Here is a 115,343-nt window from a genome sequence, read left to right on the forward strand (position 1 = left end):
TGTTGGGCATTTTGTCTCCGAAACAGGCGTTATATATAACTAACAGAATCAATAATTATCTCATAACACTCGCCCTTATCTTTTTAAAATAGCGTTTTTTTATTCCGTTTTTTCATTGAGACGCGAGTAGTTATATTTAGTCCAATAAATATTAAAAAAATATTTATTATCGAAAATAGTATTCTACAGTACATTTGCGTTATAACTTACTCAAAACACATCAGGGTGCTTTCTGATCTGTTTGCTATTTGAAAGTCGCAAGCATTTGTAAAAGGCTGCTAATTATATATGATTGTAGAAAATAAAGATGATAACACTTCAACTAAATACGATGGTATTTACAAGGAAGACATATCGTCTTTTGAGCATTTCTATAAAGTGAATTATAAAAAATTGCATTTGGTATCCTTCAGGTACACTAATGACCATGAACAGTCTGAAGAAATTGTTCACGATATTTTTCTTAAAATCTGGGACAATTTGGAATTACTATCTTCTATAAAAAATATTGAAGCGTACCTGTTTCGTTCGGTAGTCAATGCATCGCTTGATTTTATCAAAAAGTCGAAGAGAACAGTTTCATTACAGAAAACATTTCTCGAAAATTCCGAAACGATAGAATGGGAAGAGAATAATTTTGATGAGCTGGAAAATCGTTTAAAACTAGTAGAAAAAGCAGTAGAACAATTACCGCCAATTTGTAAGAAAGTATTGCTGATGAGTAAATATGACAAACTTAAACAGCAAGAGATAGCAGATACCTTAAATATTTCTATAAAAACCGTCAAAAACCATTTGACCTATGGATATAAAAAAATCAAGGAATTTATAAATTCAAGTAAAACCTGGATTTTGATTTTTATTATAGTACTTTTTGGATGATTTACAGTCATGTATGCAGATGATGGAAAATAATTTCGATAACGCCCCATATGAACTGATTGTAAACAGTTTTAGCAATTCACTTTCGCCCGGCGAGATGGAGGAATTGGAGGCTTGGTTAGCATTGTCGGCCGAAAATGTAAAGCTTTATAATGAAATTGTTGCCATCAATCATGATCTGGATTCATTGGCTCATCAGAATCTTTTAAATACTGATGAATCATGGGTGAGATTTAAAAAGTTATCGGAGGATAGGAAAGTAGTAACCTTAACTAAGCACAATAACAGAAGTCGTATATTTTGGATTTCCTCTATCGCAGCAACATTAGTGGTAGCTCTAAGTATTGTCCTGGTAATGTGGCGCTCCCGAAATAATGATATTACTATTCTTCAAACAAAAGCAAACCAACATCTGAAAATAATTTTACCTGATGGGAGCAAGGTTCAGCTAAACAGCAACTCAGAAGTTTGCTACTCCAGAAAAGCTTTCTCTTTGTCCAGAGAATTAAAGCTTGTTAAGGGTGAGGCTTTGTTTGAGGTAATTCATAACGAAAAATATCCGTTTGTGGTTTACTCGGGTGTTTTGAAAATTAAGGATATTGGTACTATATTTAATATCAGAAATGGGAAATCGGCTACCATTGTTTCCGTTATTTCAGGAGTGGTAGCCCTCTCAGAAAAGACTGATAAAGATTCAATTAAACTAATGGCAAATCAGGAAGCGATCTATAATGTCTTTTCAAAAAACATACAGGTGGTTCCTCAGAAGGACCTAAATACTACCTCCTGGCTTGATAAAAAGTTTAGATTTATAAAATGCCCCTTAAAAAAAGTTGTTGAGCAGTTGCAAAACGCCTATGAGGTCCGTATTGATTTATCAGACAAGGATTTGGAAAACAAGGAGCTGACTGCTTCATTTAACAATGAGTCAATGGAGGATGCTCTTAAAGTAATTAGTGGCTCCTTGAATATAGATTTTGGAAATAAAAACGGAATTTATTATTTGAAGAGCAAAAAAATCTGATGTATTAATTAAAGTGCAGCCCCATCTTTATTGCTATTTTAAAAAACAACTATGGTTCAGATTTATTCTGATCTTTAGTCTTTTATTTAAATTGCCTCTATACGGGCAAACGAATAATTTAAATATAGCTTTTGAGAAAAGTTCTATAAGTGATGCGCTTACCAGGTTAATAGTTGAAAAAAAAATCAACCTTTCTTTTGATCCTGCGATAATACCGCGAAACATAAAAATAACCCGTAGATTTAAAGAGGTTCCAGTTTATGAAATTTTAAATTTCATATTCAAAGATACGCCTCTAGAATATCACCTTACCTCAAATGTTATTGTTATTACAGCAAAAAAAAAGCCCTTTTTTGTAATAGGAGGTTTTATTAAAGATGCAGAAACAGGTGAATATATTATCGGCGGCTCTATCTTTAACTCCTCCCAACATCTTACTTCCTCAAATAATTACGGCTATTTTGCTTTAGAGCTACCCGGAGGAAATGATACATTACATATTTCTCATTTAGGATATAAAAAGAAGGAAATTGTTTTCAATGTCAGTCAGCCGATGGCCGTTAATATCTTATTGGAGAAACAAACAGATACTTTAAAAGAAGTAAGGGTAGCAGCGAAAAATAATGATCTGTTCGTGAATCCCGTTGCCGGTAGCTCGTTAAACCAGGATATTATTTGGAGCCATTTATCAGAAGGGGGCGAACCCGATTTAATCAAATCTGTCCAATTATTGAATGGTATTCAAACCATAACTGAAGGCAGCAGCAGTTTATTTGTTAGAGGGGGCGATAAAGATCAAAATTTGATTCTTTTGGATGAAGCGCCTGTTTATAACCCTGCGCATTTATTTGGCTTGGTTTCTGTATTTAATCCGGATGCAATTAACCAGGTACAAATTTATCAAAATGAAATTCCAGCAAATTTCGGGGGCCGCTTATCATCCGTTATTGATAACGTAATGCAAAATGGAGATAACAAAACTTTCCATGTTAAAGGAGGCTTAAGTATGTTGTCTGCAAGATTGGCCGTAGAAGGACCGCTTGTATCCGATAAAGGTTCGTATCTTTTTACTTTTAGAAAAGGCTTTACCAATTTATTAAAAGCGTTTGATCCATTTCCTTATAATGCAAATTATTCTGATTTCAACCTTAAACTAAATTATCAACTTAATACCAATAATAAAATATATATATCTGGATATTATGGGTTTGATAAACTTCGGGCTTTTGATAATTATGATAATTCCTGGGGAAATAAAATTGCCACATTTAGATGGAACCACTTATTTAATAGTCGCTTATTTTTAAATCTATCCGTTTTATATAGTAATTACTCTAATCATCTTAACATCGATGCGGATCAGTCAGATGCAAAATCTCAGTGGATCACTGGGATTATTGACAGAAGTATAAAAGCAGATTTTACATATTATGTGCATAACAGTGAACAGATTAAGTTCGGTATTAACTTAATTAATCACAAGTTTATACCCGGAGAATCCCCGTCAAGGTTTAATGATACCATACCGGTAAATATACCAAGGCATAAAGCAATAGAAATGGCCGCCTATTTTAATCATCGTTTCAATATATTATCTGATTTGCAGTTAACTTATGGATTGCGAATGAGCTATTTTTACAATAAAACACTATTACCAAATGGACCCGATATTGTCGATTTTTATATGAACTCGGGATATTCAGATTTATTGACAGAACCAATTAAAAACTTTTTAAAATTTGAACCACGATTGTGTTTGCAATACAATTTCAATAAAAATAGTGCCATGAAAATGGTATATAATCGTAATTACCAGTATTTACAACTGGTACAGGGCGAAGAATTAGCTTTTTCTTCATTAGAGTCATGGATACCGGCAAGTTCTACAATAGCGCCTCAAATGGCAGATTTTTATTCCATCGGTTACTCCCTGAATAGTAAAGAAATCATTTTTACTACAACCGCCTATCTAAAGAAGCTATATAATCAGGTGGAACTGAATGATCATGCTCAGATTATTTTAAATCCTTTTATTGAAAGTCAGCTGCAATTTGGCAAATCTACTGCCAGTGGAATAGAATTTAGTTTAACAAAATCATGGAAGAACATAACCGGGAACCTCGGCTATACCTATTCTATGGTTAATAAGCAGATACCAGGCATTAATGACAATAATACATTTAAAGCAAATTATAACATACCCCATAATTTAAGATTTTCGGTAGATTATCAACCAGTTCCCAGAATATCCATAAATGCTTTTTTTACTTATAAATCAGGGCGCCCAGTTACGCTTCCGGTTGGTTACTACATTGAGAATGGGCAAAGGATCCCTATTTTTGAAGATCGAAATACATCTCACCTTCCTGATGAAAAAAGACTTGATTTAACGATAGAACTGAAGCCCCGAACAAGGACAGATCATAAAAAAAGATGGAAAAGTACCTGGCTTTTTTCTGTTTACAATGTGTTAAATCAAAGAAATATAATTTTTTATGCTATCGATCATCCAACAACCGTCAATAATCTAAGCTCAGGTATTGTGCCAAGTGTTACCTATAACTTTAAATTTTGATAAAATGAAAAAGATTAGTGCCTTGTTGATTTCATGTATTTTGATCACCGCTTGTAAAAATAGTTATGTATCACCAATAAAATTCAATAATCACGGCAGTACTTATGATCTGGCTGTAGAAGGCGGAATAACCACATTTCAAACAAGTCAGCAAATTAGATTATCGAAACCGGGGTTATTACCCGATGGAAAAACATCGCCGGTAAGCAATGCATTAGTAAGCGTAAATGATGGAACAGATGAAATCTCGTTTAAAGAGACTCAAACTCCAGGATTATATGCAGGTACTATAACTAACAATACCAATTATGACGGAGTTTATACATTACACATCACCTATAATAAAGTGGAGTATACAGCGGCTGATGTTTTAAGTATGGTAACTCCTTCTATCCAATTAAATAACCTGCCTTTTTCGGCCCGGGCTATTTCTGCAGATCAGGTTCAGCTGAAAATACCTAAACATTTATTTGGCGCTCCAACGGCCGCAAGGTGGATAGTTATATATGATAAGAGCTCTATAACCAACTTGCTTAACAGTTTCGTCGTACCTTATATTTATACTCATCAGCTTGGAGCGCCTAATTCTTTATATTCATCAACACAGGAGTTTAGAGAACCGGTTTTAAGTCTTCGCGACTCCATCACAGTTTATAAGTTTTCCTTGTCTGAGAGTTATAGTCAATACCTTTATACATTATTCCAGGAAACGGATTGGAAAAATATATTTTCAACTAATCCGAGTGGCATTTACGGTAATATCAGTGGTACAGGTCAGGGGTATTTTTATTGCACAGATTATGAGATGAAAAAGATTGCTGTTAAAGATTTAATTAAGTAATTCTATAAAAAGTGATATCAAAACCTTCTGCAAACTAATCACTAACGATTTTATGATATTTTAATTAATCTGTTTGGAAGAGATGGAGAAATATAGCCTGCACATTTTATTACTCAGTGGAAAAGTTGAAAAAATGGGGCCTCGTTAATCAATTAACTTGGCCCCGGTATATAGGGGTATTAATTAGGGGAGCAGTATTTTGTCGATCACATGCACTATTCCATTTTTAGCTATATTATCTGTTTTACTCAATAATATATAGTCGGTGTTAGATTTACCTTTTATTTTTAATCCACCCGTTGCGTTAAGTGTTATAGTCCCAGAAGCTAACGTTTGTACTTCAGCTTTATCCTTGAAATCGGATGAAAAAAGTCTCCGATTGATCAAATGGTATTTTAACAGGTTTGACAGTTTTGCAGGATCAGCAGCTTTTATAGCATTGATGGTTGGATACCCTGCATCAATGAATGCCTGATTGGAAGGTGCAAAAATTGTATACGGCCCTTTTTCAGACAGTATGGTAGATAAGTTTGCTCTTTTAATAGCTTCATCTAAATAGGTCAAATTGGGTGTGTTCTTAATTATTGCCATTACATCAATAACAGGAACGGTTAATATTGTATTAATAACTTGAATTGTTCCGTTTGTTGCCTTCTTACTAAGTTTTACTGTTGGTATCCCGTTAACAGAGATCTTATCATCATCTGTTCTTGTTACATATAGCTTTTCGCTGCTTTGTGTCGCGAATTCAGTATTCGCAGCAATAGGAATCGAATTCACCGGAAGAATATGGTACTGCAGAATGGAAGATAAAATACGTTTGTCGGCAGCATTTACTGCAGATTCATCTTTATAACCTGCAGCTTTGAAAGCCGTATTTGTGGGTGCGAATACAGTGAATGTTCCTTTGCCTTTTAAAGTCGTGGCTAAATCAGTCTTGATTAATGCAGCTCCAAGCAAACTAAAATTAGGATCGGCTGAAATTGTTTCAGAAATAGAAAAGGTTTTGGCTGGCGGGGGTACAGGTGCTGGATTGCTCTTTTTGTTTGTGCTACATGCCGTAACAATAAAACAAATGGAGCCAATTAGCCCTAAAGTACATCTGTTTAAATTTTTTACTGAATAGTTTTTTCTTATTTTCATTTTAATTGCTTTTTTAGGGGAGACGGATCTAGACTTAATAAGTCCTAAAAGAATTTGAAAATATTTTTAAATTATATTTATCAAGGCTGCCCATTATATACTAGGTTACTATGATTAGCATGAATGAATTAAAATAAACATGAGCAATTCAAACGAAGCGGACATGAGTAGTAACAGATAGAAAGAGATTAGCATAAATCCAGCGACATACAGGATTGTTTCATTAATTTGTTTTATCATTTTATAAATTCATCAATTGTTGAGATTAATTAGAGTGATTTTATGAAGGGTAAGCCTTCGGAATTTTTAATTCAATTTTTGAAGTTCAATCCGACATGATCACATTCTTTTTGGTCATCTTTCTTTTTAAATAATGTTGTAGCAGGTAAAGACATATTAAAATCATACTTCATTTTATTGTATGACGCTCTAATATTTAAAAGTCCTATAGAAAGGGGTGGAATATTTTGAATTAATTAAAAGCCCCTTTTTAGATGGAGATTTTATGCAATACTTCGTCGGATTCAAGGGAGCGTAAGGTCATAAAATCCGAATATTTTCTTGGGAGATTTGAGTAGAATAGCGTTTTGAGAAACAGTTCGAGAATGACACGATGCATTTCTCGACTGTTTTTAAACATACTACATACTTAATTTAATTAAATATAGTCTTTCTTCAAATAAGTCTTTCCAAATCACTAACTCTTTTTGACCCACAGTGTAACCTGTCTATTTCAAAGTCAACTTCTTTACCCTATAAGATCGGCAATGGCATGTATCTTGGATAAGTTTATTCTTCAAAAGCGCAGCAAAATTAAATTATATGTTGGTGTTGTTTAATACTGGTTGCGACTGTGTTCTATAGTATAATTGCTTGTTTTAATTTGATAACTCGCATAGCCAAAATCACTGTTTACATAAAACTGTTCCCGTTCGCATAGTTAACTTTTTGCCTACTATTTAAACACATAATATTGTATAAGAGCTTATTGTAGAAAATAGAATTGGAGTCAATTCTTGTGGGGTATTTACCCTTTTTAATAAGGATATACAGCATTAATGAGTGTATTAGATGAAAGAAAAACTGAAAAGCAACTCGAGCGCAAGCGCCAGACCTTATAAAGATGAAATTGCTATAATTGGTATGTCATGCAGATTTCCGGGAGCGGAGAATTATCATGACTTCTGGAATAATTTGGTAAACGAAAACTTCAGTGTTACAGAAATTCCCGAAAGTCGCTGGAATTGGAGAGATTACTACGGTGATCCTAATCAGGAAAATAACAAAACCAACAGCAAATGGGGGGGATTTATAAATGATATAGACAAGTTTGATCCGCTGTTTTTTAACATCTCGCCTAAAGAAGCAAAATATATTGACCCTCAGCACCGGATATTTTTAGAAGCAGCTTGGCATGCAGTTGAAGATGCGGGATATAGTATCGGAAGTTTGTCTGGTAAGAAAATTGGTGTTTATGTTGGGGTTTCTAAAAATGACTACGCAGAAATGTTACAGTCAACTCACCAGGAAATAAGCTCTTTCGTTTCTACAGGTACGGTGCATTCTATTTTAGCTAACCGGGTATCCTATCTGTTGGATATTTGTGGTAAAAGCGAAGTAGTTGATACCGCTTGTTCCAGTTCGCTGGTGGCATTGCACAATGCAATTCGTGATATACGTTTAGGCGGATGTGAAGGGGCTCTGGTGGGTGGAGTGAATGCGCTAATAACACCTACGATGTATCTTTCGCACGGTAAATCGGGCATGTTATCGTCAGAGGGAAAATGTAAAACATTTGATGAACGTTCCGATGGATATGTGCGTGCTGAAGGTGTAGGATGTGTTTTTATTAAACCATTAAGTAAGGCATTAGCCGATAATGACACCATTCTGGGTATTATTAAAGGAACGGCCGTAAATCATAATGGTCGTTCAAATTCTCTTACATCGCCAAGCGCACGTTCGCAATCAGAAGTTATAGATGCTGCGCTTGAGGATGCCGGATTAGAAGCCGGGCATGTAAGTTATATTGAAGCGCATGGCACCGCTACTCCTTTAGGTGATCCTATTGAAGTAAGTGCCCTGAAAAAGGTTTTCAGTGGCTATTCAAAAGATGACGACATTCATTGCGGATTAGGCGCTGTAAAAACAAATATTGGTCATTTGGAAAGTGCTGCAGGAATGGCTGGTCTTTTCAAGGTGTTGCTTTGTATGCGCCACAAAAAATTACCAGCCCTGTTACATTATCAAAAGCTCAATCCATATATTGATTTAGCAGGTAGTCCACTCTATGTTAATAATCATTTAACAGATTGGAAGAAATCTGCCAAAGGATTGCAAAATGGACCGCTTACAGCTGGTATTAGTTCTTTTGGAATGGGTGGCGTAAATGCGCATGTGATATTACAGGCATTTGAAGATAGTCGCCCCCAGCCTTTAATTTCATCTCAATCATATTTTCTAATACCACTATCTGCTAAAACGCTAAAACAGTTAAAAGTATATGCTAATAATATCGCAGTCTTTTTAAAAGGGCCAGGCCAAACACTGCCATTACAGGATATTGCCTTTACGATGCAAACCGGCAGAGATGCCATGAATTGCAGAGTTGCATTTAAAGTGTCAACCGTAACTGAATTGATAGATCAACTACAGGAATATGTGACCAATGATAAACATATTATTACCGAAGACAGGCAAATAGAGCAATGGTTAACAGGCGCTGACATAGATTGGAACGATCCTTCGGTTGGTTTAACCAGTAAGCGGATAGCCTTACCTGGTTATCCGTTTGAGCGGCGCACATGTTGGATGGATGCACCCGCCGATCAGAAAAATACAGTTGAAACTCCTTTGCTTGAGTTCAAAAATAACGACCAAAAACGTCAATGGCAATATCAAAGCTTATTACGTAAAACAGATTATTTTGTAAGGGATCATGTAGTACAAGGCGAGTGCATGTTGCCCGGTGTTGCATATCTGGAAATAGCACGTGCCGTTGCAGAACAAGCTTGCGGCCGCAGTGTAAATGAATTAAATGATATTTGCTGGATCCATGCGGTATTGGTAAAGGAAATGAATATGCCTTTACATGTAAACCTGCAACCAGTTGATAAAGGTTTTTCATTTGAAATAACCACTACTGATGGGGTACATGCCAATGGAAATATCCAGCTGGAAACTAATAATACTATACCTGCATCTATTGATCTTCGAAAGATCAAAGAACGGTGTAAAGTTCACAAAACCCCGGGTGAAATATATGCTGCGCTAAGCAAAGAAGGTTTAGGCTATCTGGAAACCTTTAAAACAATAAAAGAAGGTTTTTTTGCAGAAGCAGAGGCATTGTGCTATCTGGAGCCCACAATAAGGGAGCACAAATTATCTGAAAAAGTATGGGATCCATCCCTGTTGGATGGTGTTTTTCAAGCAGTTGTAGGCTTATGTATATGGGGAGGTGTGGAGCACAGTCATCAGTTGTTGCCATTTTATTTAAAATCTATCCGTTGTTACGGAAGTCCGGCTATTGCACGTTATGCTTATGTACGGAAATCAAGCACTTATGCAGATGGCAATCATTATTCATTTGATATGTTTTTATGCGATGAGAATGGCAACGTTATTATTGCATTTGATGAATTTATAAAACGCGCCTATAAAACAGCAACTACCAGTATAATAACTGAAACAACGATAACACCGGCCGTTGTTGAAAGTCTGCATTATACCACTGCCTGGTTAGAGCGTCCATTGGGCATTCTGAATGAACGTCCAAAATCCCTCATTCTATTTGATATAGATGAGCATTTATATGAGGAAGTAAAAAAACAGTATCCTCATACCGTTCCTGTGTTATTATTGCCAGGCGATACTTACCAGAAGAAAGATAAAAACACATACTACATTAATCCCGCCGATGCAGCATCTTTCAAGCTCTTGGTCAACGATCTGATAGAAGATAATATCCAGATTGACAATTGGGTATATAGATGGAGTATGGAGAAGAGCGAAGAAATTACAGAAAATATTCAGGATGTATATGTCTTATTATACCTGTCTCAAGCCCTTATCAGTTGCTTTTACAATGGCCGGGTGAGGCTATTGCATTTATATAATTATAAGGATACCTATTCGACTGCGGTACAACAAATGGTAGGTGGTTTTTCCAGGACTTTGGCTTATGAAAATCCATTGATTTCTATTCAAACGGTTGGAATAACCGAGGATGTTAAATCCAGTTACCAAGAAATCATTCTCCAGGAAATATCCAGATACTTTATGGCCCCTTTGCGTGAGGTAATTTATCGCCAGGGACGCAGAGAAGAAAGAGTGGTAGTAACCGCTAATGTGCCACCCGCTTTAACTCAGAATATACTCAAAGAGAATGGCTGCTATCTTATTACAGGGGGTGCCGGTGGATTAGGTATGGTGTTCGCGGCTTACCTGGCAATGGAATATAAAGCCAATATTGTGCTAGTAGGGCGAAGTTTAAAAAATACCGCAATTGAGGAGAAACTACAGGATCTGCGTCAGCTTGGAGGAAATGCCGTTTATTATTCGGCAGATGTTTCAGATAAGAAAGCTATTATCAAGGTAATAGATAAGGTAAGGAAACAGCATAAAACAATCAATGGTATCATTCATGCCGCTGGGTTAATTGAAGATGCTTTTATCCTTAATAAACTACCAAGTTCTTTTGAAAGGGTTATCACCCCAAAAGTGTATGGTGCTATTCATTTGGACGAATGCACAAAAGATGATTCATTGGATTTCTTTATAGTGTTTTCATCCATTGCTTCTTTAATGCCAAACCAGGGCCAGTGTGATTATGCAGCAGCCAATAATTTTCTGGATCATTTAATGCAAATCCGCAGAAATAGACAATTAGAAAAAGGTATTCATGATATCAGTCTGGCTATTAACTGGCCGCTTTGGGAAAATGGTGGGATAGATGTAACTGATGCGGAACGTGAGCACTTATGGGAAGTGTTTGGAATGAAACCTATGAGCCATCAACGGGCATTGGATGGCTTTGTCCAACTGTTAAACGTTTCTGCTAAAAGTACACCATGCCAGGCCATATTAATCGAAGGTGTTGCACATAAAATAACAGCACACCTTAACGCGGAGCAAATGCCTGTAGTTACTGTGTCGCATGAAAAAGCGTCAGCAGGTGGTCTCTTAACCATATTACAGCATGTGGTACGGATCGTTTTACCGGTTTTAACTACCATCAAAAATACCGACAGTTTTAATACGCTAGGCTTTGATTCAGTGAGCTTGGTGAAATTGGCTGGTAAAATACAGGAACAACTAGGGATTGCCATTAATCCTATTACGTTAATTGAGCATAATACTATTGCAAGGTTATCAGCTTATCTGGAAAATGAAGTTAGCAGTCCCGCCGCTATTTTGCCAGGACAAATCAGTTGTTTACCTAAAACCTCATTGGTAGATGCAGAACGTTCTGATAAGGCACAATTACTGTTCAAAAAACGCTTTAGCAATGAGGAGTTTTTTATGCAGGATCATGTGGTAGAGGGTAAATATAATGTTCCGGGTGCTTGTTATATTGAAATGGGCAGGCAGTCTGTGACTTTATTAGACAAGAAGGTTTACAGTATGTCTAATAATTATTGGCCCGAGGTTTTGTCTTCGGCGGGAGCTCCTATTGATGCCCGTATCCAGTTAATAAATAAAGAGAACGGATATGATTACGAGGTTTACAGTTACGATGCCAGTGGAAACAAAACAGTACATGCATTAGGCGAAGTAAATACTACTACTATACTTAAATCCGGAGACCTAGGTGTATTGGATTTGGAGGCTCTTAAGCAAAAACTAAATACACCCGTATCAAGAGAAAATGTTTATGCACAGATCATTGCGGAGGGATTACATGTAGGTCCATCCTTTATGCCGATGGAGGAATTGTGGGTAAGTAAACAGGAGGCATTAGGCCACCTAATGTTGCCCACCCACGTAGCAGACACGTTATCTGATTACATACTGCATCCCAGCATGCTGACCGGTGTTTTTCAAACAGCCTTAATTAATAATAAACCAAACGGAATAACTACCTCTAAGTACATACCTGTAGCTATTGAAGAAATAGTATTTACAGAACAAATTCCTGCCGAATGTTATGTACATACTACGGCGCATGAAGACAATGAACGGATGAGCGGTATTAAAAAATTTGACGCATTGATGGCCGATAAAAACGGATTGGTTGTAGCCCGGTTAAAAGGATTTGCCATTAAAGAAATAACTAACACTAAAGAGGCAGCAAGTGAAGGATCACCAGCAATAAAGCCTGTTATTACTATCGTTGGCGCAACGGGGCCTTCCATTGAAAATGTAGAACATTTACTAAAAACGCTATTGCACGAGGGCATAGGTTTAGAGATTAGTGAACTGGATGCCGATTCGTCATTTGATGCCCTGGGGATCAACTCCCGAATGATCATTGATCTGAATCGTCTTTTGGCAAAAACATTCGGTAATTTATCCAAAACACTTTTCTTTGAATACCGGAATATTAATGAATTAGCCGGATATTTCCAGAAAAAACATTCGGCTGTATTACAGGAACTCATAACAGAGGAACAACCTGAAGTATCGATAAAAGAACCAGAACAAGAGCTAATTACCGTTGCTAACGCAATAGCGGAAACAAAAAAGGAAGCATACACTAAAGACATAGCTATTGTAGGCATAGGGGGCAAATATCCGCAGGCCGATAACCTGTCTGAGTTTTGGGATGTATTGAAGAATGGAAAGGATTGCATTGTTGAAATTCCTGGAAACAGGTTTGATTACTCCGGTCATTTTGATGAAAATAAAGAAAAAGGCTTACTTTATTCGCGATGGGGTGGTTTTATTAATAACGTTGATCAATTTGATCCTTTGTTCTTTAATATTTCGCCCAAAGAAGCAGAGGAAATAGATCCACAGGAAAGGTTGTTCCTTGAAGTGGTGTGGAATACCCTGGAAGATGCCGGTATTACCCGTGAAAAATTAACCTTACAGTCAAAAAAGGTAGGCGTGTTTGTAGGAGCCTTATGGCAGCCTTATGTTAATCTCGGGGTAGAGGAGACAATTAAAGGAAATCCTATTGCTCCAAGTGGATTGTTATATAATATCCCTAACCGGGTTTCCTATTTCTTTAATTGGACAGGTCCAAGCATAGCTATTGATACCGCTTGTTCGGCTTCGCTAACAGCTTTACATTATGCATGCGAGAGTATCAGGAGCGGAGAATCAGATAGTTGTATTGCCGGTGGCGTTAATCTTTCATTGTCCCTGAGCAAATATTTATTTTTAAGTCAGCATAATTTTCTTTCAACAGATGGACGTTGCCGGAGCTTTGGAATTGGTGACGGTTATGTACCTGGGGAGGGTATAGGCGCGGTATTGCTTAAACCACTGGAACATGCTATCGCTAATGGCGACCAGATATATGGTATTATTAAAGGCACAGCTGTTAATCATGGAGGGCGCACAAATGGTTATACCGTACCGAATCCTAATTTACAAGGAGAGCTGATACAATCTGCATTAAAAAAAGCACAGATCGATGCGCGTACTATCTCCTATGTGGAAGCGCACGGAACCGGGACATCTTTAGGCGATCCGATAGAAATTACTGGTCTTTGCAAAGCTTTTGAAGATTATACCGATGATAAACAGTTTTGCGCCATTGGCTCTGTAAAATCAAACATTGGCCATCTGGAGGCTTCTGCGGGTATTGCAGGATTAACCAAAATATTACTACAATTTAAACACGCTTCCCTTGTTCCGTCAATCCATTCAACAACTATTAATCCCAATATTAGCTTTGAAGAAACTCCTTTTCATGTTCAGCAAAATCTTGCCGAATGGAAACGGCCTTTGCTCAATATAAACGGACTACAAACGGAAATTCCTTTAAGGGCTATGTTAAGCTCTTTTGGGGCCGGCGGCAGCAACGCCCATGTCATTGTTGAAGAATTCAGACAGCCGGTAATAAACAAATCGATAAATAGCAGACCCGCCATCATTGTATTATCAGCTATTGACCCGGAGCGGCTATATGAACAAGTCCTGAATTTACATGATTTTCTACAAAAGAATACCGGTTTGGCATTACATGATATTGCTTATACCCTGCAAATTGGCAGGGAGGCAATGGAAGAACGTTTTGCCGTTGTTGCTAATGATGTTCCATCTTTAATTGATCAGTTAAAACATTATCTAAACGGAACGTCATCTATGGCAATTACCAATAATATCAAGCTTAATACGAGGGAGCAACTGTTATTTAATAAAGGGGCTGTCGGGCAAAGGCAAATGCAACAAGCCATACAGGCCGGTGATTGGGGAACGGCGGCACGCTTATGGGTAAATGCTTTTTCTATTGATTGGGAACTTATATACCCGGGCAATAAACCCAGCAAAATAAGCATGCCTACATACCCCTTTGCAAAAGAGCGGTACTGGCTACCGATGGTTGAGGTAAATACGTCGGCAGGCACCAATGTCTATTTACACCCTCTGCTACATACCAATACTTCAGATCTGGACGAACAGCAATATACCAGCATCTTTACCGGCCAGGAAATATTCCTAACAGATCATCAGGTTCAAAACAAGAAGATTTTACCGGGAGTTGCTTACCTGGAATTGGCCAGGATAGCCGGCAAGTTAAGTACGCATCAAAAAGTTACACAACTAAAACAGGTAAGCTGGATAAATCCGATATGGGTAAATGGTGGTACCAAAACTATTTATACCCACTTATACCGTAAAGGAACACATATAGGTTATGAGATCAATAGTCTGCAACAGGAAGAAGAAATTGTACACAACAGCGGAACCATTGTTTTAATGGCAATTGAGCCACCTCAGGTTATCAATATTCCTCAGTTAAAAGCTGCGGCTAAGCGCGAATTATCTGGCAAGCAAATATATAAGGCATTTGATATTGCTGGCTTAAATCTTGGAGATACTTTTCAAGGTGTCGAAAAACTATATCTCGGGGAATTGTATGCGTTGTCAAGAATAAGCCTTTTAAATACAGAAGGGTTTGTTTATCCTCCTAATATCCTGGATAGTTTGTTACATGCTGTTTACGGGATAATGGAATCTAACGAGCAGTCATACTCCCTGGTATTACCTTATTATGCTGGTGAAATAAATTTCTATAAAGAAATAGAGGGCGCAAAAGAACTATGGGGTTATGCCACACAGAAAGCAAATGGCCATGATCATACTAATGTTACAGCCGATTTTTATTTGTTGAATGAAAATGGTGATGTTTTAGTGTATTTCAAAGACTTTATTTTCCTTCCGCTAGATGGTGTTTCAAGAAACAAAACTCAAAAAGAAATAACTGATGCAACCACCCATTTTTTCCGTGAGCAATGGGAGGAAGCAGTACTTTCTCCTGCGGATCAACTAGAGTTAACCCACCAACTGATCCTGTTAGCCGGTGGTTCTGTAGGATTATGTGATAAATTACAGGAACAATTAGGGTTGGAAGTATTGCCCATAATGCAGCAACAGCCCGAAGCTTATTTCAACAGTATATTAAAAGTAATAAAAGAAAAAATAGCGCAAAAGTCATCTGCGCATATTACTGTTGTTTGTCAGCATGCTGATTATCTGGATTACAGTTTTATATCCGGACTGTTAAAAACCGCGCATTTAGAACACCCGGAAATAACCGGAGGTGTGTTATTAGTTGATAGTTTATCCGTCAAGGATCTGGATGAACTTACATCGTTGATTGAGGCTGAACAAAACACCACAGATGCAGAAGTGCGATTTTATAATGGCAGGCGCGAAGTAAAAACATTAATGCCTTTCGTACCAGAGTTTGATCCCGCTCAAAACATAACTATCCAAGAAGGTGGGGTGTATTTACTAACCGGAGGAGCCGGAGCATTAGGGCGAATGATAGCCTCACATATCTGCAGAAAAAAGAATATCAAAGTTATTTTAATTGGCAGAAATCCGTTAACTGAAGATATCTCTGCGGCACTTCGTCAAATACAAGGTGTTGTTTATTACCCATGTAATGTAAGTAACAAAGAAGAAGTACAGGCTTTGATTAAAATGATTAAAGCGAACTACGGTCAATTAAATGGTGTGATACATGCTGCTGGTGTTATCAGGGATAGTTTTATTGTTAACAAAACACCGGCACAAATAAGTGATGTATTCTCTGCCAAAATATTAGGCACGCAGATTTTGGATGAGGTAACAAAAGATGAACCTCTGGATTTCATGGTATATTTCTCTTCTGTATCAGGAATTAAAGGAAACATAGGACAAGCTGATTATGCTGCTGCAAATGCTTATTTAAATAACTACGCCGAGTTCCGGAATACGCAAAGATCAAATAAAAAACGACATGGTAAAACGCTAAGCATCAGTTGGCCCCTATGGAAAGATGGTGGAATGCAGGTAAGTGAAGAAGACGCCAAATACCTGGAAAAACAGTGGGATATGTTATTACTTCCCTCAGCTGCCGGAATAACGGCCTTTGATATGCTGCTGAATAATGCCGAAGGACAAGTAATGGTTGCTTATAAACAGGTGCCTGTTTCTGAAGAAGTAAAAGATGCGACAACTGTTGTATCAATTGAAGTTCCAGTAGGCAATATTAACCGTTTGCAAGAGCAAGCAGAACGTACAATAACAGAAATAATAGCCAAGTTATTGAAGATCAATATTACAGCTATAAAAAAGACCAAAGAATTTGGTGATTATGGTTTTGAATCTATTTCATTAACCAAATTTGCACATACGCTGAATGAATATTATGAACTTGACTTGTTGCCTACTGTATTTTATGGTTATGCTACTGTTGAGAACCTAGCGGGCTTTTTAATAAAAGAACATGCAGCGCAGCTGTCCATCAAACACAGTAATTATACTTCTTTTGCTGTTAAACAAACCATAAGTCAGGAAGCTCCTGTAATGGCGCATGATCGGCCATCATTAACCAGATTAGGTCGGCCAGTGACTCATCAGGTTGTAAATACACAACTAGGTCAAATGCCGATAGCTATTATAGGGATGAGCGGACGTTTTCCAGGTTCGCCAGATGTACATACTTTTTGGGATAATCTGCGTCAAAACAAAGATCTGATCACCGAAATTCAACCCGACCGCTGGGATTGGAAAGCTTATTATGGCGATTCGCAAAAAGAGAAAAACAAGACCAAAGCCAAATGGGGAGGTTTCATTAGCGACATCGATAAATTTGATCCGCAATTCTTTGGCATTTCGCCCAGGGAGGCAGAACTGATGGATCCCCAACAAAGAATTACGTTGGAGGCGGTTTATCAGGCTTTGGAAGATGCGGCAATAGCACCTAATAAAATAAAAGGCAGCAACACAGGTGTTTTTATCGGCGTATCAACTTCTGATTATTCCTTATTGCTCAATAAACAAGCAGACTTTACCAGTCAGGGTCATTATGCCACTGGATCTGTTCATTCTGTTTTGGTAAATCGTATATCCTATTTGCTTGATATTTATGGACCGAGCGAACCGGTAGATACCGCATGTTCAAGCTCCCTGATTGCTATTCATCGGGCAGTTGAGCATATCCGTAACGGCCACTGTAATATGGCTATTGCTGGTGGTGTAAACGCGTTGTTATCACCAGAATTGACATTATCGTTTAGTGAGGCAGGTATGTTAAGTGAGGATGGTCGCTGTAAAACATTTGATCAAAATGCTAACGGATATGTTCGCGGTGAAGGCGTCGGAATAATTATTTTGAAATCACTGCAGCAAGCCGAGGCCGATGGCGATCCTATTTATGGCATAATACGCGGTACTGCGGAAAATCACGGCGGAAAAGCTAATACCCTTACCTCTCCGAATCCAAAGGCTCAGCGCGATTTATTATTAAAAGCGTATCGCTCAGCGGATATTGATCCCCGTGATGTAACCTATATAGAAGCTCATGGAACAGGTACTCCGCTCGGCGACCCAATTGAAATAGAAGGTTTAAAACTAGCCTTTGACGAATTATATAAAGAAAAAAATATTCAGCGGCCAAAAGCAGCTCATTGTAATATAGGCAGTGTGAAAACAAATATCGGACATCTGGAGGCGGCTGCCGGTATTGCAGGTGTTATGAAAGTGTTGTTATCAATAAGGCATCAAATATTGCCGGGTAATCCTCATTTGAATACGCCTAATGAATATTTAAAGCTGGAAGGAAGCCCATTCCGCTTGCAACAAAATACGGCCGGATGGACAGTTTCTGGAGCAAAATCAAGGATAGCAGGTATCAGTAGTTTTGGATTTGGTGGCGCCAATGCACACATTATTATTGAAGAGTATATCCCAGCAATCAAAAATCAATATCATAGTCAACAACCGGCCATTGTCATTTTATCGGCAAAAAATGAAGATCGGTTAAAAGTGCGGGTGCAACAATTGTTAGATTATTTAAAGACCAATCCGGGTATAGATGTACACAATATTGCCTATACTCTGCAAGTAGGTAGGGAGGCCATGGAAGAGCGGCTGGCATTAGTGGTAACTGACGAGGCCGAGTTGCTGATACAACTGGATGATTATCTGGCGGGAAATAACGGACATTTATTGCGTGGCAATGATCAAGCCAATGCGGATTTTTTACTTGAAGGGGAGGCTGGAAAAGCCTACATTGAAACAGCGGTTAAAAATAAAGAAGTGCGGGCGTTGGCACAACTGTGGATAAAGGGTGTCCAATTTGACTGGACATTACTCTATGCTGATAATAAACCGGTGAAGATAAGTTTACCTGCTTATCCTTTTGCCAGGAACCGGTACTGGCTCCCTGCCGAAACTAAAACAGTGGTGTCATATAGTAATAATAGCAGGTTACATCCTTTAGTTCATACTAATGAATCTGATCTGTATAAGCAACAATATGCCGCCAAATACACAGGTAATGAAAGTTTTCTGGCTGACCACATTGTTAGAGGAGAAAAAGTATTGCCAGGGGTTGCATACCTTGAATTGGCCAGGGCAGCTGGTGAGTTTAGCAGCCGTCAAGTTGTAACAAAACTTAAAAACGTTAGCTGGATAGCACCGGTGAAAATTGTTGGTGAAACAGCTGGCGTAAACATTGTTTTAAAACCCGGCCAAACCGGTATTAAATTTGAAATTAATAATCAGCTAAATGAATCTGTTACTCATGGTAGCGGGCACATCATTACCAGTGAACCTTCTTTAGGAGGATTCATGGATTTGCAGGTATTGAAAGCAGCCTATACAAATGAAGTGCACGGAAGTGAAATCTATCAGCTGTTTAATCAGGAGGGATTAAATCTTGGTAGCAGTTTTCGAGGTGTGGAGCGGTTATATAGGGATGAAAATAGTGCACTGGCTTACATTAATCTGTCAGGTATTGACGGATGTGTATATTCTCCAGGAATTTTAGATAGCCTGCTGCATACCATTTGTGGTCTGGAAACTTTAAATGGTCAATCCTACTCGCTGGCGCTGCCATATTTTGTTAAAGAAGTAAACTTCCATAAAGCATTGGGAGATACCTCAATATTTTGGGGATATGCCAGAAAAAGTGCAGGCAATAGGGTAAATGACCGGGTAGTAAGCTATGACCTTGATCTGCTGAGCGAAGGTGGAGAAATATTAGTAAGTTTTAAAGACTTTGTTGCCTTGCCTCCGGATGGCTTCACCGGGATTCAAGAGGTGGAAAATGAATCTCTGTATTTATCGGATCTGAATAATGAACTGGCTGAGTTAGATAACGATGTGTTATCAGAAAAAGTAACTGATAAGATTAAAGAATTTGTTGCAGATCTGCTCAAACTGGAAGTTGCAGATGTGCGGAAAGATAGGAAATTTGGTGATTTTGGCTTCGATTCAATTTTATTAACCAGATTTACTGCTTTACTTAATGAGCATTACGGTCTTGATTTGATGCCTACCGTGTTTTATAATTATGCAACGGTTAATAAGTTATCTTCATTTTTAATTGCGGATCATTATGATCAGCTGGCAATTCAACACAAACAAATCCCAGCTGGAGACATTCAATCAAAAACCGCTGCCAAGACCGCATTTGTTTCAACTGATAAATCAAAATTCCTGACCGAACGGCTAAGTAGATTTACTGCTGAACCTATGAGCGATCATTCAACAGAGCCTGTAGCTATTATTGGCATGAGTGGCCGGTTTCCAGGTTCACCTGATTTAGAAATTTTTTGGGAAAATCTTTATGCTAATAAAGATTTGATTACTGAAATCCCTGCTGATAGGTGGAATTGGAAACAGTATTACGGAGATCCGCAAACAGATAAAAATAAAACAAAGGCAAAATGGGGTGGCTTTATAAGAGATATTGACAAGTTTGATCCCTTGTTCTTTAACATCTCGCCACTTGAGGCAGAACTGATGGATCCTCAGCAACGCATTTTGCTGGAGGCTGTATATCTGGCGCTGGAAGATGCGAATATAGCTGCCGACAAAATTAGTGGTAGCAATACAGGGGTATTTATTGGTGTATCAGGTTCTGATTATGCTACTCTGTTGAGTAATCAAACAGATCTGTCGGGCCATATGCATTATACTACAGGGTCGGTGCATTCCATCCTGGTTAACCGTATATCTTATTTATTGGATATTAATGGCCCGAGTGAACCTGTAGATACTGCTTGTTCAAGTTCATTAATTGCTATTCATCGTGCCGTTGAACATATTCGTAATGGTACCTGTAACATGGCTATTGCCGGTGGTGTAAACGCGTTGATATCTCCCGAGTTAACCCTGGCCTTTAGTCAATCGGGTATGTTGAGCGAGGATGGACGTTGTAAAACTTTTGACGAGCGTGCTAACGGATATGTCAGGGGTGAGGGTGTTGGTATCATTGTTCTTAAATCGCTGCGCCAGGCTCAAGCAGATGGGGACTCCATTTTAGCTGTAATTCGCGGTACGGCTGAAAACCATGGTGGAAGAGCCAACACCCTAACCTCACCTAACCCTGTTGCACAAAAAGATCTGTTACTGCGTGCATACCGTTCAGGAGGTATTGATCCTCGCCGGGTAAGTTATATAGAAGCACATGGCACTGGTACACCACTTGGTGACCCGATAGAAATAGAAGGCTTAAAATTAGCCTTTACCGAGTTGTATCATGAAAATAACCTACAACAAGCGCAACACCCACATTGCAGTATTGGGAGTGTTAAAGCAAATATTGGTCACCTGGAATCAGCGGCAGGCATTGCCAGCGTAATAAAGGTATTGTTATGTCTTCGTCATCGCACGTTGACTGGTAACCCTCATCTGCTAACACCAAATCAGTATTTAAAACTGAATGGCACACCATTCTGCCTACAAAAAGATACGACAGCATGGACTACCGAAGAAAATCAACTCAGGGTTGCAGGAATCAGCAGTTTTGGATTTGGTGGCGCTAATGCACATATCATTATAGAAGAATATATACCACAGCCTGTCAATTTTTATAAAAATGATGACCCTGCCCTTATACTTTTATCAGCCAAGAATAAAGAGCAGTTAAAAAAGCAAGCTATTAATCTTCAGAAATATCTGCAGGGAAATAGCACTGCAGATCTGAATAATATCGCTTATACCTTGCAAACAGGCAGAGCCGGAATGGAAGAGCGGCTGGCGTTTTTAGCCGATGATAGAGAACAGTTGATGCTTAGACTTTTGGCTTATCTGGCAGGCAAGGAAGAAAACTTATATACAGGTAATATCAAACAAAATAAAAGCGAATCGTTATTAGAAGGAAATGCTTTAGAAATTTATATCCAGCAGCTAATAGCCCAAAAAGAAACATCATCCTTGATCCGTTTATGGTTGGAAGGGGTAAGTATTGATTGGAACTTGTTATATGAGGGGGCAAGACCAGCTAAAATTAATTTACCGACTTATCCTTTTATAAAGGATCGTTATTGGGTACCTGCCGATGCTATAAAAACAATCACAACAGGTGCTTCCCAGCTACACCCATTACTTCATCGTAATGAATCTGATCTGAATGAACAGAAATATAGCAGTGTTTATACCGGATACGAGATCTTTCTGCAAGATCACCAGGTGAAAGGAAAAAAAATATTGCCAGGTGTGGCTTATTTGGAGCTCGCCAGAATTTCAGGTTCACTGAGCACTGGTAGGCCAATAACACAGATCAGAAACATAAGCTGGTTAAACCCTATAACAATAAACAATCAGTCTGAAGAAATAAAGGTGAATGTTTATACAGAAGGGGATCATTTAAACTATGAAGTATATGGTGTGGTAAAAAACGAACCTGTTGTACATGGAAGTGGCAGCATGTCTGCTATTGTACTTCCAGAACCTGGCAAGATAGCTATTGAACAGTTGAAATCAACGGCGGTTCAGGAGTTGAATGGAAATGAAATGTACGAACAATTTCGGCTTTCAGGATTAGAATTGGGAACCTCTTACCAGGGAGTTCAAATTATGTACGCGGCCGCAGATGGTTGCTTATCTAAAATTAAGCTGGAAAGCCTGAAAGGATTTATGTATTCACCTGGGATATTGGATAGTATGCTGCATACTATTTATGGTTTACAGTTTGTAAATAACGAACCATATACACTGGCGCTACCTTATTTTATGGGAGAGGTAAATTGTTATAAAAACATAGCAGATTCATCATCGGTGTGGGCATACGCACGCAGAAGCAAGGCATATAAGACTGCCGATAAAGTGTTGGGCTATGATATTGATTTGTTGAATGATCATGGTGAGGTATTGATCAGCTTTAGAAACTTTGTAGCCCTGCCATTAACAAAGGAGCCTCAGGAAACTGATAATATTGATTTTATATATCAGCCTGTCTGGGAACCAATAATTATTGATGATAACAACAAGCACTCTGAAAAAACGCAACAACAGGTAATATTTTTAGCCGATGGTTCAGATATACTTGCCCGTGAATTACGGGAACGTGTAGGCATAGAAATAAAAACCATATCAATTACTGATCCAATCAATTATTTTGAAACGGTATGCATTAAAATAAAGGAGCTTCAGGAACAAAAAAATCCATTCAGGATAACGGTTATTTATGAAAATAAAAATCATGTAAAGGCAGGCTTTATAAATGGTTTATTAAAAACAGCCGCGCAGGAAAATAACCATATAAGCGGAAAAACGGTAGGCATTGAAAGTTTCGGGATTCAATATCTGGATGACTTATCAGCCATCATAAAAGCAGAGCAACATAATGCAGATACCGACATCCAGTATCATGGAGGTATCCGAGAAACGAGGCAGCTCAAACCTATAGACATTACTGATGACATATCTTCTGATATGGAGATTCGCGAAGATGGTGTTTACCTGGTAACCGGTGGTGCGGGAGGCCTTGGGCGCATTTTTGCAGAGTATATCAGTAAAACTAAAAATGTAAAGATCATATTAACCGGCCGGTCTCTACCGGGTGAAGAAATAAACAGGTTACTGGCGGTTATACCGGGAACGGTTTATTATCAATGTGATATCAGTAATGAGCAAGAAGTGGCAGCATTGTTCAAAACAATCAAACAAACTTATCTTCAATTAAATGGCATCATACACAGTGCGGGAACTTTACGTGATAGTTTTATCATTAATAAGACATCCGATCAGATCACTCAAGTTCTTACCCCCAAAATACTAGGCGCACAGTATCTGGATGAGAGCACAAAAGACGAGCCGCTCGATTTCATGGTATTCTTTTCATCTATCGCGGGCATCAGTGGTAATATTGGGCAGGCAGATTACGCCTCAGCTAATGTTTATCTGGATCATTTTGCGCAATACCGGAATGAGGCAGTAGTAAAAGGACAAAGGCAAGGGAAAACCTTTAGTATCAACTGGCCATTATGGAAAGAAGGCGGTATGCAGGTAGATGTTGCCATTGAACAATACCTTGAAAAAAAATGGGGCATATTACCGATGCCTACTGCTACAGGAATAAATATTTTTAATAAAATTTTAAAAAATAAACCAGGCCAATACGCCTGTTATTATGGAAAAAAAGCAGTCATAACGGAAAAAGCCGAGAGAAATGTAGCTACAAACAGGTCTCAATCCATTACAAATACAGCTGTAAATGATTTACAGGAAAAAGTATCAGCAAGCGTTATTGACACCATAGCAAAGATTTTAAAGCTGGATGATCATCTTATAAGTTCGCAACAGGAATTTGGTGATTATGGTTTTGATTCGCTTTTACTAACGCGTTTTGCAAAGACATTGAACAATCTTTATGGGTTGGATTTAACGCCAACCATATTCTATAATTATCCAACGGTAGAAAGCTTAACCTCATTCTTGCTGGATGAATATCAGGATCGCTTTATTACTGAAGATGATCATCCTCAACAGTCAACAGTAACTGCACCTGATGACCACCTGGTAAATAATTACAAATTCAGCAAGCCTAAGGTTTCTGGTAATGTGATTGTGAGTCGGCCGGAGAAAGAAACCATAGCCATTATAGGTATTAGCGGTCGCTTTCCGGGATCTCCTGATTTAGCTACTTTTTGGCACAACCTTAAAAACAATAAAGACCTGATTACCGAGGTGCCGGCTGATAGATGGGACTGGCGGAAGTATTTCGGGGATCCCAATAAGGATAAGCGAAAAACACGGGCAAAATGGGGGGGATTCATTACTGATATAGATAAGTTTGATCCATCATTTTTTAATATTTCACCCCGCGAGGCAGAGTTGATGGATCCCCAGCAACGCATAGCACTTGAATCGGTGTATGAGGCGCTTGATGATGCCGGCATTACCATTGGTAAAGTTAAAGGCAGTAATACAGCCATATTTATAGGTGTGTCGGGTTCAGATTATACCACTTTACTTAATAAACATCCCGATTTGATTAATGATGCCCAATTTCCTACTGGTACGGCACATTCGGTATTGGTGAACAGAATTTCTCATCTGTTGGATATTCATGGGCCAAGCGAACCTGTAGATACTGCTTGCTCCAGCTCTTTAATTGCTATACATAGGGCAGTAGAGTATATCATGAATGGGCATGGAGACTTGGCTATTGCCGGAGGTGTTAATGCGATGTTATCGCCTGCACTGACGCTTTCGTTCTCACAGGCTGGCATGTTGGGAGCTGATGGCAGGTGCATGGCCTTTGATCAACGCGCCAACGGCTATGTACGAGGAGAAGGCGTAGGCATGGTGATACTTAAATCATTGCGGAAGGCAGAGGAAGATGGTGATCATATTTACGGCATAATAAGGGGAACCGCTGAAAATCATGGTGGAAAAGCTAACACATTAACATCCCCTAATCCTAATGCACAAAAGGAATTATTGACAAAAGCCTATCGATTGGCTGGGATAGATCCCCGTGATGTAAGTTACCTGGAGGCGCATGGCACAGGAACTCCTTTAGGTGACCCAATTGAAATAGACGGATTAAAACGTGCATTTAAGGAGTTGCATAAAGATTATATGCTACCTGATGCAACGATGCCTTATTGTGGTATCGGTAGCGTAAAAGCTAATATCGGGCATTTGGAATCAGCAGCAGGAATCAGCGCTTTTATCAAAGTTATACTGGCAATGAAAAATAAAACCTTGCCAGGTAATCCACATTTACAAGTACCTAATGAATATCTTCATTTAACGAATAGTCCGTTCTATTTAGTTAAAGAAAGTACTCCATGGCTTACTACGAATGGAAAACCAAGATTAGCGGGTATAAGCAGTTTTGGCTTTGGAGGAGCTAACGCGCATGTTATCGTTGAAGAATACGTACCTGTACAGCAACAATTGTATAGAGGAACTGAACCTGTAATTATTTTACTATCTGCTAAGAATGCTGATCGTTTAAAGGCACAGGTTTTAAATTTAAAAACCTTTCTTGACCATCATCCCGATACTTCTATTCATGATATAAGCTTCACCCTGCAAATACACAAGGATGCAATGGACGAACGCATAGCAATTGTAGTGCAAACCGTACAGGAATTAGGAATACAATTAAATAACTACCTGAATGGAAATATAGGTGATTGGTTTGTTGGCAATGTTAAGGCAAATAAGAAAGAGCTATTGCTGGAGGGGGAAGTTGAAAAAGAAGATGTCAATACTGCTTTAAAGGAACGTGACAGCCACTCGCTTGCTCAGTTATGGATTAGAGGCGTAGGAATGGATTGGGTTTTATTATACCCTTTAAATAAGCCCCGCCGGGTAAATTTACCGTCTTATTCTTTCGCACGGGAAAGCTATTGGATACCAAATGCTGCTGATATTATTAGCGATGCACGTAGCAAGATTCATCCATTACTGCATGTTAACAATGCCAACTTAAATGAACAATGTTATAGCAGTTTCTATTCCGGTCATGAAATTTTCCTGGCGCAGCATCAGGTACGGGAGACAAAAGTGTTACCGGGTGTTGCCTACCTGGAACTGGCCAGAATAGCGGGTACACTTGGTGCACAACAAAAGGTTACGGGCTTGAAAAATATTAGCTGGTTACACCCGCTGAGTGTAAGCGGAGAGGGCCAAGCCGTAAAAACCAGACTCCTTTCAAAAGATAAGGGTATCGTTTATGAAGTGTCTAGCCAAAATAATGATGGCGACATTCTCCATTGTAGCGGAGATATTTTGTTGCACGAAATGAAAGCTCCTGAGGCCATAGATATTCAAAATTTGATTCAGAGTGCCCAACGGCAGATAAAAGGAAGTCAGGTGTATGAACTATTCAAGAAAGAAGGCCTTGATTTAGGCGATACATTCCGCGGCGTAGAAACGATTTATGTGGGAGAGCATAGTGCTTTGGCAAGAATAAAGCTTCTTCATTTAGATGGTTTTATGTATAGCCCTGGTATTTTAGATAGTTTGCTGCATACTACCTACGGGCTTGTAGCCGAACTAAATGAAGGTTACGAGCTTGCATTACCTTATTTTCTGGGAGAGGTGAAATTTTATCAGGATATCCAAACCTCATCGGCTCTTTGGGGCCTCGCAAGGAAAAGTAAAAAGAACAGCACTGGAGATAAAATAACTGCCTACGATATAGATCTGTTAAATGAGCAAGGTGAAGTAATGGTAAGTTTATGTGATTTTGTTGCATTGCCTATTGATAATTTTCTTAAACAGGATTTGATTAATGAAGGTCAACTACAGCTTGATGTTCTAAAACCAGTATGGAAGGAGAGGTCTTTAATACCAACCCCGACGAAAGGTGAGTTGATATCACAGCTGATAGTATTGGCGGGTGGTACGGCAGATCTTGCCGATAAGCTTCAGGATAATTTAGGTATTGAAGTGATTGCTTTACACCAGGAAGATACCATTACTTATTTCTATGAAATGTTGGAAATAGTAAAACAGCAGATCGAAAAAAAGGGAATGGTACAGGTAACGGTAATTTGCCAATTTGCAGACTATCTGGATAAAGGTTTAGTAACCGGGCTGCTAAAAACGGCTACTCATGAGAATCATCAATTTATAGGTAAGCTAATCTTGATGGATAATTTATCTATAACTCATTTGAATGAACTGGTCGGGATTTTAGAGGAAGAACATGGCAATAATGACGCCGAGGTAAGTTACAGAAACGGTAAGCGGTCAGTAAAAACACTGCAAACGGTATCATTAACTGATAGTATAAGCCAATCGGCGATTAAAGAAGGTGGGGTTTATCTCATTACGGGGGGAGGGGGAGGCCTTGGAAAATTGTTCGCGAGTTATATCTGTAACGTTAAAGACACAAAAATTATTCTGACAGGCAGAAGCCAGCTGCCAATTAAACAAAAAGAGATGTTACGGCAAATACCAGGTGCCGTTTATTACCCATGTGACGTATGCGATTCAGAATCTTTAAATGATTTATTAAATATTATAAAAAGGGAATACCGTCAGTTAAATGGCATATTTCATAGCGCAGGTGTAATCAATGATAGTTTTATTGTGAATAAAACACCTGGTATAATGAACCCTGTAATGTTTCCAAAAATTAAGGGAATGTTGAACCTGGATGAAGCGACAAAAGGTGAACCGCTTGATTTTATAGTACTCTTTTCCTCTGTTTCCGCAGTATTTGGCAATGCTGGTCAGGCTGACTATGCTGCGGCCAACAGTTATCTTGATCATTATACAGCTTATCGCAATGAGTTAGTGGCAAAAGGGAAAAGAAGTGGAAAAACTGTATCCATTAACTGGCCTTTATGGAAAGATGGGGGCATGCAGCTAACTGTTGAAAACGAAAATTTCCTGAAACAACAGTGGGGGTTGCATATTTTACCAACATCTGAGGGGCTTAGGGTTTTTGAACAATTGTTACAAAGTGCTCCCGGCCAGTATGTGGTATTGTATGGGAACAGAAACAAAATAAATAAAAAACTATTAAGCGTCCCCATCCAATCAAATGGAGAAAAGAAAAATACCGTGGCAAGCCCAGAATTATTAGAGGCGGTAAAACTTCAAATAGTTACAGGTATTGCCAAACTATTAAAGTTGGATGTTTCACTGATAAAGGGTAATGAACCATTCGGTGAATATGGTTTGGAGTCTGTTTTGTTAACTCGTTTTGCCAACAACCTTAATAACTACTACGATCTGGACTTGATGCCAACTGTTTTCTTTAATCATGCAACTATTGATGAATTGTCGTCTTGGCTCATAACCACTCATTTATCAGCTATGATAAATAAACATGGTAAAGAGGGAGGGCAAATACAGGTAGAGAATAAGGATGATAAGATTCAGCCGATCGTAGAGCTCAATAAAAAGAACAGGTTCATACAAACAGCCGCCGCCACAAATAAATATCCAGACCCTGTAGCCATCGTCGGTATTAGTGGGCGCTTTCCCGGGTCGCCAGATATAAATGCTTTTTGGAAGCAGATTGCAGAGAATAATGACTTGATAACGGAAATACCCCCTGACCGGTGGAATTGGAGACAGTACTATGGGGACCCTCAAAACGGGGCGCTCAAAACCAAGGCTAAATGGGGAGGGTTCATCACTGATATTGATAAATTTGACCCGCTATTTTTTAATATTTCTCCTAAAGAGGCGGCATTGATGGATCCGCAGCAGAGAATCGCCCTGGAAGCTGTAATTCACGCCCTGGAAGATGCCGGCACAGCACCATCCGGGCTGAAAGGTTCCAATACAGGTGTTTTTATAGGTGTTTCAGGAGCTGATTATGCCGCATTACTCAATAATGGTACTGATTCCATCAATCAGGGGCAGTATTCAACAGGTATAGCCCACTCTATGCTGGTAAACAGGATTTCCTACTTGCTGGATATACATGGCCCCAGCGAACCAGTAGATACCGCTTGCTCCAGTTCATTGATCGCTATTCACAGAGCAGTAGAGCATATCCGAAATGGGCATTGCGATATGGCTATTGCAGGGGGGGTAAACGCGATACTGTCACCAGAGTTAACGCTATCATTTAGCAGGGCAGGAATGTTAAGTGACGATGGACGTTGTAAAACATTTGATCAAAGTGCCAACGGCTACGTGCGTGGTGAGGGAGTAGGTATTATTATACTGAAATCTTTAGCTATGGCTGAGGCGGATGGTGATCACATTTATGGTGTTATACGAGGTACCGCGGAAAACCACGGAGGTAGGGCTAACACATTGACATCGCCCAATCCTAAAGCGCAAAAAGACCTGCTGTTAAAAGTCTATCGTACATCAAATACGGATCCGCGCGATGTAAGTTATATAGAAGCTCATGGAACGGGTACAGCTTTGGGCGATCCTATAGAAGTGGAAGCTTTAAAGATGGCTTTCGACGAACTGTACAATGATAGAGAATTGTTGCCATCAGAAAATCCTTATTGCAGTATAGGTAGTGTGAAAGCTAATATAGGACATCTGGAATCTGCGGCAGGAATGGCTGGTGTGATCAAAGTATTGATGGCCATTAAACATAAAACTTTGCCCGGAAATCCACATTTACAAACGCCCAATGCATTTCTAAAATTAGAAAACAGTCCTTTTTCATTACAAAAGGAAACAACAGCCTGGGAAACAGAAAATAACAAGCCCAGGATAGCCGGTATTAGCAGTTTTGGGTTTGGTGGCGCAAACGCGCACATTATTATTGAAGAATATCGCGAGCCAGCACAATCGGAACCTAATAATAATTATCCGGCTGTTATTCCTTTATCGGCTAAAAATAATCAACAGCTACAGTTGCAGGTAAATAATCTGAAGCACTATCTGGATGTAAATCATCAAATCAGTATACATGCCATGGCCCGCACTTTACAGGAAGGTAGGGATGCTATGAAAGAAAGGATTGTTTTTATGGCGATTGATATAACAGGATTAATAAAACTTTTATCAGGTTATAGCATCGGGCAAGTGGGCAAATTGTTGGCAGATGATAGCATATCTTTTGATAATAAACAACCATTAGAGGTCATTTCAAATGCCTGGCTAAATGAAGGACAGGCTGACTGGTCTGTGCTATATGCAGGTAGGAAGCCAGGTAAAATTAGCTTGCCGGTATATCCATTTATCCGTAATCGTTACTGGGTACCCGAAAATGCCCAAAAAATAGAAAAAGTAGCAGCTCGGGAAATAAACTTAGTTGATGCGCCCGAAGTTATGGAAGCTAAAACTGGATACACTTATACGCCAATCTGGAACCGGATTAAGATAGAGCCATCAGCCATTTCCAATGATTCGGGTAAACATCTGATCATATCTGGCCAGGGAGTTCCGAAACAAGCAGCTCAAGTGTTGGAGTTTCTTTCTGGGAAGGGTATACCTATAACCACTGTAGAAACCCTTATTGACATACCTCCCGGTGTTACTGACATCTATTTATTACAGGGGCTCCTCAACGCTGTAAATGATCAGGGATTAAACAGCAGATATGATCAAAGAGAGCTACCAGTATTCCGTGTCATAAAAAAGATCTTAGCTACAGCTTATGCTGAAACAAAGCTGAATGTGACAGTTTTAACCGCCAATACCCAACAGGTTTTTTCGGCTGATAAAGTGCAGGAGGCTGGCAGTGGAATATCCGGACTTATCGGCTCGTTGGCAAAAGAACAGCCACAATGGCAATTCCGGGTAATAGATGTGGAATTAGATACCGATGGGCGGATAAAAACAGATATACAAAAAATGCTGCTTACTCCATTTAATAATATGGATGTGATGGTAAGTTATCGCAACGGATACGCTTACAAGCGGGAGCTTTTTCAGATAGAACTACCTACTGATAAAAAAAGTAAGCTGAAACAAAATGGAACCTACGTAATACTTGGAGGTGCAGGTGGTATTGGTAAAGCTACTACGGCATATCTGGTAAACAATTATCAGGCACAGGTAATATGGTTGGGCAGACGTAGCCCGGATGCTGCTATTTATCAGGCGCAGGATGAAATGGCTCAATTAGGTGTTCGCCCATTGTATATACAGTGTGATGCAAATAATAAAGCTGATTTAATCAAGGCTTACCGGGAAATCAAGAACGCTAATATGGCGGTGAATGGTTTATTCCACTCGGCTATTGTATTAAATGATAAGTCGTTGAGGAACATGAGCGAAGAGGATTTTGTAAGATCATTTGAAATCAAATCAACAGCGAGTCATCACCTTATCGAAACATTTAAAGGAGAGCCACTTGACTTTATTTGTTTTTACTCATCAGTACAAGCGCAATGGAGCGCACCTGGGCAGGCCAATTACGCAGCCGGTTGCACCTACAAAGATAGCTATGCACATAGTGTAAGACATAAATATAATATCCCGGTCAATATCATTAATTGGGGGTATTGGGGAGATGTTGGAATTGTTACTTCTGCTGATTATAGAAAACGAATGAAACGATTAGGGATCGAAAGCATATCCTCAGAAAAGGGAATGTCCATTTTGGAACAGGTACTATCTAATAATGAATCACAGGTGTTTGCCGTAAAACTTACATAGTATGCAGTACATTAACAAGAACAAAAAATTCGTAAAAGCAAGTGCCATATCTATGCTGAAGCTGGAGGCTCTTGCAAGTACAAATGCTTTACCTCGTCATTCTGGTTTACTGTTTGAATTGATACAAGAGGGGTTAACTGAAAGTATTCCGCACCTTCAACCCGGAGAGAAGTTCCATATTATGGGAATAAATGCTGGTAATGAAGAACTATACCAGGAATTCGCAATTTTCGAAGACCAATTAACACTCATTTTAGATGCGAAACTGATAGTACCAACAGGTAGTTGTGACATGGTTATTAGTGTTGATGTATTAAGTCAACCTCATCAGCTCTCTCATCTTAAAACATACTTGAAGCAAGATGGGATACTCGTACTACAAGAATCTGCAATAAATGAAGATACCATTTACTTGCTGGGCGAGGACGGATACGAGCAAATGGCCGTTTATTTATTAGAAAACGGTACTTGGATTATACTGGCAAAAAGCAATGGAATTATACAAATACAGGAAATAGAATCTATTCCGGCCTCTCAATTCGGAAATACTTCTGATGCTGAGTGTTTAACGTCACGACTGATAAACATTGCTGCTGCTATTATTGAATTGCCGGAAGATGAATTTGATACTTCAATGCAGTTCAAAGATTTTGGATTTGACTCCATCCTGGGGGTAGAACTAATTAATAATATTAACGAAGCGTTAAGTATTACATTAAAAGCAACCGATCTCTATAACTACCCAAATCTTACTCAATTAGCAAACTATATACACGATCAATATCAGGGTGTATTAGTAAAACCTGTCGTACCAATTGGAGTTGGTGTAAATAACAATACTGAAAAAGTGGCGCCCACTTTTTCAAATCCAGCTTTAAATAGCATAGCTATTATAGGTATCAGTGGGCAATTTGGTTCAGCTAATGATTTAGCCGCTTATTGGGATGCGCTAAAAGAAGGAAGAAACCTGGTTGAGATTATACCTTCTAATAAATGGAACAACGATTCACAACATAATTTACCGGAAGTAAAATGGGCGAGTTGTTTAAAAGATGTTGATTGTTTTGATCCGTTATTTTTTAAACTTTCTGGAACAGAAGCTGAAATGATGGATCCTAAACAGCGGTTGTTTCTTGAACATTGCTGGAAAGCGTTTGAAGATGCAGCTGTTAATCCGGATACCTTATCATCAACAAAGTGTGGGGTATATGTAGGTGTTGGCCAAAGTGATTACGCGGCCAGAACAGAAGGTACTTTACCATCAGCACTTTGGGGTAATTCCAGCGCCATACTGGCATCGCGGATATCTTATTTTCTTAATCTCAAGGGGCCGGCGATAGCCGTCGATACGGCTTGTTCCAGTTCTCTGGTAGCTATGGATATGGCTTTCACCAGCTTACAAAGAGGAGATACCGATCTGGCAATTGCAGGTGGCGTTAATATTATTAACACAGCTAATGCTTATACCATGGCTAACAGAGCCGGTATGCTATCTGCTGATGGGCGTTGTTACACTTTTGACGACCGGGCCAACGGTTTTGTAATGGGTGAAGGTGTGGGCGTAATCGTGATGAAAAGACTGGCAGATGCAGAACGGGATAATGATCGTATTTATGGCGTGATTAGAGGCTGTTTAACTAACCAGGATGGAGCTACCAATGGCATAACAGCTCCAAGTGTAATATCCCAACAAGAGTTGGAAAAAGAAGTATACGAACGATTTAATATAAATCCTGAAACTATTACTTATGTGGAAGCACATGGCACTGGTACCAGTTTAGGAGATCCGATTGAGTTTGAAGCATTAACCACTTCTTTTCGAGCTTTTACAACTAAGCAACAGTTTTGCAGTCTTGGAAGTGTAAAAACCAATATTGGTCATACCCTGGAAGCGGCAGGAGTTGCGGGTTTGTTGAAAGTTTTGCTGGCCATGCAACATCAGCAATTGCCTCCAACTATCAATTACAAACAGCATAACCCACTTATTAAATTAGAGGGTAGTCCCTTTAAGATACAAACTAAATTAGCTGACTGGGTAACTCCAGAAAACTCCCCCCGACGCGCTGCACTTAGCAGTTTTGGGTTTAGTGGCACTAATGCACATATGGTAATAGAAGAATACATTCCGACTAAAACTCCTTTATATCAAAGCTTTGGATCTGTAATCTTTTTGTTATCTGCTAAAAACAGAGATCAATTACAGACACAAGCCAGACAATTTTGTCAATACCTGCAAACAAAAGCTATATCTAATATTCATGATATAGCCTACACCTTGCAAATCGGGAGAGTGGCAATGGAAGAACGTTTAGCCATAGTTGCAGATTCTGTTAGTGAGCTACTTCAGCGTTTGACAGCCTTTTCAGAAAACCGGACAGATAAAGTTTTTACAGGGAATATCAGAAAAAAACAAGGACTGTTAAAAGGTGAGGCTGATCAGACATTTATTCAACAGGCTATAGCAGATAAGGCGCTGGATACTTTAGCACAGCTTTGGGTAAACGGCAAAAATATCGACTGGAAAATGCTTTATTCGGAGCAGTTACCTAATAAGATCAGTTTACCTACTTATCCATTTGCTAGAGAGCGTTATTGGATAACCTCTGATAATAATAATCATACAACGACTGTTAATAACTTTATATACCCTTTATTACATTGTAATTGCTCAACCCTGAGCGAGCAAAAATTCAGCAGTATTTATACTGGGGGCGAGTTTTTTTTACGAGATCATCAAGTATTAGGGGATCAGGTATTACCAGGAGTAACGTATCTGGAAATGGCACGTGCTGCGGGAGAGTATGCAGGGGGGGGCAGGATCACGCAATTAAGAGATATCAACTGGCTGCAACCGATTAAGGTAAATGAATCAGCAGTAGAAGTGCATATCAGTCTTTTTGCAACAGATGAGGCAATAGGGTATGAGATCTATACAGAGGCAGGCGATCGGCAATTGCACGGACAGGGGATCCTTTTAAGCGGAGCTCAGCCAGAACCTGCGCGTCATGATATCGGGGCGTTAAGATCCAGCCTGTCTCATACAGAACAAGGAGATAGTTATTACGAAAAATTCCGCTCTGTTGGTTTGCATTACGGGGAGAGCTTCCAGGGCATCCGGGAGATCAGTTATAGCGAAGAGTCTGCCTTATCACGGATTGCACTACCACATCAGGCAGGTTTCGTATTGTCACCAGGACTGCTGGATAGTGCGCTTCAAACCTGCATGGGGATAAGCTTGGCCTCAGGCGAGCAGCAGCTGATGCTGCCTTTTAGTGTTCGTGAGGTTACTATTTATCAGGAGTTACCGGAAGAAGTATGGTGTTATGCGCGCCAGGACCGGAGCGGTAAACACTCGGGTAGTTATGATCTGGAGCTGCTTAATGCTTCAGGCGAAGTATTGGTTCAGTTTACCGAGCTGGTATTATTATCGCTGGAAAACAATACGGAGAAGACATCACCGGAAACAACCAGCATCGGTATGCAGCTGTATACTTCAGGCTGGCAAATGGCAAAATCAGAGACAACAAACCAGACCGAATCTTTACCCACATTGGTATTATTGGCCGGTGGCCCGGCATTGTTAGCAGATAAACTGCAGGAAGCCCTGGCATGCGAAGTAAAAACAATCACTGCATCACAGCCGGAGACTTTCTTTATAGCGATACAGGAAGAGTTGCAAAAGAGCTGGCAGCAAAAGCCGGGTATGGAGGTACAGGTGGTTTGTACCCATGCCGATTACCTGGATTATGGGTTTATCTCGGGGCTATTGCAAACAGCAAGTCAGGAAAACCCCAAAATACGGGGAAAGGTTGTAGTAGTAGACAGCCTGAGGATGAATGATGTAGAAGCATTAACGCTTATCCTATCCTCAGAGCAAAATAGTAAAGATCAGGAAGTTCGGTACCTGTCAGGCGTTCGTGAGGTAAAAGGGATAGCACCATTAAATCCCATAGAAAAGCCAAATGGTCTCAGTATTAAAGCCGATGGTGTTTACCTGATCACAGGAGGCAATGGCGGTTTAGGTGAGCACTTTGCTCAGCACATCAGCAAAGTATCCGGGGCGCGGGTAGTGCTCGCGGGAAGAAGTGAATTGAATCAAAGCAAACAGGCATTAATAAATAGTCAAAAAAACACCGCCTATTGCCGCTGCGATGTAAGCAAAGCCGAAGAAGTGACCACCCTGATCAGTACGATCATGGAAACGTATGGCCGGCTGGATGGTATTATTCATAGCGCAGGTGTTATCCGGGATAGTTATATCCTGAATAAAACAGCAAAAGAGATACAGGAAGTATTTGGTGCCAAGGTAAAGGGAGCGAGAAACCTGGACAATGCCACATCGTCAATAGCACTTGACTTTATGGTTTACTGTTCGTCGTTGGCGGGTGTATTTGGGAATGCGGCGCAGGCGGACTATGCCTCGGCAAATGCCTGGCTGGATAACTATGCACATTACCGGGAAACGGAGCGGAAGGCAGGCAAACGGCATGGGCAAACGCTGAGTATCAACTGGCCATTATGGGCATCGGGTGGTATGCAGATCGGGGCAGAGAACGAGCGTTATATGGCCTATCATTATGGTCTGTTACCCATGCCGACATCGGAGGGGTTAGATGCGTTTGAAAAGTTATTAAACAATGCAACGGTACAGGGTATCGTATTATATGGGTATCATGATCAACTATCGGCCTTAACTGGTCAACCCACTCAAGCAACAAGATCCAACATAACTGCGCCGGTTGCTGATGAGGCACTGTATATAGCTACTTTAAAATATTTAGGAGACTTGTTGGCGAGTGCGCTAAAGATACCGGTAGCCAAGATGCAGCCCGATGTTTCTTTTGAGCAATTTGGTATTGACTCTACCATGATCGTTGGATTAACCAATCGTTTAGAAGAAGTATTTGGTAAGGTTTCCAGGACACTTTTTTTTGAATGCCAGACACTCGATGAACTATCCGTTTATTTTTTAACTACGCAAAGCAACAGGCTACTGGAATTAACAAGTATTAGTCCCGTATCAATAACTACAATAAATATCCATACAGATAAAATTAAGGAAGTCAAAAAGTCACGGTTTTTACATAGCCGGTCATCGTTAGAAACGCATCATTACGCTGTAAATAAATCATCTGAAGTAATAAAAGATATTGCCATTATCGGGATCAGCGGCCGTTATCCAGGCGCAAAGAATCTGACGGAGTTCTGGGAAAATCTGAAAGCGGGTAAGGACAGTATTACAGAAATTCCCTCAACCAGGTGGGAAATGACAGGTTTCTACGATGAAGAAAAAGGTAAACCTGGGAAAAGCTACAGCAAATGGGGAGGGTTTATGGACGATATTGACAAATTTGACCCTCTATTTTTTAATATATCTCCACGTGAAGCTGCGTTGATGGATCCGCAAGAACGCTTGTTCCTGCAAACAGCCTGGGAAACCATGGAAGACGGTGGCTATACCCGAACCAGGCTGCAGGAAATGGATCATGATGAAAATGGACTGGCGGCTCAGGTAGGTGTTTATGTGGGAGTAATGTACGAAGAGTATCAATTATTTGGCCCAGAAGAAACAGTCAAAGGGAATCTCGTTTCATTATTGGGCAATCCTAGCGGAATAGCTAACCGGGTGTCATACTTTCTGAATCTTCATGGCCCAAGCACCGCTGTTGATACGATGTGTTCTTCGTCTTTAACAGCAATACACCTGGCTTGTAAAGATCTCCAGTCGGGCGAAATACAAATGGCTATTGCAGGCGGTGTAAATGCAAGTATCCATCCTAATAAGTATCTTATACTCAGTCAAGGCGGTTTTGCCTCAAGTACAGGTCGTTGTGAAAGTTTTGGTGAAGGAGGAGATGGTTATGTACCCGGTGAGGGCGTGGGCGCGGTATTATTAAAACCACTTCAACAGGCCATAGCCGATGGCGACCGGATATACGGCGTTATCAAAGGAACCGCAGTTAACCATGGTGGTAAAACCAATGGTTATACGGTACCTAATCCAAAAGCACAAACAGCGGTGATCAAAGCTGCCATGAAAAAGGCAGGTGTTCAGGCCGAAGATATCAGTTATATAGAAGCCCATGGCACCGGTACGAGTTTGGGAGACCCGATAGAAGTAGCCGGATTAAGCAAAGCTTTTGGAACCACGAGCAAACAGTTCTGTAGTCTGGGATCAGTGAAATCGAATATTGGTCATTGTGAATCGGCAGCAGGTATATCCGGGCTAACGAAGGTATTGTTACAACTGCAACACCGTCAACTGGTGCCATCGCTGCATTCGGCTGTTTTAAACCCAAATATCGATTTTGAAAATAGTCCCTTCAAAGTACAGCAGGAGCTAGCAGCCTGGAAATCACCGACAGGTAAAGCTCGCATAGCCGGTATCAGCGGTTTTGGAGCTGGCGGCAGCAATGCACATATCATTATTGAGGAATACACTGGTAAATCAGCAACGGTCTATCAAAATACAGATCCGGTAATCATTGTATTATCAGCACGTGATAGCACGCGTTTGCAGGAGCATGTATTCAATCTGAAAAAACATATAGAGACTTATCCTGAGATCAATATTCATGAGGTAGCTTACACGTTACAAACCGGTCGTGAGGCGATGGAAGAGCGACTGGCATTTATTGCAGCTGATAAGGAAGAGTTGTTGCAGCATTTGAGTAATTACCTGGAAAACAAAATACAGGAGCTGTTGACCGGTAATATCCGAAAAGATGCCCCTTGCTTTTTATTGGAAGGCAAAGCAGGTAAAGCATACCTGGAAAGTGCAATTGGTGAAAAGGAAGGTCGTTCATTGGCACAATTATGGACTAACGGTATTCACATTGACTGGAATCTGTTGTATACCGATGAACGTCCATCGCTGGTCAGCTTACCAACTTACCCTTTTGCTAAAGACTATTGCTGGTTCGAGAAATCCACGGCCGTATCTCCGGTAACAGCATCCAGACTACATCCTTTATTACACAGTAACACTTCTAACCTTAAAGAGCAACCACTACATCCACTTTTACATACCTATAATTCAGAAAAACAACTTAATTAAGTTATTATGAGCGAGCAAAGATTTAGCAGTATTTATACGGGGGCAGAGTTTTTTTTACAAGATCATCAAGTATTAGGAGATCAGATATTACCAGGAGTAACGTATCTGGAAATGGCACGTGCGGCAGGAGAGTATGCAGGTGGAGCCAGGGTCACGCAAATAAGGGATATCAACTGGCTGCAACCGATTAAGGTAAATGAATCAGCAGTGGAAGTGCATATCAGTCTTTTTGGAACAGATGAGGCAATAGGGTATGAGATCTATACAGAGGCAGGCGATCGGCAATTGCACGGACAGGGGATCCTTTTAAGCGGAGCTCAGCCAGAACCTGCGCGTCATGATATCGGGGCGTTAAGATCCAGCCTGTCTCATACAGAACAAGGAGATAGTTATTACGAAAAATTCCGCTCTGTTGGTTTGCATTACGGGGAGAGCTTCCAGGGCATCCGGGAGATCAGTTATAGCGAAGAGTCTGCCTTATCACGGATTGCACTACCACATCAGGCAGGTTTCGTATTGTCACCAGGACTGCTGGATAGTGCGCTTCAAACCTGCATGGGGATAAGCTTGGCCTCAGGCGAGCAGCAGCTGATGCTGCCTTTTAGTGTTCGTGAGGTTACTATTTACCAGGAGCTGCCGGAAGAAGTATGGTGTTATGCGCGCCAGGACCGGAGCGGTAAACACTCAGGTAGTTATGATCTGGAGCTGCTTAATGCTTCAGGCGAAGTATTGGTTCAGTTTACCGAGCTGGTATTATTATCGCTGGAAAACAATACGGAGAAGACATCACCGGAAACAACCAGCATCGGTATGCAGCTGTATACTTCAGGCTGGCAAATGGCAAAATCAGAGACAACAAACCAGACCGAATCTTTACCCACATTGGTATTATTGGCCGGTGGCCCGGCATTGTTAGCAGATAAACTGCAGGAAGCCCTGGCATGCGAAGTAAAAACGATCACTGCATCACAGCCGGAGACTTTCTTTATAGCGATACAGGAAGAGTTGCAAAAGAGCTGGCAGCAAAAGCCGGGTATGGAGGTACAGGTGGTTTGTACCCATGCCGATTACCTGGATTATGGGTTTATCTCGGGGCTATTGCAAACAGCAAGTCAGGAAAATCCCAAAATACGGGGAAAGGTTGTAGTAGTAGACAGCCTGAGGATGAATGATGTAGAAGCATTAACGCTTATCCTATCCTCAGAACAAAATAGTAAAGATCAGGAAGTTCGGTACCTGTCAGGCGTTCGTGAGGTAAAAGGGATAGCACCATTAAATCCCATAGAAAAGCCAAATGGTCTCAGTATCAAAGCCGATGGTGTTTACCTGATCACAGGAGGCAATGGCGGTTTAGGTGAGCACTTTGCTCAGCACATCAGCAAAGTATCCGGAGCGCGGGTAGTACTCGCAGGAAGAAGTGAGTTAGACCAAAGCAAACAAGCATTAATAAATAGTCAAAAAAACACCGCCTATTGCCGCTGCGATGTAAGCAAAGCAGAAGAAGTAACATCACTGATCAGTACGATCATGGAAAGGTACGGACGGCTGGATGGTATTATTCATAGCGCAGGTGTTATCCGGGATAGTTATATCCTGAATAAAACAGCAAAAGAGATACAGGAAGTATTTGCGGCTAAAGTAGGGGGGGCGAAAAACCTGGACAATGCCACATCGTCAATAGCACTTGACTTTATGGTTTACTGTTCGTCGTTGGCGGGAGTATTTGGTAATGCAGCACAGGCGGACTATGCCTCGGCAAATGCCTGGCTGGATAACTATGCGCATTACCGGGAAACGGAGCGCAAGGCAGGCAAACGGCATGGGCAAACGCTGAGTATCAACTGGCCATTATGGGCATCGGGTGGTATGCAGATCGGGGCAGAGAACGAGCGTTATATGGCCTATCATTATGGTCTGTTACCCATGCCGACATCGGAGGGGTTAGATGCGTTTGAAAAGTTATTAAACAATGCAACGGTACAGGGTATCGTATTATATGGGTATCATGATCAACTATCAGCTTTAACTGGACAGGCATCACCGGTAACCAAACTTGCCACAGCTGCACCGGTTGCTGTAGCTGATGAGGTGTTATATGCCGCTGCTGTAAAATACCTTCGTGGTTTATTAGCCGCAGTGTTGGGAATGGCGGAGGAGAAGCTGAAAGCGAAAGTTCATTTTGAAAACTACGGTATCGATTCCATCCAGATTACCCGGTTAACCAATCGTCTGGAAGAAGTATTTGGCCGTTTGCCACGTACCTTATTTTTTGAATACCGGAACCTGGAAGAGCTTTGCCATTATTTTATACAAGATCATCAAGCAAGCCTGTTAATCCTTACTGGTTTAAATACAAGCAAGCCCGTTAAAACCAATGCGCTAAGAATCGCACAGGAAAATAAACTTAGTGAGTTGGCAAATAAAAAGGCTGTTCAGACAAAGTCCGAAACACTAAGCAAAGCCATACCGAACAAAGATATTGCCATTATCGGGATCAGCGGCCGTTATCCGGAGGCAAAGAATTTGAAGGAGTTCTGGGAGAACCTGAAAGCAGGTAAAGACAGTATCACAGAAATTCCCTCAACGAGGTGGGAAATGACAGGTTTCTACGATGAAGAAAAAGGCAAGCCAGGTAAGAGCTATAGCAAATGGGGTGGCTTTATGGATGATATTGACAAATTTGACCCTCTATTTTTTAATATATCTCCACGTGAAGCTGCGTTGATGGATCCGCAAGAACGCTTGTTCCTGCAAACCGCATGGGAAACCATAGAGGACGGTGGCTATACCCGAACCAGGCTGCAAGAAATCGACCATGATGAAAATGGATTGGATTCGCAGGTTGGTGTTTATGTAGGAGTGATGTATGAAGAGTATCCATTATTTGGCTTGGAGGAGAGATTAAAAGGAAACTTTATTAACCCGGGGGGCAGTCCGAGTGGTATAGCTAACCGGGTGTCATACTTTCTGAATCTTCATGGCCCAAGCACCGCTGTTGATACGATGTGTTCTTCGTCTTTAACAGCAATACACCTGGCTTGTGAAAGTATTCAAAACGGTAGCTGTAAATTGGCTATTGCAGGTGGAGTAAATTTAAGTGTACATCCCAATAAATACCAGATGCTGAGTCAGGGCGGTTTTGCCTCAAGTACTGGTCGTTGTGAAAGTTTTGGTGAAGGAGGAGATGGTTATGTACCCGGTGAGGGCGTGGGCGCGGTATTATTAAAACCACTTCAACAGGCCATAGCCGATGGCGACCGGATATACGGCGTTATCAAAGGAACCGCAGTTAACCATGGTGGTAAAACCAATGGTTATACGGTACCTAATCCAAAAGCACAAACAGCGGTGATCAAAGCCGCCATGAAAAAGGCAGGTGTTCAGGCCGAAGATATCAGTTATATAGAAGCCCATGGCACCGGTACAAGTTTGGGCGACCCGATAGAAGTAGCCGGATTAAGCAAAGCTTTTGGAACCACGAGCAAACAGTTCTGCAGTTTGGGCTCAGTAAAATCCAATATCGGTCATTGTGAATCGGCAGCAGGTATATCCGGGCTAACGAAGGTATTGTTACAGTTGCAACACCGTCAGCTGGTGCCATCGCTGCATTCGGCAGTTTTAAACCCGAATATAGATTTTGAAAATAGCCCCTTTAAAGTACAGCAGGAACTGGCAGCCTGGGAGTTACCGAATGGTAAAGCCCGCATAGCCGGTATTAGCGGTTTTGGAGCTGGCGGCAGCAATGCACATGTCATTATTGAAGAATACACGGGTAAACCAGCAACTGTTTATCAAAATACAGATCCGGTAATCATTGTATTATCAGCACGTGATAGCACGCGTTTGCAGGAGCATGTATTCAATCTGAAAAAACATATAGAGACTTATCCTGAGATCAATATTCATGAGGTAGCTTACACGTTACAAACCGGTCGTGAGGCGATGGAAGAGCGACTGGCATTTATTGCAGCTGATAAGGAAGAGTTGTTGCAGCATTTGAGTAATTACCTGGAAAATAAAATACAAGATTTGTTAACCGGCAATATCCGGAAAGATGCCCCCGGCTTTTTACTGGAAGGCAAAGCAGGTAAGGCGTATCTGGAAAGCGCAATAAATGAAAAGGAAGGCCGTTCATTAGCACAGTTATGGACTAAAGGTATTCACATTGATTGGAATCTGTTGTATACCGATGAAAGTCCGTCGCTGATCAGCTTGCCAACATATCCTTTTGCCAGGGAACGTTGCTGGTTCCCGCAATCCACGGCTGTATCTCTCGTAACAGCATCCAAACTACATCCTTTATTACACAGTAACACTTCTAACCTTAAAGAACAACAATTTACCAGCACTTATACAGGTAATGAACCATTTCTAACGAATCATCAGATAAAGGGAATAAGAACATTACCAGGTGTGGCTTATCTGGAAATAGCCCGGGCCGCGGCCGAAATAGCTGTTCAAGAAAAAATAACGCAATTAAAAGATATAGTCTGGTATAGTGCTATACAAGTCAAAGATATCCCTCAAACAGTTTATACCAGCTTGTATACAGTAAGTGATAATGTTGAATATGAAATATATACTAACAACGGAACGGAACAGTTGCACTGTAGTGGGACATTGGTTACAAAAACGCAGGCTATTCCTGAAAAACATGATCTGGCCGCTATAAAGACAGGGTTAGTACATGAAAAAGAAGGGAGTGCCTGTTATGATTTGTTTAAAGCAGCAGGCTTGGAATATGGTAACAGCTTTCGAGGTATACAAACGTTGTATTATAACGAAGATGTGGCATTATCCAAAATTCATTTACCTATAGAAAAAGAATACGTATTTACTCCGGGTATATTGGATAGTGCTTTACAAACCTGTATTGGTATTCAGTTGGCTGAAGAAAAACAGGAAATACTATTGCCTTTTAGTGTAAGTGAAATCACGAATTACCTGCCATTGTCTGAAGAAATATGGTGTTATGTACGAAAAAACCGGACGAGTAAACAGATAAGCAGTTATGATATTGATCTGTTAAATACAGCAGGAGAAGTATTAATCCGCTTTACGGAACTAGTGCTGGTATCACCAGACGGATTTTCGACTGGCAAAAATGATTCTGAAAAAACAACTGCTGAAATGCATTTGTATACCACCGAATGGCAGGCAAAATCGATCCAAACAACCGATTTGGCGTTAAATGGGTTAAGTCCGTTAATTATATTAGCCGGAGGTGATGCTGCTTTGGCTGGCAGGCTTCAGGAAAACTTGGCATCGGTAGTAAAGGTCAGCAATCATGATGCCGAAGAGAGTTTTTTTAATGATGTTTTATTAACGGTTAAGACAATACTACCACAAAAAAGAGCAGCTCAGGTCATTGTGATTTGTAATAATACTAACTATTATAAATATGGTTGTATAACAGGTCTTTTAAAAACAATAACTCAGGAAAATTCCCAGGTCAGCGGAAAATTGATCCAGGTGGATGACGTCATATTTCAGGATGTAGAAGCATTAACACTTATCCTATCCTCAGAGCAAAATAGTAAAGATCAGGAAGTTCGGTACCTGTCAGGCGTTCGTGAGGTAAAAGGGATAGCACCATTAAATCCCATAGAAAAGCCAAATGGTCTCAGTATTAAAGCAGATGGAGTCTACCTGATCACAGGAGGGATCGGGGGATTGGGTCAGCACTTTGCCAAGCACATCAGTAAAGTATCCGGAGCGCGGGTAGTACTCGCAGGCAGAAGCGAGTTAGACCAAAGCAAACAGGCATGGGTAGCCAGCCAACCCGGCACGACTTATTACCGCTGCGATGTAAGCAAAGCCGAAGAAGTGACAGCGCTGATCAGTACGATCATGGAAAGGTACGGACGGCTGGATGGTATTATTCATAGCGCAGGTGTTATCCGGGATAGTTATATCCTGAATAAAACAGCAAAAGAGATACAGGAAGTATTTGCGGCTAAAGTAGGGGGGGCGAAAAACCTGGACAATGCGACAGTTGGAATAGCGCTTGACTTTATGGTTTACTGTTCGTCGTTGGCGGGAGTATTTGGTAATGCAGCACAGGCGGATTATGCCTCGGCAAATGCCTGGCTGGATAACTATGCGCATTACCGGGAAACGGAGCGGAAGGCAGGCAAACGGCATGGGCAAACGCTGAGTATCAACTGGCCATTATGGGCATCGGGTGGTATGCAGATCGGGGCAGAGAACGAGCGTTATATGGCCCATCATTATGGTCTGTTACCCATGCCGACATCGGAGGGGTTAGATGCGTTTGAAAAGTTATTAAACAATGCAACGGTACAGGGTATCGTATTATATGGGTATCATGATCAACTATCGGCCTTAACAGGTCAACCCACTCAAGCAACAAGATCCAACACAACTACGCCGGTTGCTGATGAGGTGTTATATCCTGCTGCCGTAAAATATCTGCGTGGTTTATTGGCCACAGCATTGGGAATGGTAGAAGAGAAGCTGGAAGCGAAAGTTCATTTTGAAAACTACGGTATCGATTCCATCCAGATTACCCGGTTAACGAACCTTTTAGAAGAAGTATTTGGCCGCTTGCCGCGCACCTTATTTTTTGAATATCGGAACCTGGAAGAGCTTTGCCATTATTTTATACAAGATCATCAAGCAAGCCTGTTAACCCTTACAGGTTTAAATATAATGGCAACGGAACAAAACGCTATTGTCAATACTGTTCAACCACAGATACAGGCAGGCAAGAATCGTCGCCAGCGTTTTGTGGCAATACAGCCAGTGAATGATAATCAGAATAACATTAAAGATATTGCAATTATAGGTATCAGTGGCCGCTATCCGGGAGCAAATAACCTGAATGAATTTTGGGAGAACCTAAAAGCAGGTAAAGATTGCATTACTACAATACCAGGCGAGCGGTGGAATGCAGATGAAATTTATAGCCTGGAAAAAGGACAACCTGGTAAAAGCTATAGCAAATGGGGGGGATTTATGGACGATATTGACAAATTTGATCCCCTGTTTTTTAATATATCTCCACGTGAAGCAGAACTTATGGATCCGCAGGAGCGCTTGTTTTTACAAACTGTTTGGGAAACTATAGAGGATGCTGGCTATACAAAAGATAATCTGAGATCAGCAGGTAGTAAAAACGGTGCAGATGTAAAAATTGGTGTATATGCAGGTGTAATGTACGAGGAATACCAATTGTTTGGTGCCGAAGAAAGATTAAAAGGGAATTTCGTTACCCCGGCGGGTATTGCCAGTAGTATTGCCAATCGGGTATCGTATTTTTTTAATTTTAATGGCCCTAGCATGGCTATAGATACCATGTGTTCATCATCTTTAACAGCCATTCATTTAGCTTGCAGAGATATGCAGGCAGGGGATGCAGATATAGCTATTGCGGGTGGTGTGAATATAAGTGTACATCCCAATAAATACCTGATGTTGAGTCAGGGGCGCTTTGTGTCGGGCGCAGGTCGTTGTGAAAGTTTTGGAGAGGGAGGAGATGGCTATGTACCCGGCGAAGGCGTAGGTGCGGTATTATTAAAACCACTGCAACAGGCCGTAGCTGATGGCGACCGTATATATGGCGTTATCAAAGGAACCGCAGTTAACCATGGTGGTAAAACTAATGGTTATACGGTACCTAATCCAAAAGCACAAACAGCGGTGATCAAAGCTGCCATGAAAAAGGCAGGTGTTCAGGCCGAAGATATCAGTTATATAGAAGCCCATGGCACCGGTACAAGTTTGGGCGACCCAATAGAAGTAGCCGGATTAAGCAAAGCTTTTGAAACCATCAGCAAACAGTTCTGCAGTTTGGGATCAGTAAAATCGAATATTGGTCATTGTGAATCGGCAGCAGGTATATCCGGGCTAACGAAGGTATTGTTACAGCTGCAACACCGTCAGCTGGTGCCATCACTGCATTCGGCTGTTTTAAACCCAAATATCGATTTTGAAAATAGCCCCTTTAAAGTACAGCAGGAGCTGGCAGCCTGGGAGTCACCGAATGGCAAAGCTCGCATAGCCGGTATCAGTGGCTTTGGGGCTGGTGGCAGCAATGCTCATGTCATTATTGAGGAATATCAACCCGCTGTGACTAAACTTGTTGAGTATCCATTACAGGCAATTATTGTTCTTTCTGCCAAACAGCATAACCGGATAAAATTGCAGGTAACCAACCTTGTGCAATTTTTGGAATCGCATCCTGGTTCCAAATTGCATGATGTGGCCTATACGCTCCAAAACGGTCGCGAAGCAATGGATGAACGACTCGCTTTTGTTACAGATAGTATAGATCATCTACTTTCACAATTGAAAGCGTTTTTAGATAACAAGATTACTGAACCCATTATAGGGAATATCCGGAATGTACAATTAAGAGAGTTACCCGCCTATGAATCAAAAGAAGATCTTCAAAGGGCTATACTGAGTAAAAACTATACCGAGCTGGCTAAACTATGGGTACGGGGGGAAACCATAGATTGGACATTGTTATATGCTAATGGTAAGCCAGCCAAAATTAGTTTGCCTGCCTATCCTTTTATCAAAGATCGTTATTGGATACCGGTAACTGAGCAGCATGTTATTCAACAACAATCAGATAAACTGCACCCGTTATTGCATAACAATGAATCGAATCTGCATGAACAGTTATTTACCAGTATTTACAGTGGTAAGGAAGCTTTTCTATCGGCAAGCAAAATACCTAATATAAAAGAACTTTCGGCATCGGCATTGCTTGAACTGGTACGTGAGGCCGGTGAAAGAAGTTTGCGTGCAAAAGTTACACAAATGAGAGAGGTCACCTGGGCGGACCCAATCAGAATAAATGGTACTCCCGCCAAAGTGAATATAAGCGTATTCCCAACAGGTAAGGATATTGCCTATTCAATTTACACGCACAATAAAGATGGCGAAGAGCAAGTAAACGGTCAGGGTATGCTGGTTATACAACAACAACCTGAGCCTGAAAGTTTAAATATAAAAGAGATTCTCTCCCGCCAGCAACGCACTATAGAAAAAGATGCTTTTTACCAACTATTTTCCAAAATGGGAATAATTAATAATAGCTCATTTATGGAAATTGAAGCATTATACTATAGTGAAACAGAGGCACTATCGAAGGTAAGCTTACATGTCGTTGAAAACTTTGTATTATCCCCGGGTATACTGGATAGCGTTGTGAAAATATGTATGGGGTGGCTGTTTGATACAGGTGGTCGGTTTATATATCGACCAGCTGGAGCAGCAGAGGTGACACTTTATAACCCATTGTCCCATGTGGCATGGTGCCACGTTGTTCGTCGTGATCGACAGAAAGCTAATAATAGCACAGTTTGCTATGATGCAGAACTTTTAGATGATCAGGGTAATGTTTTGCTTCGTTTTAAAAACTTAATATTAGAGCCGGAAAATGAACAGATAGAAGCCGCTGAACAGGAAAATGTTCACTTCGATGCTCCTTGTGTTTACAAACCTGTATGGGAACGTGTTCTCATAACGCCATCATTTTCGTTAAGAAAAGGAAAGCATTTAATTGTAGCAGGTAATTCAATGCCATCATTTGCAGGTGAGCTGCAGCAGCTACTTAAGGAAAAGGGGTGTGAAGTTGAAATTGTTAAAAATCTGGAAATTGTTCCATTGTGCATAGTAAGCATATATTTATTGCAGGGCTTATTCAATTTATCAAAAGAAGTTTCGCCTAAGAATGATTATTTGCAGAAAGAACAGGCCGTATTTAACTCTATTCAGACATTATTACGTTCGCCGCTAAAAGAACAGCCGTTGAATTTAATGGTTTTTACATCTAATACGCAGCGAGTATTAACCACAGAAGAAGTAATGGCATCAGGTAGTGGCATTATCGGCTTAACCGGTACGTTACTAAAAGAACAACCCCAATGGACTGTAAGCAGAGTTGATCTGGAAAGTACAGATACCAATAAAATTGATTGGGTGAGCGCTCTGATGGCGGGCAATAACAAGGATAATGATTTAATCTGCTTGCGTAGTGGCCATAGCTATCGTCAGCGCTTGTATCAGGTAAATCTTTCAACGAATAAGCCTTCTCGGTTTAGAAATGGTGGTGTTTATGTTTTATTAGGCGGAGCAGGCGGCATCGGGAAAACTACAACAGCATACTTGGTTAAAAACTATAACGCACAAGTGATTTGGCTGGGCAGACGGCCTCTGGATACAACAATTATTACCTCGCAAGAGGAAATAGGATGTTTAGGAGTGAAACCAGCTTATTTTCAATGTGATGCAACCAGCAAACAGGAGGTAGAGCAAGCCTATGAGGCCATCAAAAAGGTTTATAAGGAAGTACACGGTCTTTTCCATTCAGCTATTGTGCTGAATGATATGTTACTTAAAAACATGACGGAGGATGACTTTAAAACCGTTTTTGAACCTAAATCATTAGCGAGTCATTACCTGGTTGATGCGTTTCAGTCTGAACCGCTTGATTTTATCTGTTTTTATTCATCGGCACAATCATTACTGCAAACACCCGGGCAAGGAAATTATGCGGCAGGATGTTCTTATAAAGACAGTTATGCGTTAAATTTAAAACATAAACTGAAGGCTCCGGCATACATTATTAATTGGGGTTATTGGGGTGAAGTAGGTATTGTTGCGGCGCCGGTTTTCAGGGAAAGAATGGAGCTTGCAGGTGTGGGAAGTATTACTGCTGAAGAAGGAATGCGTTTATTGGAAACCGTATTAAGCGGTGACCAGGAACAAGTTTTGGCTATAAAACTGAATGACACGGTGATAACAGCTATACCGTCTATCATAAACAATGTGATTATCGAGCCTGTGTATACAAATTCCATAGTGAGAATTGAAGTATTAAAAATCGATGCGCTCACAAAATCAGATGACGCTGATAAGGCCTTTTTAGAGCTTTGCAGTAAAGGCATATTACAAGTTCTGTTGAAAATGGGACTTGAAAGTAAGCAACAGGATAATCAAAGTTTACATGAGTTAAGAAAAGCACTTGATATATCAGATACTTATGAGCCCTTGTTTTTTGTGATCATTAAGCTATTAAAAGAAAAGCACTATCTGGAAGAAAAAGGAGGCAGGCTGTTTATTAAGCAAGACATACAAGATTTCTTATTGCAAAATGCTGTAGCCCTTATTACCGCCGAGCATAAAGAATACTTACCTCATGGTACTTTATTAAGTCTTTGTTTAAATGCCTTTCCTGAAATTTTAACAGGTAAACAACAGGCTACGGAGGTTATGTTTCCGGGTGGTAGTTTAGATTATGTAAGTGGAATTTATCAAGGAAATAGACAATCTGACTATTTCAATACATTATTGGCTGATATTATTAAAAACAGCGTAGCCAATGGTATTAAACAATTACAACCAGGCGAAAAGATTAGGATACTGGAGGTAGGGGCAGGAACAGGAGGAACCAGCAATATTGTTTTTAAGGCTCTTGCTCCTTATAAGGATCATCTCGAATATATGTACACTGACCTGTCACGAAGCTTTCTTTTATATGCAGAACAGCACTTTAAAGAAATAGCCCCCTACCTGGAAACCGGCATCCTGAATATTGAACAACCACCAGTTGAACAGCACATGTTAGCGGGCAATTATGATATTGTTATAGGTGCCAATGTGGTACATGCTACTAAAAACATGACCGTAACGCTTAATAATATCAAATATCTATTAAAAAAAGACGGACTGCTGTTATTAAATGAAATAGCGAGAACTGAGTTGTTTACCACCTTAACCTTCGGTTTGCTTGATGGCTGGTGGTTATATGAAGATAGTGACATCAGGCTAAGTGGTAGTCCGGGCTTATCCGCAGTAAATTGGAATACCGTATTATCTGAAACGGGCTATTTGAATACACAAAGTTTACCGGCTATATCAGGGTTATCTCAACAGATCGTATGTGCTAAAAGTGATGGTATGATTCATACCGTGCCGGTTAAATCAAAACAAACCAATATGAAGATAAATATTGATGCTGATAAAAGTATTAGATACACAGAAGCACAGGATAGCAGTTGGTTAACGGATACACTAATTAATATTGCGGCTAACCTAATCAAGTTGCCCCCACAAGATTTTGATGTACATACCCAATTTATGGATTATGGATTTGACTCCATTCTGGGTATGGAGCTGATTAAAAATATCAACGAAAAATTAGAGGTTTCTCTGAAACCTACTGATTTATTTAGTTATTCCAGCATAACGCAAATGACCAGCTATCTGCAACAAACCTATCCAGATAAATGGCGGTTTGAAACAGTAGTAAATACGGTTCGGGTTTTACCCATTACATCGCAGGTTACAACACCAATTATTCCAGCGAAGAAGACCAGATTTACTGCTGAAACAGGTAACACAACTACCTCAATGGTGGTAGAAAACGATATTGCTATCATTGGCTTAAGCGGTCAGTTTGGTACTGCCGGGAATATGGATGCATTTTGGCAAGTTTTAAAAGAGGGTAAAAGCCTTATAGGTGAAATACCCGCGGATAGATGGGACGGTGAGGTTACTAGCAATGCTTCAAAATGGGTAGGAAGCTTTTTGAATGATATCGACAAATTTGATCCGATGTTCTTTAAAATATCAGGCAGTGAAACCGAAATGATGGATCCGCAGCAACGTGTATTCCTGGAACATTGCTGGAGAGCTATTGAAGATGCCGCAATTAATCCCCGGACACTCAAAGGAAGCAAATGCGGCGTTTACGCGGGAGTATCACCCAGCGATTATAACATCCGTGAAAGTGAAGAGGCTTCTGTAATGTGGGGTAACTCCAGTGCTATATTGGCTTCCCGTATATCCTATCTGTTAGATTTGAAGGGACCTGCGATATCTGTGGATACGGCTTGTTCAAGCTCATTGGTAGCTATGGATATGGGGTGCGCAAGTTTGCAAAAAGGAGACACGGATTTGATTATTGCCGGAGGGATTAATATCATGACCACCTCCGGGTTTTATACATTGGCTTCCAGGGCTGGAATGATGTCGGCCAATGGCAAATGTTACACATTTGATAAACGGGCTGACGGTTTTGTTCCGGGTGAGGGCGTAGGCGTGGTTGTTTTAAAACGCTTGTCAGACGCAGAACGCGATGGCGATCATATTTATGGGGTTATTAAAGCCAGCTTAACTAATCAAGACGGGGCCTCCAATGGTATTACAGCACCGAGTGTTTTATCACAGCAGGAACTGGAAAAAGAAGTTTATCAAAAATTCAATATTAACCCCGAGTCTATCAGTTATGTAGAAGCGCATGGTACGGGCACTAGTCTTGGTGATCCTATTGAACTGGAAGCCTTAACCGCGGCTTTCCGAACCTATACACAAAAACAACAGTATTGTGCCATAGGAAGTGCTAAAACTAATATTGGTCACACGCTGGAAGCATCGGGCATGGCTGGTGTATCAAAAATTCTATTATCGTTAAAGCATAAGCAATTACCGCCAAGCCTTAATTATGAGGAGTGCAACCCATTAATAGATATTATTAACAGTCCGTTCAAGGTACAGCGGGATCTGGGCGAATGGAAAACAGAAAACAACCAGCCCAGACGTGCAGCTATCAGCGGCTTTGGCTTTAGTGGCACCAATGTGCATATGGTTATAGAAGAATATATCGCACCGCAAAAAGCAACTCAACATAATTCTGGACCTGCTATCATAGTACTTTCAGCTAAAAATGCCGAGCGGCTAAAAGATCAGGTTAATAATTTATTAAACTTTATTAAATCGCACCCAGACGATCATCTGCAAGATATGGCTTATACCTTACAGGTAGGCAGAGAAGCGATGGAAGAACGGCTGGCAATAATTGCCCGCGATAAAACAGAGTTACAAAAGTTATTATCTGAGTTTCTGGCCGGGAAAAATGATCAGTTAATCGCTGGCAATATCAAGAAGGATAAAGCAGACTATTTATTACAAGGCGGCGCCGCGCAAGCGTATATCAGTTATGCCCTGAAGCATCAGGAATTGAAATCTATTGCTGCTTTATGGGTTAAAGGCGTTGATTTTAACTGGAATTTATTGTACCCTTTTAATAGGCCCCAACGAATCAGCTTGCCAACTTATGCTTTTGCCCGCCAACGGTATTGGGTATCTAAACAAGAAAAGCAGGTAGTGCAGGTGAATAGCGATAGCCTCCATCCTTTACTGCATAGCAATACTTCTAATTTGAAAACGCTGCAATTCACCAGCATTTTCACAGGTAAAGAATCGTTCCTGGAGCATCATAAAATTAGTACCGAAAAAATACTTCCAGGAGTAGCTTACCTGGAAATGGCCCGAATTGCAGGATGTAAATTAACAACACAGCAGGTTACCCGGTTAAAAAATGTTTCCTGGTTAAGCCCAATTCATGTAAACGGTAAGCCGGCGACGGTCAATATCCGTTTGCAGGGTGCAGGCGATGATGTAAAATATGAAATTTATACATCGGCAACTGAAGATCGAATACACAATCAGGGCCGTATCAGCATACAACCAGCGCAAGCTCCACCACGTTTAGATCTGGAAGGGATCAAAAATAGGTTCACACAATCAGTTGATCGTGAAAAATGCTATGATATATTCAGGCAAATTGGATTAAACTACGGCTCCAGTTTCCAGGGGATTGAGAGGTTATATTATAGCGATAATGAGGCGCTTTCAAAGATCAGCTTACCCAAAGAGGGGGCTTTTATGCTTTCGCCAGGATTATTGGACAGTACGCTGCAAACCTGCATGGGGCTGAGTTTTGGAAGAAAGGAAACATCAATGGAGTTACCTTTTAGTGTCAAAGAGGTTACTATTTATCATGAACTGCCGGAAACAGTGTGGAGCTATGTCAGGAAAAGTGATCTGAATAACAGTGATCAGATAACTAATTATGACGTTGATATAGTAGGAGAACAAGGCGATATTTTAGTAACCTTTAAAAATTTTGTTACTCTCCCCGCTCCCGGATCAGTAAAAGCCATCAAATCGGATGATAATGAAGGCGTACTTCTTTTTACCAGTAAGTGGGTGGATCAACCTGCTGTAAACCCGTTGCAACCAGAGTGGGATACCATGCCTATGATTTTGCTTGCCGGTGGTTCTTTTCAGCTTGCTGAAAATTTAAGCGCTACGCTTGAAATAGAAGTGAAAATCATTTCTGGAGAAACCGCTGAAGAAGCATTGTTAAATGTATTAACGATTGTAAAAGAGAAAATGAAGGGCAAGGTTGCTTCACATATTCTGGTATTGTGCAGCAATGAAGATTATGTGGAATACGGCTATATATCCGGATTCCTAAAAACCGCTAAGATCGAAAATGCAGAATTAAGTGGTAAAGTTTTAGGAGTAGATAGTTTGTCAATAAAAAACGTCACTGATTTGACAGAGATTTTACTGGCAGAACAGTTTACTACCGATACAGAGGTACGTTATGAAGCAGGTGTAAGAAAGATAAAACAGATCCAGGAAATAAAAGTAGACGATTGCGATCTGGTTAAAATTAAACCGGGTGGCGTATATCTGATTGTGGGTGGCGCCGGCGGACTTGGAAGCGTTTTTACAGACTATATCAATAAAGTACCGCAAACAAAAGTGATCCTGATTGGCCGTAGCGAATTGAGCGAAGAAAAGCGAGCTGCATTAGCAGCATTATCTTCTGCAGAATATTTTAAATGTGATGTGAGCAACAAAACTGAGGTTGTTAACCTGGTTCGCCTGATCAAAGAAAAGTATCAACGGCTTGATGGTGTTATACATTGTGCAGGTGTTTTGCGCGATGGTTTAATTATCAACAAAACCGCCGATGATGTACGGCAGGTATTGGCATCTAAGGTTACTGGAATAAAAAATATTGACGAGGCTACTAAAGAAGAAGCGATTGACTTCATCGTATTCTTTTCAGGAATAGCAGCCACAATAGGCAATATAGGGCAGGCCGATTATTCGGCTGCCAACGCCTATATGGATAACTATGCACAGTACAGGGAGGCCGAGCGGGTAAGAGGAAAAAGAAAAGGCAAAACATTAAGCATTAACTGGCCCTTCTGGAAAGATGGGGGCATGCAAATTAATACGGATAGCATTACCCATCTTGAAAACAATTGGGGCATGTTGCCTCTGCCTTCTGATGCAGGTACCTGGGCTTTTGAAAAACTACTGGGAAGCATTTATAGCCAGGGAATGGTGGTATATGGGCATGAAAATAAAATACGACAAAAATTATTGTCAGAACCTGTAATAAAGGAAAAAAGAATTATTCGTAAATCATCTGAACAAACAGATATACCTGGCTTGAAAGAGGTAATAGCCGAAAAAATACTGGAAATCACGGCTGCGCTGTTAAGGCTACCTGTAAGTGATATTGAACAGGATGAAAAATTAAGTGATTATGGATTTGACTCTATTTTACTGATCAAATATTCTAATGAAATCAATGATTTTTATGATATTGATTTAACCCCAGCAATATTCTACAATTACCTTACTGTTAATGATCTTACTCAGTTTCTATTAGAGGAATACAGGGAGAAGCTATTAATCAGGCATCCTATAAAATTGGATCAGGAAGAGGTCATAGCTCCCGTAACCAAAACCCAGGATATGCTGCAGGTTATAGACCCAGAGCATTATCCGCTTTCAGAAGGGCAAAAAGGCTTATGGTTTATACAACAATTGGAACCCGCAAATATTAATTACAATGTGCCCGTATCATTTATTATTCCTGGTAATATTAATGAAAGACTCATCAAAGAATCATTTCGGTTACTATTGGAAGAACACCCTTTATTAAGATCTAGCTTTAGGAAAGATACTCTTACCGGAGATGTATATAATCAGATCAATACAGTAGAACAGTCGCTGTTTTTTGATTACGCCGAAATTGATGAGCAGCAAGATATAAAGGAAATGTGTTGGTCGCTGATCCGAAGGCCTTTCAACCTTGAGCATGATAGTCCTGTACGGTTGTTTATCAGGACTAAGAAGAGCACGCAGAAAAACTATATTCTATTTGTATTTCACCATATCATATTTGATGGTATGTCAAGCGCTATATTTTTAGCTTCCTTTTTTGAGAAGTATCAATATCTACTGACTGGTAAAGGGACAATTACAGCTAATGAACCTGATTTTTCATACTTCAGTTTTGCCAAATGGGAACAGGAGTTTATCAATAGTAGCAAGGGCGCAAAATGCTTAACCTACTGGCAGCAAAAGCTGTCGGGGGCTTTACCAGTACTGGCATTGCCTTATGACAAACCTGTAAAGTTAAACGTAAGTACCACGAGCATAGGTAGTGAAAGTATTCAAATTGACCAACAGGAATTTCAACAGCTAAAAACCTTATGCCGTACACTGGATGTGAATATGCCTGTAATGATAGCCGGTATATTTAATATGCTGCTTCATAAGCTCACCGGACAAGAGGATCTTTTAATACTGATGCCTACAGTGGGCAGGCCTCGTAAGGAATATGAAAAAAGCATTGGTTATTATGTAAATATGATGGTTGTCCGTAATCATGTTTCAGCTGAAATGACATTTAATGAGCTATTACGGTCAATTAAAAATGAGTTCATCAATGGTATGTCTAATGCGGCTTATCCGTTGCCAAGGCTATTAGCAGATCTGCATATAGAGCGCTCAGGCGGCCGGGAAACGCCGCTCAAGGTATCCTTCATTTATCAAAGCATCTTTGATGGAATGTCCTCTGAGGGGGGCATACCCGGAATCGAGATCTATGATGAGGTATATCAGGAAACCGCACATATATATTCCCTTGATATACAGGAAATGCATAAAGCATTGATTATCAATTTAAAATATGATGATGATATGTTTTATGCAGCCACAATTCGCCAGCACCTGGGATATTTCAGCCAAATGCTGAAGGAGGTAATGGAAGATGCCTCTAAACCATTGAAGGCATATGAAATACTGTCGACTGAGGAAATTCGTCACCTGTTACTAGAGCGTAATGAATCGGCTGCTGAATACCCAAAGAACAAAACGCTGGCTGATCTTTTTGATGAGCAGGTATTGAAAACGCCTCAGAATTTAGCAGTGGTGCACGATGGTAAACGAGTCACCTATCAGGAACTAAATGATATGGCAAATCGATTAGCAAATTTTCTAAAAAAATCAGGTGTTCCAAAAAATGCTCCTATATCCATTGTTTCTCACAAAAGTTTAGAACAAATATGGGGGGTACTCGGCATTGCTAAGGCAGGATGCTATTATATACCAGTAAAAGGTGGGCTACCGAAAAACAGGATCAATGAATTGATTGTGCAATCAGAATCAAAGGTTGTGCTTGTACAACGTGATTATCTCGACAAGATTGACCATTCAGAAACCGTAAATGTGGTTGTTCTGGAAGAAGCATTATTTAGCGATGAAGCGTCAACCCATGAAACTGTAAAAGTGTCTGATACCGAACTGGCCTATATCATATTTACATCCGGCTCTACAGGTAAGCCAAAAGGGGTAATGATTGACCACAGGGGCGTTGTGAATACGCTATATGATATGAACGCTCGTTTCAAGATCACGCAAAACGATAAGATTTTCGGTATATCTGATTTGAACTTTGATCTGTCGGTTTATGATATCTTCGGCGTACTCGCTTGCGGGGCTGCATTAATATTACCACTTGAAAGTGAAAGACATCATCCCGATATATGGATGAAGTACGTAAAGGATGAAGGCGTAACCGTTTGGAATTCTGTTCCTCAAATTGTTAACCTGCTTATTGACAGGCAAGAAGAAACAGATGATAACCTGCTTACAAGCTTGCGCTTATATTTTATGAGCGGAGATTGGATACCCCTGGAGCTTCCGGATAGAATAAAACGGATCAATGCACATAGTGAGGTATTTAGTCTTGGCGGTGCTACAGAGGGCTCTATCTGGTCTATTTACTTCCCAATCGGAGAAATTGATCCGTTATGGAAAAGTATCCCATATGGCTATCCGCTTGGTAATCAGGAAATGTATGTACTGGATGTTAACTTGGCGCCATGCCCGGTTAATGTTCCCGGCGATATTTATATTGGAGGGATAGGCGTAGCCAAGGGGTACCATAAAGATCCGGAAAAAACAGCCGCCAGTTTTATTGATCACCCTAAATTGAATAAACGTTTGTATCGTACCGGCGATTTAGGTTTTCAACATCCAGGTGGATATATGATGTTTCTGGGCCGGCAGGATGGACAGGTAAAGATCAACGGTTTTAGGGTAGAATTAGGTGAAATTGAAACCATATTGCAACAATCTGAGTTTGTGAAGCAATGCGTTGTGCTTACTACAGATGATGCTCAACGGAATAAGCTCTTAGTAGCATATGTGGTTGTAAATGATGAGCTTAATGTCATAACTCTTCAGCAATATCTACGAATCTATCTGCCTGATTATATGGTGCCATCCATTTTTGTAGAGATTGATAAAATACCCTTGTCTTCAAATGGTAAAGTTGATCGTAATGCCTTACCCTCCGTAGATATGAGTAGTGTAAATACACAACAGTATGAAGCAGCCCGCGATGAGGTAGAACAAGAATTGGTTGCCATTTGGTCGCAGTTATTAAACGGAGTCCAGGTTGGTATTCATGACGATTTCTTTCAGGTGGGTGGTAATTCCTTAACCATGATACAATTAGTACATAAAATAAACACCAGGTTTAATAAAGACTTACAACTGATTGAAATTATGAAAAATCCAACCATTGCTCAAATGAAAACACTCCTTGATGTTGTGACAAAAGATCAGGATTCAAACGCTTCCATTTTAACACTAAGAGAAGGCTCTACGCAAGATGCTTCATTTATTATTCCAGGAGCATTAGGATCAACAGATGGTTATTATCATCTGGCTACTAACTTGCCGGGCCAGGGGGCTGTATATGGTTTGCAGATGAAGGGACTTAATGGCAAAGAAGAGCCAAATAGCTCCATACAGGAAATGGCTGCCCACAACTTGGCATTGATTAAATCAATTAACCCAATAGGTAAGATCTCGCTGCTGGCACATAGCTATGGAGGTATTGTAATATATGAAATGCTGAAGCAGGCCGCGTTAATAGCTATTGAAGTTGATGAAGTCATATTACTCGATTGTTTTGTTGATCCTCTTTTATCGTTCCATGCATTGTCGGAGCTTGATAAGCTGGGTACCTATTTCAGGGCGCTGCTTAAGTTTAGTCAACCTGAGCTTGATGAGGAAGAAGCTGAATTTATAATTACCTGCATGGGGCAATCAGATGCAGATAAACGGATGGAGTTTATTTGTGATATCGTAAATACGTTGCCGGCCAACCTGATAATACAAATGTGGAAAGTATTTTATGCTTCAGTATCTGCCAGTTACAAGATGACTGAAAAGCTTGATTATGCCATCACGTTTGTACAGGCGGATAACTCACAGCTTTCCGGAGAAGATTGGGGAGAAGAAGGTTCTGCAGCCGGATGGGATCAATACTTCAGCATAATAAAGTTAATGAATACAGAGGCTAACCATTTTACAATTGTAAACGAGCCTCATTGTACCGAGTGGTTAACAAAAATCAATAACGAACAAATTTTATCAGCTATATGAAAGTAGTTATGTTTCCCGGACAGGGATCGCAGTATAAAGGGATGGGTAAGGAGTTATTTAACTCTTTCAAACAGGAAACCCTTATGGCATCAGACATATTAGGATATGATCTGGAAGAGTTATGTATAAAAGACCCAAACAAGCAGTTAAACAGAACTGATTTTACGCAACCAGCTCTATACGTAGTTAATGCATTTGCCTATTATGCCAATCAACCACACAGTCGGCCCAGTTATTTAATAGGTCATAGCCTGGGAGAATACAATGCACTGCTTGCCGCAGAAGCTTTTGATTTTAAAACCGGGTTAAAGCTGGTGAAAAGAAGAGGGGAACTGATGGCTGCGGCATCTGGCGGCGGTATGGCGGCAGTATTGGGCCATAAAGCCGAAGTTGTGCAGCAAATGCTTTTAGATGGAGGATATACCGATATTGATATCGCCAATTTTAATACTTCCACACAAATTGTGATTGCAGGGCCCCAGCATACTATTGACCGGGTTGTAGAGGATTTTGAAGCTCAAAGTATTAAAATAATTCCATTAGTTGTTAGTGCTCCGTTTCATTCTCGCTATATGCAGCCTGCAGCAGTAGAGTTTAATAATTTTCTGCAAAACTTTCAGTTTTTGCCCTTGCAAATACCCGTAATATCTAACGTAACGGCAAATCCATACACAAATGAAGAAGTGAGTACTTTGCTGGCCAGGCAGATTGTAAGTTCTGTGCGATGGACCGATACCATACGCACCCTGATGGGCATCGGAATTACCGCTTATGAAGAAATTGGGAGTTCTATTTTAACCAAAATGGTTAACGACATTAAAGAGAACTGTACGCCACTTACAAGAATCGAAGATAGGGCCAAAAGTATTTCTGATGTACCGGCAACTGCTGCGACAAATGAAAAAACATGTTTATCTACGCGTTTAGGCAGTTTGGCATTTCGCGAAAACTACGGTATAAAGTATGCTTATGTTGCAGGCGCTATGTATAGAGGAATAGCATCGCCCCAATTAGTAGTACGTTTAGGGAAGGCAAATATGCTGGGATTTTTAGGTACAGGCGGAATGTCATTGGAACAAATGGAAAAAGGCATTCAGCAAATTCAACAACAGCTTACTAAGAATGAGGCATATGGGGTGAATCTTCTTCACAATCTGAATGATCCGGAGTTTGAAATGAAGGCAGCCGAACTTTTCCTGCGTTATGGAGTTAGCAATATCGAGGCTTCTGCTTATATGCAGATTACTCCGGCCCTTGTATATTATCGTCTAAACGGTTTGTACAAGAATCAGGATGGTCAGCCTGTTTGTAAACATAATATACTTGCAAAAGTGTCAAGACCAGAGGTTGCCGAAATATTTATGAGGCCGGCTCCTGAAAAAATGGTTAGACACCTCCTGGAAGACGGACTAATCACATCTGAACAGGCTGAACTCTCCAGATTAATACCTATGAGTCATGATATATGTGTAGAAGCTGATTCAGGCGGACACACAGACAGGGGAGTAGCCATGGTTTTATTGCCTTCTATTCAACGTTTAAAAAAAGATATAACAGAAGAATACGCCTATGGTAGCCTGATCAGAGTAGGTCTTGCAGGTGGAATAGGCACACCCCAAGCGGCAACCTGTGCTTATATGATGGGAGCAGATTTTATTTTGACCGGATCCATTAACCAATGCACAGTGGAGGCAGGCACAAGTGATGCCGTAAAAGATCTTTTACAAGATATCAATGTACAGGACACTGATTACGCACCAGCTGGTGATATGTTTGAAATTGGGGCTAAAGTGCAGGTATTAAAAAAAGGGGTGTTGTTTGCAGCAAGAGCTAATAAACTTTATGTATTGTATAATCAACACGCAGGACTGGAAGAGATACCAGAAAAAACATTAACGCAATTGGAGAAAACCTATTTCAATAAGCCTATTACAGATATATGGGAAGAAGTGAAGGTTTATTTTAACCGTATAGGGCAACCTGCAGAAATCAGTAGAGCAGAACAGAATCCAAAAAATAAAATGGCACTCATATTTCGCTGGTATTTTGGATATACTAATAACCTGGCATTTGAAGGTAATATAGAAAATAAAGTAAACTTTCAGATACATACAGGGTCTGCGTTGGGGGCCTTTAACCAATGGGTAAAAGGTACTCCATTGGAAAGCTGGAAAAAAAGGCATGTGGATGAAATAGGAGTGAGCATTATGGAAGGCGCAGCAAAAATGTTAGAAGAAGCATCATTAATGATCAATAATTAATAGAAAATTCATGCAAAACACGAAAATCATTGATCGTCATGTCGTGTTGTTATTCTCTGGGCAGGGTAGCCACTACCGGGGAATGGGACAGCAACTATATGAGCAAAACGAGGTATTCAAAAATAGCATCGAAAAGATGGACCTGGTTGTACGGCAACAATTGAGGCGGTCACTGATAGATGAATTATATATTAAGACCGACGAACCTTTTGATGATCTGCTCATAACTCATCCGGCAATAGTTGCAGTTGAAATTGCATTATTTCATGTGATTCAGGAACTGGGAATTAAACCAGCGTATGTGTCTGGTAATAGTTTAGGCGAATTTGCTGCAGGAGTAGCAAAAGGCATATGGAGCGCGGAGACTGCTGTAATAGCAGCAATAGAACAGGCTAAATCAATCCAGCGATGCCATATAGAAGGTGGATTGCTTGCTGTTTTAGCTGAAGAAGAAAAAATGCGCAGCCTTTACAAACAACATCAGCTTTTTTTGGCTGCCGATAACTTTCCGGGACATTTTACATTGGCAGGTAGCCTGTCGCAGCTTGATCAGTTTGAGATGATTCTGACAAAGCAAAATATCACTTTTTTAAGATTACCTGTAGCGAGTCCGTTTCATTCGCCATTAATGAGGGATGCCGAGCGCAGTTTTAGGTATCATACAGGCTGTAGCCCTCAATTGCGTCAGGCAGAACATGGGTTCGTTTCAGGTTTCTCCGGTCAGGAATTGTCTGTATTGCCAGAAAATTACTTTTGGGAAGCTATATTTCAGTATACCAATTTCCCGGCAGTTATAGATTTCTTTATTAAAAAAGGCCCCTGCTTATTTCTTGATATGGGGCCATCAGGTACAATTGCTACGTTTAGTAAATATAATTTACGGCCCTCTGCCAATTCTGTAGTTTTTCACATTATGAATCCCTTTAAAAAAGAAATGGAACAATTAGAAAAATTGAAGGAAATGATAATGGCAGACCAGAAAGCAAAAGTGGAAAAATTCCATGTCTCTGGTTCTGATATCAAAAATCAATGCTATGTATGCCATAAGAACAATACGGGGATTTTGGTAGATCCTGCATGGGATTACGATTTAATCAATGATTATTTGTTGGATAACAGAATCTTATTGAAGGCTATCCTGCTAACTCATGCTCATAAAGATCATACGGACTTGGCTGCTGTTTTTTCAGAGGCCTATGGAGTACCCGTTTATATGTCGGCCCTTGAAATTCATCAATATAGTTTTGAATGTCCCAACCTGCAGCCCGCCATCCATTTAGAGGAAATTATCATTTCAGATTACTCTATCGTTCCAATACATACACCGGGGCATACTATTGGTAGCATGTGTTTTCTGATCGATGGGCATATTTTTACTGGTGATACCGTTTTTATTGAAGGGGTAGGTATCTGTGATAATATCAATGTTAATCTACTGTTTGATTCTATACAGTTTCTGAAACAATATTTACCTGCCAATACTATTTGCTGGCCCGGACATTCATTTGGTGATACGCCGGGTAAAGATTTTGGGTTTTTGCTGAAAAATAACATTTACTTTCAATTTGATGACCGGGCGCAGTTTGTTGAATTTAGAATGCGTAAGAATAGTTTTGACGCCTTTGCTTTTAAATAAATCAGATCGGATAATGCATTTAAATTATAAGTGGCAGATGGATTGGATGCTTAATCCAAATATGATTTTACAGGCAATGAAAGTGAAATTTAAAAATGGCTGAAAGAAAAAAAAATGGTAACCTTCAAATGAAAGAGCTGATCTGCGCTGCTGCGGTACAGGTTTTTTCGAGGAATGGATATAGTAAAACGTCAATTAGAAATATTGCGGATGCTATAAAATACAGTCCAGGGACACTATACCTGCATTATAAAGATAAGGATGAACTGCTTTACGCAGTTCGGCATCACGGATTTATTAAGCTAATGAAGAAAATAAAACTCGGGGCCAAAAGCCTTAACCCGCTTAAAAGATTAAAACAAATTTGTAAACTATATGTGTTATTTGGTCTGGAAAGCCCAGATCTCTATGATTTGATGTTTATCATTCGTGCGCCAATGAATGTAGATAGTAGCCGGCATAAACCTAATGATGAAGGTCTTACTGATTATTTTCGAAAATGCCTGAATGACTGTATTCAGCAGCAGCTTTTATACATTGATAATGTGGATCAAGGCTATCTTCAGATATGGTCTATGGCACATGGAGTGGTTGCACTTAATTTACGTTGTCGTTTAAAGGTCTTTAGTCAGGATGAAATAACTCATCAGATTCTCTTAACTACGATTGATAATTACATTGATACGATAACCAAAATAGATTTGTAACAAACAGAATACTCCTCTTTAAGGAAATATTCTTTAATTTTTTATTTATGCTAACTCATGTTGCTATTGAAAAATTATTGGTGAAAAGAACGGATCGTGAGTTTCTGGCCTATATCACGGCTATAAACCTAACGCTTGATAATTTGATTGTTTTATCAGAGGCATTTTTACATCCGGATGAACTTCGTTACTTTATGTCGTTACGAGTGCCAAGAGCTCAACACAGTTATTTGTTGGGCAGATATGCAGCGAAAATGGCAGTGGGAGCATATATAAACAATCCTGTTTTTACAGATATACGAATATATCCCGGTGTGTTTAATCAGCCTATCTTGCAGTTACAAAATGTTAGGAATGTACAATTGAGCATAGCTCATTCCGGTGAAATGGGAATAGCGATAGTTTTTCCAGAGGATCACCCAATGGGGGTAGATGTGGAGATAATTTCCAGAGAAAAAAGCGAAACTATTAAGCAGATTATCACTGAAAAGGAACTGGGGCGTTTGTTTTTGTTAAATGTTGATACAGATATAGCTCTTACGATATTATGGACTATTAAAGAAGCTCTGTCCAAAATAATGAGAACCGGCCTAATGACCCCTTTCCAATTATATGAAGTTGCAGATGTGGAATATAAAGATGAAGTTGCAATTGGTTATTTTACTAACTTCCCCCAGTATAAATCACTTTCCTGGATTTCTGATCATCATGCATGGTCTATCGTTTTACCTAAAAACAGCCAGGTAGATTTTGCCGCAATTAATCATTTCCGTCAAACATTAAACAGCGTATCATCCGATGCGTTATTATCAAATGCTCAACCAATATTATCTTATTAAAAATAAACTATAAAGATAATTTAATATAGATAAGATTGGTATTCATGTTAAATTAAATCCAATCGATTGGGATCGAATTCAATAATAAAATCAAATTAACTTTAGATTAATTTGTAACGAGAAAACGAAATATTTATTATTAAAAGGTATTTTAATTTATATTTAGTTATTGATTAATATATAATGGATGTGTACTTTAGGCAATAAAACATAAAACTCACCAAGAAAGAGTTTATTATAGAAAGAAAAATTACCTAAATGACTCAACATTTTTCGGAGCCAAATAATTCCTTTGATCATACCTTTATTGAAAGATTTCCAGTTTTTAATTCTCGAAGTTATACACCTGAAAATATTGAAGTTTATTTAGACGATCCCTATTTCGATATGGCGCTGAAGCTGGCCTCACCTATACTTTGGGAGGAAATTTCTAAAAAAAAATCGTTAGGCGCTCATTTGAATTTTAAGCAGGTATTTAGTTTGAAAAAATACATCAACAGAATGCATTTCAGAGCAACACCCTTTGCTTTGTTTTCTGCTGTTGGTGTTTGCAGATGGAAGCCTGGTTTAAAAGATTTGCCGGCGATTAATAATAATAAATACCTAACCGCTTATGTCCACACCGAAAATACCTGTTTCAACTACAATGATGCAGGATCCGAGTTGATCTCTGGTAATGATTCTATTTATTATGTAAACAAGGAATTTAGGTACTTGTACTTTGAGAAAATCACCGGAGGTAAATTAAAATGGAGCTTACACAGCATTGGTTATAATGCTGTAGTGAAAAAAATACTGTTATTTTGTCGTTTCCCTAAAACAAAAGCGGCTTTAATTACTGTAATATCTGAATACTTAAAATCAGATCAACAGTCAGCCACCGAGCTTTTGGAAAAATTGATTGAAAGTCAATTACTATATACTAAGGAGAGTGCAAGTTCTTTAGGAAATGGAAAGGTTCATCAAAAAAAAGATTTTGTTTTACCCGACATAAATCAGATAATGAAACAGGAATCTTTTATGGATTTTCCTGATCAGCAGTCTTTTGTTAACTTATATAATCAACAGGAATATTCTTTGCCTTCTGGATATAAAAATGAACTCAATGAGGCCATTAACTGCCTAAGTGTGCTCACAGATGAAGAAGAAACGCCGTTGATGAAAGCTTTTATACAGAGCTTTCTGGCAAAATATGATCAACAATCTATCCCGCTCTTAAAAGCGTTAGATCCGGAGATAGGTATAGGGTACGCAGAAAATAGATTAGATGATATTCATAATAATGAGGTCATAGCTGATTATCCGGATTTAAAAGAAGATATCCCAGTGCCCTTTTTAAAATGGACCCCTGTTCATACTTTTATTTTAAAAAAAATCCAGGAGGGGACCAGAAGCATTGAAATCCATGCGCAGGATATTAGAATGCTCGAAAGCGAGATACAGGCAAAAAAAACACATACTGCAAGTATGTCTATTATATTCAGGATTGATAATGAGCAGAAAATAGTTATAGAAGGTGCAGGTGGGGCTAGTGCGCTCTGTTTAATAGGACGATTCAGTGCAAACGGATGTATTTTAGACCAGTACAAGCGCATTGCGGAGGTTGAGTGTAAGCTAAATCCAGGTATCTTGTTTGCAGAGATAAACTGTCGTCTGCCTGAAAAACATTATAACTTACATACCAGGGCAAAGGTATACCCTTATGAGATATGCATTGGATTTCCTTGCACGGAACCTGGCCAGATACCATTGAATGATCTTTATTTATTTGTTGAAAACGGAAGCCTGATTTTATATTCTAAACGGTTAAAATCGAGAATAATTCCGCGATTTAGTAGTGCTTATAATAACAATCATAGTGATTTTCCAGCTTTTAAATTTTTGTTTGATCTTCAATTTTACGGGGTAAAACACAATTATACTTTTCAATTACGGAAATTATTTCCAGAGTTGATTTTTTTTCCGAGAGTTACTTATGGTGATTGTATTTTAGAACTAGCTTCCTGGATACTTGACGAAAAAACTGTTGCTAAGTTTAAAAATAAAACAGAAACTGATGCACTGATCTTATTAAATAGTTTGTTGGTTAAGCATGTAATACCCGATCAAATCAAAATCTGCGAAGCAGATACTTATTTGGTTTTTAATCTTTCGGTACCAGCAGAAAAGATTTTTTTCATTGAATGTTTGCAAAATATGGGGAAAGCTATCGTGCTTCAGGAATACCCCTTTTTACAAAGTACATCTGCTCATTCTGCATATCAAAAACAATTTATTGGGGTTAAATATAGTGAAGCAGAAACCTATAAAGGTGCAGGTCCGCTCAAAATACGACCGTCAAATATACCTGATAAAATAGATCCCTTCTCCTGGATGTATCTTAAAATATACTGTCATCCTAATAGAGCAAACAACTTATTGACAGGCGCAATAACGGATCTGGTGAGCGGACTTATGAGTGCGCAGGAAATTACTCAATGGTTTTTTATTAACTATGTTGACCCTGAATTTCATATTCGTTTAAGATTTAAACTGAAGACTCCCTCTTCAATAGTAAAAGCCAGGGAACATATGAAAGCTTTGTATAGCTTACAACATCATGGATTAATACAAATGATTAATCAAGTGCCTTATCAACCAGAATATGAGCGATACGGCGTAAAACAAATAGGAAAAGTTGAAAAAGTTTTTTTTGCAGACAGCGAATATTGTATTAATATTTTGAAACAAGCAGATCAAGATAAACCAGAATATTATTGTTTACTTGTAAATAGTATTCATCATATTTTTGAATATTGCGGCTGGCCCATAGAAAAAAGAACGGATATTTTGTATCGATTGTCAGTTTCAGGATTTCAGGATGCAGATCAATTAAAATATAAATCAGATCAATCTTATCGAACACATTCCCGGCTACTTCAAAGTTATATTGCCAATCAGGTAGAGCCTGTTAAAATCAGAGAATTAAGAGATGTATATCTTCTCAGCTTACTTGATTATATCAATAGCCTTCCTAATGAAAAAAGAGAAACTATTTTAATTGATCTTATTCACATGCAATTGAATAGGTTATTGAGTGTTTTCACTAAATTACAGGAATTGACTATTTATTACTGGCTTTATAAGTATTATTTAAGTTTTAAATATCTTCAAAGTAATAATTATTAATAAATGAGCTATTTTTTACCTATACTAGCTGATTGCCACACCATAGTTGGGACAATAGTGGTTGTTGGAAGGATGGTGGTATCAATACCGCCGGTAGAAATGCCTTTTGCCGCCTTATTAGAAAAGGTAAATAATACGCATGGATTGATTTCAATTTTGGTTTTCATGATAGTTTTTTTTTACAATATTATGCGTTTAAGCAGTAAGCTAAAAGTTAACTATGCGAACAAGTATAGTTTTATGTAAACAGTGATTTTGACTATGCGAACTAGTAAATTAAATCAAACAATAGTACTACGACACGTACTTGCCTGGGTAATATTTATTACCTATGAGGTAAGTATATCGGCAATTTTAGGAGCACGTATGAGTTATTGGAGTTACTGCCCCTTTTACGTTTTACACATCTTATTATTCTATGGCTATGCAAGCTTTTGTCTTTATTTAGTTAAAACTAAAAAACAATGGTGGTTTTATCTTATTCCGATGACCATTGTATTGATATTTCTTCATCAATGTTTGATTTTATTGGTAGAAATAGGTCTGAGCCATTTCCATCTCATAGATACTACCTTTAATTTTACGATAAAGGGTTTAGCTGGTTCTGTTTGGAGATGCATCTACTTTCTATTATTAAGTAGTTCCTATTGTATGATTATTTATATTATTGAAAAGAATAATCGAGTTAACCAACTAGAATTAAAAAGCTTAGAAGCAGAAAAAGACCGATACAAAATAGAAAATGCCTATCTATTGGTACAAATGAATCCTCATTTACTTTTTAATTCATTAAGTTTCATTTATAATTCTGTGCGAAAAGTATCTCCGGAAGCTGCAAAAGGAGTTGTCATCCTTTCTGATATTATGCGACATGTGTTAAGTGGCCCAGATGAAAACGGGCTGATTTTAATAGATAGTGAAATAGATCATATTAACAAACTGATTGAAATTTCAAGGCTTCGCTTTCAGAACGATTTTTATTTAAGTTTTAACGTTAATGGTGTTTGGGACAATGTTAAAATCCCTCCTTTGATTTTAGTTACTTTTGTAGAAAATCTATTGAAACACGGAGATTTGACCGAGTCGCTGTCTCCTGGCGTCATCAATCTAGAAATCAATCCTGAAAATATATTATTTAGTACCCAAAATTTGATAAAGAAAACAGACTTGAGTTATTCAACCCGAATCGGTATTAACAATGCCAAACTGCGACTTGACTCTTATTTTGGTCAGGAAAGATATCAGCTTGATTTTCAGAAAACTATTAATAGTTATAATATAATGCTTAATATAAAATTATGATACGCTCATGCTATATAGTTGATGATGAACAGCATGGAATTGAAATTCTGACTGATTTTGTTAATCAAACACCAGGGCTTAAGCTAGTTGGAGCGGATACAAACCCGTTGGAAGCACTGAACAAAATATCTAACAATGAAATTAAAGCGGATATTACTTTTTTGGATATCGACATGCCGAAAATTTCAGGTCTTAATCTTTCCAAGCTCATAAAAGATAAAACGGAAGTTGTTTTTGTTACTGGTTTCAAAGATTATGCACATCAGGCATTTGATTTTAATGCAATTGATTTTCTTTTAAAACCAGTTACATATGAACGGTTTCTTCAAACATTAGATAAAATTTATGCTAAAACCAATATTTCTTCAATTGTTGAGAATAAGTTCTTATTCATCCAGGTTAATAATAAAAAAAAATACATCAAAATTAACACAGATGAAATCACCTATATTGAAGGTTTGAGCAACTATGTCAGAATTCATTTTGTATCTGGGAAAGTTCATACCATATATACGAGTTTAAAAGTGATCCTTGAAAAGTTACCTCAAAATCTGTTTGTCCGTTCTCATAAGTCTTTTATCATAAATTTGAAGTTTGTAGAGGTAATTGGTGGAGATGAAGTTATTATCCAGGGAAATCATGTTGTCCCTATTGGAGCTTCTTTTAGAAATGATTTAATGCACAATTTATAAAACTAATCTCTTCGAATTATTAAGATGAAATTCTGGAGCTCACATTGCAGACTTGTAATGGCTCCGGAATACTCCAATTATTTTGATATTTATTAACGTAATCATCTAAACCATATTTGCTAAGTCTGCTTAATGAAATTTTTATTCTTTAAAATGAGTTGTTAAATCATTTGATATTACTGCGTGACATGTTTGTTGTGTAGGTTGAATGTAATGGCTCCTTTATTCAGAAAGTTTTAGAAACAATAATTTATTAAGTGAAAAATGGAGTTAAGAGTAATACTATTACCGATGCATTTAGCAAAATGAGTTCATGAAATACCAGTTAATCACTGCGTTTACATCATCAATTTTGAGTTTGACATAAATTATATGACTTTTCACATAATTTACCAATAATCAATATTTATTAACCGGTAAATGTGCTTTAATTTGAAAAAGCTAAAAAACGGGATTATATACTTAGATATCATTGGTTAGAAATTCTGAATTGCTTTATACGAATGGCTTTGTATAATAGGAAATTGAACTCTAAAAAGCGTAATATTTATTTTAGATAAATTCCTTATCATGCTGGCAAAGCTTCACAACATTGTTCTATAGGTAAACTATGGGATTGATTTGATATTTACCAGTTGTAATCAGTTTAAAGTAATAGACCTCTTGGAGTGCCATATGATAGGCTTTTAAATTAATATCATAACAAATAGTTTCAACTAAATCATGAATTATATCTGATGATTTATCTTATTGAACAGTACAAGGGGGAAATTAGCGCGTACAACATTCCAATAGTGATGCGATTAACTGAAGGGGTTAATCTCAGCTCTCTGATTTCAGCTTTGCGTTCGATCCATTCTCGTCACGAAATACTTCGGAGTGTGTTTCTGAGGGACGAATCAGGTAGAGTTTACCAGTCGGCCCTTGATACAGAAAATTATCCATTAGAAATTGAAGAGGAAAGTTATACAAGCAGGGAGTGTTTGGACAATTCGATAGCGTTGGAGATGAATTATGTATTCCGCCTTTCGGAGGTTTATCCAATCAAAGTGAAGCTTCATGAGTTACTTAGAGAAGGAGAAGTGATTACCTATTTGAGTATCGTTATCCATCATATGGTGTTTAACGGCTGGTCTGGCGGTATCTTCGAACAAGAGTTAATGACTTGTTATCATTATTACGAGTCCTTATCTCATGGGATGATTTAGAGTAGTATATGAGTTTATTTTCCGCGAGAGGCTTCACTAAGCTATTCCGTGTGCTGTATAAGCAATGAGGCAAATCACCATTGATAATAAATAAATTAGAATGATCAAGGTGTTACGTATTCAACTGTATTATGGAAAAGCCGAAATTGAGACGAGCCAGGCGTATAGTAGATCGTCCTATAAAAGGGGGCCTGTTTCAGATCAAGAGAAACAGTTTTTAACTATTGCTGCCGAGATAGTAGCACAAATTATATTTTAAGAATTAGAAAGGGAAGAGGAGGAAATCCTTAGAAGTTTAAAATTTCTTGTATAGCTTTTAAGTTTTAAGGAGTCTTGAGCGGATTTTGTTTGGACCGCTTTTCTCGGATATGTAAAAAAATTACAGGTCAAGAACGGCTTGGTGATAGCGAGTGATTATTATTAAGAAAAAAGCTTCTTTCCTGCGTTATTTAAGATGTTTTTGCGCTATATCGCAGTTACCTCAGAAGGCGGCGAGTTCAAAAATATTGAATAGTACTTTTTGGGAGGTGAGAGAGGGAGAGCAAGGTTTGTGAACCTTGGCTCTTGTGTTTTGATAAACAGTAATTTACATTTTCAAAAGGCTTTTACCCTACGAATAACTCAATAGCAAAATGATTCTAATTGGTAATTTAAATATACTGACTTTTTTAGATTTGAAAATCTTTTTTGTTAGAACCTATTGCCTATACTGAGCCCTTATGCCGAGCCAAGTTTTAAGAGATTGGGACTTTGCAACCGCAGTTTGAAATTTTTTATGGAAGATTTGAAAAAAATGGTTTATATATCGCTATAAAAAAGAATAGAAGGGTTGAGATATCTCCTAAACTTCCTTGGCTCAATACCTCCTTTATCTGGACTAAATTGATCATTTAATATTGAGATACTCTCTCAAAATAAGGGACTTTTAGAGATTTTATTTCTATATCGTTCTATGGTTTGTTTTTCTTTAAGTTATTGATTATTAATTAACTAATAATCTGTATTGTTTCTTGTTTGTTTTTGGCTCTTGTTTTGGCTATACGGCATAAATAAGAAATACCCACCATGCAAAAACGAATACACCTCTCCGATAAACAAGCAACTCAAACGCCTGAAGAAAAAGGCAAATACACTTTTAAAGATATTGCCATAATCGTTTTTGCCTGGTTGATGACCCTGTCGCTGGTCTATATCTGCTATCTGAAATTCAAGTTTTTCCTGCACCACTAAACAAATTCTCAAAAAAGAATGATAACTATAATTTATGTACTGCTCGGCCTCGCTTTCTTCTGGCTGTTTTTTAAATCCGTCAACTATTTCGAAAAAATCTAACACTGTATGACCGCATTATTCATCATTGCTATAGCCGTGTTTGTTTACATGGTTTATGTGCTGTTAAAACCCGAAAAATTCTAATTACTAAAAACTATGAACACCGAACTTACAGGAGTAATTTTTACTTACCTGCTTACGCTTGCCATAGCTATCCCGCTTGGAATTTACATAGCCCGGATGTTCCGTGGCGATAAAACCTGGCTGGATTTCATGGCTCCCCTTGAACGTTTTATTTTCCGTTTCAGCGGCATCGATACTAAAAAAGAGATGAACTGGAAGCAACATATGTTTGCTTTATTGACTATCAACAGCGTGTGGTTATTTTATGCTTTTTTCTGCCTTCTGTTCCAGGCACATTTACCTTTGAACCCTGACGGTAACCCTAACCAAACGCCGGATCTTGCTTTTAACACAGCGATCAGCTTTTTAGTAAATTGTAACCTGCAAGATTATTCGGGCGAAAATGGCGCAACTTATTTTACCCAGCATTTTGTGATTATGTTTCTGCAATTCGTTTCGGCTGCTACAGGTATTGCTGCGCTGTTTGTTTTATTCAAGGCATTCAGAGATAAGGTTACCGACAAATTGGGTAATTTCTGGGGCTTCTTTGTTAAATCTATCACCCGCATATTGCTACCACTATCGTTTGTAGTAGCTGTTATCCTGGCTTTTAATGGTACACCAACCAGCTACAAGGGGAAAGATTCCTTTATAACGCTTCAGGGCGATACCGCTCATGTATCCAGAGGCCCTGCGGCGGCCATGATAGCTATTAAGCATATCGGTACCAATGGCGGTGGCTGGTTTGGGGCAAACTCGGCTCATCCGCTCGAAAATCCCAACTATTTAACCAACACAACTGAATTGGTGGCGCAGGTTATTATTCCAATCGCATTGGTATTTGCTTTAGGTTTTTACCTGAACAAGAAGAAATTTGCCTATGTAATGTTTGGGGTGATGACGCTAGGTATGCTCATGCTGCTTATCCCTACGATGAACGCGGAGATTAGCGGCAGCCCCGCCATAGCTAAAATGGGAATAAGCCAGCCGACCGGGGCAATGGAGGGTAAGGAAGTGCGGTTTGGACCTGCTAATACGGCCTACTGGAACATCGTAACCACCATCATATCTACCGGCTCGGTTAACTCTATGCATGACAGTGCCATGCCCGTATCCGGGTTTATGATGATGATGGCTATGATGACCAATTGCTTTTATGGAGGCTGTGGTGTGGGAATTCTTAACTTTTACATCTTTATCATCATCGCGGTATTCATATCCGGGTTGATGGTTGGACGAACGCCTGAATTTTTTGGACGAAAGATAGAAGCTCGCGAAATGAAGATCGCATCCATTATAGCCCTGCTACACCCTTTTATTATCCTGGTTGGTACAGCGGTATCATCCTATGTGCTGGTACATATGCCAAATGCCGACTGGGCGGTTAAACCATCTACCTGGCTAAATAACCCCGGTTATCATGGCTTTTCAGAAATGCTGTATCAATATACTTCCAGTGCGGCCAATAATGGCTCCGGCTTTGAGGGGCTTGGTGATAACAATATTTTCTGGAATGTGAGCGCGGGTTTTGTACTGCTGCTCGGCCGTTTTTTACCCATTATCGGCCCCGTTGCTATCGCGGGTATTCTTGCGAGTAAAAAGTTTATACCAGAATCTGCCGGAACGCTTAAAAGCGATACATCAACCTTTGGTATTATGGTATTTGCGGTGATCCTGATCGTAGCCGCATTATCATTTTTTCCGGCCTTGGCATTAGGCCCTATTGCTGAACATTTTTCTTTAAAATAATCATGAGAACTCAAAATACATTATTTCAGGGCGACCAGATGACGGAGGCTTTAAAGCAGTCATTTATCAAACTTGATCCCCGCCAGTTAATCCGTAACCCGGTTATGTTTACCGTGGAGATTGGCACCTTTGTCATGTTGATCGTCAGCATCTATTCCTTTACTAATAAAGGCCAGGGAAGTTTTGCCTATAACTTTACCGTTTTTATTATCCTGCTGCTCACCGTGCTGTTTGCCAATTTTGCCGAAGCCATTGCCGAAGCACGTGGTAAGGCACAAGCCGAAAGTTTGCGCAAAACCCGTGAGGAAACTCCCGCACGTTTGCTGATTAACGGAAAAGAACAAAAAGTGATGTCATCCCAATTAAAAAAGGGTGATGTGTTTATTTGCCAAGCTGGTGATAACATCCCTACCGATGGTGAGATCATTGAAGGGATCGCTACCATCGATGAATCGGCTATTACAGGCGAATCGGCGCCGGTTATTCGGGAATCTGGTGGTGATAAATCATCCGTTACAGGCGGTACCAAAGTATTATCCGACAGGATCAAAGTCATGGTAACCACCCAGCCAGGTGAAAGCTTTCTGGATAAGATGATAGCTCTAGTGGAAGGTGCATCACGTCAGAAAACACCCAATGAGATAGCCTTAACTATCCTGCTGGCGGGGTTTACGTTAATTTTTGTGATTGTTTGTGTTACCCTGAAACCGTTTGGAGATTATGCAAACACGCCGATCACCATTGCTGCATTTATTTCCTTATTCGTGTGCCTGATCCCGACTACTATCGGCGGCCTGTTATCAGCTATCGGTATCGCAGGGATGGACAGGGCTTTAAGGGCCAACGTGATCACCAAATCGGGTAAGGCTGTTGAAACTGCAGGCGACCTGGATACTTTGTTATTGGATAAAACAGGTACCATTACCATAGGTAACCGTAAAGCAACAAATTTTTATCCTGCTATTGGAGTTACACATGAAAATTTTATCGCTGCCTGTACTTTAAGCTCATTGGCTGATGAAACCCCAGAAGGTAAATCAATTGTAGAGCTCGCCGGAGAGGATAAAAATATGCCTAAAGTGGTTGCTCCGCATGGTGCCACCTTTATCAAATTCACAGCCGAAACCCGTTCAAGCGGCCTAGATACCCCAGATGGCTTGCGCATCCGTAAAGGAGCGTTCGATTCTATTCGCAACATAGCGCTCAAAGCCGGTCATCCATTTCCTGTCGAGGTAGAGGATAACGTTAAAAAGATCTCTTCAAATGGTGGCACACCGCTAGTGGTATCGCAAAATGAAAAGATCATGGGTGTGATCGAGCTGCAGGATATTATTAAACCAGGCATAGCCGAACGTTTTGAACGCTTGCGCAAAATGGGTGTAAAGACCGTAATGGTAACCGGGGATAATCCGCTAACTGCCAAATTTATTGCTGAAAAAGCAGGTGTAGATGATTTTATAGCCGAGGCCAAGCCCGAGGATAAAATGAACTATATCAAGGCCGAGCAGCAAGGTGGTAAACTGGTAGCCATGATGGGCGACGGTACAAATGATGCTCCGGCCCTGGCACAGGCAGATGTGGGTGTTGCGATGAACAGCGGCACCCAGGCCGCCAAAGAAGCGGGTAATATGGTGGATTTGGATAACGACCCAACGAAGCTCATCGAGATCGTGGAAATAGGTAAACAGCTGTTGATGACCCGGGGAACGCTCACGACTTTCTCTATCGCTAATGATGTGGCCAAGTATTTTGCCATTGTGCCAGCTTTATTCATGGTTTCTATACCGGCATTAAAAGCATTAAATATCATGAACCTGCACAGCCCGCAATCGGCCATATTATCGGCAGTGATCTTTAACGCGATCATTATTCCGCTACTAATTCCGCTTGCTTTGCGCGGTGTAGAATATAAGCCAATTGGCGCCAGCGCCTTGTTACGCCGTAATCTGCTGATCTATGGTCTGGGAGGTATCCTGATTCCATTTATAGGTATTAAACTGATTGACCTCGCGGTAGGAATATTCTTGTAGATGTGCGGATATGCAGGTGTGCAAATGACGAATGTTCAAATTCTGTTAATTCTTAAATTCTAAAAATTCTAGTTCAGACAACAGAATTCACTAATTCACTAATTCACTAATTCACTAAATCAATAATTCAATAATTAAAAAGATGAAAACGTATTTATTACCGTCATTAAAGCTGACCATTATCCTTCTGGTTATCCTGGCAGGTATATACCCGCTTGCTATAGCTGGAATTGGAAAACTAACACCAGGGCATGGCGATGGCCAAACTATTCAATATAAAGGTCGCACGGTTGGTTATGCCAACATTGGTCAAAAGTTCACCAAAGACGAATATTTCTGGTCACGCCCTTCGGCCGTCGATTATCATGCAGATGGTTCAGGTGGTTCAAACAAAGGTCCTTCAAACCCCGACTATTTGAAAGATGTAGAAAAACGCATTCAGGATTTTATGAAGCATAATCCTGGTGTAACCCGTGCCGAAATTCCTGCCGAACTGGTTACCGCTTCGGGTAGCGGACTTGACCCCGACTTGTCACCGGCCGGTGCGAAGGTACAAGTTGCGCGTATAGCTCATATACGCGGCATTGCTGCCGAGAAAATCAATAGTGTTATTGATGCTACAACAGAAAGGCCTTTGCTGGGCATGTTTGGCCCGGCCAAAGTAAACGTGCTAAAATTAAATGTGGCATTAGACGAGTTGAAAGCAAAGAACTAAAACAAAAAAGAACGAATGAAAAAACTTATAACAGGAATAATATTACTAATGAGTGCCGCTGCAATGGCACAGGAAACAAAAACTTCTCCTATTACTATAAGCGGTTACGTGGAAACTTATTACAACTATGACTTTAACAGGCCGCTCAATAATACCATGCCGCCATTTCTATACAATTTTACCAGGAACAACGAGGTTAACTTAAACCTGGGGTATATTAAAGCAGCTTACAGTTCGGATAAAGTGCGGGGAAATTTTACATTTGCCACCGGTACCTACATGAATGCCAATTACTCGGCCGAGCCAGGTCTGCTTAAAAATATCTACGAAGTCAATATTGGTGTCAGGCTGTCTTCTAAAAATAATCTCTGGATAGACGCCGGTGTATTGCCCTCACATATTGGATGGGAAAGCGCTCGGGGAATTGATAACCCAACGCTTAGTCGCAGTTTGGCTGCCGAGAATTCACCATATTTTGAAACCGGGGCAAGATTGAGCTATACCTCTAAAAGCGAAAAATGGTATTTAAGCGCTTTAGTACTGAACGGCTGGCAGCGCATACAAAGGGTAGATGGCAATACCACACCAGCTTTTGGCACACAGGTTACTTTTAAACCATCATCAAAAATAACACTTAACAGCAGCACCTTTATTGGGAACGACAAGCCGGATAGTGTGCGGAAGATGCGCTACTTCCATGATTTTTATGGCATTTTTCAGTTAAGTGATAAATGGGCCGCTACGCTTGGCTTTGACATAGGAGCTGAGCAAAAAACCAAGGGATCATCAGATTTTAACACCTGGTATACGTCGGCCTTAATCTTAAAGTATGCGGCTACGTCTAAAATCAGTATAGGGGTAAGGGCTGAATATTATGATGATAAAAATGGTGTTATCATAGCTACAAATACGCCCAATGGTTTTAAAACATGGGGATTCTCGGCTAATGTGGATTATAGCATCCTGAGCAATTTAATGTGGCGGGCGGAGATCAGAAGCCTGAATAGCAAGGATGATATTTTTGTTAATAATGACAACAAAGCATTAGGGCATAACATCGCCTTAACTACTTCGTTGGCATTCAGCTTTTAATTGACCGGTTTAAAATTACCGGATAATAAAAATAATTGTATCCATGAAAAAGCTTCATGGATACAATTTCTTTTTTATAAAAAAATGGAAGAAACCAAAGAACAATCTGTCGAGCATTTCCTGGATCTGATCAAGCGTTCCAGGCGCGGTAAATTTAAGATCTATATCGGCATGAGTGCCGGTGTTGGGAAAACTTTTCGGATGCTGCAGGAGGCCCATGCCTTGCTGCGTAATGGAATCGATGTGAAGATCGGTTATATAGAAACCCATATGCGTAAAGAAACGCAGGATCTGGTGGCAGGGCTCCCGGTTATACCACGCCGTGATTTATTTTACAAAGGAAAGCAATTACAGGAAATGGATGTGCAGGCTATCTTATCTTTGCGGCCAGAGATTGTTATTGTAGATGAGCTGGCGCATACCAATATTGAGGGTAGCAGAAATGAAAAACGCTGGCAGGATGTAGCCGAAATACTGGATGCCGGGATCAATGTGATAAGCGCCATGAACATCCAGCATATGGAGAGTTTGTATGAAGATGTAAAAAGTATTACCGGTGTGGAGGTTAGCGAACGGGTTCCGGATAATGTACTACTACAGGCAGACGAAGTAGTCAACATTGATCTGACAGCAGATGAGTTGGTTACCCGTTTAAAGGAAGGTAAAATTTACACCAGCGACAAAATTGACTTTGCCCTTAAAAATTTCTTTCAGAGCGAAAAGATCCTGCAATTACGGGAGCTGGCATTAAAGGAGGTGGCAACACAGGTAGAAAGAAAGATCCGGACGGAAGTGCCGGGCTCGCTACAGATGAGGCGGGAACGGTTGATGTGCAGTATAAGCACCAACAACAAAACGGCAAAATTCATTATACGGAAAACAGCCCGGTTGGCTACTTATTACAATGCCAAATGGTTTGTGGTTTATATCCAGACACCGAAAGAAAGCGCCGACCGGATTGGTCTGGCTGATCAACGGCATCTCATCAACAATTTCAAACTGGCCACCCAAATGGGGGCCGAAGTAGTGCGTATTAAAAGTAAGGTAGTGGCCAGCGGTATGCTCAAGGCTGTGGCAGATAAAAAGATCACCACCCTTTGTATAGGCAAACCTCACTTATCTTTGCTCAATATTATTTTAAAGACCGCAACATTTAACGAGTTGTTAAAAGCACTCGGCAAATTAGATGTAGATTTAGTGATACTATCATGATGAGAATGAACATTAAAACCAAACTGATGTTTGGTTTGCTTTTCCTGTTTGTGGTTATTATCTGCTTTGGCGTATTGGGCATTTATTATGTGAACCGGCTGAGTAACGATGCCGGCAAGATTTTAAAAGATAACCAGATCAGTGTGGAATATTGCAGTCAGATGCTCAAAGCGCTTGATGAAATACCGGAAGATCCGTCACAGATACCTGTCTTTGAAAAAAATCTGAAGCTGGAAGAAAATAATATTACCGAGCCAGGCGAGTTTCAGGCAACCGCAGAAGTACGTTATTTATTTGAGCAGCTCAAAAAAAATCCTGCCGGGTTCAATAAGATAAGGGAAATGCACAGAGCTATCTTTAAAATTGCTGATGTGAATGAAATCGCCATTATTCATAAAAATGCACGCGCCTCTCATTATGCTGAACAGGCTACACTATGGCTCACCATTATTGTAACGGTTTTAAGTTTAGTGGCTTTTACCTTTGTCATTAACTTTCCCTCGGTAATTGCAAAACCCATCCGGGAGTTGACAGAGGGTATCAAAGAAATAGCTAATAAAAATTATAGCAAGCGCATCCACCTGGATCAAAAAGATGAGTTTGGTACCCTTGCCGATACTTTTAATACGATGGCTGGGAAGCTTGATGAATACGAGCATAGCAACCTGGCCGAGATCAAAGCTGAAAAAGGCAGAATTGAGGCCATTATCAACAAGATGAACGACGGGATCATCGGGCTCAGCGATAAGAATGAGATCCTCTTTCTTAATTCCGCAGCGGAGAGCTTGTTTGGACTAAAAGAAAAGGACATTATAGGTAGTTATGCTGCCGACATTGCGATTCAAAATGATCTGCTCAGAACTGTACTGCAAAATGAAAGCAGTAAGCAACTGAAAATATTTTTAGATAATAAGGAAAGCTTTTTTGTGCAGGAATCTATTCTGATCCAGGCTGATCATGTGGTCGGTGGCCGGGTGATCATCTTACGAAATATCACACCGTTTAAAGAATTGGACGCGGCTAAAACCAATTTTATCGCTACCATATCACACGAATTGAAAATCCCTTTATTTGCGATTAATATGAGTACACAATTGCTCGAAGACAAGCGGATGGGGGAAATGAATAAAGATCAGACAGAAATAGTAGGTACTATTAAAGCCAATGCAGAACGGCTATTGAAAATTACCGGTGAACTCCTGAATATGTCCCAAATAGAAACAGGCAGGATCCAGCTAAAAAAAGAACCGGCAAAGCCTGAGGTGATTGTACTGAGAGCAATGCAGGCAGTTCAGCAACAAGCTACTCAATTTGATATTATATTGAAAGAGAACGTAGAAACCAACTTGCCCCATATTAATATAGATGAGGAAAAGACGGTATGGGTGCTCATCAACTTTTTAAATAACGCGATCAAATATTCTTCAGAGGGCGGAACTGTGGAAATATGTGTAAGGAGGGAAAAAGAAATTGTACAATTTTGGGTAGCCGATTACGGCAAAGGAATTGAAGATCAATATATAGATAGGGTATTTGATAAATACTTCCAGGTTCCAGGTACAACAGAAAGGTCTGGTACAGGATTGGGGTTATCCATCTCTAAAGAGTTTATTGAAGCGCAGGGTGGAAAAATATGGGTGAACAGTAAATATGGAGAGGGTAGCACCTTTGGCTTTAATATTTTAATTAATGCCTGAACATTAAATGATTGATAAGTATGACAATTGCAAATGTATTGCTGGTTGAGGATGAGAACGATGTTCGCCTGCTTTTAAAGCGGGTACTCTCTTTAGAGGGTTTCATTGTTTACGAAGCGGAAAATATCAAAACAGCATCAAAGCTGCTGGAAAATGAAAACATAGACCTGGTATTATGCGATGTTAAATTACCTGATGGCAATGGGGTGGAATTTATCAGTAAGATAAAGAAGGCCCATCCTTATATAGAGATCATTATGCTTACGGCTTATGGAAATATTCCAGACAGCGTACAAGCTATTAAGAATGGAGCCTTTGACTATATTACTAAGGCTAATGACAACCAACGGATCTTACCTCTACTTTATCGTGCGTTAGAAAAAGTTAAGTTAGAAAAAAGAGTTGCCCAACTAGAAAAGCAAGCTGCGGATCGCTATGCCAATTTTGATTCTATTATTGGTAAATCATTAGCTATTACACAGGCCAAAACGCTGGCACAAATGGCGGCGCCCACGGATGCTCCTGTACTGCTTTTGGGCGAAACAGGAGCGGGGAAAGAGGTTTTTGCACAGGCCATCCATTCGGCAAGTAAGAGGAGTGCTAAAACTTTTCTGGGCTTGAACTGCAGTGCCTTTGGCAAGGATATTCTGGAAAGTGAGCTTTTTGGCCATAAGGCAGGAGCCTTTACCGGAGCAAATAAAGATAAGAAAGGGCTTATAGAGGAAGCCAACGAGGGTACTTTATTTTTGGACGAAATTGGCGAGATGCCCCTGGATTTACAGGCGAAGCTGCTGCGGGTACTGGAAACCAGCGAATTTATAAAAGTAGGGGATACCAAACAGGTTAAGGTCAATATCAGGATCATTGCCGCAACTAACCGGGATATTCAACAGGAAATCAGCAGCGGAAAATTCAGAGAAGATTTATATTACCGGCTGAACCTGTTTACTATCAACTTGCCACCATTGAGGGAGCGGCAGGATGATATTCCACTGTTGGCTGAGTACTTTGTAAAGAAGTTGACTCGGGACGCTTATCAGCAAGTGAAAGGCATGACAAATGCCTTTGTAGAGCGGTTGCAGAAAAATGAATGGCGGGGTAATATCAGAGAACTAAGAAATGTGATTGAAAGATCGCTGATCGTTTGCAGGGGAACTGAATTGAGTATAGATAACTTACCTGTTGAATTACAGTATCATACGGCATTGAAAGCAAATACACTTTCGGCCTTTGATCTTTCCAGTGTTGAGCGCTTGCATATTCACCGTGTGCTGCAATATACCAAAGGGAATAAAACGCAGGCGGCTAAATTGCTGAATATTAGTTCGGCTACTTTGTACAGAAAAATTGAGGAATATAAAATTGAGGAATTTTAATCCTGACGGTGTTACTACTTTTTCAGCGTCTAATGGATATAGTTTATTAGAATGATATTTCTAGTCTCTCATTTTGAAATTGGCTTAACTGCTTTTGCAGGAGCCGCTTTCTTTAAAATGTTATTTCTGCAATTTAAATCCAGCTTTTCTGAGCTGTAGGAATGTTTGGCATCGCAATAGCTTATGGCAAATAGCCCGGGAGTATAAAGCCTCCGTATAGCCAGATCAGGCAACCACTTGTTTCAGCTTGTAAAGACTGCGAAACAGTTATTATTCCCGGTGTTTAATAGAATCATTCACCGCTGATATAGATCTGCATACGGGAAAATAGCAGCCTTAATTTTATAACACATGAATATACAATCCACTGTTTTACTTATCGATGATGAAAGAAGGTCGGGTGGCTGGCTAGGACGGATCCTGCGCCTTGCGGGTTATATTTGTTACCGCGTAGAAAGCGGATTGGAAGCCCTTAGTTTACTAGAAAAAGAAGAGATCCACGTTGTGATGAGTGATGTTGATCTTCCGGATATGGATTTTGCTGATTTTGTCAGAACGGTCAAAATAAAAAAAAGCTATGTGGAAGTGATTATGCTAACCACGCATGCCAGCGTTCATGAGGCCGTCAAGGCCATTAAAAGCGGCGCGTTTAACTACCTAGTTAAAGGTTTAGATAATGATGTTCTTTTACCTTTGCTTGCCCAAGCCAAAGAAAATGCCTGTGCGCATTATGAGCTATCTCAACATTTAAAAGCATCATAGTAGCCATTGCTGTTTTTTCTATAAAAAAAGTGTATTCATCAGATTGAGGTGTTTTAATAATACAAGTTTTGGACTCAAAAATTTAAAACACCCCATTTATACTTTAAAAGATTTGTTTGCTTGATAAGAATCAAGGCATATAAGTAACTCAACTACCACGTACCAATCCACTTGTAAAATGATAAAACTATTGATAGCCATGAAAATTTCTGCGACAAATACACATAAAATCAAAAGGGTTTGGTTGGCCACTAAAGCAGATGAAAGCAAGAACGAAAATATGGAATCAAGGATACAAAAACTGGATAGTAAGCTACAACAAATGCTCCTGTGGAGCAATGTTTGTACGCTGCTGGCTTGTGTTCAAACGGTTTTTACTGTTGCCCGCATTTATAGTAACTTCAAAGGGAAATATCCCATATTACTGGTTTTAACATTGGTTATCATTGTGTTGTTATTTGCTGTATTCCTATATTTTAAATGGAAAAATATAGCCTATAAGGATACCGGCTTTACAAAAGCAAGTAAAATCCATCTGAATTACTATATTATCAAACTCAATGGTCAATGTAAGCAGATCTCAGGTTACTTACTGATTTATGCATTAACCCTGATATTATCAGGTTTTTTCTTCTGGCGGGGTATCTACGATGGACTAACGCTGTTATTTAAAGCCACAGCGCTATTAAGCTTCGTTATCTATGGTCTAGGGTTTTACTTCATGATAAATTTCACCAAGCAAAAGAACAAATTGAAATTACTGGAAGCGCAAGTTAATCCGTTGGGGTTTATGGAGAATGTAGTTCAAAATTGAATGGTTTCAATATATCATTATGAGAATTTTTTCCTTTCAATTTGAGATGAAATCTCGACTCTTTGTGATGTTATTTATTTTAATATGCTCATTATTAGTTAATTGTGATAGTTTGCCAAAGTGGGCATCTTTTTAGCTTGAGGTAAAGAAAAAAGAATAAACAAATACTATTATGCTAACACTATCATGAAAGTATATAGGTTACAACAGCAAAGCCACGCTGCTTTCAAGCATCCATCCGGCCTACTTGTGGCTTTGAGGCACGGAAAAATACTGATCAATACTTTGTTGCGTTGGTGCAGCGCCGGTCTGATCGCCTCCTACGTCCTGACTGTCACAGCAGGTATTCACTTTTATAATCGGCTTGCTTTAACATCCGGATGGATATCTAATTTGATCCTTGTTTTATTCATATTACTTTTCTCCTGGTTGCTATATATACAATATAAGTATTCCGAAAAGAGAACAGAATGTCTCCCGGTTGGTGATAATGAAATCAAACTAAATTTCTTTTATATTAGAAACCACTATAAGGCAAATCAAAGGCTAATAGTAATTTACGTGATTGCCACCTTTGTTGCGTGGTTAATAATGACGGGGCTCTCCGTCTCAGATCAATTCTCCACTATAGGCCTTCTCTTGTTATTAGGTTTAGCCCTTTATGGCTTTGGCCTGTTTATGATCAGGAGCTTATTGAAGGAAAAATGCTCTATCAGGCAAATGATCAGCAAGTTCGGGCCAATCCAAAATGAACTTTGATGCAACTATTAAATCAATATGCTTACTGTAGAAAAAATTGGCGGCACTTCCATGAGTGCCCTCAGGGACGTTATAAACAATATTATTTTTTATCAGATCCCCGGAAAAAATATTTATAACCGTGTTTTTGTTGTTTCCGCCTTTGCCGGGGTTACAGACATGTTACTGGAGAATAAAAAAACGGGCAGTCCGGGTGTATATCATCGCCTTGCCAGGTATCAGGACTTCAGCAAGCCGCTCAAATCTGTTATTACAAGGTTGAAGACCATCAACAGAGATTATGCGGAATTAGGTCTTGATCTGGCTGTAGCTGATCGGTTTATTGAGGAACATATCAGAAAAGCGCAGAAACTTCTTTCAAATCTGGCTAACATTCTGGCTTCCGGCTATGTTAGTAAAGAAAGCATTTTACAGGCGGCCCGCGAGATCCTGGCCTCCATCGGCGAAAGTCACTCCGCATTCATTTTAACCAATATATTGCTGAACCGCGGTGTTTGTGCAAGGCTTATCGATTTAAGTGGTTTTGATGATCACCACGCCTTTACCATAGATCAACGCATCCGGCATGCTTTTAAAGGGATCTCCCTGAAAGATAACATCTGCATTGTAACCGGTTATGCTAAAGGCACCGAAGGGATCATGCGCGAATTTGATAGGGGATATTCGGAAGTTACATTCAGCAAAATAGCCACATTGTTAAAACCTCATGAAGCCATCATCCATAAGGAGTATCATCTTTCTACAGCCGATCCTGCTATTGTAGGGATTGAGAATTGTTCGCCGGTGGGCTTCACTAATTATGATATCACCGATCAACTGGCTGATGTGGGTATGGAGGCGATCCATCCCAAGGCCTCAAAGCCACTTGAAATCAACGGAATCAATCTGCGTATAAAAAATACATTCCAACCTTCTCATCCCGGAACATTGATCACCCGGGAGTTTATTTGTGAACACAAGCGTGTTGAGGTTATTACCGGTACCGATAAATTACTGATGATAGATATTTATGATCCCTTAATGGTTGGCGCGGTAGGGAGTGATCTCAAGATCATGCAGATCCTTAGCCAACACCACATAAGTTACACCTTTAAAACAACAAGCGCCAACAGCATTTCTGTAGTGATATGGGAGCGGAGCTTCAGCCGGAAACTGATCAACGACCTGGAAGATGATTTTGAAAAGGTTACTATTGAGCAAGTAGCCTTGGTGTGTTTGCTGGGCACCAATATGTATCAGCCGGGTTTACTGGCCAAAAGTGCACTTGCGCTCACAGATAAGGAGATAAATATCAAAAGTGCTGGTTTTGGGATCAGAAAAGTAAATATTCAGTTTATTGTGGCACGGGAAGATTTTAAAATGGCTATTTTGGCATTGAACAACAGAATGTCGTTAGACTACCACAACAGATGCGCATCAGGTATACGTTAATGATCATGGAGTTTGTTTATCTTCAGATAATGGGTTGATTGATATTTACTGGTATAAAAAAAGGAAACAACCATTATAGGTTGTTTCCTTAAGTACCCAGCGCCGGAGTCGAACCGGCACGGTTTCCCACAGGTGTTTGAGACCAGCGCGTCTACCAATTCCGCCAGCTGGGCATACTCAACTTGTAAATGGTATTTCTTACAAGCGGGCTGCAAATGTATCTAAACTCTCTTTAATTCGCAACAGATATTTTTGTCTAAAATAAATTTCTGCTATTTCATTAAGGCGGCTTTCCTGCGCAACATGATTCAGATCTGTATAATCAGCAGTAAGTGTAGTGAATTTATTGTTTATATCTCCTTCAATAGCAAGTACTTCTGAAGTAACTTCTGCCAGATGTTTCGCATCATTAACTTCCATCAGACGTTCATTAATATCCATCATTTCCATTAAAAAATCTGCCGGAAGTTGTGGTTTTGCCCCTTCAGATACCAGGTTATGCAGCTTTAAAATGTATTCCATACGTTGTGCCTGATCAGAAAGTACCTGGTAAGCCTTATTATTTAGTGTCGATAATTCCAATATTTCCTGTTGTTTGGTTTCATCTTCGCCGGCATAAAAATCTGGATGATATTGCTTGCTTAGCGCATAAAATTTCTTTTTTAACAGAGTAGCATCAATATCAAAAGATTCAGGTATACCGTAAAATTCAAAATAATTCATAGTACGAATTTCATGAATAAAAACTAATTAGCACGAATAGATTTACATTAATTACATCGATATTATGGAACTGTATAGTTAGTACGGATCAGTTCTACTTGGTTTTTATTCGTGAAATTTTTGTCAAACATTTCCTATTCGTTGTAATTGGTGCTTATCATTATCTTTGCCTCTTATACCATAAATACCACATCATGTTGTTTGAACAAATGCGGCAAAAGCCGTTCTTTATATTAGGACCCTGTGTAATGGAAAACCAGGAGCTCTTATATCAGGTAGCTGAAAAAGTAGCCGAGGCGGGTGAGCGTTATCAAGTTCCTGTAATATTTAAATCGTCATTTGATAAAGCCAACCGTACATCTATTCACTCATACCGGGGCCCAGGCATTGAAAAAGGTATGGAAATGCTGCAAAACGTAAAAGACCGTTTCGGTTTGCCGGTAACTACCGATATTCACGAACCAGGCCAGGCCGCTATAGCTGCTCAGGTGGTTGATATATTACAAATTCCGGCTTTTTTATGCCGTCAGACAGATCTGCTGGTTGCAGCCGCCCAAACAGGTAAAATAGTAAATGTAAAAAAAGCCCAGTTTTTGTCGGGTCACGATATGTTTTACCCGGCACAAAAAGTTATAGAAGCCGGAAATAACCAGGTGATATTGACCGAACGAGGTAATATGTACGGATATAATAACCTGGCCGTTGATTTCAGAAACATTTATGATATGAAAGCTTTTGGACACCCCGTTTGTATGGATTGTACTCACTCAGTGCAACGCCCGGGTGGCGCAGGCGGCAAAACAGGGGGCGACCGTACTTTTGTACCTATGATGGCGTTGGCGGCTAAAGCTTTTGGCGCCGATGGCTATTTTATGGAGATACATCCCGATCCGGATAATGCATTAAGTGATGGCCCTAATATGGTTAAGCTTCATGATCTGGACAAGGTATTAGCCCCGTTATTATCTTGATAATGCATCCATTGAACGTTGTTTCACACCAATAAGGGAATGAAAATCAAAATTCACTAATTCACTAATTCACTAATTATCTTCGGATGAAAGATATTGCCAGAAGGGTTTTTGATATTGAGATTGAGTCGTTACAACATGTTGCCGGCTTAATTGATGATGAATTTACCAAAGTAGTAAATGTGATACTAAATACTACAGGTAAACTGGTGGTGATCGGCATAGGTAAATCAGGCCTGATTGGTAAAAAAATTGCTGCTACACTGGCCAGCACAGGTACACCAAGTTTTTTTCTGCACCCGGGCGAAGCTTTTCATGGCGATTTGGGTATGGTAAGTTCTAATGATATTGTGATGCTGATATCATATTCGGGCGAAACAGATGAGGTACTCCGGATCATTCCGTTTTTAACCTGGAACAAGAACCTTGTCATTGGTGTTACCGGTAACCCGAGTTCAACAGTAGCCAGGAATAGCCACCATCATCTGAACATAAAAATTTCAAGAGAGGCCTGTCCGTTTGAGCTGGCACCAACTTCGTCAACCACAGCGGCGTTGGTTATGGGTGATGCCCTGGCTATCGCATTAATGGAGTCGCGCGGTTTTCAGCAGCATGATTTTGCCCGTTTTCATCCCGGCGGAAGCCTGGGGCGTAAGCTATTGGTTAAGGTAAAAGACCTGATGCGTACAGATAAGTTGCCTTTTATAAACGAAGATGCGCCCTTTATGGAGTTACTACTCAATATGTCTGCAGGTCGGTTGGGGATGGTGATGGTAGGCGATGCTACTTATATCAAAGGAATAGTTACCGATGGTGACCTGCGTAGAGCATTATTACACCATCCGGATACTTCTACGTTAACTGTGGCCGAAATCATGACCTCGAACCCTATAATTATTGATGGAGATGAGTTTGTGAGCCGTGCCGAACAATTAATGATCGAAAAAAAGATCACCACTTTGCTGGTTGGGTCTGCGGCAGACAGAACTATTCAGGGTGTTTATCAGATCTATAATCAGTAGAGTGAGTTAAGCATCATAAAAAATAAATCTATATTTACGATCTACAGCTATAAAAAATGATTGATCAATCGTCAAATCAATTCTCCAAAAAATTTGTACCACCAACCAGTACTCAAATCGCCATTATCGGGTTAGGGTATGTTGGTTTGCCCTTAGCCGTAGAATTTGCTAAAAAATATCCTGTAAAAGGATTTGATATTAAGCAAAGTCGAGTTGATGAATTGAATAATGCCTTTGATCGTACCCTCGAGACCGATTCAATTGTATTGTCATCAGTATTAACAATTGATGCAACAGGAACGAAAGGGCTCATATTTACATCTTCTGTTCAGGATATTGCTTCATGCAATATTTATATTATCGCTGTACCTACACCGACGGATCAGTATAATCGTCCGGATCTGAGTTTATTGGTTAAGGCCAGTAAAAGTGTTGGTAGTGTACTTAAAGCGGGTGATGTAGTGATATATGAATCAACCGTATATCCAGGTGCTACGGAAGATGTTTGTGTCCCGGTATTAGAGCAAACATCAGGGTTGAAATTTAACAACGACTTTTTTGCCGGATATTCACCGGAACGTATAAATCCGGGCGACAAAGTACACACGCTTACCAATATTTTAAAAGTAACTGCGGGCTCAACAACAGAAGCAGCCGATTTTATTGATGGGCTTTACCGGTCTATCATAACCGCAGGAACGCACAAAGCACCCAGTATAAAGGTGGCTGAAGCTTGTAAGGTGATCGAAAACTCGCAGCGGGATATTAATATAGCCTTTGTAAATGAACTGGCCAAAATATTTAACATGATGAATATTGATACTCATGCTGTTTTAGAGGCCGCTGGCACCAAGTGGAATTTCCTGAATTTTAAACCCGGACTGGTTGGCGGGCATTGTACAGGTGTTGATCCTTATTATCTGGCACAAAAGGCGCAGGAGGTGGGGTATCACCCTGAAATTATACTGGCTGGTCGTAGACTGAACGACGGCATGGGCTCTTACGTAGCTTTGGAAGTAATAAAACTGATGATAAAAAATGATATATCGGTTAAATATTCCAATATATTAGTATTAGGATTTACTTTTAAAGAAAATTGTCCCGATGTTCGTAATACCCGGGTTATTGATATTGTGAAAGTTTTGAGCAGCTTTGAAGCAAATTGCGAGATATATGATCCCTGGGCCGACCCGACAGAGGTTAAACAGGAATACGGTGTAGACACTATAAAGGATATTCATAAGCTGGGTGGAAATTATGATGCTATTGTTATAGCCGTTGGGCATCGGGAGTTTCTTGAACTAAATTATAGCGAGCTCAAGAAAAACGATTTATCAGTTATATATGATATCAAAGGGATCTTAGAAAAAGATCTTGTAAACGGCCGCTTATAATCATTGTTATAACCAGATAAAAAATCTGTTTATAGCGTTGAAGGGGCCTTTGTTTTTGGTTAATTGTTTTATATTTGATGTATATGGATGTTCTTAATTTATGATTTTGCGGATAGCCTTTTACAGTGTTACAATCCGTTTAACAATCAACCTTCAGGTTGCTATATAAATAAATTATGCTAATTTTAGCGTGTGTTTTCTACAGTAATAAGCTCTAATAAATGATTCACAGATACGCTACTTTTATTAAAGCAGTGAACCTTACCATTGATTATATTATACTTAATATAAGCATGGTGATTTCTTACTTCATCGAAGATAGATCATATATTTTTTGGATAAATAACAGGAGATATTTGCCTATTGTATTAGTGTTTAATTTAATTTGGTTACTCTCTGCTAACATCACCGGTTTATATGAACATGTTTTAAATAAAGACTCCATAAAAACCTACCGTGGTGTAATTAAAACTTATCTTTTATTTGTAAGCTTTATTTGTTTCACCATAATTATACTGATCGGAACGAAGGCCTACTTTATAACCCGCGAATATTTGTTCTATTCACTGGCATTGTTTGGCTTTTTGCTGGGGTTGTGGAAATTGATTTTCCTCACTATCCGTAAGAGTGATCGCGCTTCGCTAATTGATACGCGGGCTGTAATTATTATTGGTGGGGGCCGGATAGGGTCAGATTTGCATAGCTTCTTTAAACAAAACCCGGAACGCGGTTATAGCCTGATTGGTTTTTTTGATGATCGAACCGAGCACACGATGGATAAACGCCTTTACCTGGGCGGAACCGAGGATTGTATCAGTTATGTGCTCAATAATAAAGTTGATGAGATATTTTGTACCCTTCCAAATTCAGAAGCCCAAACTATCGAAAAGCTGATGCTGGACGCGGATAAAAACCTCATCAGATTTAAATTTATACCCGAATATTATGATTATGCCAAAAAGCCAACCTTTATACAAAGTTTTGGGCATATCCCGGTAATATCAGTAAGGCCCGAACCTTTAGAAAACATGCTTAACCGGTCAATTAAACGATTGTTTGACGTAGCGTTTTCTCTATTCATTATTTTATTTGTTTTTAGCTGGTTATTCCCGATACTGGCCATTTTGATTAAATTGGAATCAAGGGGGCCTATATTTTTTGTACAGGAACGTTCTGGGCGTGATAATAAGCCTTTTAAGTGTTACAAATTCCGCAGTATGCGGGTAAATAAAGATTCTGATAAAAAACAGGCTACCCGTGGCGATTCACGTATCACCAAAACCGGGGCGTTTATTCGTAAAACAAGTATTGATGAATTACCACAATTCTTTAATGTGCTTTTGGGTAATATGTCTGTAGTTGGGCCAAGACCACACATGATCAGTCATACCCAGCAATATTCGCAGCTGATAGATACTTTCATGGTAAGGCATTTTCTTAAACCGGGTATTACTGGCTGGGCTCAGATACAGGGCCTTAGGGGTGAAACACAAACAACCCAGGCTATGCTGGAGCGTGTGGAGGCTGATGTTTGGTATTTAGAAAACTGGTCGTTCCTGCTGGACATGAAGATTATTTTCCTAACTGTTTGGAATGTGGTGAAAGGCGAGAAAAACGCGTTTTAACATGGCTGTTTTTCACGATCAGCTCAATCGTGTGGTCAGTTTGCCGGTATCTCCACAAAGGATCATATCTATAGTGCCCTCTCAAACTGAATTGCTATTTCATTTAGGACTCGATACCGAGATTATCGGAATCACCAAATTTTGTATCCATCCGCAGAGTAAATTTAAAGCAGTAGCCAAAGTAGGAGGAACCAAACAATTAAATATCGACCAGATAAAGGCTTTAAAGCCAGATTTAATCATCGCCAATAAAGAAGAGAATGAGCGTAGCCAGGTAGAAGAACTCATGGCCATTTACCCGGTTTGGATTAGCGATATCCATGATCTTAATAGCGCGCTGGAGATGATCAGAATTGTAGGATTGCTTGTAAATCGTGAAACGGAAGCCCGGGCTTTGTATAACGATATTATTAGTCGCTTCACTCATCTGTTATTACCTGCCTTGAATTTAAAAGTAGCTTATTTTATATGGCGCAAACCTTATATGGTTGCCGGTTCTGGTACTTTTATTGATAACATGCTTCAAAGGTGCGGATTGATCAACGCCATAGATAAAAAACGGTACCCAGAGATAAACTCACAGGAAATAACAGATCTTAACCCCGATCTGATCTTTTTATCATCAGAACCATATCCTTTTAGGCAAAAACATATAGACGAATTTAAGCTGATGGTACCCAATGCTAAGGTAATCCTGGTTGATGGCGAAATGTTTTCGTGGTATGGCAGCCGTTTATTGTACGCTCCCGATTACTTTACAACTATCATGCAGGCCTTAACATTAAATTAATAACAAAGAAATGAGGGAGATAGCTAAAAAACGAAAATTTTGTTTTAATATTTACCATTAAACACTATCTTTGCGACCTGTTAAAAATCCTAATGCGGAAGTGGCGTAATTGGTAGCCGCACCAGACTTAGGATCTGGCGCTTCACGGCGTGGGGGTTCGAGTCCCTTCTTCCGCACAAACAGCATTTAAACCCGGTCAATTCGACTGGGTTTTTTTGTTTCAGATGGCTTGGTTTAGATTTTTATATCCTATCGTCATGCACAATTGTTGGTAAGTACCAATCAATACACATTGATTGTATGCAGCGCGTGTATGTAATTTGCAGCAATTTACAGCGCCAGAAAATGGCAGTAATCCCTATTAAAAACACAATTTATAAATGAAGAAAAGTTTACTTAAATCCGCAATAATTTATCTACTAGTAACCGTTGTTTGCGGGAGTACTTCATACGCACAGAAAAGATATAACGGACAAAGGATAATTGTGATTATGATGGACGGTTTTGGCGAAAAGTACTACCGGCAGGCATTAATGCCTTTTCTTAATCAAATGGAAAAGGAGGGTATCTACAAGGTTGTTCCGTCGTTGATGCCTGCTGTTACTAATGTAAACAACATGGCTATTGCCACTGGTACCCCTCCCGAACAAAATGGTATTACAGGCAATGTATTTTATGATGACAAAAAACAGCAAGAGGTTTACATAGAAGATCCGTCAATACTGCTTAGTCCATCTATCTTTCAAAAAGCGCATGCACAAGGTGTTAAATCGGCTCTTCTTTCTGTAAAAAAGAAAACAATAGATGTACTGGGTCAATATGCCGATTATACAATATGCCCAGAATGTCTTACCGCCCAAACCAAATGGAACGGCACCCCGTTACGTTTTTCAGATGTTTATTCCAGGGAAGTTAGTTATCAGTTATTTACCGCTGCTAATACTTTGTTGAAGACTGATAAGAATGTAAAATTGATATATATCCACACTACCGACTATCCCATGCATATGTGGCCGCCCGAAAGCGACAGTGTAAAGGTTTTTCTGACAAATATTGACAATTATATAGCCCAGCTTCATAGCACAGCACCCGATGCTGCCATTTTACTGACAGCTGATCATGACCTGAATCACAAATCTCAGGCCTGGGACCTGGAAAAATACCTGGCAGAACAACAAACCCCAGTTAAAATTGTGATCAGTCCGGAAAAAGACAGATACATTGTACACCACAGAGGGCTTGGTGGGGCAGCTTATGTTTATTTACAAAAAAGCAGTGATGCCGAAAAAGTACGGCAAAATCTGGTCAAGGTACAAGGCGTAGATGCTGTTTTAACCAAAGCTGAAGCTGTAAAAAAGTATCATTTAATGCCCAGTAGGATTGGTGATTTTATGGTATTGGGCGACCGGGAAACTGTTTTTGGACATTTGGAAACCGGATCGTATGAAAAGCTGCCGGATACTTACAGAAGTCATGGTTCGGAATACGAAGCACAGGTTCCGCTGTTTGTATTTAATGCTAAAAAGGCGCCATCGGCAGATTATTTTAACTGGAATTATAAATTAGCGGCCTGGTTGTTTAATAATTAATGGAGTAATTATTATTGGATATGATATATTTTATTGATTATCAATAGAATATATTTATTGTATTCTTAAGAGTCAACGGTATTTAAACCCGGTCACTTTGACTGGGTTTTTGTTTTCTTGCCGCCTAAATTCAATATATTTACTTTCAAAGTTTCGATGTTCGATATGAAAAATATTTACCTATTTATCCTGTTATTTTTTCCAATTACAGGAATCGCTCAAAATGCCGATTCAACCTGGTTTGTAAATAACTATACTAAAAAAGAGGTGACCATACCGATGCGGGATGGGGTTAAGCTTTTTACATCTATTTATATACCCAAAGATCAATCAGAAAAACACCCTATATTGCTTACCCGAACACCTTATTCTGTTGGGCCCTATGGAACAGCTTACAGACCCTATTGGCGTAGTTATATGATGCGCTATTGCCATGAGGGTTATATTATGGTTAACCAGGATATTCGTGGCAAATATATGAGTGAAGGTATATTTGAAGTTGTACGCCCCTTTAACCCCAATAAAAAAACAAATAAAGATATTGATGAGGCAAGCGACAGTTACGACACTATTGACTGGCTTGTAAAAAACATTGATAACAATAATGGCAATGTTGGTGGAATAGGTATATCATTCCCGGGCTTTTATGCCACTATGATAGCGCTAAGCGGTCACCCAGCCTTAAAGGCAGTTAGTCCGCAGGCACCGGTTACTGATCGCTTTTTTGGCGATGACGACCACCACAATGGAGTCATGATGCTGATGGATGCTTTTGATTTCCATGTGGGTTATGGCTTTAGCGCACCGAGCCGTACACCGTCCATAAAAGGTACAAAAGGTGTCAATATAAACTATAATGATAATTACGATTATTATTTAAAGATAGGGGCAATGCCCCATTTTACCAAACTGAGTGGTGATACCATGAAATTTTGGAGCGATATGATGAATCATCCCAATCTGGATGCCTGGTGGAAGGCCCGTGATGCCCGTAGCGGAATAAAAAATGTTAAACCGGCTATGCTCATAACCGGTGGCCTCTTTGACGCCGAAGACGGTTACGGTGCCTGGCATACTTATGAAGCTTTGATTAAGCAAAGCCCGGCAACTAACAGTAAACTGGTCATGGGGCCCTGGTACCACGGGCAATGGGCCAGTAAGGATGGCACCCATTTAGGCAATGTACGGTTTGACAGCAATACCTCACTATATTACCAGGATATGGAAGTCCCATTCTTTAATTATTATCTAAAAGGAAAGGGGACAGACACCTTAAGTAAGGTGAATGTTTTTTTTACAGGTGAAAATAAATGGCACAAATTTTCGCAATGGCCACTGGCCTATATTAAACAAACGCCTGTTTATCTGCAGGCAAATGGTAAACTATCATTTGAAGCTACAAAAAGTGCTAAACCTACGTTTGATAGTTACATAAGTGACCCCGCCAAACCTGTCCCTTACGCCGAAAAAGTGCACGCCAACCGAACCCGGGAGTATATGGATGATGATCAGCGTTTTGCCGCCCGCCGTACAGATGTGCTGGTTTATGATACAGGCGTGTTAACAGACAATATAACACTAGCTGGCCCGCTTGTAGCCGATCTGATGGTAAGTTTATCAAGCACAGATGCAGATTTTGTAGTGAAGTTGATTGATGTGTTTCCAGAAGATACGCCAGCCAACCCGGTTACAAAATACCCGATGGGCGGTTACCAGATGCTGGTGCGTGCCGAAATTATGCGCGGCAAATTCCGTAATAGCTTTGAGAAACCAGAGCCGTTTATACCCGGCAAACCAACACGGGTAAAATACATCCTGCCCGATGTTGCACATACCTTTAAAAAAGGCCATAAAATAATGATCCAGGTGCAAAGCAGCTGGTTTCCGTTAACAGACAGGAATCCGCAGCAGTTTGTTGATATTAACCAGGCAAAGGATGCCGATTTTATAAAAGAAACCATCCACATCTATCATAACAGCTCGAAGATTATATTGCCTGTTATGAAGTAGGGTAAGCTTTTCGACGGAGAAAGGGCTTCTCCTTCGGGACAAGTCCCCTTAATTCTGACGGGGTGAGATTTAATTTTAGGTGATTAACAAAGTTAATCTATCTTTGGGACTTAAATTTTCTAATTATATTTTCATGGCAAAGGCATCCGAAATTAAAGTAGGTAATATACTACGCTTCAACGGCGAACTGGTAACCGTAACAGAAGTACTGCATCGTACACCAGGTAAAGGCGGAGCATTCTATCTGGATAAGTTTCGTAACATAAAAACAGGGAAAATTGTTGAAGCTCGCTTAGCTACCGATGAGCAGGTTGAAATTTGCCGTGTAGAAACAAACGATTTTCAATACCTGTATGAAGATGGAGACGCCATGGTGATCATGGATAACACCACTTTCGAACAGCATAATATCCCGAAAGCGCTTTTTGGGCCCGCGGTGAAATTCCTGAAAGAAGGAATGAGCGTGATTGTTTCGTTTGAAAGCGAAGAACCGATCATGGCAGTAGCACCCAACTTTGTGGATCTGGAGATTACCTACGCCGAACCTGCCGTTAAAGGTGATACCTCATCGGGGGCAATGAAAACAGCAACTACAGAAAACGGAGTAGAAATTAAAGTACCACTCTTTGTTAATCAGGGTGATAAAATAAAAGTTGATACCCGCACCGGCGAATACGTTGAGCGGGCTAAATAGATAAACACCTATCAATTTATTATTAAAACATAAAAAGCTTCTTAAGGAATTAAGGGGCTTTTTATGTTCAGGGAAACTTTTTATTTAGCGCTTTTCGCCTTTCAAATGATCTGATTTTAGGAGAGGAGATACCTGTAATCGTATCAACAATATCTTCTCTTGGTCATTTTACTGCCGGGCAAAAAAATCAGTAACTTTAAAAAAAATCTAGCAGTTTATGAATAAAGTATTTTATCTGTGCGTTGCGTTAGTCGTTTTGAGCGCATGGAATTATCGGGATGGTCACAAAAGGAGTTTTGTTGATGTAGCCGGAATTGACTCCCTGACAAAACCCGGCGACAATTTCTTTCGCTATGTTAACGGGCGCTGGTATGACACCGCAAAAATTGCCAGCGATCAATCGGGCGTAGGTTCATATAGTTTCATGAACATCCCGCAAAAGCAACTGTTGCAAAACATCCTGGACAGTGTTTCGAAAACCAAAAATAATATGGGAAGTGTTGAACAGAAGGTAGGTGATTTTTATGCTTCAGGTATGGATATGGCTACCATTAACCAACGCGGATACCAACCCATTAAGCCAATACTTGCGCGTATTGACGTCATTAACAACATACCATCGCTGATCAAATTCGTAGCAGCGGAATTAAAAAGCGGGAACCGCTCGATCATTAGCTTTAATATTTATCCTGATAACAAAAACAGCAGCATCAACATTGCCCATGTTTCTCAAACTGGTATTGGCTTGCCTGAAAGGGATTATTATTTCAAAACAGATTCATCTACACTCCTCATTCAGCAAGCCTATAAAAAATACATCCGCACCTTATTTCAATTAACCGGTAGTGGTGTTGCCACAGCTACTAAGGATGCAGATGTTACTTACAGTATCGAAAAACAAAACGCGGCATCACATAAAACAAATATTGAACTAAGAGATGTAAACGCAAATTATCATAAAATAGCAGTTGCATCCATCAATAAAACACAAACTAATATAGGATGGGAATCATTGCTTGCCGACTTAGGTGCAACAACCGACTCTATTGATATGACCCAACCTGCTTATTATGATAAGTTAAATGAACAACTGAAATCAATATCTATACATGACTGGAAAATCTATTTAAAAGCAAGTACACTGGAAAACTACGCCGAAACGCTTAGTAAACCATTTGTGGATGCCTCATTTGAATTTAGTAAAGTATTATCGGGGCAAGCCAAACAAAAATCCCGCAGGCAGATCATGACCGAAAACGTTGACGGCTACTTAGGGCAGGCTTTAGGGCAATTGTATGTGAAACGATATTTTAATGAGGGCGCAAAAAAACGTGTACTTGCATTAGTAAACAATTTGCAAAAATCTTTCGAAAACAGGATCAACCATTTGGATTGGATGAGTGATAGCACCAAACAAAAAGCAAAAGAAAAATTATACGCCATTACCAAAAAATTGGGCTACCCTGATAAATGGCGCAATTACGATAAGGTGCAGATTAATAGAACCAAATACTTTGAAAATATCCTTTCGCTTAACCAAAACGATTATAATTTTGAATTGGCAAAATTGAACAAGCCGGTTGATAAAACAGAATGGGGTACAACACCATCTACGGTTACGGCTTACTATAATCCATCTTTTAATGAAGTTGTTTTCCCCGCCGGTATTTTGCAATTCCCTTATTTTGATTTTTCGGCAGATGATGCCATCAATTATGGAGGCATAGGGATGGTGATTGGCCACGAGATGACGCATGCCTTTGATGATCAGGGCGCACAATTTGATAAGGATGGTAACGTAAAAAACTGGTGGACAAAGGAAGATTATCAAAAGTTTAGGGAGAAAACAAAACAGTTAGCTGATTTATACGGCTCATTTACCGTTTTAGATACCGTTCATATAAAGGGAGCCCTGACATTGGGTGAAAACACCGCCGATAATGGGGGCATTGCTATTGCCTATGATGCATTTAAGATGACGGAACAGGGAAAAGGTTCTGTTAAAATTGACGGTTTTACCCCGGACCAGCGCTTCTTCCTTTCTATTGCCAGAATATGGCGGGTGAAAACAAGAGATGCATTTCTTCGCACCTACGTAAACACAAATCCGCACTCGCCGGCTATGTGGCGTGTAAATGGCCCTTTAATGAATTTTGCCCCCTTTTATAAGGCATTTAATGTACAGCCTGGTGATAAGAATTACAAACCAGAAAATCAAAGAGTAAAGATTTGGTAGTAAGCACCCAAGTGATTTTATTTACGATAAGCAACAAAACCTGATAATAGTCGGGTTTTGTTGTTTTATGTGGGGTGGATAGGAACTTATTAGAACACCTGGACGGGACTTTAGATGTTATAAAGGTATTCTCAAAAATTAAGAATAAAATTCCTGTCCAAACTTTGTACAGATTTTTGCAGTAGCTTTGGATAAGCTTTTTGTTTCTTTGCAGTAATGGCTAAAAAGATTGCAGTTTTTTGGATGATAGGGCAATTGCTTCTTGGCAGTATTGTTTTGCCATTAGGTGATTATTCCATGATTAAAGAATTGCCCCGTATATATCAGGCATATGAAAAGGTGGTGTCACCAGATGAAAAAGGTATACTGGACTTCATAGGTGATTATGTATTGAATGGTAAAGACATATTAGGCCATAACCAGCATGATCAGCCGTCTAAACCCGGCGCTTTACAATTTCAGGGTAGCCCATCCTTTGCTGTTACCGTACAACCATCTCTTACTTTGACCCAGCCCTTGCTGTTGGGCTTCGGCACAAAGCCATCCAGACACTATTTTTCTGCTGCGCTAAGCGATTACCATCCTTCATTATTCCGCCCACCTTTGGTATAAGCGTATCACCAATTTTATTATTCTAACTTTTTACGCTAAACGCTAATTTTTCATGCGCAAACTTTTTTTAGGGCTTGTGCTGCTGCTTTCTTTTTCAGCACATGCACAATATAATTTACGCCTGGTCGTGAAAGACGACGGGAGCAAATTGCCGTTGATAGGTGCAACGGCTTATATCACTGATCTAAAGCGAGGAAATGCTTCGGATTCCAGCGGCCATATCACGATCACAGGTATTCCGGCTGGTAAATATGAGGTTAAACTAAGTATGATCGGCTATTTGCCGGGGGATAAAACCCTTATACTACCGTCAAAATATGCTGATCAGCTTATCGAAGTTTACCTCGAACCGATGTCGGGTGAACTGGCCGAAGTAGTGGTGCAAACTAATCGCACCGGACAGAATCGAAGCGATATTCCAACCCGCATCGAAGCGTTGCCGTCGGAAGAACTGGACGAGAAAGGTACGATGCGGCCCGGCGATATCAAAATGTTACTGGGCGAGATCACCGGCGTGCATGTTCAAGCTACTTCCGCCGTTAGCGGGTTGGCCAATTTCCGTATCGAAGGGTTGGACAGCCGCTATACCCAATTGTTACAGGATGGCTTGCCCACTTATGACGGTTTTTCGGGTGGCCTGGGTTTAGTACAGGTATCACCGCTGAATTTGAAGCAGGTGGAAATCATTAAGGGTTCAGCCTCTACTTTATATGGGGGCGGTGCCATTGCAGGTTTGGTGAACCTAATCAGCAAAACGCCCGGTAAACATCCGGAACTAAGTTTTTTGCTCAATCAGAACTCAGCAAATGGTACCGATGCCAGCGGTTTTTATAGCCAGGAATGGAGCAAAATTGGTACAACAATCTTCAGTGCTTATAATTACAACGGTGCTTACGATCCGGGAAATACCGGTTTTTCAGCCATTCCTAAAACCAACCGTTTTTTACTCAACCCGAAGATCTTTTGGAAACCCAGCTGCAAAGATTCTTTATGGCTGGGTGTTAACGTCCTGCACGAAGATCGCCTTGGTGGTGACATGCAGGTAATCAGCGGTAACACCGATAGTCAGCACCAGTATTTCGAACACAACATCAGCGACCGTTTATCCTCGCAAGTTTCCTATACGCACAAGGTCGACAGTGCCAGTCGATTGAACTTTAAAGGTACGATTGGCTATTTCAACCGGAAGATAACTCAACCGCAGTTTGAGTTTAAGGGTGTACAGGTTTCATCTTATGCTGAAGCGAATTATTTGCGCAATAGTAAAACCACTAGTTGGGTGGCTGGCGCCGATATATGGACAGATCGATTGACACCAAAGGGTGGGAGTGCCGACCTGGGTTATAGACGTAATACGTATGGATTATTTATACAAAACACTTTTAAACCGGCTCAGTGGTTTGCAGTAGAAAGCGGACTTCGCTTAGATGGCAATTCGCCTTCACCCGCCTCGCCAGCGAATGGCTGGTTTTTATTACCGCGTATAAATATCTTATTTAAGATGAATGAACATTGGAGCAGCCGTTTAGGCGGTGGGCTGGGTTACAAAATGCCAGACATTTTTAATGATGATGCCGAAGAGCAGGGTTACCGCTACCTGCAACCGTTGAATATCGGCGCGACTAAAGCCGAACGCTCAGCCGGCGCTAATTGGGACTTCACCTATAAAGGTGCTGTGGGTGATGCGTTCTTACAGGTTAATGAATTATTGTTTCTGACCAAAGTAAACGACCCTTTGATCTTACAGAACAATGCGTTTGTCAATGCGCCTGGTTATCTGCTTAGTAAAGGAGCTGAAACGAATGTTAAACTACTGATTGATGAATTGGGTATTTATCTGGGTTATACTTATAATGATGTGCAGCGGAATTTTAATGGGATGAACAGCGCGCAGACATTGACACCGAAACAGCAATTGAATGCCGATCTTACCTATGAAGTCGAGCATCACTTCCGTGCCGGTTTAGAAGGATTTTATACCGGTGAACAATTATTGAGTGGGGGTACCTCCGGGCGTTCCTACTGGACATTTGGCGCATTGGTGCAGAAAATGTGGAAACATATAGATGTATTCATTAACGCCGAAAACCTGACCGATCAGCGCCAAGGTAAATGGGGAGCGTTATACACAGGAACTGTAACCAGCCCTATGTTTAAGGACGTGTATGCGCCATTGGAAGGGGTGGTAATCAATGGCGGTGTCAGGATAAAAATGTTTTGATGCAATTGAGCTTTAAAATGAAAAAGTTGAGTGGTTTGAAATACTACTCAGCTTTTTCTGTGTGCGGAAGAAGGGACTCGAACCCCCACAACTTCCCTAATCTGATAAAACATGCATAGGTGTCAACAAATCCAACAGATCTTGCCGGGATAGGGCTTTGAGAATGTTGGTATCTGTTTTAACCAGATCATGAACCAGGTCTTTTTTGTTTTCCTGTACCTTCATGATCTTTTCTTCTACAGTACCGGGACAGATTAACCTTATGGCTACCACTCTTTTGTTTTGCCCAATGCGATGGGCACGGTCAATAGCCTGGTTTTCGACTGCAGGATTCCACCAGGGATCAATGAGGTAGATATAATCGGCTTCCGTTAAATTAAGTCCAGTACCGCCTGCTTTGAGACTAATGAGAAATACCCGGCAGTTATGATCTTGCTGAAAGGATTGTACTACAGCTTCGCGGTTACGGGTTTTGCCGGTTAACTGCACAAAGGAGATCTTTCGGCTAAGGAGCTCTTTACTTACCAAATCAAGCATGCCTGTAAACTGCGAAAATACCAATATTTTATGTTCAGGCGATTTACTTTCAATCTGTTCAATCAGGGTATCAATCTTGGCCGATTCCTTGCCCGGCAGCCGGTCGCCGCTCAATAAAACAGGCGAATCGCAGATCTGGCGAAGTTTGGTAAGCCCCTTCAATACGTTCATCGGGTTTTTTTTAAGCTCTTCGTTGTTGATAGCTGATATATATTCCCTGAATTCCTTTTCGTAAGCATCGTAAATCCGTTTTTGTTCGGCACCCATTTCACAATGCAGTACCATTTCTGTTTTCTCTGGCAAATCGCCGGCAACCTGCTCCTTGGTTCTTCGCAGAATAAAAGGCTTTATCTTCTTTTGTAATTCTGAAGCACGGATGCTGCTTTTGAACTGATCGATTGGGGTGGGGTAGATATCCTTGAAATATTGTTTACCGCCCAGTAAACCCGGACAGGCAAAAGAAAGCTGACCATAAAGATCAAAGGTATTGTTTTCGATAGGTGTACCGGTTACCACCAGTTTATTGCGCGATTTTAACAGGCGCGCAGCCCTATATCTTTGCGATGATGGGTTTTTGATGTTTTGCGACTCATCGAGAATGACGTAGTTAAAATGATAATCTTTCAGGAAACGAACATCAGAGAGCATATTGCCGTAGCTTGTAAGGATAATTTCAAACCGGTCAAAATCATGTATTTCTTTTACCCTGTCGGCTCCGTAAAGGGTATGTAACCTGATAGAGGGCGCAAATTTTTGTATTTCCTGCTGCCAGTTAAAAATGAGGGAAGTTGGAACAACAATCAGATTGGTATTCTGACTAACTTTTTTACGCTGCGACAGGATAAAGGCAATCACCTGTATCGATTTTCCCAACCCCATGTCGTCGGCCAGGCAACCGCCAAAATTAAACTCATCCAGAAAGTTAAGCCAGTTTAATCCCTGATGCTGATAGGGGCGAAGGGCACCCAGTAGTTCGGCCGGTACATCAACAGGAGCAATCGTTTCAAAATTGGCAAACTTTTCACGATAGCTTCGCAAATCCTGTTTAACTTCTTCGGCTAAAACTTCTGCATCATAAAGCTCTTCGATAGCCGTGAAATTTATTTTAGGTGTATGTAAAGTATCATCGCTAACAACTTCGCCGGCATTAAAATAGCTTTCAAATTTAGCTATCCACTCTGCAGGAAGGATGCCCAGGGTACCATCATCAAGTTGTATAAACTTACTTTTGTTGCGGATGGCCTTATGCAAGGACTTTAAACTCGCCTTTTTCTGCCCGTATTTGGCCTGTATAATGGTATTGAACCAGTTCATACCACTCAATACCTTAATATCGATACTGATTTTATAAGGACTAAGCCGGTTACCTTCTATCTCGTTAAAACCCAGTATAGTAATGCGCTGCTGTTGCCACTGTTCAAAAACATCCAGAAACCAGTCCTCATTCAGGAAATGTTTTTTGTGCAGGTAAAAATAGTACAGGTCATCATCTGCCTGTTCTTCAAAATAAGGATGCTGTGTGATCAGGCTGGCTATAAAGGCCCTTTCTGCGGGTTCATTACGCTGTACCTGGAATTCTTTCCCTTTGGCATCGGTAGCATAGATATTTCTTTTGGTACGAACCTGTATTTCAGCTTCTCCGTACCGCATTACCGGGATGAGCATTACATGGCTCCCAAAGTCCGACAGGTAAATGATCTTTTCGGGATCCTGGTTAAAGCCCAATTGTTCCAACTGTTTTGGTGTTGCCTGTTGGATATGCTGGTACTTTACATCAATGGTATCCTCAAGTTTACCCAGCCATTGACTTTTGATCAAAGGGTATTTGGATTGATGTACGAGCAAATTACCGGGCCTTTGCTTTAAAAAACTCATCACATTTAAGGCCTGCAGGTTATCGGCCAGATATAGGGTATCACCGTTTAGCAGAAAATAGCTAAACATGATGCGTTGATCTTTTAGGGTATGGCGGTTGCCATCTATTTCCAGATCAAGCGTTAGTTCAAAAAAAGGTCCATCGGGTTTTACACGCATCTGCACCCCGGGCGGAAGTTGTGCTACTTTAACGGGTATAAGCGATGAGGCGCTTATCTTTTCGCCCTTTTCTGTATCCTGATAATAAAAAGGATAACCCATTGGGTTTTTGACAATGGCACGCAATGCGGCCAGATCGGTTTCGCTTTTTTTGCCGGTAAGGTTATTTTGAAATTTGCTGATACCGGTATAAAATTTCAGTTCCTCATGATCGGTAGTTTTCCAAACCAGGTCCATAGGTTCCAGGCGGTTCAGCGGGTTTTTTAATTTTCCTTCTTTGGTAAGGGCCGAAGCAAAAAGCTCTACATGCAGGTATTTATAATATTTATGCTCACGGATAACCACAAAAATGCTTTGTTCCTGATCCGCTGGAGATGACGCTGGTGGCTGCTCCGGAGCGGATGATACCATCGCGCGCAGGGTATTCAGGCTTTCTTTAGTTACCGGGAAAAGATCAGGGGAATGAGGGCTGATCACCAGTTTATTAAACAACAGTTCGATGCGGAAAAACTGATCGGGATCGGGCTCGTTTTCCAACCCATAAGGTATGGCCGCGTTTTTTAATTTTTGATGACGCAGCCGGGTATTAAAAAATACGGCAAACTCTTCCTTTTTTAGAATGGTTTGCAGTATTATGGCCTCATGCTCACATAATTTCCCAAGTTCACTGGCACAAGTACAGGTAAGTAATAATTGCTCAGTATCCTGTGAAACGGTAACCGTAGGAAAGGTGTCGTTTTTAGGATGATGGAAGGCCCCTTCGTTAACAGCTAAACTGATGGGTACAAGGTATTGACCGGCCTCTTCATCAGTGTAGAAACCGGCTGGATTATGCCGGGCAATATCCCGGCTGGTCATTGATTCCAGGTTGGCGTCTCTGAAAATAAAATGGTGGTTCCCGTGCTGTGTTTCTATCGTGCTCAATGCTTTGCCCCGGTATAATTATCGTGAGCGAATTTAGGATAAAAATAGATGTGCGAATGTGCAGATATGCAAATAATGCTAAAAAAAGTGGCAAAGCTTATTTGATTACACTAAATACTTGGCCCCGGGTGGGTTTACATGTAAACCCATTAAATGCTAATGTTTTTTATTTAAGTTATTGATTTTTAATTAAATATATAAATGTTGATCCTCGGAAGTATAAACCATGTAAACCCAAAATGTCTGCCTGTTCAAAGGTTATGTCTAATTCCATTTTTCAAGCTGTATTTTTCATTCTTTAAGTACGATGCTGTCCATTGCAGGGCTATTTTGCTTCTTTGGCCGGTTTGGCAAATGAATACCAGTTTTTTGTTGGCTGGTATATCATCGGCAAACTCTTGCAATTCGTACAGTGGGATATTTATGCCACCTATGTTGTATTCATCAAATTCATAGATTTCGCGTACGTCAATGATGCAGATCTCTTCAGGGTTTTGCGCGAGCCAGTTGTTTAAAGTTTCCATGCTGATTTCACGATCCGGAATTGCTGCCTGGTTAACGATCCCTGGGGCCGAAATTGCCTTCCCATGCTTAGTTATTTTATATATGCTGATACTATTATTATCCAGCGCGTTCATGCTGAATAGTTTGCCGGATAGGGTTTCACCTATACCGCAGATGATCTTAATAACTTCGTTAGCCATATAGGTGCCGATAATACCCGGAAGAACGCCGATAACGCCCGCTTCTTCGCAATTGGGTACTTCATTTTCCGGAGGGGGCTCCGGAAACAGATCGCGATAATTTGGGCCGTTCTGATAATTGAACACCGATACCTGTCCTTCAAACTTAAAAATAGAGCCAAATACCAATGGTTTATTTAAGGCCACACAAGTATCATTAACCAGGTAACGTGTGGTAAAGTTATCGGAGCCATCAACAATTATATTGTATCCGCCGATCAGCGTTACTGCATTGTCGGCAGTTAATCTTTCTTTGTAAGCGGTTAATTCAATAAAAGGGTTTAACCATTCCAGCTTTTGCTTAGCTGTTTCGGCTTTGGGTTTTCCAACATCGGCAATGGAGTACAGGATTTGCCGGTGCAGATTACTGATATCTACCACATCATCATCAACAATACCCACATAGCCAACACCGGCGGCTACCAGGTATTGCAAAACTGGACAACCTAAGCCTCCTGCACCAATCATCAGCACCCTGGCAGTTTTTAATTTTTCCTGTCCGGCCAACCCTAATTCGGGCAGTATGATCTGGCGGTTATATAGTTTTAGTTCTTCACGTTCCAACATTTTTTAAATTTTGAACCCTCTCCTTCAGGAGAGGGCAGGGTGAGGCTCTATGTTAAACAATTATCCCAATCCTTCCATACTGGTTCATAGCCCTGTTGTGAGATCACTTTAGCAATATCAGCCGGACTCCGTTCGTCCGAAATTTCAAACTGCTCCAATGATTCCGGTTCAACAGCATATCCACCTGGGTTGGTTTTTGACCCGGCGCTAATAGAGGTGATGCCCAGTTTAATGATGTTATTCCGGAAATGAGGTGATTCGCGGGTAGAGATGGATAGCTCTACTTCCTCGTTAAACAAACGGTAAGCACATATTAGCTGCACCAGCTCACGGTCGTTCATTTCAACCTTAGGTTCCAGACCACCACTGAAGGGACGCAGCCGGGGGAACGACAGGCTATATTTACTTTGCCAATATTTCTTTTCAAGGTAATGGAGGTGCAAGGCAGTAAAAAAGCAGTCTGTCCGCCAGTCCTCTAAACCTATCAATACCCCTAAACCCATTTTATGGATACCCGCCTGGCCAAGCCTGTCGGGGGTTTCGAGGCGATACTTGAAATTGGATTTTTTTCCTTTTGGATGATGTTTCTTGTAATCCTCCCGGTGATAGGTTTCCTGGTAAACCAGTACCGTGTTTAAACCATAGGGCGTCAACTGCGCATAATCTTCCAGATCCATAGGTTGCACCTCCATAGAGATGTGCGCAAAATGCGGACGGATAAGCTCCAGCACTTTTTTAAAATATTCCACATGAACCGTCACGTTGTCTTCACCGGTCACTAAAAGCACGTGTTCATAGCCCATGGCTTTGATTACCGCAACCTCCTGCATAATTTCCATGGGCGACAAGGTTTTGCGCCTCACCTTATTATCATAGCTAAAGCCACAATAGGTACAAATATTACTGCATTCGTTGGATAGGTAAAGCGGTACATACATCTGAATTACCTTACCAAAGCGTTTAAGGGTAAGCTGCTGACTAAGTTGTGCCATTTGCTCCAGATAAGGGGCAGCCGCAGGCGATACCAGCGCTTTAAAGTCTTCCAGGGTACGTTTGGTGGCTGATAACGCTTTTTCTACATCTGCACCGGTTTTGGCGTAGATACTGGCTTTTACCTCATCCCAGTTATAGGTTTCAAAAATATCGTTAAAGCTATGCATCTAAAAACGAGGTTAAGGGGCTGCTGGCAACAGCATGCGAAACAGGGGAGGCTAGTTTAGCTTCAAAAGCTATCCGGCCTGCTTCTACAGCAATTTTAAAGGCAGTGGCCATACGTATCGGATTGCCGGAAACAGCGATAGCGGTGTTTACCAATACAGCATCAGCTCCAATTTCAAGAGCCCGGGCGGCATCAGATGGTGAACCTATCCCTGCATCAATAATAACAGGCACATTGCTTTGTGCTATGATGATCTCTAAAAAATCAATGGTTTTTAATCCTTTGTTGCTGCCGATAGGCGAGCCGAGTGGCATTACTGCTGCTGTACCGGCATCCTCTAACCGCTTACACAAAACCGGGTCGGCATGGATGTAGGGGAGTACCACAAAACCTAGTTTGGCCAGTTCTTCCGTGGCTTTTAGGGTTTCGATAGGGTCGGGCATCAGGTATTTAGGATCGGGGTGGATTTCCAGTTTTATCCAGTTGGTTTCCAGGGCTTCGCGTGCCAGTTGCGCTGCAAAAATAGCTTCTTTAGCATTGCGCACACCTGAGGTGTTAGGCAGCAGGTTGATATGTGGATATTTTAAGCGGATCAGTAAGTCGTCCTGTTCATTGTTTCTCACATCAACGCGTTTCAGGGCTACGGTAACCAATTCTGATCCCGAAGCAACCAATGCCTCTTCCATTAATGCGGATGAACTGAATTTTCCCGTACCTGTAAACAGGCGGGAGCTGAAAGTTTTATCGGCTATTTTTAACATCTCTTTTAAATTTTAAGCTTCTTTCAAAGCATTCGTGTTTAATTGCTGATATATGAATTGAGTTATTTGTGCGGCATCGGTAGCATGAGTAATTGCTCCTGAAATGGCTACACCATATATCCCGGTTTGCATGATAGCCTGGATATCATCTGGTTCGATACCACCTATAGCGATAATGGGGATATTGATACCGGCTGATCTTACTTTCTCTAAAATCGCCTGGTAGCCCTCCAATCCTAAAATCGGACTTAGCTTTTGCTTAGTCCTGGTAAACCGGTAGGGGCCCAGGCCAATGTAATCTGCACCTTCTGTAACGCGTTGTTCAACGTGCTCAAAAGTATTGGCCGTTCCTCCGATGATCATTTGATTGCCCACTATTTGCCTTGCCTGGGCAATGGGCATATCTTGTAAGCCCAGGTGCAGTCCATAAGCACCGGCTTTCAGCGCAATTTCCGGATGGTCGTTCACAATCAGCTTCGCGCCAAATTCCTCGCATAAGGCCCGGGCTTCCAGTGCATATTCCAGGATCAGGTTTTCGGGCGCGTCTTTTACCCGGAGCTGGATCCATTTACATCCGGCGTTAAGTGCCGCCTTTATGGCTGTAAGATGTGTTCCATTTGTTGGTGGCTGCGATATATAATGAAGTTTATGAATCATGCTTGTTTTGTTAAAAGGTATTCCTGTAATTTCCTGAAGTTGGTGACCGCTTGTACGGAATCGTTCCATATCGTGCCCAAAACTGCCGCGCCATCAAATCCCATGAATTTTAATTTGTCCAAATTCGAGGGTTTCACACCGCCTAAAGCAATAATTGGTGTTGCGATGTTTGATGGTAACTGGAAATCATTGGGCAGCTGACTTTGATAACCCGCTTTGGATATACTATTAAATACAGGGCCGAAAAAAGTATAATCAAACAGAGGAGATGAACTGTTTGTAATATCCTGAGTAAGACTTACGAAGTTTTTAAAACTTCGTAAGTCTTTATCCGCATGTGTGGATGTGCTCAATACATAGCCTTCTTCTTTCTGAAGGATCAGTTTTTTCGGTTCTGTTGCCAATCTGTGTTTTTCGGTATAATGCAATCTCTTGGTATTAAAATCTACCGCAATATGATGCTGCTGATGTAAAGCGATATAAGGATAAAAAGTCTGATCAATCTGCCTTAGTAAATTGACCAGCTGCTTCTCATCCCAATCAGGTTTTCGCAAATGAAAACGTGTTAGGCCAGCATCAAACAGTTGGTTGATTATCCGCGCTTCATTTGTTACCGTATCCGGATGTGAAATAACTATCAGTTGCATATACCTTTATTCATTAGTGGTCGGTCAGTCTGAGCTTGTCGAAGACTCGTGTGTAGAGGCCTGCCCACCATGCTTCGATAGGTTCAGCATGACAGCTAGCTTTTACAAGTATATTTCGCTTCCTTTCTCAGCAAACTCCTTTGATTTTTGCTCCATGCCTTTTGCCAACACATCTGCTTCATCTACACCGTTTTCCTTGGCGTATTCCCGTACATCCTGCGTAATTTTCATCGAACAGAAGTTAGGGCCGCACATAGAGCAGAAGTGGGCGATCTTAGCGCCATCGGCAGGCAGGGTTTCATCATGAAACTCCCTGGCCGTATCCGGATCAAGCGATAGGTTAAACTGATCTTCCCATCTAAACTCAAAACGTGCCTTACTCAAAGCATTATCCCGGTATTGTGCACCGGGGTGCCCTTTAGCCAGATCGGCCGCATGGGCCGCTATTTTATAGGTGATCACGCCGTCTTTTACATCTTTTTTATTAGGCAATCCTAAATGCTCTTTTGGCGTAACATAACATAGCATGGCTGTACCAAACCAGCCGATCATGGCGGCGCCAATAGCCGAGGTAATATGATCGTAACCGGGAGCGATATCAGTAGTCAGCGGTCCTAAGGTATAGAATGGTGCCTCCCCGCAATGGGCCAGTTGCTTATCCATGTTTTCCTTGATCATGTGCATAGGGATGTGGCCCGGGCCTTCAATAATGGTTTGCACATCGTGTTTCCAGGCAATTTTGGTCAGTTCGCCCAAAGTTTCCAATTCTCCAAATTGCGCGGCATCATTAGCATCGGCAATACAGCCTGGTCTTAATCCATCGCCTAAGGAGAAAGCCACGTCATAGGCTTTCATGATCTGGCAAATCTCTTCAAAATGGGTATACAGGAAGTTTTCTTTGTGATGGGCCAGGCACCATTTGGCCATGATAGAACCTCCTCTTGATACAATACCGGTGATACGCTTGGCCGTGAGCGGTACATAGCGTAACAGTACACCCGCATGAATAGTGAAATAATCTACGCCTTGTTCTGCCTGCTCAATCAATGTATCCCGGAACAGCTCCCAGGTCAGGTCCTCCGCTTTACCGTTCACTTTTTCCAGGGCCTGGTAAATAGGTACGGTGCCGATAGGTACGGGCGAATTACGGATGATCCATTCGCGGGTTTCATGGATATTTTTCCCGGTTGAAAGATCCATGATGGTATCCGCTCCCCAGCGGCAGGCCCATACTGCTTTTTCAACTTCCTCTTCAATGCTGGAAGTAACAGCCGAGTTGCCGATGTTGGCATTGATCTTCACCAAAAAATTACGACCAATGATCATCGGCTCAATTTCGGGGTGATTGATGTTGGAAGGAATCACGGCACGACCGGCGGCAACTTCCGAACGTACAAACTCGGGAGTGATATATCCTTTTGGGGTATTTGCTCCAAAGCTATGGCCCTGGTGCTGATGGCTCATCACCTCGTATTGTCCGTTTAATTGCTCCTTTAACAAGTCGATACGTTGATTTTCACGAATAGCGATATACTCCATTTCGGGTGTAATAATGCCTTTTCTGGCATAATGCATCTGCGATACGTTCATACCTTCCTTTGCCCGCAAAGGTTTGCTTACATGAGCAAAGCGCAATTCGTCCAGGCTGCTATCGTTTAAACGCTGTTGCCCGTATTGGGAGGATATGCCTTCCAGTTGTTCCACATCTGCCCGGTTCAAGATCCACTGCTCACGTAAACGGGGTAGCCCTTTTTTAACATCAATAGTAGCGTTAGTATCAGTATACGGGCCGCTGGTATCATAAACAGTAACGGGCGCGTTGGGTTCTGTTTCGCCAAAGCGGCCGTGCAGTTTAGTATCGTTTAAACTGATCTCGCGCATGGCTACCTGGATGTCATGCAGCTCGCCTTTTACAAAAACTTTTCTGGAGGCCGGGAACGGATCGGTAGTTAATACCTTGCCGGTTGGAATTTTTTCTTGCTTCATCCTTATACAATTATTGAATTATTGATTTAGTGAATTAGTGATTGGAGCTAATTATTGAATTATCGATTTTTGAAGGGGAATCTATTTGCACTTAATAATTATTGATTTAGTGAATTAATGAATTAGTGACTTTTGTGAAGGGGCGATTTATCTGCACATCTTCATATTTGCATATCCGCACATCTAACATCATCCTCCTTGTGTTGCTTTGATGATGACGATTTGATCGTTGGGGCTGAGTATCTGATTATCCCAATTGGCTCTTGGAATAATGGCCTGGTTGATGGCTACGGCAATGCCTTTTGGCTGGGCATCGAATACAATAGCGAGCATTTGCTGCACATTGCATACATCGGTAACCTCGTAAGTTTGTTGATTGACGGTAATTTCCATTCTGTTTCTAAAATCTCGACTTTAGGAATGGCCCCGTTACATGGAGGAAAGAAAAAATAACCACATAGGGTTATCGTCACTTTTCCCTTCGGCAGTACTAACTGCATCAGGTTCAAAGGGTATTATCTCAGTCCATTAAAGGACACCCCTAAAGTTGCGGTAAACTTATAAAAAAATAGATAATTCAAAGAGATATTTATTTTTTTAATTTCTTTCATGGCTACTGACATAAGGCTGTCACTGGCCTGCAGTTACTTTGTTTTATAATCAAAACAAAAGAAACCATGGAAACAAATTCAATCCAACAACAAGTAGACAATTCAGCCGCTCAACTTATTTCGCCAGAAGCTTTATTAAACCACTGGCAAGGTCACCGCAAATTAACTCGGAAAGTTATTGAGGCTTTTCCGGAAGATAAATTATTCAATTATTCTGTAGGAGGGATGCGTTCATTTGGCGTAATGGCTATTGAAATTATGGATATAACTCATCACGGTATTGATGGTATCATCACCGGCAAGTGGAATACCCTGCTTGATCATTCTTCGGGAAAAATACAGGCACAACCTAAAGCCGAAATTTTAAAGCAATGGGATCAGATCACTGCGCAATTGAATGAGTACTGGCCACAAATTTCCATAGAGCGTTTTTTAGAAGTTGAACTGGCTTTTGGAGCTTATGAAAATAAAAATATTGGCACTATACTTTATGCTATTGATAACGAGATCCATCATCGTGCACAAGCTTATGTTTACCTGCGTACATTAGGTATTGAACCACCTGCGTTTTGGGACAGGTTTTAAGCCGAATTCTGTAAATCAAAAAGCAGCCTCTCAATCAGGCTGCTTTTTGATTGTTTTTTTGATAAACCCTATTTTGTATGCACAGGTGAATTTTCATTGTAAGCATGAACAATCAATTCGATATTATTAAAATTATAATCTTTATTCTTATCCAGTTGTGCCACTATCTCGGGCTTATCCTTTAAGTAAGCCTCCATTTGGTTTTTGAATTTACCTTTGTGATGGTCGACCAGTGTGTATTTATTTTCACTATCTCTTTTTACATAATAATAGATACGTTTTTTGGTGAAATAACCAGACATGTCACTTCCCTTGGTATTATCGGCTACTTCTGTAGCCACCGCAGCAACGTGGTGTACTTTGTCCATCCTTGATAGTGCTAACCCAATCATATAGAGTTTTACATTACCCGATTCCAGGAGCTCGGCGTAGGCTTTATCAATGTGCCTTTTTCGGAAGATAACAACATAATCTACCTGACTAATAGCTACGTATTCATGGCCACCCACCTCAAATTGCGGACATTTGGCCACATTTATTTTGAGCGTTTTATCGCCAAGCTGTTTTTTGAATAGAAAATTTTCGCAATCAGAACCGTCAAAAGAAATGAGGCCCTCAACCTTATGTTGAGTAGAGTCGATATAATAACCGGCAGTATATTTATCGGCCGCATAGGTGTTATCAAATGAAAAAATAATAAGCAACAAAACGAGGTAAATGGAGGTTTTCATAGATTTAGTATATTTAGTAAGACTATATTTATAGGTAATTGTGACAAGGTTACCATATGATTTTGTCTTTTTATTTTAATTGTAATAAATACCATAACGATAATTATTATAGTTTCATTACAATAGATATCGTAAAAAAATATAATCCAAAATTACTCATTCAAATACCGTTGCCGATATTTTCTATAATTTTGCAGGCTCAGTAAAATTATCAACAACACATTGTATTCAAAAGACGAGGCATCACAGATCAGACAAGCTTTTTGGACCGCATTTGGGCAGTATATAGCACCACAGCTATCGGCCGATGGCTTAAGAATTAATTGGATCAATTATAAAACCGGCATCAAGCACCTCAACTTTAAAATGCAGGCCGGTAATCGCCAGGCCTACATTGCTATCGAAATTTCACACCCCGACGCCGGCATGCAAGAACTAATGTTTGAGCAGTTCAAAGAGCTGAAAGCTGTACTTAACACGAATTTTAATGAAGAGTGGGATTGGGAACTGCATACCCGCGACGAAAATAATAAACTGGTAAGTCGTATTATCAAAACGTTGCCATCTGCAAGCATCTTTAATCGTAACGACTGGCCTGCACTTATTTCATTTTTTAA

General features: G+C 40.2%; 54 protein-coding genes, 2 tRNA genes and 1 riboswitch (1 of these 57 cut by a window edge). Of the genes, 43 read left to right on the top strand and 13 right to left on the bottom strand.

The annotated features are described in order from the left end of the window. Positions 1-288 precede the first annotated feature (288 nt). The 4 genes from G7092_RS03290 (at position 289) to G7092_RS03305 (ending at position 5,322) form a co-directional block, all read left to right on the top strand. Positions 289-882, top strand: a complete 594-nt coding sequence (locus G7092_RS03290; RefSeq protein ID WP_166086150.1) for an RNA polymerase sigma-70 factor — start codon at positions 289-291, stop codon at positions 880-882. A 97-nt stretch (positions 883-979) separates the two neighbouring features. Continuing rightward, complete coding sequence (locus G7092_RS03295) at positions 980-1,906, top strand: FecR family protein (protein ID WP_166086152.1); 927 nt, start codon at positions 980-982, stop codon at positions 1,904-1,906. A 91-nt stretch (positions 1,907-1,997) separates the two neighbouring features. Further along, complete coding sequence (locus G7092_RS03300; protein WP_166086154.1) at positions 1,998-4,481, top strand: TonB-dependent receptor; 2,484 nt, start codon at positions 1,998-2,000, stop codon at positions 4,479-4,481. 4 nt (positions 4,482-4,485) lie between these two features. After that, entirely contained in the window at positions 4,486-5,322 is an 837-nt protein-coding gene (locus tag G7092_RS03305) for a DUF4249 family protein (protein ID WP_166086157.1), read from the top strand. A gap of 183 nt (positions 5,323-5,505) precedes the next feature. On the opposite strand, the gene G7092_RS03310 is transcribed toward G7092_RS03305, so the two are convergent. Then, on the bottom strand, positions 5,506-6,465 hold the full coding sequence (locus G7092_RS03310) for a fasciclin domain-containing protein (protein ID WP_166086159.1): 960 nt from the start codon (positions 6,463-6,465) through the stop codon (positions 5,506-5,508). Positions 6,466-7,536: 1,071 nt separating this feature from the next. Between G7092_RS03310 and G7092_RS03315 the strand changes: the two genes are divergently transcribed. The 8 genes from G7092_RS03315 (at position 7,537) to G7092_RS03350 (ending at position 68,663) form a co-directional block, all read left to right on the top strand. Next, positions 7,537-32,406, top strand: coding sequence for an SDR family NAD(P)-dependent oxidoreductase (locus tag G7092_RS03315; RefSeq protein WP_166086161.1), 24,870 nt, complete (start codon positions 7,537-7,539; stop codon positions 32,404-32,406). Position 32,407: 1 nt separating this feature from the next. Beyond that, entirely contained in the window at positions 32,408-39,463 is a 7,056-nt protein-coding gene (locus G7092_RS03320) for an SDR family NAD(P)-dependent oxidoreductase (RefSeq protein WP_166086162.1), read from the top strand. Between the two features lie 6 nt (positions 39,464-39,469). Further along, a complete protein-coding gene (locus tag G7092_RS03325) occupies positions 39,470-60,052 on the top strand; it encodes a non-ribosomal peptide synthetase (protein WP_166086164.1) in 20,583 nt (6,860 codons plus the stop codon). Next, a complete protein-coding gene (gene fabD, locus G7092_RS03330) occupies positions 60,049-62,313 on the top strand; it encodes an ACP S-malonyltransferase (protein ID WP_166086166.1) in 2,265 nt (754 codons plus the stop codon). Before G7092_RS03325 ends, fabD begins: the two co-directional genes overlap by 4 nt. Positions 62,314-62,323: 10 nt before the next feature. Next, positions 62,324-63,949, top strand: a complete 1,626-nt coding sequence (locus tag G7092_RS03335) for an acyltransferase domain-containing protein (protein ID WP_166086168.1) — start codon at positions 62,324-62,326, stop codon at positions 63,947-63,949. A 95-nt stretch (positions 63,950-64,044) separates the two neighbouring features. Next, on the top strand, positions 64,045-64,656 hold the full coding sequence (locus tag G7092_RS03340; RefSeq protein WP_166086170.1) for a TetR/AcrR family transcriptional regulator: 612 nt from the start codon (positions 64,045-64,047) through the stop codon (positions 64,654-64,656). 47 nt (positions 64,657-64,703) lie between these two features. Beyond that, positions 64,704-65,495: a 4'-phosphopantetheinyl transferase family protein gene (locus G7092_RS03345; protein ID WP_166086172.1), complete on the top strand. Its 792-nt coding sequence runs from the start codon at positions 64,704-64,706 to the stop codon at positions 65,493-65,495. A gap of 258 nt (positions 65,496-65,753) precedes the next feature. Next, complete coding sequence (locus G7092_RS03350; protein ID WP_166086176.1) at positions 65,754-68,663, top strand: lantibiotic dehydratase; 2,910 nt, start codon at positions 65,754-65,756, stop codon at positions 68,661-68,663. An 8-nt stretch (positions 68,664-68,671) separates the two neighbouring features. On the opposite strand, the gene G7092_RS03355 is transcribed toward G7092_RS03350, so the two are convergent. Next, positions 68,672-68,830, bottom strand: a complete 159-nt coding sequence (locus G7092_RS03355; protein ID WP_166086177.1) for a hypothetical protein — start codon at positions 68,828-68,830, stop codon at positions 68,672-68,674. Positions 68,831-69,314: 484 nt separating this feature from the next. Here G7092_RS03355 and G7092_RS03360 point away from each other — a divergent pair, with 484 nt between their 5' ends. The 17 genes from G7092_RS03360 (at position 69,315) to G7092_RS03440 (ending at position 86,897) form a co-directional block, all read left to right on the top strand. Next, a complete protein-coding gene (locus G7092_RS03360; protein ID WP_166086179.1) occupies positions 69,315-69,965 on the top strand; it encodes a sensor histidine kinase in 651 nt (216 codons plus the stop codon). After that, positions 69,962-70,657 carry a LytR/AlgR family response regulator transcription factor gene (locus G7092_RS03365; RefSeq protein ID WP_166086181.1) on the top strand — a complete coding sequence of 232 codons (696 nt, stop codon included), beginning with the start codon at positions 69,962-69,964 and terminating at the stop codon, positions 70,655-70,657. Before G7092_RS03360 ends, G7092_RS03365 begins: the two co-directional genes overlap by 4 nt. A gap of 737 nt (positions 70,658-71,394) precedes the next feature. Then, a complete protein-coding gene (locus G7092_RS03370) occupies positions 71,395-71,865 on the top strand; it encodes a condensation domain-containing protein (RefSeq protein ID WP_166086183.1) in 471 nt (156 codons plus the stop codon). 100 nt (positions 71,866-71,965) lie between these two features. Then, positions 71,966-72,124, top strand: a complete 159-nt coding sequence (locus G7092_RS03375; RefSeq protein ID WP_166086185.1) for a hypothetical protein — start codon at positions 71,966-71,968, stop codon at positions 72,122-72,124. An 806-nt stretch (positions 72,125-72,930) separates the two neighbouring features. Continuing rightward, the gene (locus tag G7092_RS03380) at positions 72,931-73,095 is read left to right on the top strand and encodes a hypothetical protein (protein ID WP_166086187.1); all 165 of its coding nucleotides are present in this window, start codon (positions 72,931-72,933) and stop codon (positions 73,093-73,095) included. A gap of 108 nt (positions 73,096-73,203) precedes the next feature. Then, positions 73,204-73,281: a potassium-transporting ATPase subunit F gene (locus tag G7092_RS03385; protein WP_166090879.1), complete on the top strand. Its 78-nt coding sequence runs from the start codon at positions 73,204-73,206 to the stop codon at positions 73,279-73,281. Positions 73,282-73,293: 12 nt separating this feature from the next. Then, entirely contained in the window at positions 73,294-75,009 is a 1,716-nt protein-coding gene (gene kdpA, locus G7092_RS03390; RefSeq protein ID WP_166086189.1) for a potassium-transporting ATPase subunit KdpA, read from the top strand. A gap of 2 nt (positions 75,010-75,011) precedes the next feature. Then, positions 75,012-77,039 carry a potassium-transporting ATPase subunit KdpB gene (gene kdpB / locus G7092_RS03395; protein WP_166086191.1) on the top strand — a complete coding sequence of 676 codons (2,028 nt, stop codon included), beginning with the start codon at positions 75,012-75,014 and terminating at the stop codon, positions 77,037-77,039. Between the two features lie 142 nt (positions 77,040-77,181). Further along, positions 77,182-77,754 (top strand): K(+)-transporting ATPase subunit C, encoded by a 573-nt coding sequence (locus G7092_RS03400; RefSeq protein ID WP_166086193.1) that lies wholly within the window; start codon positions 77,182-77,184, stop codon positions 77,752-77,754. A 15-nt stretch (positions 77,755-77,769) separates the two neighbouring features. Then, positions 77,770-78,846, top strand: coding sequence for a porin (locus G7092_RS03405; protein ID WP_166086195.1), 1,077 nt, complete (start codon positions 77,770-77,772; stop codon positions 78,844-78,846). A gap of 84 nt (positions 78,847-78,930) precedes the next feature. Next, entirely contained in the window at positions 78,931-80,058 is a 1,128-nt protein-coding gene (locus tag G7092_RS03410) for a sensor protein KdpD (RefSeq protein ID WP_166086197.1), read from the top strand. A gap of 5 nt (positions 80,059-80,063) precedes the next feature. Beyond that, positions 80,064-81,755 (top strand): ATP-binding protein, encoded by a 1,692-nt coding sequence (locus G7092_RS03415; RefSeq protein WP_166086199.1) that lies wholly within the window; start codon positions 80,064-80,066, stop codon positions 81,753-81,755. Between the two features lie 20 nt (positions 81,756-81,775). Next, on the top strand, positions 81,776-83,131 hold the full coding sequence (locus G7092_RS03420) for a sigma-54-dependent transcriptional regulator (protein ID WP_166086201.1): 1,356 nt from the start codon (positions 81,776-81,778) through the stop codon (positions 83,129-83,131). Between the two features lie 351 nt (positions 83,132-83,482). Beyond that, positions 83,483-83,893, top strand: a complete 411-nt coding sequence (locus G7092_RS03425; RefSeq protein ID WP_166086203.1) for a response regulator — start codon at positions 83,483-83,485, stop codon at positions 83,891-83,893. A 178-nt stretch (positions 83,894-84,071) separates the two neighbouring features. Next, positions 84,072-84,707 (top strand): hypothetical protein, encoded by a 636-nt coding sequence (locus tag G7092_RS03430; RefSeq protein ID WP_166086205.1) that lies wholly within the window; start codon positions 84,072-84,074, stop codon positions 84,705-84,707. Positions 84,708-84,893: 186 nt separating this feature from the next. Further along, on the top strand, positions 84,894-85,466 hold the full coding sequence (locus G7092_RS03435; RefSeq protein ID WP_166086207.1) for a hypothetical protein: 573 nt from the start codon (positions 84,894-84,896) through the stop codon (positions 85,464-85,466). An 18-nt stretch (positions 85,467-85,484) separates the two neighbouring features. Further along, positions 85,485-86,897 (top strand): aspartate kinase, encoded by a 1,413-nt coding sequence (locus tag G7092_RS03440; protein WP_166086209.1) that lies wholly within the window; start codon positions 85,485-85,487, stop codon positions 86,895-86,897. 93 nt (positions 86,898-86,990) lie between these two features. Here G7092_RS03440 and G7092_RS03445 read toward each other — a convergent pair. Beyond that, a tRNA-Leu gene (locus tag G7092_RS03445) sits at positions 86,991-87,070 on the bottom strand. A gap of 25 nt (positions 87,071-87,095) precedes the next feature. Continuing rightward, positions 87,096-87,620 carry a Fe-S protein assembly co-chaperone HscB gene (gene hscB / locus G7092_RS03450; RefSeq protein ID WP_166086211.1) on the bottom strand — a complete coding sequence of 175 codons (525 nt, stop codon included), beginning with the start codon at positions 87,618-87,620 and terminating at the stop codon, positions 87,096-87,098. A gap of 194 nt (positions 87,621-87,814) precedes the next feature. Here hscB and kdsA point away from each other — a divergent pair, with 194 nt between their 5' ends. From kdsA to G7092_RS03510, 12 genes are all read left to right on the top strand, one after another. Next, the gene (gene kdsA, locus G7092_RS03455) at positions 87,815-88,591 is read left to right on the top strand and encodes a 3-deoxy-8-phosphooctulonate synthase (RefSeq protein WP_166086213.1); all 777 of its coding nucleotides are present in this window, start codon (positions 87,815-87,817) and stop codon (positions 88,589-88,591) included. 86 nt (positions 88,592-88,677) lie between these two features. Beyond that, positions 88,678-89,613, top strand: coding sequence for a KpsF/GutQ family sugar-phosphate isomerase (locus tag G7092_RS03460; protein ID WP_166086214.1), 936 nt, complete (start codon positions 88,678-88,680; stop codon positions 89,611-89,613). A 56-nt stretch (positions 89,614-89,669) separates the two neighbouring features. After that, positions 89,670-91,007, top strand: a complete 1,338-nt coding sequence (locus G7092_RS03465; protein ID WP_166086216.1) for a nucleotide sugar dehydrogenase — start codon at positions 89,670-89,672, stop codon at positions 91,005-91,007. A gap of 221 nt (positions 91,008-91,228) precedes the next feature. Beyond that, positions 91,229-92,632 carry an undecaprenyl-phosphate glucose phosphotransferase gene (locus G7092_RS03470; RefSeq protein WP_166086219.1) on the top strand — a complete coding sequence of 468 codons (1,404 nt, stop codon included), beginning with the start codon at positions 91,229-91,231 and terminating at the stop codon, positions 92,630-92,632. A 1-nt stretch (position 92,633) separates the two neighbouring features. After that, on the top strand, positions 92,634-93,422 hold the full coding sequence (locus tag G7092_RS03475) for an ABC transporter substrate-binding protein (RefSeq protein WP_166086221.1): 789 nt from the start codon (positions 92,634-92,636) through the stop codon (positions 93,420-93,422). Positions 93,423-93,516: 94 nt separating this feature from the next. Then, positions 93,517-93,598, top strand: a tRNA-Leu gene (locus G7092_RS03480). Positions 93,599-93,802: 204 nt separating this feature from the next. Beyond that, entirely contained in the window at positions 93,803-95,011 is a 1,209-nt protein-coding gene (locus G7092_RS03485; RefSeq protein ID WP_166086223.1) for an alkaline phosphatase family protein, read from the top strand. A gap of 165 nt (positions 95,012-95,176) precedes the next feature. Next, positions 95,177-97,021, top strand: a complete 1,845-nt coding sequence (locus tag G7092_RS03490; RefSeq protein ID WP_166086225.1) for a CocE/NonD family hydrolase — start codon at positions 95,177-95,179, stop codon at positions 97,019-97,021. 133 nt (positions 97,022-97,154) lie between these two features. Further along, complete coding sequence (gene efp / locus G7092_RS03495) at positions 97,155-97,715, top strand: elongation factor P (RefSeq protein WP_166086227.1); 561 nt, start codon at positions 97,155-97,157, stop codon at positions 97,713-97,715. A 217-nt stretch (positions 97,716-97,932) separates the two neighbouring features. Continuing rightward, positions 97,933-99,951 carry a M13 family metallopeptidase gene (locus G7092_RS03500; protein ID WP_166086229.1) on the top strand — a complete coding sequence of 673 codons (2,019 nt, stop codon included), beginning with the start codon at positions 97,933-97,935 and terminating at the stop codon, positions 99,949-99,951. 216 nt (positions 99,952-100,167) lie between these two features. Then, complete coding sequence (locus tag G7092_RS03505) at positions 100,168-100,563, top strand: hypothetical protein (protein WP_166086231.1); 396 nt, start codon at positions 100,168-100,170, stop codon at positions 100,561-100,563. 52 nt (positions 100,564-100,615) lie between these two features. Further along, positions 100,616-102,784 (top strand): TonB-dependent receptor, encoded by a 2,169-nt coding sequence (locus G7092_RS03510; protein ID WP_166086233.1) that lies wholly within the window; start codon positions 100,616-100,618, stop codon positions 102,782-102,784. 96 nt (positions 102,785-102,880) lie between these two features. On the opposite strand, the gene G7092_RS03515 is transcribed toward G7092_RS03510, so the two are convergent. From G7092_RS03515 to thiS, 8 genes are all read right to left on the bottom strand, one after another. Next, complete coding sequence (locus G7092_RS03515; protein WP_235953769.1) at positions 102,881-106,279, bottom strand: DEAD/DEAH box helicase; 3,399 nt, start codon at positions 106,277-106,279, stop codon at positions 102,881-102,883. Between the two features lie 251 nt (positions 106,280-106,530). Next, positions 106,531-107,589 carry a HesA/MoeB/ThiF family protein gene (gene moeB, locus G7092_RS03520; protein WP_166086235.1) on the bottom strand — a complete coding sequence of 353 codons (1,059 nt, stop codon included), beginning with the start codon at positions 107,587-107,589 and terminating at the stop codon, positions 106,531-106,533. A 47-nt stretch (positions 107,590-107,636) separates the two neighbouring features. After that, positions 107,637-108,749 (bottom strand): 2-iminoacetate synthase ThiH, encoded by a 1,113-nt coding sequence (thiH, locus tag G7092_RS03525; protein WP_166086237.1) that lies wholly within the window; start codon positions 108,747-108,749, stop codon positions 107,637-107,639. Then, positions 108,742-109,509, bottom strand: coding sequence for a thiazole synthase (locus tag G7092_RS03530; protein ID WP_166086239.1), 768 nt, complete (start codon positions 109,507-109,509; stop codon positions 108,742-108,744). Before G7092_RS03530 ends, thiH begins: the two co-directional genes overlap by 8 nt. Positions 109,510-109,521: 12 nt before the next feature. Next, entirely contained in the window at positions 109,522-110,166 is a 645-nt protein-coding gene (locus G7092_RS03535) for a thiamine phosphate synthase (protein ID WP_166086241.1), read from the bottom strand. After that, positions 110,163-110,813 (bottom strand): thiamine phosphate synthase, encoded by a 651-nt coding sequence (locus G7092_RS03540; protein ID WP_166086243.1) that lies wholly within the window; start codon positions 110,811-110,813, stop codon positions 110,163-110,165. The genes G7092_RS03535 and G7092_RS03540 overlap by 4 nt, the downstream gene beginning before the upstream one ends. Positions 110,814-110,915: 102 nt before the next feature. After that, positions 110,916-112,799: a phosphomethylpyrimidine synthase ThiC gene (gene thiC, locus G7092_RS03545; protein WP_166086245.1), complete on the bottom strand. Its 1,884-nt coding sequence runs from the start codon at positions 112,797-112,799 to the stop codon at positions 110,916-110,918. Between the two features lie 189 nt (positions 112,800-112,988). Then, on the bottom strand, positions 112,989-113,192 hold the full coding sequence (thiS, locus tag G7092_RS03550) for a sulfur carrier protein ThiS (RefSeq protein ID WP_166086248.1): 204 nt from the start codon (positions 113,190-113,192) through the stop codon (positions 112,989-112,991). Between the two features lie 66 nt (positions 113,193-113,258). After that, a riboswitch (TPP riboswitch) is annotated at positions 113,259-113,352 on the bottom strand. A gap of 124 nt (positions 113,353-113,476) precedes the next feature. On the opposite strand from thiS, the gene G7092_RS03555 reads away from it, so the two are divergent. Beyond that, the gene (locus G7092_RS03555) at positions 113,477-113,995 is read left to right on the top strand and encodes a DinB family protein (RefSeq protein ID WP_166086250.1); all 519 of its coding nucleotides are present in this window, start codon (positions 113,477-113,479) and stop codon (positions 113,993-113,995) included. A 68-nt stretch (positions 113,996-114,063) separates the two neighbouring features. Here G7092_RS03555 and G7092_RS03560 read toward each other — a convergent pair whose 3' ends face one another. Then, complete coding sequence (locus G7092_RS03560; protein WP_166086252.1) at positions 114,064-114,726, bottom strand: hypothetical protein; 663 nt, start codon at positions 114,724-114,726, stop codon at positions 114,064-114,066. 222 nt (positions 114,727-114,948) lie between these two features. Here G7092_RS03560 and G7092_RS03565 point away from each other — a divergent pair, with 222 nt between their 5' ends. Continuing rightward, positions 114,949-115,343, top strand: partial view of a DUF4268 domain-containing protein gene (locus tag G7092_RS03565; RefSeq protein ID WP_166086254.1) — the 5' portion only. Its footprint extends 67 nt past the window's final position; only the first 395 of its 462 coding nucleotides appear in the window; it begins with the start codon at positions 114,949-114,951; its stop codon lies beyond the right edge, outside the window.

Origin of the sequence: Mucilaginibacter inviolabilis, assembly GCF_011089895.1 — a bacterium.
GTDB classification, from domain to species: Bacteria; Bacteroidota; Bacteroidia; order Sphingobacteriales; family Sphingobacteriaceae; genus Mucilaginibacter; species Mucilaginibacter inviolabilis.

Bases quoted from the DNA above. Each gene is read 5' to 3' on its own strand.
- G7092_RS03560 (WP_166086252.1), bottom strand. From the start codon at position 114,726: ATGAAAACCTCCATTTACCTCGTTTTGTTGCTTATTATTTTTTCATTT.
- G7092_RS03290 (WP_166086150.1), top strand. From the start codon at position 289: ATGATTGTAGAAAATAAAGATGATAACACTTCAACTAAATACGATGGT.
- G7092_RS03555 (WP_166086250.1), top strand. From the start codon at position 113,477: ATGGAAACAAATTCAATCCAACAACAAGTAGACAATTCAGCCGCTCAA.
- kdpA (WP_166086189.1), top strand. From the start codon at position 73,294: ATGAACACCGAACTTACAGGAGTAATTTTTACTTACCTGCTTACGCTT.
- G7092_RS03370 (WP_166086183.1), top strand. From the start codon at position 71,395: ATGATTTATCTTATTGAACAGTACAAGGGGGAAATTAGCGCGTACAAC.
- kdpB (WP_166086191.1), top strand. From the start codon at position 75,012: ATGAGAACTCAAAATACATTATTTCAGGGCGACCAGATGACGGAGGCT.
- fabD (WP_166086166.1), top strand. From the start codon at position 60,049: ATGAAAGTAGTTATGTTTCCCGGACAGGGATCGCAGTATAAAGGGATG.
- G7092_RS03475 (WP_166086221.1), top strand. From the start codon at position 92,634: ATGGCTGTTTTTCACGATCAGCTCAATCGTGTGGTCAGTTTGCCGGTA.
- moeB (WP_166086235.1), bottom strand. From the start codon at position 107,589: ATGTTGGAACGTGAAGAACTAAAACTATATAACCGCCAGATCATACTG.
- G7092_RS03325 (WP_166086164.1), top strand. From the start codon at position 39,470: ATGAGCGAGCAAAGATTTAGCAGTATTTATACGGGGGCAGAGTTTTTT.
- G7092_RS03315 (WP_166086161.1), top strand. From the start codon at position 7,537: ATGAAAGAAAAACTGAAAAGCAACTCGAGCGCAAGCGCCAGACCTTAT.
- G7092_RS03470 (WP_166086219.1), top strand. From the start codon at position 91,229: ATGATTCACAGATACGCTACTTTTATTAAAGCAGTGAACCTTACCATT.
- G7092_RS03505 (WP_166086231.1), top strand. From the start codon at position 100,168: ATGGCTAAAAAGATTGCAGTTTTTTGGATGATAGGGCAATTGCTTCTT.
- thiC (WP_166086245.1), bottom strand. From the start codon at position 112,799: ATGAAGCAAGAAAAAATTCCAACCGGCAAGGTATTAACTACCGATCCG.
- G7092_RS03335 (WP_166086168.1), top strand. From the start codon at position 62,324: ATGCAAAACACGAAAATCATTGATCGTCATGTCGTGTTGTTATTCTCT.
- G7092_RS03400 (WP_166086193.1), top strand. From the start codon at position 77,182: ATGAAAACGTATTTATTACCGTCATTAAAGCTGACCATTATCCTTCTG.
- hscB (WP_166086211.1), bottom strand. From the start codon at position 87,620: ATGAATTATTTTGAATTTTACGGTATACCTGAATCTTTTGATATTGAT.
- G7092_RS03410 (WP_166086197.1), top strand. From the start codon at position 78,931: ATGGAAGAAACCAAAGAACAATCTGTCGAGCATTTCCTGGATCTGATC.
- kdsA (WP_166086213.1), top strand. From the start codon at position 87,815: ATGTTGTTTGAACAAATGCGGCAAAAGCCGTTCTTTATATTAGGACCC.
- G7092_RS03355 (WP_166086177.1), bottom strand. From the start codon at position 68,830: ATGAAAACCAAAATTGAAATCAATCCATGCGTATTATTTACCTTTTCT.
- G7092_RS03340 (WP_166086170.1), top strand. From the start codon at position 64,045: ATGGCTGAAAGAAAAAAAAATGGTAACCTTCAAATGAAAGAGCTGATC.
- G7092_RS03490 (WP_166086225.1), top strand. From the start codon at position 95,177: ATGAAAAATATTTACCTATTTATCCTGTTATTTTTTCCAATTACAGGA.
- G7092_RS03430 (WP_166086205.1), top strand. From the start codon at position 84,072: ATGATAAAACTATTGATAGCCATGAAAATTTCTGCGACAAATACACAT.
- G7092_RS03295 (WP_166086152.1), top strand. From the start codon at position 980: ATGGAGGAATTGGAGGCTTGGTTAGCATTGTCGGCCGAAAATGTAAAG.
- G7092_RS03385 (WP_166090879.1), top strand. From the start codon at position 73,204: ATGACCGCATTATTCATCATTGCTATAGCCGTGTTTGTTTACATGGTT.
- G7092_RS03350 (WP_166086176.1), top strand. From the start codon at position 65,754: ATGACTCAACATTTTTCGGAGCCAAATAATTCCTTTGATCATACCTTT.
- G7092_RS03440 (WP_166086209.1), top strand. From the start codon at position 85,485: ATGCTTACTGTAGAAAAAATTGGCGGCACTTCCATGAGTGCCCTCAGG.
- G7092_RS03380 (WP_166086187.1), top strand. From the start codon at position 72,931: ATGCAAAAACGAATACACCTCTCCGATAAACAAGCAACTCAAACGCCT.
- G7092_RS03360 (WP_166086179.1), top strand. From the start codon at position 69,315: ATGATTATTTATATTATTGAAAAGAATAATCGAGTTAACCAACTAGAA.
- G7092_RS03500 (WP_166086229.1), top strand. From the start codon at position 97,933: ATGAATAAAGTATTTTATCTGTGCGTTGCGTTAGTCGTTTTGAGCGCA.
- G7092_RS03465 (WP_166086216.1), top strand. From the start codon at position 89,670: ATGATTGATCAATCGTCAAATCAATTCTCCAAAAAATTTGTACCACCA.
- G7092_RS03310 (WP_166086159.1), bottom strand. From the start codon at position 6,465: ATGAAAATAAGAAAAAACTATTCAGTAAAAAATTTAAACAGATGTACT.
- G7092_RS03540 (WP_166086243.1), bottom strand. From the start codon at position 110,813: ATGCAACTGATAGTTATTTCACATCCGGATACGGTAACAAATGAAGCG.
- G7092_RS03485 (WP_166086223.1), top strand. From the start codon at position 93,803: ATGAAGAAAAGTTTACTTAAATCCGCAATAATTTATCTACTAGTAACC.
- G7092_RS03405 (WP_166086195.1), top strand. From the start codon at position 77,770: ATGAAAAAACTTATAACAGGAATAATATTACTAATGAGTGCCGCTGCA.
- thiS (WP_166086248.1), bottom strand. From the start codon at position 113,192: ATGGAAATTACCGTCAATCAACAAACTTACGAGGTTACCGATGTATGC.
- G7092_RS03375 (WP_166086185.1), top strand. From the start codon at position 71,966: ATGATCAAGGTGTTACGTATTCAACTGTATTATGGAAAAGCCGAAATT.
- G7092_RS03460 (WP_166086214.1), top strand. From the start codon at position 88,678: ATGAAAGATATTGCCAGAAGGGTTTTTGATATTGAGATTGAGTCGTTA.
- G7092_RS03345 (WP_166086172.1), top strand. From the start codon at position 64,704: ATGCTAACTCATGTTGCTATTGAAAAATTATTGGTGAAAAGAACGGAT.
- thiH (WP_166086237.1), bottom strand. From the start codon at position 108,749: ATGCATAGCTTTAACGATATTTTTGAAACCTATAACTGGGATGAGGTA.
- G7092_RS03435 (WP_166086207.1), top strand. From the start codon at position 84,894: ATGAAAGTATATAGGTTACAACAGCAAAGCCACGCTGCTTTCAAGCAT.
- G7092_RS03420 (WP_166086201.1), top strand. From the start codon at position 81,776: ATGACAATTGCAAATGTATTGCTGGTTGAGGATGAGAACGATGTTCGC.
- G7092_RS03415 (WP_166086199.1), top strand. From the start codon at position 80,064: ATGAACATTAAAACCAAACTGATGTTTGGTTTGCTTTTCCTGTTTGTG.
- efp (WP_166086227.1), top strand. From the start codon at position 97,155: ATGGCAAAGGCATCCGAAATTAAAGTAGGTAATATACTACGCTTCAAC.
- G7092_RS03365 (WP_166086181.1), top strand. From the start codon at position 69,962: ATGATACGCTCATGCTATATAGTTGATGATGAACAGCATGGAATTGAA.
- G7092_RS03425 (WP_166086203.1), top strand. From the start codon at position 83,483: ATGAATATACAATCCACTGTTTTACTTATCGATGATGAAAGAAGGTCG.
- G7092_RS03535 (WP_166086241.1), bottom strand. From the start codon at position 110,166: ATGATTCATAAACTTCATTATATATCGCAGCCACCAACAAATGGAACA.
- G7092_RS03510 (WP_166086233.1), top strand. From the start codon at position 100,616: ATGCGCAAACTTTTTTTAGGGCTTGTGCTGCTGCTTTCTTTTTCAGCA.
- G7092_RS03305 (WP_166086157.1), top strand. From the start codon at position 4,486: ATGAAAAAGATTAGTGCCTTGTTGATTTCATGTATTTTGATCACCGCT.
- G7092_RS03530 (WP_166086239.1), bottom strand. From the start codon at position 109,509: ATGTTAAAAATAGCCGATAAAACTTTCAGCTCCCGCCTGTTTACAGGT.
- G7092_RS03320 (WP_166086162.1), top strand. From the start codon at position 32,408: ATGCAGTACATTAACAAGAACAAAAAATTCGTAAAAGCAAGTGCCATA.